This window comes from Acidobacterium sp. S8 (assembly GCF_009765985.1).
In the GTDB taxonomy this organism is placed as follows: domain Bacteria; phylum Acidobacteriota; class Terriglobia; order Terriglobales; family Acidobacteriaceae; genus Alloacidobacterium.
This window is the reverse complement of the sequence record NZ_LMUM01000015.1, coordinates 1-115,343: the sequence shown is the minus strand read 5'-3', so window position 1 is coordinate 115,343 and position 115,343 is coordinate 1. Positions and strand designations below refer to the sequence as shown.

Sequence of the window (115,343 nt, the reverse complement as noted above, 5' to 3'; positions counted from 1 at the left end):
TGGAGATTGAACTCACTCATTCACTCGCTTTGGTAGTCGCTGCTTTAAGGATAAAGCAGCGACCACGAGTCCTGCGAGTGTGGACATTAGCGCACGGCTTGTTTTACTTCAAAAACAGGGCGCTCACTGCGGGGCGGGCGCTTCAGTCCGTGGCGGACCTGCATAGGATCGATGTCGAGTTCGGCAATGGTACGGCTGAGCGTATTGCGGTGCATGCCCAGCTCTTTAGCGGCCTTACACTGATTTCCCTTATGATGCGCAAGCACGGCAAGCAGGTAGCGGCGCTTGAATTCGCGGACGGCTTCGTTGTAGGTAATACCGCCGGCATGCATTGCTGACACAAGGGTTTCCAGTTCGCGTTTCACAAAATCCTCTCTCTCATTCCGGGTATTTTCCCGGTTGTATGTTCATTTGTTGCAAGGGCCCAAAGTCAACTACCGCATGCGGTTTCAGCCAGTCCGGCTGCGCATCGCGAATCACTTTCACACCTTCCCGTATGCGTTCACCGAGTTCTGCGGGAGTTACCACAGACGCATCATGCGCCGCCGATAAAAAATACGGCGCAAATTTTGATTGCTCCATCCAGGTCACGTGGGGAAGAAATGCGGAAATCGCCATTACCCCCAGCGTTACCAGTACACAGCCTTTTACCAGGCCGAAGACAGCGCCGAAAAAGCGGTCCGCCCATCCCAGACCAATGGACCGGACTGACCAGCGGATCAACCGCCCTGCAAGCCCGGCCAGCACCATTACTGCAATTGCTATCGCGATGAACGCGATTGCTTCCGCTACTCCCGGCGAATGCACCCAGCTATCCAGCCAGGGGAGAACCTTTTGATAATTCCAGCTCGCCAGCATCAGGCCCAGAATCACACCCGCAAGCGAGAATGCCTCTACAAAAAATCCATGCTTGGCCGCGCTCAGTACAGTAACGATCAGGATAATGACGATCGCCCAATCTATCAGTGCCATGCCCGGTCCACTACCTCTTGCTTCTAAAGCGACAACGATTTTCCAGTGAGCAGCTCGTACGCCTGCAGATATTTCTGTTGTGTCTTTTTCACTACATCTTCCGGCAAGCCGGGAGCGGGGGCCTGCTTGTTCCAGTGAATGCTCTCAAGGTAGTCGCGCACAAACTGCTTATCGAACGAAGGCTGCGCTCCGCCAGGTGCATATCCATCGCGCGGCCAGAAGCGTGATGAGTCGGGCGTCAACACTTCATCGGCAAGTATGATGCCTTCCGCCGTTGTACCAAATTCAAATTTTGTATCGGCGAGGATCAATCCGCAGCTTTCCGCATGAGCAGATGCTTTGTTGTAGATTTGCAGGCTTAAATCACGGAGAGTTTCCGCCGACCTCGCGCCCACGAGCGCGACCATTTCATCGAAGGAAATATTTTCATCGTGCTTGCCGTGCAGACTCTTGGTGGCGGGCGTAAAAATCGGCTCCGGCAATTTGTCTGATTCGCGCAGGCCTTTCGGCAGAGCAATGCCGCACACTGCGCCGGTGGCCTGATAGTCCTTCCAGCCCGATCCGGAGAGGTATCCGCGAACCACGCATTCTGCGGGGAACATCTGCGCGCGTTTCACGAGCATGGAGCGGTCGCGCAGATCGTCGGCATGATCGCGCAGTTCACGGGGATAGAGATTCACATCCGCGATGATCAGGTGATTGGGAACAACGTCCTTTAAAAAATCAAACCAGAAAAGAGAAATCTGGGTCAGGACTTTCCCTTTGCCGGGAATGCCCGTGGCAAGCACATGATCGAATGCAGAAATGCGGTCAGTCGCCACTAAGAGTAAAAACTCGCCTACTGAGTACAAGTCGCGCACCTTGCCGCGCGCGTGCAAAACAAGATCACCGAATTCTGTTTCGAGAAGAGCTGGCAAGGGGGTCGTACCTTTCGTAGAGAGGCTGAAAGTTGATTCTGCTTCTCTTGGCATCGTTTGTCAACGCGTCGGTGGGATCGAAGAATGTAACGATGTAACGTACTGTCACGACGCATGCGCGACTGTCAATAGAGAACGGTTCGCTTGAAGAAAAAATCGTTCGCAAAACAATTTGTTATCGAGCCCTATTCAAACAAAGTTCTTCGAAAGGTAACGAAAAGCAAATTCTCGGTGCTTTGCTGTCGATGACTGAAGCGGGAAAATATTTCTCAGCGACCTTCACGTTGCGAAGGTTTTGCCTGCTCGGAATCATGTTGCCGGTCGCCGATTACGCGGTGGCGCGTCGCTGCTCCTGGCCACCCAGCCGCACGCTCACGATCTTTGAGACGCCGGGCTCCTGCATGGTCACGCCGTAAATCAGATCGGCGGCTGTCATCATGCGCTTCGAGTGCGTCACCATCACGAACTGCGTATCGGTGGCCATGCTGCGCAACATATCTGCCAGGCGGCCTACGTTGGTCTCGTCAAGTGGCGCATCGACTTCATCGAGTACACAGAACGGGCTCGGCTGATATTGGAAGATGCCCATCAGCAGGGAGAGAGCTGTCAGCGCTTTTTCGCCGCCCGAGAGCAGGAAGACATTCTGCAGTTTCTTGCCCGGCGGCTGTGCCACGATATCGACGCCGCTGTCGGCGCTGTTCTCTTCATCGGTAAGACGCATAAATGCCTGTCCGCCGCCAAAGAGTCGCGAGAAGGTTGTGCTGAAGTTTTCGTTGATGTGAACGAAAGCTTCGTCGAACTTTGTCCGCGAGATCTCGTCGATTTCCTTGATCGTAGCCTGCGTATTTTCGATGGAATCCAATAAGTCTTTGCGCTGCGTTTCGAGGAACTGATGACGCTGCTCGGTCTCCTTGTACTCTTCGAGTGCCATCATGTTAACCGGCCCCATCGATTCCAGCTTCTGTTTGAATCCGCGGCAGGCCTCGTCCTCTTCAGTAAGCACTTCGCCTTCAATGCGCGCAATCTCGGTGTCTTCGCGCAGCGCGATGGCTTCTATGCCCAGGTCATTCACGCAGGTTTCTTCGAGATGCTTGGTGTCGGCAGTAAGAGTGGCGTCGCTCGAGCTATGCTGACTGCGGGTCTCGCGCATGGCGTCAGTTTCGGCGCGCAGCATCTTCAGCTTTTGCTCGGTTTCAGCGAGCGTTGCACGCAGCGCCTTTGCTTCTTCACTCAAACGGGATACTTCCTGCTGCGCCTGTTCGCGGACCATCGCCAGCTCTTCGCGCCGCACAGCCAGGTGCTCGTTTTCCTGCGCGCGCTGCTGCTGCTCGCTGATAGCTGCCGCCAGCTGCTGCTCAAGCTGGGTGACGCGCCGCTCCAAGTCGCCGTGCATGCGGTCGATGCGCGTAAATGCTGCTTCAGCCCCACGCCTGCGTTCTTCGAGCCCGGCAAGCTCAGCGGACATCTGCGCTGCTTCCTGTTGCGCGGCTTCACGTGTGCGCCGCAGATCTTCGACCTGCTTCTGAATCTCTTCGATAGATTTTTCCGCTGCGATGCGTTCAGATTCGCGGCGCTCGATCTCTTCGCGCTTCTCTTCGATGAATGCTTGTTTCGCATTGCGCTGGTCTTTGTTGCGCTCGCTTTGCAGGTTCCATTCCTGCAGGCGGCGCTCCAGGCGCTGGACTTCGGAATCCATCTGGCGCAACGCAGCACTCTGGTTGGCGCTCTCGCGCTCGGCATTGCGACGCTCTTCCGTTTGGATATCGAGCTGCCGGCTCAGCTCCGCGATATCACGGGCAAGGGAAGCGGCGGCGATATCCGCCTGGCCTAACTCTTTTTCTACCGCTTCCAGCTTCTGCTGCGTTTCGCGCAGGTCGCGCTTCAGAGCCAGCGGACCGGCTGCACTGGGCTTGCCGCCGGTGACTGTCACATTGTGGAAGCACTCGCCTGAAGGAGCAAGGAAGAATGCATTCGGATTTTCGAGGGCAAGACCACGTGCCGTTTCGTTATCCGGGGTTACATATCCATCGCGCAGCTTGGGCAAAATGACCTCGAGCGACTTGCCGAAGCCATCGAGTACGCGGATGCAGTTCTTTAGCGGCACCACGCCTTGTGTCTGCTCATAGTGATTGGCAATGCCATCGCCCGCGAAGGAAAATTTTGCCTGAGAATCTTCCGGGTGGACGAGGAATGTCGCACGGCCATTCACATCCCCCTTGAGCAGGCGCATGCCTTCATGTGCTGCGTCCCAGCTCTTGACCACGATATAGTTCAGCTCATCGCGCAGGAATTCGTCGACGACATTTTCATGCTGGCCGGTGACTTCGAGAAAGTCGGCGAGCGTGCCGACGGGTGCGAGGCCGCCACCAAGCGAGTTGGAGCGGAGAAGCTTACGCACAGTATCAGTGGAATAGCTGTGCTCGCGGATGAGGCCATCGAGAGAATTACGGCGGCCTGTCAGCGTGGCGTGCTCGGCGCGCAGCTGATCGCCACGCTTCTTCGCTTCCGCTTCTGCCGTGCGCTTTGCCGAAATCTCGCTGCGGAGCGTGCCAATCTCTGCTTCAAGGCGCTTCAGAGTTTCAGTCACAGACTCGAATTTCATCGAGACTTGTCCACGCTCGGCGCCCAGAGATTCAAGGTCGCGCTTGACCGAATCCATTTCACCGGCAAGACGCTGGGCATCGCGATCAAGCGAGGCCAGCGATTCCTCCGCCTGTGTCGTCTGGTTGCGAGTCTGGCTGACCTGCTGCATCAGTTGCATTGCCTGGCGGCGCGCCGCCTCAGTGCGCTGCTCCGCCGCGGTTACAGCCTGCACGGCATCGCGCGCCTGCTGATGCTTTGCCTGCGCCTGCTGGCGAAAGTTCTCCGCCTCGGCAGCGGCATTCTCGAGGAATGCTTTATTCGATTCGCGCTCGGCCTTAGTCGCTTCGAATTGCTGCTTTGCCTGTTCGAGTTCGGTGGTGCTGGCCTCTGCACGCGCCTGTAATTCAGCGATCCTCTCCTGGTTCGCATTCTGGCGCGAAGTGGCGCGTTCCAATTCGACGGCGCTCTGGCTGGCGCGTGTTGAAGATTCTTTTGCGGCGGCATCAAGTTCATAGCCGCGCTGCATGCCCTCGGTGTGTTCGGCATCGAGCGTTTCTATCTGTGCGCTATGTTCATCGATCTTCCGGGTAAGGTAAGCGATCTCCTCTTCGTGCTTTGCGTGTTCGGCATCCATCAGCGAAATTTTGCTTGCCAGCACAATGCGCAGGCGTGCGCGCATTTCGTCACGCAGGGCGGCATAGCGCTCGGCTTTGGCCGCCTGCCGCTTGAGCGAGGCCATCTGGCGGGTGACTTCCTCGAAGATGTCATTGACACGGGCGAGGTTCTGCTTCGCCTGTTCAAGACGCAGTTCTGCGAGACGCTTCTTGGTCTTGAAGCGGGTAATGCCAGCCGCCTCTTCGATGATGGCGCGGCGATCGTGCGGCTTCGAGCTGAGAAGTTGCCCGATGCGCTCCTGCCCGATGATGGCGTAAGACTCGGGGCCGAGGCCGGTACCCATGAAGATGTCCTGAATATCGCGCAGGCGGCAAAGCTTGCCGTTCAGCAGGTATTCACTGTCGCCGGTGCGGAAGAGACGGCGCGTAACGATGATTTCGCCCTGCTGCGGCGTCTTGCGGAACTTGCGGCGGCGAATCTTGAGAACAACGTTGTTGCCTGCCGCATCGCCTGCTTCGCTTTCCGCGGTTTGTGTCTCAGGCACAGCAGCCGTTTCGCCTTCGATGACCTGACCCGGCTGCGATTCGGCAATAATTTCTTCGACTTCAGCAGCGCGCTGCTCGCGCAGCTTTTCTTCATCCCAGTCAGTATCGAACTCGTTTTCGATGACGATTTCCGGCTCGTCCAAAAGAGGCCCCCCGGCATAGGCGTCGGGATCAATAAGTGTGATCGACACCTCGGCCATGCCCAGAGGCTTGCGATCGCGAGTTCCGGCAAAGATGACGTCCTCCATTTTGCCGCCGCGCAGGCTCTTCGCGCTCTGCTCGCCCAGCACCCAGGTCACGCCATCCAGAATGTTGGACTTGCCGCAGCCGTTCGGTCCCACGACGACGGCAATGCCCTCGCCGGGCAGGACCACCTCCGTGCGGTCGCAAAAGGATTTGAAGCCCAGGATCTGGATTTTTTTTAGTTTCAGCATGCGGGTTTTTACTCCTTTGAAAAAAACATCGGGAGGTGCGCGAACAGGCTTCTTCAGTTGAGACTTTAGCCTTGTGGGGGCAGCGGAATCAACGTTGCGACCCCAACATCTTGTGGATAAGGCGTCCTTAATTCCACAAATAGACCTGCTCCACAGACATTGTCTCAAAAAGCAGGATTACCTGCTCTCGTTAGACGAGGATTTGTCGCGGAGAATGTTGCCAGAGATCTCTTATTGTGAGCGTCGGAGAAGCGGAAAACAAGGCATATTTCGGTTACTTACGTGTCGATTCAGGTGCATTTTGAGCGCACTTCGGCGCAACCACACACTCAGGAATACCATTGACGATCTATCCATAGATAGTCTATATATTTAGTCATGCCTAAGAAATCTGAATTGCTTCCTGGAACCCTGGACATGCTGATCCTGAAAACACTGACGCGGGCGCCGCTGCATGGCTATGGGATCGCGCAGTCCATCAAGCGGCTGTCTGAAGATGTGCTGACGGTGGAAGAAGGATCGTTGTATCCGGCGCTGCAGCGGTTGTTGCTGCAGGGATGGGTGAAGGCGGAGTGGAAGAAGACCGAAACGAACCGGCGAGCGCGGTATTACACGCTCACTCCTGAAGGACGGAAACAGCTGGGCGAAGAGCTTTCGCAGTTTGAAGTGATGATTGCGGCAATTGGGCGGGTACTGCAGGACGCTTAGGCTCCCACCCTTTCGCAAATGGCGCGAAAGGATGGGCCACCCGGGCTTTTTGTAGGGGAATTATCGGGCTATCGGATAGATAGAAAGTTGGAATGGCATGAGTCTGGCCAGTCGGAAGTTGCGGAAATTGATGGTTCTCGTTCGTCGCGAACAGTTCAACCGTGAACTGGAGGAAGAGATGAGCTTTCACCGGGAGGAAGCGGAGAAAGAATTTCTAGCCGATGGCATGAAAGCTGAGGATGCCCGACATGCAGCGAATCGGCGATTTGGGAATGATGCGCAGCTACGGGATCAGGCTCATGAGACGGTCGGATTCTGGTTTGAGGGAGCGCTGCAGGATTTTCGCTTTGCGTTGCGGCAACTGCGGAAGAACCCGGGCTTCGCTGCTACTGCGATTCTGATTCTTACTCTTGGCATTGGGGCCAGCGTTGCCATTTTCGGTTTTGTGGATGCGGCGCTGATTAAGCCGCTGCCGTACAAAAATCCGAACCGGCTGGTAGTGCTGTTTGAGAGCATACCGCTGGGGCCGCGCTTTCATCTTTCCTATCCGGATTATGTGGACTGGAAGCGGGAGAACAAGGTGTTCCAGTCGCTGGATGTTTACGCGCCGTATGGCTTCATGCGGAGCACTTCAACCGGAACGGAACAGGCGGTTGGCGCGCGTGTGAGCGATGGATTCTTTCGCACGCTCGGGGTTGTTCCGGTGCTTGGCCGGGATTTTCGTCAGGGCGAAGATCAGAAAAATTCGCCGCGTGCTGTTTTGTTGAGCTACTCCGCGTGGCTGCGGCACTATGGCGGACGGAAAGATATTCTGGGGCAGACGGTGATTCTCGACGGCAAGCCGAACACGATTATCGGCGTGCTGCCGCGCGATTTTCATTTCGCTCCGGCGGAGCCTGCGGACTACTGGACGACCCTGCAGGATTTCATCAGTGATTGCCGGGGTTGTCATGGATTTTTCGGAGTGGCGCGGCTGAAGGACGGGATTTCCTTTAACGCAGCCTTTGCGAATATCAAAGGGATTGCCGATCAGCTGGCGCGGCAATATCCGGATTCAAACCGCGACCAGAAGGCATTCATGCTGCCGATGAGCGAGGTAATTGTTGGCGACATCAGGCCGGTTCTGCTGGTGCTGCTGAGCGGCGTAGCGCTGCTGCTGTTGATTGCCACGGTGAATGTGGCAAGCCTGCTGCTGGTGCGCTCTGAGAGCCGGAGGCGCGAGATCGCTGTGCGGGGAGCGCTTGGCGCGTCGCGGATGCGGCTGATCCGTCAATTCGTAACCGAAGGGCTGGTGCTGGTGGCGACGGGAAGCGTGCTGGGCCTGACGGCTGCGTACTGGGGAATGCATCTTTTTGCCCACTACATTCCGAAAGACATGATGGCCACTATGCCGTATCTACAGGGACTTGGATTGAATGCGCGGGTGCTGCTGTTCGCTTTCGCCATTTCGGCGATGGCGGCGGTGCTGTTCTCGCTGACTCCGGCGCTGCAGTTGTCATGGGCTGAGATGCGCGAAGGGTTGACGGAGGGCGGACGTGGACATGCGAGCACGATGTGGCGGCGCTTCGGCTCGAACCTGGTGGTGATTGAGCTGACGACTGCGATGGTGCTGCTGGTAGGCGCCGGGCTGCTGGGGCAGAGCTTTTACCGGCTGCTGCATGTGGATATCGGGTTACAGTCCGATCATCTAGCCATGCTGACGGTTGGCGCACAACCCAACACCTACCAGAAAGATGAGCAGAGGATTGCGCTGGAGCGGCAGATGATCAGCCGGATCTCAGCGTTGCCGGGAGTGAAATCGGCGGGGCTTTCCACCACTTTGCCTATTGGGGATGGCGATGGGACAACCGGATTCCAGATAGTAGGGCACCCATCCCACGGCGAGCATATGGAAGTTGCCATCCGAAAGGTGAGCTCCGGGTATTTCTCAACGCTGCAGGCGCAGCTGTTGCGCGGGCGCTACTTTGCAGAGGATGAGGATAAATCGAAACCGGAAGTTGTCATCATCAACGAGGCGATGGCAACCCAGTATTTTCGTGGCGAGAATCCTGTGGGCATGGCGATCAGCTTAGGCGATGGCGATCAGCACGTCGAAATTGTTGGCGTGGTCAAGGATCTGCAGGAAGGGCAGTTGGACGCCGCTTCGCGCAGCGCCATGTATGTTCCGTATAACCAGGGCCCTGCGACCTTCTTCTCTCTCGTGGTGCGCACTTCACAGGATGAGCGGTCGATTCTTCCTGCGCTGACTTCGATCATTCACCAGATCGATCCGACGATTGCGGCGTTCGGCGCGGCGACGATGCAGGAGCGCATCCATGACTCTCCGTCGGCTTATCTCCATCGCTCGGCGGCGTGGCTGACGGGTGGCTTTGCTGCGTTGGCGCTGCTGCTGGGCGTGGTGGGATTGTATGGCGTCATCGCGTATTCGGTGAGCCAGCGGACGCGTGAGATTGGTGTGCGTATGGCGTTGGGCGCGCAGCGCGGGTCAGTGTATCGACTGGTGATGTGGGAAGCGGGGCGGCTTACCGTGATTGGGATTGGCGGCGGCGTGGTTGTTTCGCTGGCGGTGACGATGCTGATGCGGAAGCTGCTGTTCGGCGTGCGTGCGTGGGATGCGCCGACGCTGATTGGCGTCTCTGTGGTGCTGGCTGTGGCGGCGCTGCTGGCCAGTTATCTTCCGGCGCGGAGAGCGGCGGCGGTGAATCCGGTCGAGGCACTCAGGGCAGAATGACGGCCAGTTAAATTTCGTTGGGTGGCGTGAATATCTTCGGTGGCGCAATCAGGGTTTCTGCGTGGGACGCAGTAGCACCTCGCTGACAAAGGACTGCGGAGCCTGTGTGACCAGCATGGCTACTACGTGGGCAACGTCATTGGGCTGAATTTTTTTGTTGGGGTCCTTCTTGTCGCCGCGGCCTTCAAAGTGCGTATTCGTAGAACCTGGTGCGATGACGGAGACGCGTATGTTGTGTGGGCGCAGTTCTTCCGCGACGGAATAGGTCAGCCCATTCAAGCCCCACTTGGAGGCGGCATAGGCGGCTCCATTAGGCAGGGGAACGTGTCCGGCGAGAGAGGAAATATTTATGATGTGGCCGAATTTGGCGTCAATCATGAGCGGGGCAACGGCCCGGATCATGAGGTAGGCGCCGCGCAGATTTGTCCCTATGATCTGATCCCACTCGCTGACAGGAAGCTCATGCAGGAGTTTCCTGGGGACGCCGACGCCTGCGTTATTGACGAGGATGTCGCAGCGATGATGGGCGGTTTGCAATAGCTCCCCGAGTTTTGCGATGGACTGTTCATCGAGAAGGTCGAGCTGGGCGATTTGCGCTGAACCGCCAGAAGCCGTAATTTCATTGTGTATACGCTCAAGCCGGGTGATATCGCGGGCCGCCAGAATGACCGTCGCTCCCATCGAGGCGAGGCGTTTGCTGATGGCTTCGCCGATGCCGCGCGCGGCTCCGGTAACGACTGCTACCTGACTTGTAAGCTCCATTGTGTTCTCTCTCCCTTTGCGTTCTCAGGCACTTTTGATGCGGGTGCGGTGTCTTCATATCTACAGAAAATACGAGGTCAACCGTTTGGTGGGTTATGGCATCACATTTTCGCATTGACGGAATTGTAAAAACCGATTACTTGTCACTGATAGCTGCTGGTTTCTATAATTCAGCACAACCGCATTGAACAGATGAACATTTCCGGAAGAGCGGTCTGGTATGTTTCAATGCGATTGGAGCACCCTCCAATCCGCATCGAGCAATTATTCAGGAATTTTCCTAGGAGCGTTGAATGAAGAAAGTCGTCGTTGCTTCCGTGTTGGCAGTAGCCACCGGCGCTGCATTTTGTCTGCCTGCTGCCCTGGCGTTGGATGATGGCCAAACTCAGGGTGCACAATCCGGCCAGATCACGATTAAAGATCCGGCTGAATATAACGCTTACACTAACGCCGTGGGGCAATCTTCTCCAGCGGCAAAGGCTCAGGCGGTCGAGCAGTTCCTCCAGCAGTATCCGAACAGCGTGGTGAAGGAAGAGATGCTGGAACAGCTGATGGCGGCCTACGAACAAGCTGGGCAGGGCGACAAGGAACTCGATGCCGCGAACCGTCTGCTGCAGGTGAATCCAAACAGCCTGCGGGCTCTCACCATCGTGGTTTACATGGAGCAGAAAGACCCCTCCAAGCTGGATGACGCTTCTGCCAAGGCCAAGCAGGCCCTGGCTGCTCCCAAGCCTCCGGCGCTTTCCGATGCCGATTACCAGAAGCTGAAGGCTGCGACGACGCCGATCTTTGAAGGCGCCATTGCTGCGGATGCAAACTCCAAGAAGGATTACAAGGCCGCAATCGATGCCTATACGGCTGAGCTGAAGGCATACACCGATCCGACGCAGACCCAGTCGGGCCCTGGCCTGCTGGCGACTTATAACCTCGGTAACGCCTATGTACAGCAAGATCCAAAGGATCTTGTGAACGGCGTCTGGTTCCTGACTCGCGCTGCGCAATTCGCTCCCGCAGGCTACAAGGACCAGATCGAAAAGGCCGCCGAGTACTGGTACAAGAAGTACCACTGCGCAACGACGAATGCCACCTGCATGGCAAATCCGGACGGATATTCGGACATTCAGCAGCTTGCCAAGGCTAATCTCTTCCCGCCGGATTCCTATAAGCCGGTTGCAGCTCCGCCACCGCCTTCGCCACAGGATCTGGCACACCAGGCTGTGACGAGCACTCCTGACCTGAAGACGCTGGCGCTGGCTGACAAGGAATTCATCCTTGCCAACGGTACGCCTGAAGACGCGGGCAAAGTCTGGGATGTTCTGAAAGACGTGACGGCGGAAGTGCCGGGAACTGTGGTTTCGGCAACTGCCGACAGCGTGCAGCTTGCAGTTTCCGACGATGCCAAGCAGTCGCAAAAAGCGGACTTCACGATCAATATGAAGACCCCGCTCAAGGACATTCCTACTGCTGGCACGAACGCAACCTACGTTGGCACGTTCGATTCCTACACGCAGAACCCGGCTATGATCATCCTGAAGGATGGCGAGGCGCCCGCGAAGAAGACCCCGGCGAAGCGTCCGGCAACCACCACGCATCACCACACACAGGGATAACAGCTGGACAAACCTATAAACAGCAAGGGCAGCCTTCACGGGCTGCCTTTGTTGTCTGTAGGATAGAAGGGTGATCACGAGGAGCCGATGAGATTTGCCGGGTTTGCACTCGCTGTAGCCTTCCTGTTTTTGCGCTCGCCGCTGACCGCGCAGGTGACTCCGGTATATGGCGATCCGGCACAGGAAAAGCTGCTGTATCTTTTGCTGGAACATCGTTCTTCCGCAGAGATGAAGGCTGAGGACGCGGCGCTTCTCAACGCACGCAACCAGGAATTGCTGGCAGCGGCGACATTCTACGGCTATGAGATGAAGAGCAATGACTGGAGCTATGAGCAGTCAGTGTGCCCGCTGATGCCGGATTCGCTGATGCTGCGCTATTCAAGCAAAGATGCGGCAGGGGCAGACTCGCTTTTTGTGGCGCTGGTTCCGCGCAGCGCGGGGCGCGTTCGCATCGTGCCGGTGTTGACGCATGGCGCGACTCAATTTACGCCTGCCGCTAAGAATCCCCGGAATTTTCAATTGTTCAACCAGATGGTGCCTGCGGACGTGGCGCAGGCGAACAGCCAGGTAAGCGGGCAGTGGCTTCTGCTTTCCGTTTGTTACGCCGAAATGACCGGAGCGCAGCCGCAGATACCGAATCGTCCCGAAGTGGATTTGCGCCTGATTCCGACTTCGTCGCCCATGCTGCGCGCGACACTCGACGGCGCAGGCGAGGAGGTCCGTTTCGCGGCGCCCATTTCTCCGACGCAGTATACGGCCTGGAGCGTGAATTACGACAAGGCCGGCCGCATCGTGAACGCCTCGGCCGATACCCATTCCTTTACTCCTCCGGTAGAGGTAGCAGATACTCCGCCGCCTACGGGGTCGCCCATTGCAGCGCCGCCGCCACCGGTGAAAGTGATTCCTGCCTCTCATCCTCAGGCCGACGTGATTCCCCAATCTCCTACCCCGGCGCTTCAGGCAATTCCGGCACAGCCGCCGCCGGAGGCAAAGGCCATCGCGCCGAGGCCGCTACCGCAGGCAAAGCAGATTCGTGTGGCGAAGGAGCCGGAAGTGAGAATCATGCCGGATGCGCCGCCTCCGCCTGTAAAGGTGATTCCCGCGCCTCCTCCACCGACGGTCATTCCTGATTCGCAGCCTCAGTAGGGAAGCAGCTGCCATTTCAAGATCGGCAGGACGCTCGAGTAGTCGTCCGTCCAGAGGTCGATTCCGGGGCGGGGCAGCAGAGGCTGGCTGGCCTGCGTGACTTTAGGCTGAGTGAGAAATCGCTGGTTGTTGGTCAGCAGGATCCAATCGGCAATGAAGATGCCGTGATACAGATCAGCTTTGGAATGGACGATGATGGCGCGCATGCCTGCCTGTTGCGCCTCGCGCGCGATGACCGGTTCCAGGTTGAGATATTGGCTGGATGCGTGGAAGGCAATGATGCCGTCCGGCGTAAGGTGCCTGCGATAAAGCTGCAAAGCCTGCTGCGTGAGCAGGTGTATGGGGACGGCGTCGCCGGAAAAGGCATCGACGATCAGTACATCGAACGGAGGACCCTGCTCGCGGCTGATCGAAAAGCGGGCATCGCCGAGAACGACGCTGGTCTGGGCCGGGGTTTCACGCAAGTAAGTGAACAGGCTGCGCGCAATACGCTCGACGAGCGGGTCGATCTCATAGAAACGAAAGGTGTCGCCCGGCTGCCCGTAGGAGGCTAATGCTCCCGCGCCCAGGCCGACGATGCCGACATGACGTGGCTTGCCTTCGCAGCAGAGGCGCAACGCGAGTCCGACGCCGGAGAATGGCGCGTAGTAGGATGCCGGCTGCATGCGCATGCCATTGCCGAAGAACTGGGCTCCATGCTGAATGGTGCCGTGGTAAAGGGTGCGCGTGGTGTCGGCTTCCGGCGGCCAATGGGTTTGCGTAACGCGCAGCGTTCCGTAAAAGCTGCGCAGCTGTAGAAGAGCGTCCTGTCGCCAGGCGCGCGCCTGCGCCATTCCCACCCAGATCAATGCGATAGCTCCGGCGCTCCAGAATATCCGAGCCATAAAGCCGAAGTTCCAGCTGACAACGAGTGCCAGGACAGCGGCAAGGACGAGGCCGATGGCCAACTCATAGTTAGCGCGGAAGATGTTCGGAGCAAGGATTCCGACAAAGAGCGATCCCAGGGCGGAGCCGAGCGAGAGGGAAAGGTAAAAATCAGTCGCCGAGGCGGCTGCCGGGCGCAGGCGATAGAGCTCGCCATGAAAGAAGAAACAGAGCACGAACAGGCATGAGCAATAGAGCGGAACGGAAATTGGAACTGGCAGGGTTCCGTGCACGTCGTGCACGAGATAGCCAAGGATGCCGAGGGTGCAGGCTGTAAGCCGCAGCATAAACCAGCGCGGATAGGCGGTCGGGGAGTGGAAGGCGATGATGAAGCTGAGCAGATAGGCGGAGAGCGGCAGAATCCAAAGCAGGGGAATGGCGGCGACATTCTGGCTGAGGTGATTGGTGAAGGCACAGAGCAGGAGTGAGGCGCATCCGGGCAGCAGAAGCCAGAGCAATCGGCGCTGCGGAGAAATCGCTTCCTTCGGAGGTTCAGCCTCCGGCAGTGGAAGGCGGTGGTCGGGCAGTGTCTGGCGGATGCTCCAGGCGATACCGCCGCAGAGCACGGCAAAGAGAAAAAAGCCGCTTGACCAGAGGCGTGTCTGCATCCTGAGGGCAAGATGCGGCTCGACCCACACCGGATAAAGCAGGAGGGCGAGCAGCGCGCCTGCGTTCGAGAGCGAGAAAAGGCGGTAGGGCCGGTCCGCGTGGAAGCTGCGGGTATACCAGGACTGCAGAAGCGGGGTGGTTGCGGAGAGGGCAAAGTATGGCAGTCCGATAATCAGGCCCAACAGACCGAGAACGGTAAGCATGGGATGCCATGTGGCCGCCCATGCGCTGGGGCGTATATGCATTCCAAGCGAGGCCAGGGCAGCGGCGAGCAGGATGACATGCGTGATTGCCTGATGCCGCGGGCGCAGCCGGGTGGCGACTCGATCCGCATAAAAATAGCCGAGCAGCAGAGCCGTCTGAAAAAAGACGAGGCAGGTGCTCCATACCGCCGACGATCCGCCGAGCACCGGTAAGAGCTGCCTGGCAACGATGGGCTGTACGAGGAAAAGTAGAAACGCGCTCAGAAACACTACCGAGGCGTAGAGAAAGGTGAGCAGAGCCATGAGGGTCTGAACAGAATTTCTTCAGCCTACGCCGCTTTTATGATTCTGGTCTACACTCATCCAGGAAAGATTGGGGTGACCATGCTGGGACATGAAAAGATCATGGCGTTTGTGGGCGTAAGCGATGCTGATAAAGCGCGCGCTTTTTATCGCGACACGCTGGGTTTAACCCTGCTGCACGAAGACGGCTTTGCGCTGGCTTTCGATGTTGGCGGCATCATGCTGCGGGTGACGCCGGTGAAAGAGGTGAATCCGCAGCCGCATACAGTTCTGGGCTGGCAGGTGGCGGACGCTTCAGCGACAGTGCGCGCACTGGCCGCTGCCGGTGTGCGCACGGAGAAGTATTCGCACGTGTCACAGGATGACGACGGCGTGTGGGAGGCTCCGGGAGGCGCGAAAATCGCCTGGTTCCAGGACCCGGACGGCAACCTGCTAAGTATTGCTCAGTTATAAAAGCGCAAGCAGGGAAGTGGCTCAGTGCTTGTCTTTTTTGCCGGACTTTTTGACGAGCTGGTTCAGGCTTGTTTGATCAAGCTCTTTTTCAAGGGCTTTCTGTGCGTCTTTCAGCGCCTGCTGCAATGCATGGCTTAATTTATTAGTAGAGGTAGCGGAAGCCGATGCTGTATGGAAAATATCTCCCGGATCGAGCGCGCGGTAAATATCGGCCAGAGTGATGTCCCGGGCCGAACGCGCAAGACGCGAACCACCGCTTGGCCCCTTCTGGCTTTCCACCAGCTCGGCCTGTTGCAGCAAAGAAAAAACACGCCGGATGACGACCGGGTTTGTGTTGAGCTTGCGTGCCACATCTTCTGAGGTCTGCAGTACATCCGGTTCGGCAGCGAGCAGAAGCAAGGCGTGGACGCCGGTTGCGAATCGGGTATTGACGGCCATACTGCCACGCTACCATAGGTTTTCTCGAATCCGAATCGCAAAACAGGCATTTGCGCCTGCAACAGTCACGTATTCACATTGGCCTCGTGCTAGCATCAAAATTTCTTATCTAGTGAGGAAGGTGTTTTGCGGATTCTTTTTGTAGGAGACGTTTTTGGAAGCGCCGGGCGGCGCATTGTGCGGGAACACGTACGCCATGTGATCGAGCAGCGCGAAGTTGATCTGGTCATCATTAATGGCGAGAATGCAGCGGGCGGCTTTGGACTTACGCCTGTGATCGCCGAGGAGCTGTTCGATCTGGGAGCGCATGTGCTGACCACGGGCAACCATGTGTGGGACAAGCGCGAGATTATTGAATACATGCAGTCTGTGCCTGCGGACAGCCACGAGCGTCCGCGTCGAGTGATACGGCCGGCGAACTATGTAGCCGGAACGCCGGGGCATGGCTTTTATCAGGGCCAGCTCGCTTCAGGACAGGAGTACGCGGTCATCAATCTGCAGGGACGCGTGTTTATGGCGTCGAGCGATGATCCATTTCGCGTGGTGGATGCGATGCTGAAACAGATTACTGCGAAGGTAATTCTGGTGGATGTTCACGCCGAAGCGACCTCGGAGAAGGCTGCGCTTGGATGGTATCTGGATGGCCGCGTGACCGCTGTACTGGGAACACATACGCATGTGCCTACTGCCGACGATCGTGTGCTGCCCGGCGGCACTGCGTACCAAACAGATGTGGGCATGAGCGGACCGTATGACAGCATCATCGGCGTTGAGAAAGAGCTGGTACTTCAGCGATTTCTTACCGGCATGCCCGCGAAATTTGAAGCAGCCAAGGGCGATCCGAGAATGGCGGCTACTCTTATCGAATGTGACGGATCTACAGGGCGTGCGTTCAGTACGCAGCGATTACTACTGGGAGAGTGACTTTTATAGCTGGAGAGAAGCGTACCTTCTGCGGGAACAGCTTCTCTTTTCCGGAACAAGAAACGGCAGGTCACTTTTCTTCGTGATATTCCTGCTCAGTGTTGATCTCCCACAGTTCATGCTTATCCATGTTTCCGGCAATAATGTTGTCCACCGCAGTCATTGCCGTCAGCATGGAGTGGTCCTGATTGTTGTACTTGTGCATGCCATTGCGGCCTACCAGGAACAGGTTCTCGAATCGATCCATATAACGAATGATTTCATCGAAGCGGTCGTAGGTTCCGAAATAAGCAGGGTAGGTCTTAGGCACGCGAACGACGTGAGCATCGAGCACATCTTCCGATTTCAGAATTCCGATCTTTTCTATTTCCGCGATGGCAAATTTCTTAATCTCTTCATCGCGCATGTGCCATAGCTCATCTGTGTCATAGCAGAAGTATTCAAGGCCGATCCACATCTTGTCCGGATCGGCCACAAGATATGGACTCCAGTTGTTGAATATCTGCAGCCTTCCTACCTGCACGTCAGGCTCCTGAATATAAATCCAGGTGTCTTTGAGCGGCGAGCCATCGGGCTCAGTCACGGAAAGCTTATTCACCAATAAGCCGACGGTGAGAAAATCGCGATAGACAAGGCCGTCGCTGATGGCTTGAATTTCCTCTGGCACGGAGACATCAAGGCTGCGGATCAGCTCGCGTATCGGCATCGTCGAGAAGACATAATCGGCGGCAAAGCGGCGCGTCTCACCAGCAGCATTCGCTGCTTCAACTGCAACCACGCGATCATTCTCGACATGCAGGCGATTGACGCGCCAGCCAAGCTGAACGCAGCCTCCCTTTTGTGTAACTAACTCAGCTACATACTCCCAAAGCTGGCCAGGGCCGTATTTAGGGTAGAGAAATTTTTCGATAAGGGAAGTTTCAGTTTCCTTCTGCGCAATATCTGACGCCTGCTTGCGGCTGAAAGCCTTCTGAAAGAAGTGCGCCAGGGCCGAGCGCAGCGAAAGACCTTTAATGCGTTGCGCTCCCCATTCGGCGCTGATGTGATCACAGGGAACTCCCCAGACCTTTTCCGTATAGGACTTGAAGAAGGTACGATACAACTCTTCGCCGAAGCGATTGATGAGGAAGTCTTCGAGCGTAACCTCCTGCTTGCGGGGAAACAGTCTTGCGCGAATGTAGCTGGTTCCGATCCTGAGCATGCGCCACGTGCCGAGCTGGTGGAGCGTCCTGCCGCTGAGGCTGAGCGGATAATCAAAAAATGTACGCAGAAAATAGATGCGGCTCTTGCGTTGTCGCACCAGCATGACGAGATCAGAGTCGGAGCCAGCCTCGGCAGTTGCGACCTTGCGCTCCTTATTCTGATAACGAATCGCATGCTCGCCATCACCGTTTTCTTCGGCACTGACCGGCATCAACTCTGTCCACCAGTTCATGACGCGGTCAGATTTAGAGAAGAAGCGGTGGCCGCCGATATCCATGCGGTTGCCCTTGTAACGCACCGTGCGCGAGATCCCGCCGATTTCCTGGCTTGCTTCAAGCACGATAGGGCGAATATCCGAGCGACGGAGAAACTCGAGCGCAGCAGTCAAACCTGCGGGGCCCGCGCCGATAATGAGGGCGGTCGGTCTCTCGTTCATCGACTGCATCCGGTGAGGAAGGGGAGAAGATGGAGGGAAGTACAAGGGCTGGTGCTAAGGGGGAAAAAACAATTCGTCATTCGTGATCTGCTTACTGCCAGTTCCGGCTCTTGCGCGGATAGCGTCCTAACTAGTTTATTTTAATAGACGCGAACCGCTCCCCGGCGGTCTACCAGCAACCTCTTTGGCGGATCGCGTATCTCATTGCAAGTAGACTCATTCCAAGGAGCGAAATCATGAATCCAGCGAAATTTTGGGCGGTATTTACCATTGGGGTAGTGGCAGGCGCAGCAGTAGCGCTCTTATACGCTCCGCAGGCAGGCGAAAAAACCAGAAAACAGGTGCGCCGCAGGCTTGAAGATGCGGGTGATTACGTTAAGGACACCGCTGACACGATCAGCGACCGCGCCAATAAGGCCTATAAGGTCAGCAAGGGCGCGGTCGAAGATGCGTTTGACACGGCCAGCAGCGTATATGATGCCGCTGCGAAGCGTGTCCAGCAGATCGTTTAATTTTCCGGTAACGGCTTGAGCTTGACGGTCCGCCCGGTGCGGACCGACTCGCGCGCCGCGTCCAGAATCTGCATCACGATCATGTTTGTATCCAGCGAGGTGAGATCGCCGTCGGGCTTCAACGTGCCCTGCATTACGGCTGCCAGATAGTGGAGGGAAGTATCTTGTGGGGCCGTCAGAGGTTCTGCAGTGGTTTCACTATCCTGCTTCTCGCCAACAAAACGAAGACGCAGTTTTGTGAGTCCAACGGTGATGGCATAACCTTTGTTTCCGTAGATTTCAGAATCCTTGCGGGCGAAGCTCCAGTCCCATGACGGCATGAGGACAGCCTGTGCTCCTGGATATTGGAGAATGATGGTTGCGTCGTCATCTACTCGCGGATAGGTTTCAGGCTTATTCGTTTGAGCGACGGCTGTCACGCTGATCGGTGCTTTGCCATGCATCCACCAGGTCATCAGGTCAGCGCCGTAGCAGCCAAAATCATAGAGAGCTCCCGCACCATTTGTTGCCGGATCCGTAAGCCACTTTAGAAATTCAGGCTGCACGCCGATCTCTTTCGGGCCCTCGTGGCCATCGTGCACAACGACTTTTCGCACATCTCCAAGCTTGCCCTGGTTAATGAGGTCATAGACCGCACGATTGCTGGAATACCAAGTGGTCTCATAATTCACCAACACCTGAATATGGTGCGCACGCGCAGCGCGGCGGATGGCGAGCGCGTCGTCGAGTGAGATGGTCAGCGGCTTTTCCACCATCACGCTCAATCCATGCTGCGCTGCCTGTTCGATCACTTTGCGATGATCGCCTACAGAGGTATAGACGAGGAGTGCCTGAGGATGACGGGCGCTTACCATCTGATCGAGCGACGTGTAGAAGAGGCTTGAATCAAGATGGAACTGCTGTTGATATCGATCAGCTAAAGCTTTGTCTGCTTCGACGATGCCCACCAGTTCCACGTCGTGTTGATTCGGAAACTGATGAAAAAATCCTCCGATGTGGCCATGTTCGAGCCCGTAGATGGCAACGCGCAGGGGCGCCGGCTGCGACTGCGCAAAGCTGACGGCTGGAATGAAAAAGCTGGCGACCAGGAAGGCGAGTTTTTTAAGCGATGTCATAGATGTCATAAAAGTGGTATCGATTCCACGAGGAATTGTAATCGCCGGGAAATACTTTGTCGCAAATAAAGCGAAATTTTCGCCCAAAAAAAGCTGTTGCTAAACGCCTTTACCGCTGTGCGTTGAAAATTCTGTCGTAAGCATGGCCATCACCGCGCCGCACGCGATATTGCTAAATAGAAGGCTCAATTGCCACTCGTCTTCAGCGGGTGTTAGCCTCAAAGGGAATTAAATCTTGCGGTCCTCATTTCTTATCCAGCTGGGAGATATCCAGACACATGCAGACGACGTATAACGGGAAAGCTCTGCCCACCGATGGCGAGCCGATTCAGTATGCAAACGGGAAGTACGACGTGCCAGATCACCCGATCATTCCTTTTATTGAGGGCGACGGCACCGGACGCGACATCTGGCGTGCATCGCAACGCGTGTTTGATGCTGCTGTAGAGAAAGCTTACGGCGGCAAGCGCTCGGTCAAGTGGTTTGAGGTTTACGCGGGCGAAAAGGCATTCCGCGAATTCAAGAACTGGCTGCCTGACGATACGGTCAACGCCGCGCGTGATCTGCGTGTCTCGATCAAGGGGCCGCTGACGACGCCAGTCGGCGGAGGTATCCGCTCGCTGAACGTGGCGCTACGTCAAATTCTTGATCTCTATTCCTGCGTGCGTCCGGTGAAGTATTACCAGGGCGTGCCCAGCCCGGTGAAGTATCCGGAAAAGCTCGACGTTGTCATCTTCCGCGAAAACACTGAAGACGTGTACGCCGGCATTGAATTCAAAGAGGGAACTGCCGAGGCGAAAAAACTGATCGACTTCCTGAATAACGACATGCTGAAGGGCGGCAAGAAGAAGGTCCGCGAAGATTCAGGCGTCGGCATCAAGCCCATCTCCATTACCGGCACCAAGCGTCTTGTGCGCTATGCGATCAAACACGCGATCGAGAACAACCGCAAGTCAGTCACACTCGTGCATAAGGGCAACATTCAGAAGTTCACGGAAGGCGCATTCCGGGAGTGGGGCTATGAGGTTGCAGTCGATGAGTTCCGCGACGCAATCGTGACCGAACGCGAGAGTTGGATTCTCGGCAACCACGAAACGAATCCGAATCTCACCGTCGAGCAAAATGCTGCGCTCATCGAGCCGGGACTGGAGTTCGGTTCTGAAGACTTTCGCAAAGAACTGTACGCCGAGATCAAGGGCGTGCTCGATTCGATCGGCAAGTCGCACGGCAGTGGTCAGTGGAAGAAGAAGATTCTTATCAACGACCGCATCGCCGACTCCATCTTCCAGCAGGTCATCATCCGGCCCGACGAATATAGCGTCCTGGCCTGCCCGAACCTCAATGGCGACTACATCTCCGACGCCTGCGCGGCGCAGGTTGGCGGCCTCGGCATTGCACCCGGAGCCAATATTGGCGACGGTTTTGCGGTCTTCGAGGCTACGCACGGTACCGCTCCAAAATACGCCGATAAGGACGTCATCAATCCCGGCTCGGTGATTCTTTCCGGTGTGATGCTCTTTGAATTTCTTGGCTGGCATGAGGCTGCAAAGCTGATCGAGTCGTCTATGGAGAAGACGATTCAGCAGAAGTATGTGACCTACGATTTCGAGCGCCAGATGCAGGGCGCAACCAAAGTCAAAACCAGCGAATTTGCAACTCGGATGATCGGGAACATGTAGGGAAGCAGTCTCCCTGGGGCGCAGCGAACAGTATCCTTCGCTGCGCTCAATGCGACAATAGTTCATAGAGAAGGAGAAGTATGCGTAAGAAGGTAACAATTGTAGGTGCGGGAAATGTAGGCGCCACGGCGGCGCACTGGATCGCCTCGAAGGAACTCGCCGACGTAGTTCTGATCGACGTAGTCGAGGGTATCCCGCAAGGCAAGGGCCTCGATCTGCTCGAAGCCATGCCCATTGAAAAGCGTGACTGCCAGATCACCGGAACCAACGATTACGCTGACACGGCCAATTCTGACATCGTAGTGATTACGGCGGGCATTCCGCGCAAGCCCGGTATGAGCCGCGACGACCTGCTGCAGACCAACTACAAGATCATGTCCGACGTGGTCAGCAAGGTTACGGCAGCGTCGCCCAACTGCATCCTTATTATCGTCTCCAATCCACTCGATGCCATGGCACAGGCTGCATTCAAGCAGGCCAAGTTCAACCGTGAGCGTGTCATCGGAATGGCCGGCGTGCTCGATTCGGCCCGTTTCCGTACCTTTATCGCGGAAGAACTGAAGGTTTCAGTCGAAAATGTGACCGCTTTTGTGCTCGGCGGACACGGCGACACCATGGTTCCGCTGCCGCGTTATTCGACGGTCGCCGGAATCCCGATTACCGAGTTGATCGAGCCGACGAAGCTGGAAGCGCTGGTGCAACGCACCCGTGACGGCGGCGCCGAGATCGTCAAGCACCTCAAAACCGGCAGCGCATATTATGCGCCTTCGGCAGCGGCAGTGGAGATGGTCGAAGCCATTCTCAAGGATAAAAAGAAAATCCTGCCATGCGCAGCCTATCTCCAGGGCGAGTATGGAATCGACGGTCTCTATGTCGGCGTTCCATGCAAACTGGGCGCACGCGGCCTGGAGCAGATCATCGAGATCAAGCTGACCGCCGAAGAAGACGCAGCACTCAAGAAGAGCGCTGAAGCAGTGAAGGAACTGTGCGCTGTTATCGGCGTTTAATCGATTAATATGGCCCGCTTTTGTGGGCCTTATTGTTTTGGCAAGCTGGATACTTGTGCTAACTTCGACGCATGGCGAGAATCTCGATCTTGTCGGTCGATGACGATCTACTGGAATACGATGAGAATAAGCAGTTCGCCGTCCGTGCTCTAAGGGCCAGCGCGGCTCAGGACCGTTTCAAAATACACTCCCTGACTAACGACTACGAAGAGGCAGACATCATCCTCTACGTCGCTATGGGGACATGTGGCGACTTTTCGGAGAGAGTTCGTGCACATCCTCTGTATCGCAAATATCCAGAGAAGAGCTTTCTCTTCGATTCAGCGGATCATTTACGTCCCACGATTCCGGGGGTGTTCGCGTCGCTGCGCAAAAAACACTATTCGCCGGAACACACACGGACTGGCTTTTATCTTCTCCCGGAAAATCCGCTGGTCGATCACCGTCCAATAGACGGAAACGAAAAATATCTCGCGGGCTTCGTTGGTTCCAGCGATACCCATCCCGTTCGTGAGCAGATTTGTAGCTATCAAAGGCCAGATATTTATGTATTGGATAGCGCAAAGGAAAGCTACCGAATTTCAGCCTGTGCCCGCGCGGACGCGGACCCGGAAGTATCCGGCTCTATGATTCCATGAAGACGGGCCGGGCCTGCATCATTCTTGCTGACGAATGGATCCCAAACGAGGGCGTCGACTGGGATGCTTTCGCGGTTTTCGTGCCCGAGAAGGATGTCGCAGAAATACCGGCACTGCTGGAGCGGTTGAAGCCTCGCGCGGCGGAAATGGGTCAGCGGGCGCGCGCCGAATGGGAGAAATGGTTCTCAGAAGAAGTGCGCTTCCACCGCGTTGCCGAACTTTGCTTAGACATGCTGGCGCAGCGGAAAGTGCATGGAGCGCTGCGGCGGATCTATCACTTGAGGTATATCGTTTCCTCGCCGTCTGACATGCGGCGATACATGATTAGCAAGAAGTATCTCTATAAGCTCTATGGAAGGGTATTCTGGTAAGCTACCTCACTTAACAGAATATCCGTTATCGGACGTAAACTAGCGGGGGGCGAGGCCGGGGGCAAGCGAGGGGCGACCTTTATCGAGTCTTTCTTGCGATCTATCCTACTCTGCCTGACAAAAACTCGTGTCCAGCGATTCGTTCTGTATTGAATACTTCAATTTCTTAAGGCGATCTCCTTGAAAAAACACCTGTTAAGCCCGATATTCCACTAAGCGCTTAAACCGCGTTCAGGCGTCCACCTGCTTGTGTATGATCGGAGATGAAAATTTCCAGCTTCACGAGGATGCCACCTGCATGAAAATCCGGCTCGCCCTGATGATGTTTCTTGAATACTTTATCTGGGGCGGCTGGTATGTCACCGTCGGCACCTGGCTGGGACGCACACTGCATTTTTCCGGTGGCGAGATCGGGCTGGTAGCCGGGACTACCGCGGTTGGGGCTGTCGTCTCTCCTTTCTTTGTCGGGCTCATCGCCGACCGGCTTTTTGCTGCCCAGAAGGTTCTGGCGGCGCTTCACCTTCTGGGTGCGGTCCTTCTATTCTTTGCCTCATCGCAGACTACTTTTGGTCCGGTCTATGTCCTGGTGCTGCTGTACGCCCTGTGCTACATGCCTACCATGGCTCTGACCAATTCGTTAGCCTTTCGCCAGATGCGCGACCCTAAGATTGAGTTCGGACCGATCCGGGTACTGGGAACGGCTGGCTGGATTTGCGCTGGACTCCTAATCGGCAGCCTGCGGCTGGAGGCTACGTCGATGCCCATGCGTCTCGCAGCTGCGGCTTCCCTTCTGATGGCTATTTACAGCCTCACGCTTCCGGATACTCCGCCGCTGGCCAAGTCGACGGCGTTTACCGCGAAAGATATCTTTCCGGTCGAGACCATGCGGCTCTTTAAGGACCGCTCGTTTGCCATCTTCGCGCTGGCTTCGTTCCTGATCTGTATTCCGCTGCAGTTCTACTACGCGTTTACCAATCTCTTCCTCAATGAGGCTGGAGTGCATAACGCTGCCGGCAAGATGACGGGTGGACAGATGTCCGAGCTCTTCTGCATGCTGCTTATTCCGTGGTTTTTCCGGCGGCTTGGCGTCAAATACATGCTGATTTCTGGCATGTCGGCATGGGCGCTGCGCTACGCGTTGTTTGCCTTCGGCAATGCAGGCAGTGGCATGTGGATGTTGTGGCTTGGAATTCTACTGCACGGCATCTGCTATGACTTTTTCTTTGTCACAGGGCAGATTTATGTCGATCGCAAGTCGCCGCTGGCGTTGCGGGCGGCTGCCCAGGGGTTGATTACGCTCATTACTTATGGAGCCGGCATGCTGGTGGGATCGTGGCTGTCGGGATATGTGGTTGACCGGTACACGCTACCTTCGACTTCGGCAATTGCCACGCATGACTGGCGGTCGATCTGGTTTGTTGCCGGGGCCTGCTCGGCGGTGGTGCTGGTGGCTTTCTTCTTCACATTTAAGGAGAAGGATCAGGACATTCCTGTTCGGGAACCCGAGGCGGTTGGGAGCGTCGGGTAGGTGGATACCCCCTCCCCCTCCCAATTGTCTCTCTTTTCTAATGTTTTCAACGACTTAGCGGGGTATCATCCCCCGCTATCCTATTGATTCTGCTTGGGTTAGATCGGTTCTAGGGTTTTCAATCACTTAGCAGGGGGTCCTCTTCAGCGCTGAATGTTTGCTCTGATAGTTTTATTTTAACCTTTTCAGGGGTAATTCTCTGCCAATTGTCGTTGTCACGATTGCATCTATTTTTCAGCTATTTACGATGGTAAATATAAATTATTTATTGACAGGTTCTCGGCAAGCCCGGGGCTAAAGCCCCTTTTTGCGGGCTTGTTCTATTCACCGGCCTGAAGGCCGGTGCTTCTACCCAGCGTTGCTTTGCAACGCTTTATAAAAGAAAACCGCAGGTCGCTTCGACTCCGCTGCGCTCAGGATGACGGCCGGTTAGAGAGTCGATTGCAGCTTGGAGGAGTCGCGCCACCATTGGAAGAGAAGTACGAGGGAAATGAAGATGAGAGCCAAGGTAAGGCCGGTCCATAGGCCGATGATTCCCTTCCCGTGCCAGAAGCAGAGGACGTAGCCGAGCGGGAGGCCGAAGATCCAGTAGCCGGCGAAGTTCGCCAGCATGGGCACGCGGGTTTCTCCGAGGCCGCGGAGCGCTCCGGTGGAGATGGTCTGGATGCCGTCAAAGATCGAGAAGGCGGCGGCCATTGCCAGTAGCGGAATGCCCATGCGCACTACGTCAGCCTGATTGGTATAGATGATGAGGATAGCGTGCGGTGCGACGAGGAAGACGACGGCGGAGCAGGCCATGAAGCTGACGCCGAGCATCAGGGCGAGCCATCCGGCGCGGCGGGCGCATGGGCCGTCTCCGGCACCGACGGCGTGGCCGACAGCGACGGCTGCGGCTGCCGATGTTCCCAGCGGGACCATATAAGAAAATGCGGCGCAGTTGAGCGCGATTTGATGTGCGGCTAACGCTGCCGGGGCAAGGCGCGCGGCCATGACGGTGGCTGCGCCGAAGGCTCCGACTTCCATGACGATCTGTCCGGCGGCGGGAACACCGAGCTTCATCAGGCTGCGGATACGCTCGAGGGCGATTCCTGGCCAGTGTTCGAAGAGCGAGTGGCCGCGTCCGGCTTCGTTTTTCCAGGCAGCGAAGATGAGCACGCCTGCCATGTAGACGCGGGCGAGGCAGGTGGAAAGCGCCGATCCGCGTACGCCCATGGCCGGCAGTCCGAGATGGCCGTAAATGAGCGCCCAGTTCCCTACCCAGTTGATAAGGTTGGCGGAGATGAGCGCGAAGGTGACGGGACCGACGCGCTTGACTCCTTGAAGATAGCGGCGGAAGGCGGCGTAGAGGAGCAACGGTAAAGTGCCCCAGTTGAGCATGCGCAGGTACTGCGTGGTCTGCGCGCTGACAGTGGGGTTGGTGCCGAGATACGGGAAGACCAGCGGCGCGGCCCAGAGAAAGAGCATGAGAAAGGGCGTGAAGATGAGCGCGATGTAGACGCCCTGCGAGAGCCAGCGATGACATTCGTCTAAGTCGCCGCGTCCATAGGCCTGCGAGACGAGCGTATCGAGCCCGAGCAGAATGCCGATGCCGAAGAGCGCGGGCGCGTAATAGAGTGCGTTGCCCATGCCGACGGCGCCGATGGCTTCGGCGCTGAGACGGCCCACCATGATGGTGTCCACGATGGACATGGACATCCATCCCAGCTCAGAGAAAACGACTGGGATGGCAAGCGCGAGCAGCGAACGCAATTCGCTCTTCCATCGTGTTTTTTCAGTGTGGACGGGCATCCTGCCAGTGTAGCGAATGCGGGGTGGATGGGTGAGATGGTGAATAGCGGGCGGAAGAAAAGGGTATTCGGGAAGTTCTTAACGTCGGTTCGAATCCCACTCTCTCTCCGCCGCGCGCGTGAGAGATTCGAGCGGGTCGAATGTGTTAACTTTAGTAAGAACCTTCCTACTGGAGAGATGGCCGAGTGGCTGAAGGCGCACGCTTGGAAAGCGTGTTTAGGGGAAACTCTAACGTGGGTTCGAATCCCACTCTCTCCGCCATAGAAATTCTCTTATTTCATTTCGATAATCTGAACGTTCGAACGCTGTAGCTCTCACTTTCTACACGCGAAACTATTAAGCAACAGCTCAACCCCTCTGTTTTCAATACAAGCTCAAACGTATCCTATGAGCTTATTGGTGTAATGCAAAACGAAAGGCAATGTTGATATTCACTGGGACTGCGATTCCGTCCCGAGTAGCCGGTTTAAATCGATCTTGAGAAGCCGCATATAATGCCTCCTCATCCAGACCAGCGCCGATGGCTCGCACCACTTGCAAACCTACGGGTATACCATCGATGCCGATCCTCATATGTACTACAACGGAGCCACTCACCATTAATTCGCCAGCAATTCCTGAATATTTGGGTGACGTGTAAACGGTCGCTGTCGGAGGTAACACTGAACCGCCAACCGAGTAGGCATGTTGCGCATCCTCATCCTCGTCACTTCCGTTGGCCATCACGTTGACACACTGGTTCACTTTCTTTTCTGCATCTTCACTGATCGCAGGTGGCACAAAGTAATTCGCTGCATAACACTTCCAATAGGGCGGCACCGATGTTGCAAGTTGCTCTAATCCATCTGCGAAAATGTTAGCGAGAGCCGTGTCAAAAGTTTCTCTAGAATCTTTCTGCACGGTAATCTGGACCTCCTCAGAGGCATGAAAATTGCTCTTGTCGCCATGTCGAAATGACGGCCAGATCTGAGTTGTCGAGGAGATCATCTTTCTTTCTAATCCCTGTTTTCCATCCTCCGTTGCCACGAGCGTCACTCGGTTCCCATGAATAATGAGCGAATTGCCTTGAAGCGCTACGCTTTTCACGTCCACGCCGCTAAGCGTAATTGGGCCAACCGGCGATTTATTCAGAAGCTTTCCTGTCCCATCGAAGTCTAATCTGTCGGCAGACCAAAATCCTCGCAGATACAGAGGTTTTCCCACCAGTCGAGCATTCAATTCGGAATCAAGGGGTTGGCTTGCTGCGGATCCAATTGTTGAAAGAAAAACCACTGCCAAGATTACGAGAGCCTGAAAACGATCCACCAAATTTCCTCATACTGTCTAATATGGCCTTACGCCAAATACTTTTAGCGTCACGAAGACGTTCCGGGATGCGTTCGTTTCAGCATCTCATCAGTTAGTCCCACAATAATTCTAAAAGAAGTTTATTTCTCATGGCGAAAGAATCGGCGACCCAGCTTGGCTTGAGATTCTTCCTACCTTCGGTCGTCAGAATGACGGCGTTTTATCGTGATGTGGATAAGGTGTGACAGCGATATTAGAACTGGCGGGTGGCCCAGTTTTTGCGTTGGGGACTTCACATTGTAAAGATGTGGGATAGAGCAGTCCCGTGTCTCAGAAGCGAGACATGGGTACCCATATATTTTGGGCTGGAAGAAAACTGCAGGTCCCTCCGCTTCGGCCGGGATGACAAATCTCTTTAAGAGATTTCGTTGGGTTTGGGATCTGATCGGCAGCGAAAGGTTTGAAGTGTGCCGGGGCTAAAGCCCCCATATATTTCTGCGCTTATTCACCGGGCTGAAGCCCGGTGCTTCTACCTTATGCTTTTACATAATGCTTCTTCCTAATGCTTTCTGCCTAATGATGCTTCTATCCAAACTGCTTCAGAATGACTATGGCCTGAGGTTGGCGAAGACGCAGGCTCTATCGGAGATTCGGCCTCGTAGCGCCGCATAGAGGGCAGCTCAGGCGGTTGTGCGGCGTGCGGGCAGAAGTCTTTCGTCGAAGGTTTGTAGGTTATTGCGGCCTGTGTCTTTCACGTTGTACATGGCGGCGTCGGCGTTGCGGAGAAGCTCTTCGGCGGTGCAGCCGTCTTCGGGAAAGACGGAGACGCCGACGCTGAGGATCAGGCTTATGTTTCGTCCGCTGATCTCAACAGGCTGCACGGTGTTGCGGATAATCTGTTGGCCGCAGTGCATGATGTCCTGCAGGGTGCGGAATTCGGGCATGATAATGACAAACTCGTCTCCACCCATGCGCGCTACTGTGTCGGACTCGCGCACGGAGGAGAGCAGACGCTGCCCTACAGTGGCGAGGAGGACATCGCCGTCGGCGTGGCCGAGTGAGTCGTTGATCTGTTTGAAGTGGTCAATGTCAATGAGGAGGACTGCGACCTTCTGGCCGTGGTTCTGTGCGCGGAGGACAGCCTGGCGGAGACGCTCGTGGAGCAGCATGCGATTGGCGAGGCCGGTGAGATGGTCGTGATGGGCAAGATAGTGGATGTGATCGGAGCGGCGGCGGTGCTCGGTGACGTCGCGGCTGGTGACGGCGATGCTGTTGTTGCCGAGCCTGACGACCTGGACGTTGAGCCAGGTGGCCTTGATCATTTCGTCATCGATGTAGACTTCGCAGGTGTAGGGAGTTCCGGTGCGGACGACCTCACGGTATTTGTGAATGAGGCCGGATTCGATCATGAAGGGCCGAACTTCAGTGAGGATTTTGCCGTAGAGGGTTTCCCGAGGCATGCCGAGTCGACGCTCGGCGTTAGGGTTGATGTAGCTGAAGGTGAAGTCGAGGATTGTGCCGGAGGTATCGGGGATGCCGTCGAAGATGTAGAAATCGTCCAGAGCGCATTCGGCTGCGGCGAAGAATCGGGCGTGACTGGTGATGGCGATTGGGGTTGCCGTGCGAGGGCGTCGAGCAAGGACGGCATTGAAAAGAGTGAGGGGCTTACTCCAGAGACGTTTCGTCCGCATACCAGCTTTGGGCCTGTCGATCAGCACAGATGGGATATTGATAGCAAATTATATCGTCCAGATGGCGGTGGCCCAGATCTAAAGTCAGGGCGACATCGACGGGTATTTCATTCGGCGGGTGCATGGCGCACCAACCATTCATGTCCGAAAACCGCCAGTTAATCTTTTAGCAAGTGCGAAGATTGAAACATGGAACTGCCCGCTCGTGAAGTTGGTTATCGCGCTTTGCAGAGCCGAGACGCGCGTTTTGACGGCCTGATCTTCGTCGGGGTTACATCGACAGGTATCTACTGTCGCCCTATATGTCCGGCACGTACAGCGAAGTTTCAGAACTGCAATTTTTTCGGCTCGGCTGCGGCTGCGCAGGACGCAGGTTTTCGACCATGCCTTCGCTGTCGACCGGAGACGGCTCCCGATCTGGCTTCATGGCGTGGAACTTCGAATACGGTTTCTCGTGCGCTGGCGCTTATCGCAGAAGGCGCCCTGGATGGCGATGGAAACGGCGTTGAAAAACTGGCCGGACGTTTGGGATTGGGCGAGCGTCAATTACGACGCTTGTTCCTGCAGCATCTGGGAGCGTCTCCGATCTCGGTTGCGCAGACCCGCCGCGTGCTTTTCGCGAAGCAGCTTATTCATGAAACCCGCATGCCGATGACTGAGGTTGCGATGGCCGCTGGATTCGGCAGCTTACGACGATTTAACGAAACATTTCGCGATCTGTTCCATCGCGCTCCCAGCGCTTTGCGCAGGAAGAACGCTGCAAAGGATGCGGAGAAGGATGTGGTGTGCTTCAACTTCGCTACCGTCCGCCATATGACTGGGACTGTATGCTCGACTTCCTGCGGGCGCGCGCGATTCCGGGCCTAGAAGTTGTGGAGGATGAGCGTTATCTGCGTACTGTTGACGTGGACGGAACATTCGGCAGCATCGAGGTGAGGCATCTTCCGCATCGGCAAAGTCTCGGTGTCAGGATCTGCTTTCCGGATGTCAGGTCGCTCCCAGCCATCGTCACCAGGGTGCGACGGGTCTTCGATCTCGGAGCTGATATCGAAACGATCGACGCTCATCTCTCCGGCGATCCGGTGCTTGCTCCGCTCGTGGCGCAGCGTCCCGGGTTGCGAGCTCCCGGCGGTTGGGATGGTTTTGAAACCGCAATACGCGCAGTCCTGGGCCAGCAAATCAGCGTTGCCGCTGCACGCCAATTGGCGGGTAAACTTGTCGCTCTCCACGGCCGCGCTGTTCCGAAGTCTTTTCTCATCCATCACGATTTGTCACACGTGTTTCCTACATCGAAGCGGCTGGCCTCGGCTGCCTCGCTTGGGGTGGGCATGCCGGCTGCTCGTTTGTCGGCATTGAAGGCAGTAGCTGAGGCGGCATTTGGCGATCCGAATCTCTTTCGTCCCTTTGGCAATATCGAAGAGACAGTTGCACGGTTGCGGTCTATTCGCGGTATCGGCGAATGGACGGCACAGTATATTGCGCTGCGCGCTATCCGCGAGATGGACGCTTTCCCGGTCACTGATATTGGACTGCTCCGCGGTGCGGCTTTTATAGAGGGAGAAAAAACGACGCCTGCAAATCTCTTGAGCCGCGCTGAATCATGGCGGCCATGGCGTGCCTACGCGGCGCAGCACCTTTGGGCTGCGGGCGGAAGCCGCCCGTATGTTCCAAGTTAATTCGAACGAGAGGGGATACGACTATGAGTCTCGCCTGGAAAATAATGGAATCGCCGGTAGGAAAGCTGAAACTCGTCGCAAGCGACAAAGGTCTGGCCGCCATCTTATGGGAAAACGACCGGCCACACCGTGTGCGCCTCGACGATCTGGTTGAGGACGAGCAACATCCTATTCTTGTTAAAACAGAAGGCCAGCTGCGAGAATACTTCGCTGGAAAACGAAAAGAGTTCTCCATTGCTCTCGATATGCAAGGCAGTCGATTTCAGAAAGATGTATGGGAGGCTTTGCTCGCGATACCATTCGGCGAGACAAGAAGCTATGGACAGCTTGCGAAACAGCTCGGGAACCCGCGTGCGACACGGGCCGTTGGAGCAGCGAACGGAAGAAATCCAATATCAATTATCGTGCCTTGTCATCGCGTGATTGGGTCGTCCGGAAAACTTACGGGCTTCGCAGGTGGCCTCGAAACGAAAGCGCATCTGCTCGATCTGGAGCAGAAAGACTGTAACCTGTTCAGCAAGAGGATTCCGACATGACGTCTCCCCCAAATGTCGTTAAAGAATCAGAGCAACGGTCCCGTACAGCCAGACATCTTGCTGCTCACGCCATCGTCGCGCTACGCGCGGGTTTCCGTGTCGAACGAATTGCGCTGGACGCAATCTCGAATGCGCACGGAGGCGTAGTTTGCGATTGGAAGCAAGCGAGAGAAGCCTATCGCGACGACGAAAAATTAATCCATCGAAGTTTTGCTCTTGTTTACGTCGGAGGTCTTATAGATCAAGAACATCTTGAGAATATCACTGATGACCTCCGCGCAGAGATGAAGGCCGATATGGCGGCATCCGAAGATTCTCGCGAGACCGCTGTTGCGTGGAATCTGGTCGCGTCAGTTCAAGAGACTAATGCATTCGCACGGATAGGCTATAAGCTGGCTTCGCGTCTGATCAAAAAAGATGGACCGCTCATCGAAAAGCTCTCAGTTCTTCTGGCAGAATGGGGATCTGTGGATGAAGCTTCTCTTATGGAATGGTTTCAGCAAAACGCTTCGCCGTATTCTCTCGACGAATTGGAAAAAACAAATACCTACTAGACTTTAAGTCCGCCTGGTGCTTCACGTCGTTTCATCGTGCGAACAGGCGTGGAAATACTGCAGGCTGGGGTTGTGCTGCATCATATCGTTCAATAAGCCTTGCGTGGGCTCCCATTCTCCGATCGGGGGATAGAGCAGCATGGCTTTGCGTGCGAGCATGGTCGATCCCGATACGGCAGCCTCAATCGCCGCGCGCTCATAAGCCTTGACTGCAAGCACCAATCCGCGCACAGCTTCGGGGAGCGTTCCGCACGCCTCGGGCTGAATTGAATTGTTGGCGATAGTACACGGAACCTCTACGATGTCCGCGTCTGCGATTTCTGCGATCGCACCGTGGTTCGGCACATTGACGATGAGCCTTTGAGACTCGAGTCCACGCAGGGCTTTCATCACATCGAGCGCGATACGGTGGTAACCGGTCGCGGCGCGAAATGGGTCCTCTTCCAGCATGTTGCTTTTATCAAATGCCGATCCCGCACTCGCCTCCAGCTTCATATAGGAGCCGGAGCGCTGGTTCAGATAGCTGGTGTAGAGAGACAGAGCCTCATTTGGATTGCCGGCTTGCAGATGATTCGCAAGGTCGGCAATGAGCTGGTCATTCAGGCGGCTCACCTCCTCACCCCGCGTGGTTCCGGCTGCTCGCTGATTGGTCAATGCCCGGCTCCGGCAGTAATAAAAGTAGAGATATTCGGTCGGGAGCATTCCAAGGCAGCGCAGCAATTCGTGATCGAAGAGGCTCGCGTGATAAAGCTGATCGAGTGCTGCGTCATCAGCGAGGAGATCTCCCAGCACATCCACTCCGTCGAGAAGTACGCGCCTCACCCAGCCCAGATGATTGAGGCCGAGGTAGTCGCAACGCACGCGTTTGGAAGAAACGCCCAGCGCCCCTGCGATGCGATGAAAGAGTTCTTCCGGAGTGTCGCAGATGCCGATGACGCGAACTCCGGTGTAGTGAGAGATTGCCTGCGTGATCAATCCAGCGGGATTTGTAAAGTTGATGAACCACGCATTCGGACTTCGCTTTTCCACCAGGCGCGCATATTCGAGCGTAGGTCCAACGGTGCGTAGTCCCATCGCCACTCCGCCTGGTCCGGTAGTTTCCTGTCCGGGATATCCATGAGTCAACGCCGTGCGCTCATCCTGTGCGCGGGAGCCGATGCCGCCAACGCGGATACTGCTCAGTACAAAGCTGGCATCAGCTACCGCATCTTCTGCCGAGGCGGCGACGCGAATGCGCAGGCGGCCTCCCTCTTTGGCAACAATCGCACGGCCCAACTCGGCCATGATGCTTACCCGTTCGGAATCGGGATCGTACAACGCGAGTTCTTCAGCTCCGAGGAGACGCGCTGACTCGTTGATGCCAAAGATAACGAGCGGCGTGCGTACGCCTCCACCGCCGATCAATGCGAGCTTAAGATTGCTTGAGTTTGTCATGATAGAGTTCCAGTTCCTCTCGCCTCGGAAGGGCGCTGATTGCGCCGGCCTGACGCGTAGAAAGAGATCCGCAGAGACAGCCCTGCTCGATTGCTGAAGGCAACGGGCGACTATCGAGGAAAGCATCGATGAGGCCAGCATCGAAGGCATCTCCCGCGCCGGTCGTATCCACGACTTCAATCGCGAAGGGGCGTGCTTGAAACGTCCGGTCATTCACCAGGGCAGCCGCTCCGTCACTGCCGAGTTTCAGGACGACTCCACGAATATCCGCAGATGCCAGTTCCCGAAGAATCGACTCGGGGGACTCTTGACCTGTCATGATCTGCCCTTCTTTTTCGTTCGGCAGGAAGAAGTCGACTTCGCCGCATGTGCGCCAGTTTTCTGGATTTTTAAGCCAATTTGGATGATGGCCGGGATCGATGGAGATCGTGCAACCGGCTTGTTTCAGCGGAGGGAAAAGTTCCTGCGCCAGTTCGCGCTCGAGAGCAACGGCAAAATGCACATGCCTGGACTGAGCCATACGGGCCTGCGTTTCAGGATTTCGAAGGTGTTCCGCCAGTTGCCGGTTTGCGCCCGGCCACGTGAAGAAAGATCGATCCTCGCGGGTAGACAGGCTCACGGTGACCGCCGTTCCCTCTTCGACCAGCCTAAGATCTTCGACGATGACGCCGAAGCTGCGCAGGCGATCCTCAATCCACGTATCTCCTCGACCCCCCACGGCAAAGAGTGCAACCTGGCGTCCCAGGCGCGCAAGTGCGCACGCTGTGATGGCAGCGCCCCCGCCTACTTCGCGCACATAACAGTCGGTAAAAAGTTCCTCGCCGGGCTGCGGCCATCTTTCGAAGCCAGCAAACACATGGTCGGCGAAAATCTCGCCTGCCACAGCAACATCCCACAGTTTTTTCATGCAACCCCGAAAGGCCATTCATGTGCCCGGTACGACCGCAGAAGAAATGCGGCGATACCTACCACAATTAATAGCGCACCTATTTCAATGTAGCGCGCGCCGCTGGTCACAACGATATAGATCCAGCCAAATAATGCCACGAATGCAGGCAGCGGAAAGAACGGCATGCGATAAGACGAAGGGTCGCTTCTGGAATGTTTTCGCAGAAGAAATACTGCAACACATTGCGCGATGAACTGCAGCATAGTTTGGACGACGATGAGCGTGCTGATCAGATCGGCGAGGCTGAAGATGCAGGCCACGGCCGACAGCAGACCCATCGTCCACACGGCAATGATGGGATATTGCCCCTTTGCATGGAGCCGCGAGAAAACTGAAAAGAAGCGCCCGTCCACGGCTGCTGCGTATGGAACCCTGGAGTATCCGAGGAGCACGGCAAAAACGGAGCCGAAGGTCGCAATCAGAATCAGAACAGAGACCAGCCTGGCTCCCATCACGCCATAGATTCGCTCCATGAACATGGCGACGATCGCATCGGAATGCATCGCCTCGCGCCAGGGAACGACGCCCAGGATAGAAACATTCATGGCGAGATACAACACAGCTACCAGGCCGATGCTGATAAGGATGGAGCGCGGGATTGTCCTGCGCGGGTCACGCACTTCTCCGCCGATCAGGCAGACGTTGAAATAGCCGCCGTAGTCGTAAAGCGCGATGAGCGTGGCCGCGCCGAGTCCGGTGAAGAAACCGTGCGAGAGTACAAACGCATGGGCGGGAAAGTCGAACGCAAGCGCGGCATGAAAATGTAACAGGCCGCTCAGCAGAATCCAGCCACCGGTTCCTAAAACAATGACCGCGATGATGACAGAGAGTCCACCAATCGTACGGATTCTGCGCAGAAGCAGGACGGTATTGAGCAAGCACACCACAGCCGCAAGTACCGGAAACTGCCATCCGTGAATCGACGGCACGAGATATTTCGCATACTGCGTAAACCCTACTGCGCCGGACGCGATCGAAAGCGGTCCAACCAGCATGGTCTGCCAGAGAAAGAGAAAGCTGAGCATGCGGCCAAAGCTCCGCGGACCAAAAGCTTCCAGCAGATAGTGGTACGGTCCACCGGATTGCGGCATGGCCGAGCCGAGTTCAGCCCAAACCAATCCATCGCAAAGTGCAATCAGGGCGCCGAGAATCCAGCCCAGCATGGCTTGCGGACCACCCATCGCGGCGAGCACAAGAGGGATAGTGAGGAATGGGCCGATACCGACCATGTTCAGGACATTTGCCGATATGGCACCCCAGAGACCGACTCCCCGCTCCAGTTGTGGGAGCCGGTCGTGGTGGGTGGAGGCAGCCACTACCGGTTGCAGCCGCGAGCCATTCATCGTGGTATCTTCCAAGTCGCCATAAAGGTCATTTACGCCTGAATAGTGCTTTACGTTTGAATTTCAACTTTACTCTTCAAACAGATGGGATCGGAGATGTCATTCCCCGCTTCCAGCTAATCATACTTGCCTGAAACTCGTTCGAGCGCTGATGCAATTTACATCCCAGAGTCACTCCAACTGAAAATATGCGGCTTGCCTCTAATAAGTTCTTGCGCTTTCGTAAATGCTAACGTAACTTTCTGGTCAACCACTTTCATGCAGTCCAGAGAACATGGAGTGTTCCGCGTATGGTCGGCCAAACCGAATGGTTGTGCTTCGACAAGATCGTCTCGCGATGTTCCTCAATCGTTAACGGCATTTAGACGTCCGTCCAAAAACGATACGAAAGCCCAAATTTTCAGGAGGCAGTTCAATGCTACCCAATGGTGCATTCTCAGAGGCGTATCCACATAGCTATGGCAAGCGCACGCTCTTCGGAATTGCATTTGCGCTCGTCTTTTTAGCACATGCATTCGGCCAGATCGACACGGGCTCGATTGTGGGAACAGTCCGCGATGCAAGTGGTGGAGTGGTGGTCGGCGCGCGGATCGAGATTACCAATAACGCGACGAATGTCACTACTTCCGTGCTGACGAATTCCGATGGCACCTATCAGGCTCTCGCGCTTATCCCCGGCGTCTATCGAGTGAAAGCATCGTCTAACGGCTATTCATCCGAAGTGCAGGAGGCCGTGCCTATCAATGTGCAGACCCGGGCGCAGGTTGACTTTGCACTGAAAGTCGGCGATCTGCAGCAGGAGCTAGTTGTTGTTGCCACTGTGCAGGGATTGCAGACGCAGACGGCGGACGTTGGAGGCGTGATCGACAGCAGGCAGATCAATGATTTACCGCTGAATGGGCGCAACTACGATCAACTCGCGCTCCTGGAACCGGGCGTTTATCACAACCCGGATGCGGAGGTAGCCAATCCGGCCCAGGGACGGTTCAGCGCCAACGGAAATCTGGAACTGCAAAACTACTTCTCCCTTGACGGCATTGACAACAATACAGGATCAGAGAATCTGCAGGAGCAGTCCGTACAGGCGGTTGCGCCCCCACCGGATGCGCTGCAGGAATTTCGCATACAGACAAGAACCTATTCGACTGAATTCGGCACATCGGCCGGAGCGGTAGTCAATGCCTCGACAAAGTCGGGCACCAATAAATTCCACGGTGATGTCTGGGACTACCTGCGAAACAGCTCACTCGATGCGAATACCTACTTCAACAACTATACGGCGACACCCAAGGGTCATTTCGATCAGAATCAGTTCGGCGCGACAATTGGCGGTCCGATCATTCATGACCGTACCTTCTTTTTCGCGGCTTATCAGGGTTTGCTCAGCAGCCAGGCCCAGACCGTCTACTCGACTGTGCCCACCCCGGCGATGAAATCGGGTGACTTCAGCGCCTTATCGGCAACCTACAATCTACAAGCGGTAGCCGATGGCCAGACTGGTTGCATCGTGAATAACGTCATCAAGCCAAGCTGCATCGATCCGGTCGCAGCGCAGCTTTTTGCTCTTTATCCCGATCCGAACATTGGGACGGCTTATACCGGAGCACCCAACTACCAGTTTGTGACATCGGTGCCGACAAATACCCAGATCGCGACCGGGCGTGTCGACCACACCCTGAACAAGCACAACGCGATTTTCGGGCGCTACAGCTATGACTGGTCTAACTATCAATCGCCGCTTTGGACGGCAAATCCGCTGGCCGGAAACGGCGACTTTTCGACCCAGTACATTCTCCACGACCAGTCGGTCGCACTGGGCTGGACCTACACGCCTTCTTCTGCGCTGGTCAATTCGGCTCACTTCGGATTTCTGCGCGATTACTCGCATAGCGATCCGATCGGGCTGACGCTTGGGGAATCCGCAGCACCGCAATTCGGCCTGACTGGCATCCCAGTCACTCCCGAAACCGCTGGCCTTCCCCCCATGTATGTTTTTGGCCTGACGACGCTTGGATCATCTATCTACCGGCCACAGTTTCAGGTCGCGCAGGTGTGGCAGTTTGTCGATGACGTCTACCTTCTTAAGGGCAACCACAGCATGCAGTTTGGCTATGAGTACCACGAGAACTCGCTGAACTTTTTCGACCTTGAAGCACCTCAGGGCGCGATTCTTACTGAAGGAATCTATACAAATACCCCAGGATTTGCGCCCGCCGACTTTCTCCTGGGAGACGTAACTGAGGCCATCTACGAGAACGCTCTGGAGGTCAACAACTACATCCGAGGCAACTCGGTGTATGGTCAGGACACCTGGCGCGTCACACCAAACTTCACTATCAATTATGGTCTTCGGTATGAGTTGTACCCGCCCTTCTGGTTAAATCGCAAGGACGAAACGTCGAACTTCAGCCCCGACAATGGCGGACAGATCATTACCGCAAACGGAGACAACGGCGTGTATGGCCGTACGCTCATTCACCCGGACAATCTAAATTTTGCTCCTCGCTTCGGCTTCGCTTATCACGCTTCCCCACCGCTGGTTTTCCGCGGCGGATTCGGCATCTTCCATCAATTCGTAAATCGAATCGGGTCGGAGGCGATGCTGCAACTGAATCCTCCTTTTTTGATTAACGATGCTGTCTCTCAACAGCTTGGAAGCACCACACCTGTTTTTCAATTGAAGAACGGCTTCCCGTCCGAACAATTGAAGGCACTCGGCATCGACCTGCCGCAATTGCAGATCAGGGCGCAGGATCCGAACGAGCGCACAAGTTACATTGAGCAGGCAAGTTTTGGACCGCAACTGCAGGTGAGCAACAACACGGTCCTGAACCTTACGTGGGTTGGAAACTGGGGACGCAAGATGAATCGTCTTCGGAATGCGAACCAAGGCGTGCTGACCGGATATAGCGGCACGCAACCGGTGATTACGTTCCCTTACCCCAACCTGAACACCATCAGTCAGTCGGTACAGGGAGCGGGCCAGCACGCATTTCTGGAACTCGGAACCAACGACGGCATCACAGACTTCGAAGCGCTCGAAGTCAGTTTGAAGCGCCAGTTAACAAATCGCCTGATGTATCAGATCAGCTATACGTGGTCGCATAATCTGGCGAACTATGTAGACAACCTGACCGGCACCGCGTTCCCGCAAAATGCCTACGATTACAGCCACGAGTTCAGCAACTCACCGCAGGATGTTCGCAACCGGTTTGTAGGAAATGCCATGTGGGAACTGCCTATTGGTCAGGGAGGCTGGGTGTTGAATCACGACAGCCTCGCCTCGCGCCTTCTCGGTCACTGGCAGTTCAATACGATCGTGAGCTTCCAGACCGGTATCCCGTTTGATGTGACCGCCCCGGATGCGAGTTTCACTGGTCCCAGTCATCAGTCCTATCCGGACTGCACAGGCGATCCTTTTGCCGGAGCTTCCACGAATCCAAAGGATTACGCCGGAAGTCTTTCCTCGGGATTCTTCATTAATCCTGCAGCCTTTACTCAGCCGGCTCCCGGAAACTTCGGCACCTGCCGTCCACGTATGTTTCACGGACCTGGAATTCAAAATGTGGATATGAGCTTATTCAAGAGCTTTCCAATTCGAGAAAGTATGCGGTTTGAATTCCGCGGCGAGTTCTTCAATACGTTCAACCATCCCAACTTCGCTAATCCTTCCGCAAGCACCTCTTCACCGGGAGCGTTCGGCAAGAGCACGGCGACGGTGACAGATCCGCGTGAAGTTCAATTGGCAGGAAAATTTTACTTTTGAGAACGCGAGTGTGGAGATGCGTTTTTGATACAGGCCTTGTCGTAAAGCGGCAGCGAATAGAGAGGGCCGGAAAAGAAATAGGTGGATATGACCCGAAGAATCAGGCCCGTTCTCATGTTTTGGGCGGTATCAGTGGCATGCAGTCTGCTGGTTCAAAACGCGTTCGCTGAGGTTCCGTGTCCGGTACAAGGCGGCGCACGCCTGGATCATCGCCCAATCCCTGAGAATCGTGGCGCTGCAGCACTCTCGGAAGTGCTACAAAAACTTCATACGCGCGCGAGCATGTTGATGGTGACCGCTCATCCGGACGACGAAGATGGTGGAACGCTGGCTTATACTTCGCGCTCATTAGGCGCGCGCGTCTCGCTCGTGACACTGAATCGAGGTGAGGGTGGCGCCAATGTCATGTCGTCTGATCTATGGGACGCGCTGGGACTGGTACGCACCGAGGAGTTGCTTCAGGCCGACCGCTACTATTGCGTCGATCAGTATTTTTCGATTGCGACAGATTACGGCTTCTCGAAGACACTCGACGAGGCGCTACAGAAGTGGGGCCACGATCGTATCTTCTATGACGTTGTGCGTGCCGTTCGCATTGAGCGCCCGTTGGTGATCACGTCTGTCTTCGTAGGCGGTCCGTCGGACGGACACGGAAACCACGCAACCGCAGGTCTCTTTGCGCAGGAGGTCTTCAAAGCTGCAGGTGATCCGACGGTCTTTCCGGATCAGATTAAAGACGGCCTCCAACCCTGGAATCCGCTGAAAGAATATGCACGCGTTCCCTTCTCGCTTGAAAAGGACACGCTCTCGCCAAAAGGTCTCTATGACTATGCAACTCATCGCTGGCAGCCTGCTGGCGTACAGAACTATATTTCAGGCAAGTTCGAGGCCGGAGCGGTCAGCGCGACGGTAGAGATCCCGACTGGCACTTACAGCAGCGCGAGCGGATTGAACTATCTGCAGATCTCACGTGAAGGTCTTGGCTTTCAGAAATCACAGAACGAAGGCGCTGCAATTCCACCTGCGGGGCCAGACAGTTCACCTTACCACCGCTTTGGATCGCGCATTTCCGCGAAAGATGAGGAGAAGTCGTTCTTCGACGGCATAGACACAACACTGCCGGGAATCGGAGATTTGGCTCAGGGCGAAGATCACGCATTCCTGACGCAAGGTCTCAACGCGATCAATGGGCTGGTTGAGGAAGCGATCAACACCTATTCGGTCAATGATCCCGGCAAGATTGCAGACACGCTGGCCAAAGGACTAAAGGCGACAGACGATCTTACTGAGGCAGTTAAGAACAGCAGCCTCTCAGAGCGCGCGAAATACGATGTGCTGCATGAGTTGAAGGTAAAGCAAGACCAATTTAATGATGCTCTCGTACTGTCTCTCGGTCTTTCCGTGGCGGCAAATATCACGCCTGCGCATCCCCCGACGGGCATGTTTGCGCGCTTTTTTGGCGAGCCCCCGAGCTTCGCCATGGCGATCCCGGGCCAGAACTTCCCTGTTAAGGTACATGTTGCGGAATCCGGTCCGCTGCCCATCAAGATCGACGGCGTCGAATTGAAATCCTCCGGCACTCAGGGATGGGGACTTCAAGCAAGAGGTTCCACATCCGCATCACTCAGCGGCGACAGCACGTTTGACGCGGTTTTCGACGTCCATGTACCGGAAGACGCAGGGTATACGAGACCGTATTTCGAACTCCCCAGTATCGAGCAGCCTTATTACGATCTGCGCGATCCGCAATATCGGGGCATGGCGCTCGCCCCATATCCGCTGGAGGCATGGGTCAATGTGTCTTATCAGGGTGTGAAAATACGCGTTAGAGAAGTGGTGCAAACCATTCAACGTGAAGTCGGACCTGGGATCGTCTTCCATCCAATGCCGGTAGGTCCGGCAATCTCAGTAACCATGTTACAAAGCGCCGGAATTGTGCCTCTGGATAAGACTTCTTTCCCAGTAAGCGTAAGAATTCACAGCAATGTGAAAGGACCAGCGCAAGGAGCTCTTCACCTGGAAATACCTTCTGGCTGGCGATCGGAACCGGCGACATCCAATTTCACTCTGGCGAAAGATGGAGAAGAACAGATTGTCACGTTTCGTGTGTTTCCCAGCCATCTGGCAGAGCAACCCTATAAGCTTACGGCGGTAGCGAGCTATGACAATCACAACTATAAAGAGGGCTATGTTGAAACAGGATACTCGGGCCTGAGACCCTACTTTCTCTATCGCGCAGCTGATTACAAAACAACGGGAACCAACGTAAAGGTCGCCCCCAATCTTCAAGTCGGTTATATCGAGGGAAGCGGCGATGATGTGCCCAAGTCGCTCGAGAACCTAGGCGTGCATGTACGCTTTCTAAATCAAGACGACCTTGCAGGCGGTGACCTAGGTAAGTACAACGTCATTGTGGTCGGCATTCGCGCATATGCCGTGCGCAACGATTTAGTGACTTACAACGGACGACTGCTGGAATATGTGAAAAACGGCGGTGTCGTAATCGTGCAATATCAGACACCTGAGTTCGATCACAACTTCGGGCCTTATCCCTATACGATGACGTCTGATCCCGAAGAAGTCACCGACGAGAAGTCCACTGTCGCTCTCCTGGATCCATCCAGCCCAGTCCTCTCGTGGCCGAATAAGATCACCGCCACAGACTTTGAAGGTTGGATCGAAGAACGCGGATCGAAATTTATGCAGTCGTGGGATTCGCACTACGCAGCTATTCTTGAGACGCATGATCCGGGCCAGGACCCGCAAAAGGGCGGCATGCTCTTCGCGAAATATGGGGCAGGCGCTTATGTATATACCGCGTATGCGTTTTACCGGGAGCTTCCATTGGGAGTGCCCGGCGCCTATCGGATTTTTTCGAATCTCATAAGCTTGCCCTCGAACCCGGCGATACGATCAACTACAAAGATATCCAAACCATAGAGATATATCTCTGAGCATAGATGTCGGAACACTCGCGAGATTCTGCTTCAAGATCGTCACACAGGAAGTCGATCACCATGCGCATTAGAGTGTATTTCATCTCACTGCTTCTATCGGTAGCACTGACTGGCTCCGCCGCCGCTCTTCCCTCCTGGCCGCCTTCTGGAGGCGAGGGACCATGCGCCGTCACCAAAGAGGCAGATGTGCCTGCGCGTATGCGGGACGGGGTCATTCTTAAGGCCGATGTGTATCGGCCCGCGACGAAGGAGCTTGTGCCGGTAATCCTGATGCGTACTCAGTATGGAAAAACCGCGGCGCAGATACAGCCATCGCGCTTTCAGACGCCGAGCTGGTTCGCTTCTCATTGCTACTTAGTCGTGATTCAGGATATTCGCGGACAGTATGCGTCCCAGGGAATTTTTTATGAGTACGCAAACGACCGCGACGATGGCTATGACTCAGTGGAATGGGCAGCCCACCTGCCGGGTTCCAACGGCAAGGTTGGAATGTATGGATCCTCCTATGTAGGCGCGACGCAGTGGCTTGCGGCGACGGCCACGCCACCTTCGCTGAAGACGATTGTCCCCTCCAATACTGCTTCTGACTACTATGACGGTTGGACTTACGAGGATGGCGCCTTCCGCCTGGCCTTTATCGAGAACTGGATGATGGAAACCATTGTCAGTTCTGCAGCTGCTAATCGCGGAGACGCAAAGTTAAGCGCCAGGCTGCGCGAGGACGGCAAAGATATCGCAAAGTGGATGCAGTTCCTGCCATACGATCAATTCCCGCCGTTTCAGTCAGGTGATCCCGCAGTAGCCCCTTATTTCTTCGATGCAATCAAGCATCCTTCAAATGACGCTTATTGGAGGGCTTTCAGCATAGAGTCGAGATACGACAAAGTCAATGTGCCGGTCCTCGCTTTCGACGGATGGTACGACGCGTTTCTCAACGGTTCACTGCGAAACTTTACCGGAATGCGCAAGCATGGCGCGAATGAGTTGGCGCGGACAAATCAGCGCATCGTGATTGGGCCCTGGGAGCATCTCGGATGGGGACGGCCAGACAGTCCTGTGAGTCCGCGTCTCAAAGCGATTGGCCCTGTCGCCAATAGCCCCGTCAATGAGCTGATGCTCGCATGGTTCGACCATTTCCTCAAAGGCAAAGACAACGGCGTGAGCACCGGTCCTCGCGTGGACTACTTTGAGATGGGTGAGAACAAATGGCATACATCTACAGAATGGCCACTGCGAGGTACGCAATATCAGAAATGGTATCTGACGAGTAGCGGGCACGCCGCATCAGTGATGGGCGATGGCGCGTTGAGCACGACGCTTCCTGGAGCGAGCAGCAGCAGCGGAGAATTGAATGGAGCGGTTACAACGAACGCGGCATCTGATGAGTTCCTCTACGACCCATCTAATCCGGTCCCAAGTGTTGGCGGCCACTCCTGCTGCTCCTGGACAACCGGCCCGCAAGGACAGTTCGATCAATCCGCGATAGAGCAGCGAAGCGACATACTTGTTTACTCGAGCCAGCCGTTAGCTGCCCCTCTTGAGGTAACGGGACCGATAACCGTCACGCTGTATGCAAGTTCTTCTGCATCCGACACCGACTTTACAGCGAAGCTGGTCGATGTTTTTCCCGACGGCACAGCGGTGAACCTGAATGACGGCATTCAAGCGACCCGCTTTCGCGACTCTCTGTCGCAAGCATCGCCCATCGAGCCGGGCAAGATTTACCAGTACAAAATTAATGTATGGCCAACCAGCAATCTCTTCCTGCGTGGCCACAAAATTCGCTTAGAGATTTCTTCGAGCGACTTCCCTCAATTTGCCCCCAATCCAAATACTGGTGATCCCTTCGGCACGAGCGCAAAATGGCATACCGCGCGGCAGACTATTATCCATGACAGCGAGCATCCATCTGCGATCACGCTGCCTGTCATTCCGCAGGGATCCAGCGATCAAGGGCAGGATATCGCGCCTGGGAAGTGATGAAGATTGCTTAGTTCTCCAAACGGTTATCACTACTAGCGGAGCCAGATTTGACATTCAAACATCCGAACGCACCTAAGGTGCGAGCTGACCGATATTCGGCCTTGAGGAGAATGTTCTTGACTTGAGCTGACAGCGCAAATAGATTGGCTGCGGAATTTATCCGGACTATGGCTTCGAGGTGATTCATGAAAATGCCCCCAGTCGCCGTCATCTTTGTCCTGAGCCTTTTCGCATTGGCTTCCGTCAGTTCGCAGGGACAACATCGGCCCTCCAGCCCTGAACATCCTCGAATGGTAGGTTATCTGCCTGAATGGATGATTTACAGCGGCTACTATCCAAAAAACCTGGCGGTCAATGGATCGGCAAAACAGCTCACCCACATCCTTTATGCGTTCTCCAACCTTCCCGCACCGGACTCACCTGGGGCAGGCACATGTCAGCTGGGCGATCCGTGGGCTGATTATGAAGTGCCGGTAAGCGCGGCAGACAGTGTCGACGGTGTAGCCGATCCCAATACGAATGGACTACAAGGCAACTTCAACCAGCTTCTCAAGCTGAAGAAAAAATATCCCAATCTGCGGGTGCTGATTTCAATTGGTGGATGGTCGTGGTCAGCCGGGTTTTCCGCTGCTGCAAGCACCGATGCCTCGCGGAAAGCCTTTGTGTCTTCCTGCGTTCAGACTTTTATCGCCGGGAATTTCAGCGATCCGCTGGATTATAGCGTCACCCAGGCTGGTGTATTTGACGGAATCGACATCGACTGGGAGTATCCGGGCGCCTGCGGCAATACCTGCTCTTACAGCCCGAACGATACAGAAAACTTTACGCTGCTGATGCAGGAGTTTCGCCGCCAACTCGACGCCATGACTGCCGTAACTCATAAGCAGTATGACCTGAGTATTGCCGCGCCCGCCGGTCAAGACGACTATTCGCTGATTCAACTGGGAGAGATTCAGAAGTCGCTCACCTTCGTCAACCTGATGACCTATGACCTGAATGGCGCGTGGAATAATTACGCCGATCACGCAGCACCGCTATTCACTGCACCGAATGATCCGATTGCTGCAGATAAGGGGAACAGCATGGCTGGCGCAGTTACCGCGTACTTGAAGGCCGGCGTACCGGCACAAAAGATCAATGCCGGTATTCCCTTCTACGGACATGGATGGGTGGGCGTTCCGGCGAAGAACCACGGACTGTATCAGTCGGCAACGGGAGGCGCGCCTGACGACCAGGCCAACTATAACGTACTCAAAACGCTCACAGGCTTCAACAGCTACTACGATCCATTGAGCGGGATGGCGCACTGGATCTACAGCCCGTCGACGCAGACGTTTTACTCCTACGATGACGACGTCACCGTGTTTACCAAAGCTCTATATATTCGCGCTGCGCACCTGGGAGGCGCGATGTTCTGGGATGTCACGGGCGACGACACAGAAGGGACGCTCTTACACTCAGTCTATGCGGGATTGCAGACGTGGTAGGAAACGGATTTCATCTTGTCCGGCGATGAGAGCGGCTTTCACGCCTAAGCCATCAACAAAAGGATAATGCACTAATCAAGTTGCGCAGTCTCTCGGCGGAGCCGCCAAAGAATGATCGCTAACGCTGCCAGCCCTGCGCTCCATACCACGAATGCCAAGCGCACAATCTTCGCAGGCGCCACGCCTGCCCGCTTCAAGAGAAACGGCAGAAAATTCCACGTGGTGATGTGGACGTAGTCCCATGGGTCTTCAGTCATGGCGTGATTACTCAGCCCCCAGGCATCCATTTTTCCGAACGCGAAAGCAATGATGTTCCGCAGGCGCAGGGCAATCACAAAGGTTGGGTGACCGAGCGTCTCCATCTGGTAAATTTCGAGTGGTAACCAGAAGGCTAACGATGCGATCTGAATCACTGTGCTGATCGCTAAGAGCGCGATTCCTGCTGCCCAAACTGTGCGTCCAATTTCTTTGCGATAACGTAACAGCAACGGAACCGCAAGTAAGGTCGCGAGCTCTATGGTAGTTGAGACGTAGCGATCGCCCCATGCAAAGTCACCGCTCCACACCGTATAGCGAGCGTAGAAGCTGATATACGCAAACAACAGGATACAAAGTGTGATTTGGTATGCCTTAACGGCTGGACTGAACCGTTTCCAGGCAACGACGGCGAGCAAAATTGTGAGAATCAGTAGAGGATCGAAGAGAAAAATTGACTTCTCTGGCGCGAGTAACGGCCCCAAAAAACCGATATGGAATGGGGTTTCGAATGGATAGCTGGCAGGCAGAGATGGATTTCGTTGCCGGGCTTCGCGAGCAAGCACAGCCACATAGGTATTGAAGAACGATCCAAAACGATAGTACTGGTGTAAGCGATCGATCAATCCAAAAAACGCATAAACCGGCAGAGCGATTGCAACACAGGTACGACATTGACTCCACAGCGTTCGTCCCCGAATTCCCTGGAACCACGAGACAAGCAACAGGAAAAGGGCTCCTGCCAACAGGTCCATCCCGGTAGTGAGCCGGGTCAGCAGATTGAGCCCAAAAGCGCCCGAACCAAACAGGAGTGCGCGTCGACTACCACTGCGTAACCATAGGTATTGATAAGAGAAGCCGGTCAGCGTCAACAGAAAGATGTAGTTGTTCTCCATCATGTTCTGCGTGTAATGCAGGTGCGTGGTAGACAGCAGCAGGGCCAGAACGCCCGCGGCTGCATGCTTTTCCTTAAAGCCCAGTTGTCGCAGGAATCGGAAACAAACCAGCGAGGTCAGAATGCTGATAAGGATGTTTGTGCTGTAACTAACGATGATGTTGCGTACGCTAGGGTCGTTTCCGGTGTAGTCAGCGAATACGGGAAGACGCTCTACGTACGTACCAACTACATCTGCAGGCAGCATGAGCAGTGACTGGCCGATACCATACCAGCTCTGCAGGCGGCCTCCGCGTCCATGCACGCCGAACTCGGGAAACTCCTGCTGAAATACGGGCGGCTCCGTAGTCCAAAAGGAGTGAGCGGATTGGAGTCGATGTTGTGTGTCGGCGGATCCTAACTCGCCCGATTGCACTACGAAGGCGATAAGACCCGCTGCGAGAGCCAGGAAGAGTGGAACACCGGACCACCGGCGAAGAGGCTGGATCATGCGTATATGTGAGTTTAGAGGAGAAAGCCGTTCCCTGGTTTGAGGAAAATTGAAACCTCGAAAAACGAAGAATCAGAACCAGCGATCACTCGTTCGGCTCTGCATACCGAATTGGGAGGTAATTTGAATCCCGACGGCTCCGTCGCACTGCTGGTGCGTGACGAAGAGAGCGTAGTCAGGAATTAAAAGCCTGGCCGCGCCTTGTATTCATCATCCGGAATGGCCGGTTAATGCTACGATCATGCACATCTATTAAAACGCTCCTCCGGAGACAAAATCTAATGTTTGCTATCGCCTCCGTGCAACGCGGCTGTAGGAAGCTTATTGCAGCTTCGACGCTGATTTCTCCTCTTAGCCTTCTTCTCGCGCAGATGTCGGAAAGCGCTCCGCCCGCTGACATCGTCATCAAGAATGCGACCGTGATGACGGTAACGCATGGGACGATTGAGCACGGAAGCGTGTGGCTGCACAATGGCAAGATTGCCGGTACAGGGACTTCGGTTGATGCTCCGACAAGCGCCATAGTGGTTGACGGGACCGGTAAATATGTGACACCGGGAATCATCGACCCGCATTCGCATTCCGCTCTGGGCGACGACGTAAACGAGGCGACCAGCCCGGTGACGCCATCAATGATGATGATTGACGCCTTCGATAACAGCGACATGGCGCTGTATCACGCGCTCGCAGGCGGGGTGACGACGGAGCTACTGCTGCATGGCTCGGCTAACATGATTGGCGGGCAAGCTGTAGTCATCAAAAACAAGTTCGGCTTCTCGCGCGATGCGATGCTCTTTCCCAATGCGCCCCGCTCGATCAAGTTTGCCAGCGGCGAGAATCCGAAACGCGTCTATGGACGGCGCAACGAATTGCCTTCGACGCGCATGGGCAACTTCGAAGTGATGAGGCAGGCCTTTGAAGACGCGAAAGCCTACATGGCTTCATGGGATGCGTACAACGCCAAGGTGGCGAAGGGCGATAAAGACGCGGTTGCGCCAAAGAAAGATCTGAAACTTGAAGCGCTGGCCGATGTGCTGCGCGGCAAGTTGTATGTTCAGATTCACTGCTACCGTGCCGACGAATTTCTGACCGAAGAAGCCATCGCGAAGGAATATGGCTACAAGATTCGAGCTTTTCATCACGCGCTGGAGATGTACAAGGTGGGCGATAAGATCGCGCCGACTGGCACAGGCATTGCGACCTTTGCCGACTGGTGGGGATTCAAGGATGAGGCTTGGGACGCAATCCCGTGGAACGCGGTGATGAGCATGCGCGAAGGCGTGCGCGTGGCGTTGAAGAGCGACTCCAACGATTATGTGCGGCGGCTGAATCAGGAAGCGGGAAAGATGATTCACTACGGCGGCGCGACGGAAGAAGAAGCGCTGAAGATGATCACGCTCAATGCGGCGTGGATTATTGGTGTCGATGACCGCGTCGGTTCCCTCGATACGGGCAAAGATGCGGATGTCGTCATCTGGAATACTGATCCACTCTCGACCTATGCGCGTGCGGAGAAGGTGTATATCGACGGCGATCTCTTCTTTGACAGCTTACTGCAGGGTCTGGGAACGACGCACTTTCATGGCGTGATGCACGAGGCGGGTTTCAGTGGCTCGGATGACGAAGAGGGAGACGGCCAATGAAGCGGGGATTCGTGGTCACAGGATTTTTGCTTTCTTGGCTGCCGTGGGTTGGAATCTGTGCAGCGCAGGCAGGTCCCAATAACACTGCGCTGGCTCTGGCCAAGACGATCGCCATTGTCGGCGGCAAGTTACTGACGATTACGCATGGCACGATCGAGAACGGCGTCGTGGTTATGTCCGGTGGCAAGATTGTTGCGGTTGGGGCGGCCGCCTCGACGAAGGTACCCGCCGGCGCACAGGTTTTCGATGCGAAGGGGATGACGGTGTATCCGGGACTCTTCGATGCGGAGACACATCTGGGCCTCACGGAAGTCGCCTCGGACGCGAACAGCAATGACCTGGCTGAGCCGAGCGACGAGATCATGCCGCACATGCATGTATCCGATGCGTTTCACGCAGAGACAGTGCACATTCCAGTGGCCCGGCTCAACGGCATCACCAATGCCATCATAGCGCCGGCATCGCAGGACTCAGTTGCCGGCCAGGACGCAGCAATCCAGCTTTATGGACGCGACCGCGACGCCATGCTGCTTGGTCGTGATATTGCGCTGGCGATGAATTTCGAAGGAAGCGTGCGCAGGAAGGCGAACTACGAAGGACCCTCTAAATTTCCGACGACACGCATGGGGCTCGCCGCACAGATCAGACAGGTCTTTTTGGATGCGCAAACATATGCGGTTGAGCAAGAAGGGGCGGCAAAACCAGATCACAAGGGACCCCAACCCAAGCGAGATCTAAAGCTCGAAGCGTTACTGCCGTATATCAAGGGCGAGAAGCCTGTGGTGTTGAGCGCATACGAAAGCTACGAAGTGGAAGTCGCCATGGGAATTGCGAAAGAGTTCAACCTGAAGGTGATTCTCAATCATGTCACCCATGCGCAGGACATATTGGATGAAATTGCTTCCTATCATGTGCCAGTCATTGTTGGACCGATCTATGACGCTCCGCGACCGGATGAACGGTACGATGCCGTTTACTCACTGCCGGCAGAATTACGGAAGCGCGGCGTGAAGATTGCATTCTCATCGCTGGGCGGATCGGGTGATGTTCGCAATCTTCCTTATGCGGCGGGTTACGCGGTCGCTTATGGACTGCCCTATGATGAGGCGCTTAAGGCGATTACTCTGAATCCGGCCGAGATGTTTGGGTTAGCGGACTCTCTGGGATCGCTTGATGTGGGTAAAACTGCGAATGTCGTCGTAGCAAATGGCGACCCGCTGGATGTCCGAACTTCTGTCAAGCAGGTGTTCATTGATGGTGAAGCCGTGCCCATGGTAAGCCGCCAGACGCAACTGCGAGATCAGTACATGCCACTTACGGAGAAAAAGTGAATTGCACGATTCGTGTCAAACTCCAGGATTAAAATAGCAGCTTTTCTTGGGGTGATCTGGTACGTCTCAGGGACGCGAAAACATTCACGTTAGAAAACTTCTGTCTGATTTGCTGCTTCATTTCTACAGATGTAGATCACTGTACGGAAACTCATCCAGCAATGACAAGTTGGAAATTTGGATTCGACCGTCGCCCGCATTGACTCGGTGCTGCGTCTAATGAATATGCTTTCCGCAATCGCAACCCCTGTGTTGAGCATGATTTTACTAGCCGTTGCAACGGCTAGTGCACAGTCATTGGCTGGCATGGAAATCCCGGCTATCACCGTGCGGTCGAATTTAGTAATGGTGCCAGCCCTGGTGAAGACCAAGGCTGGCGAGATTGTCTTCTCGCTCAACGCCGACGATTTCGTTCTCACCGATGACGGGGTTCCGCAGTCGTTGCAACTCGAGTCCGATACCGACTCGCAACCTCTGGCATTGGCGGTCATCGTACAGACCGGCGGTCAGGGAGCGTCACACCTGCACGACTACCGCGATCTCGAGGCGGTGCTCGATGCCATCATCGGCAACGTGCCACATCGTGTTGCGGTAGTTAGTTTCGACAGCATGCCTCATCTCGAACAGGATTTTATCGCCGATACGGATGCGGCAGCCAAAACGATTACCAACCTTCACGAAGGTGATCCGGGCGCAGCCATTCTTGACGCGCTCAATTTCGGCATCAATCTTTTGTCCAAGCAACCGCCGGCCTATCGCCGTGCCGTTGTGTTATTCAGCGAGACGATCGATATCGGTAGCCAAACGAGCTTCGAGAACGCTATACGCGCCGTCGACGACACAAATACCTCGATCTATAGTTTCGGCTTTTCTAGTACGAAATCGGCGCTGAAACATCAGACGTCAGAGCTGCCCAGGCCGGGCGGAAGTCCGTACTCGGACGAGCCATATTCCCCGGGTGGTTGCATGAGCCACGACCCCGATGCCGATCCGGATGCCCACGGAAAGCGTAGCGTGCAGGCGTTGGACTGCGCCAGTGATCTACTCCCGCCGTTGCGACTGGCTCGGATGATGTATATCGCCGCAAAGGACGGACTCGCGCGCAATGTGCCCGAATCCGTCGCGCAACTAACGGGCGGCGAGTACTTCACCTTCAAGGACGCAAACACGCTCAATAGGCACCTGGTAGCTATCTCGCATGACGTACCAAACTACTATGTCCTGAGCTTTCGTCCACAATTGCCACACTCTGGATTCCATGCTCTGAAATTAAGTCTTAAGGACAGACCGGAGCTTCTGTTGAGGGCTCGCAACGCATATTGGGTGGAGGCCGAAACAGCGAACAATAAGTAGTTCTGTCCTGGCGAATCAATTCCTTTATCAATTGGTGATAAAGTCCAAAAAGCTCGGTCGCCGACTCTCTAAAATGCGGTTGATTGTTGATTATGATTTGTGGACGATGAGACCGTTCTTCCATAGCGCCAGGACAATGTCCATCTGGCTATTATGCGGTTTTCCAGTATCATTCGCGACTGCCCGCCACAATTCGCTTATGGACCAGCGCTGCATTCCTTCGATTAGTAATGCTGCAGCACGCACCGCATAGGCCTTATCGTCCTTCGATGCTGCATAGTTACCCGCTGGAATGCCCTTAACCAATCCCTCTTCGCACAGTCCGAGAAAAGCTCCACGTGGGCTGCTCTTCTTCCGCGCCGTCGGACTGGTCGGGTAGAGTGTCTTCATCGCGCTCTCCCATCGAGCTACCGGATCGGTGTTGGCAGAAGATTCTCGCCGGGCCGCCATGAGCGCTGCTTCTCCGTATCTATTGGCCATTGAGGACTCCCATATCGCCCGAAGTTGATTTTACAAGAGTAGGCCAAGACTGCCGTTGGAAATACTCTTCAAGGGTGACTCGCACCGGCTTCTAAGCAAGCTTGGGGCTTGATCAACTTTTTTTCGAGATACTTTGACGACTTATAAGTTTAACTTTTTTACGAGTTTCATTAATTGCACGTTGATGTACAAGACAGTTATCGAGACCAACAAAGCAAGCAAAATGCTAGTTATAGCCATGGATAGCCATCCGAAGTCGCCGCTGAAGGTGTCAGAAGATTGAAGATAGATAGGCGGGATTATCGGTGTTGGATCAGTCGGGCCAAACATTCAAAGCCTTTCGTAAAACCCTAATCGCGCGAAGACTTGATGGAAGGCAATGGTGCAATCGGATGTTTGAGGCGAGGGATGAAACAGATGGTGACTCTACTGCAACTTTATTTGATAGCCGTTACTGCAACCAACCGCAAGCTTATTGGACGAGAGCCTCAAGGCGCGTGTCTAAGTCTTCCCTGTTGATCTCAAATTTCCGGATCATTTCGATGGCCCGGTCCACGTTATAGGGATTCAGTTCTCCCTCCGGCATAGTTAACGAGGCAGACAGGTGGGCGGCAACGGCGCGAGGGCACTCCGTATGCATGTCGTAACCGCTCCCCTGGAGCAGGTTGACGAGAGTATCGAGGCGAAAACGCGTGTAAGGCGTGAGCGGCTTGCACGTATCGCAGAGAGCGTCCAGGTCAATGTTCAATGGACTCTTCCTAAGACTGAGATGTTGTGGGAGTAAGTTAAAGATATGGCAACAACTTGCCTGAGTCAACAGAAATTAATTTGTAAGTGATGTTTTATCTATAGCTTGTAGCCCACTCTTCTCATAACGGTGAAACTTTCTTCTCTATCGTCTGCAGGAGTTATTTGTTTACTTCTCAGCGAAAAATCGGGGAACACGAGAGGCAAGACACGGTGCGCGCGCATACTGACGTGCGGGTGCTAGGATGTCTGCATGTTCAGGTTGGGAAAACCGGAGACACCGGGTCAATGGATAGGCCACATCATCGCGGCCATTGTCTCACTGTTTCTCGTATGGTGGATGCTGCGGGTTTACGTGCTCGGATAAGACCATCTTAGGTCAGGAAATGTAGATAGATTTTCCGCATCCAACCAATATGCGGCTATCCCAAATATCTCTGATTGGCCAATCGCTGTTCTACATTGCAGGCGGCGTGAACCATTTTTGGCACACGCCTTTTTATGTCCACATTATGCCGGACCACTATACTGATCCGGGAGCCTGGGTTCAGCTAACCGGCGCGGCTGAAATTGCGGGTGGTGTGGGGCTGCTGGTGCCTGCGACCAGAAGAACCGCTGCGCTTTCGATTGCTGCGATGCTCGTCGGCTATTTCGATGTTCATATTTTTATGCTGCATCATGCGGAGCGGTTCCCGGAGATACCGAAGTGGGCGCTCTGGGCACGGATTCCGTTGCAATTCGCGCTTATTGCGTGGGCATTGAAGCATGCGGGTGCGGAGAAGTCTAATCGGAATTTAGCGGCTTAGCCGTTATGAACTGCGCTGGCGTTTCGGATACCACTCGGTAAAGCGGAATGCACCCAAAAGTGCTGCGATAGTGACTACAACGCCAATCCAGCGCGGCAGGTTCGTTGCGTAGAGCAGGAGCAGATCGGCGATGACCATGAGGGCAAAGGCAGCGCCCCAGACGGCTGTAATGATGTAATTTGTGCGGACGAATCCATCGCTCGTCCAATATTCTCTGGCTACCTGTTCGCGCGCGTACTGCAGAGTGAATGGCCAGCGCAAGGCAATCGAGACGAGAACGATCAGGAGCAATCCTATATCGACGCGAAGACGTACGGCCGCTATAGGCCAGTACCCTCCTTTGAAGTAGACGTAGGCTGCGAGTCCTCCGAATAGGAGCACGGTACCGACTTCCAGTATTTTGACCGAGCGTCTGCTGTTGAGGGCGTCGCGCATCAGCATGATGGCGGAGACGATGGTGGCGGACGTTAGCGCGATCATGATTCCGAAGAGCCTTACGGCGACGAAATATACGAAGAATGGCAAGAATGCCAGCAAAATCCCCATCCGTCACCTCTGGCTGAAACGTGGCTTTGATTGAGCGGCCATACTAGTGCTGGCAAGACGAGCGGCGGGCAACAGACAATACAGTTTCAAGGAATGCCTCTTCTGAAACCTTGGTCCATAAGACTATCACGCAGGTTTTATACGTGGCGCGCTTCTCCTGAGATGCAGCGCAGAGAGATGCGGAGATATCTAAAGCAGGAAGATCCACAGGCTCAGGATGCATACGGCGATGATTCCTAAGCAGAGAGAGATGAGAGCCCAGTCACGTGCATGGGTCCACTGCCAGCGCGACAAGAGACAGCAGGACTCCGATAGTGAGGGCGATGCCTGTACCGTAAGTTCCGTGTTCTTTCCAGACAGGTAAACCGGATCCGACATGCCATCGCCAGTTCTGCGACATGATGACGCTGAGGGATATCGACCCGTATACGAGGAGCGCAAGAGACAGGCTACCAATCAGCCGATTGCGAAGATATCCAGGCGGGAAGATGCTTTCACTCATCTCGAAGTCCTTCAGCTTCGATCGGGATGGGCAGGCGACAGCCTAACGCCATTGAATAATATAGCTGTTAAATGACGGACGTGCGTTAAGTTTTTGGGGTATTTAGAAGACATTGCGGAGAGATAATCCCCATGTCTCAGAAACGAGACATGGGCGGATGCAGATGAATGGCATCAGATGCGCTGTCTTTAGGTCGCGTATTCGATTTGAACCGATATTGAATGGAACGGCTCTTGAAATATCACTTCACAGCGGGAGGAAGCTTGGCGGGCATGTTGTACCGCGGCGTCAGAAGATCGAGGACGTCCGAGATGGAGTCTTCAAATCGCGTTCCCGTTTTATGGCTTACCCTCACTCCCTTCGAGACAAGTTGACAGATTTGGAAACGATTGTGTCCTTGAGCAAGGGCGCGATAAATTTGTTCGGATCGCATGAGTGAAGCTCCGATCTACTGTGATTAGTACGTGAGCTAGCGAAAGGCTTGGAGGCGGAGGGGGAAAGTCTACAGGCCAAAGGGCAGGGGGTGCGTAACCTCTATTGTACTCTTTTGTGACTGCTGGGCCGCATATAATGCGGTGCCGGTCTGGCCTTGTTCCACCTTGACTATCTATCTACCTGCTGAGATTGTGCGGCGATAGATTTGTCGACAACGAAAAATAGCTTTTTCCTTTAGTGTCCACGTGATAGGCTGCGCGGATAAGGTTTCTGTTTCATTCACTGCGTTCCGCAGAGCAGATTCCGCCCCCGCCCATTTCAGGAGAACGATTATGGCAACAGAGGCGTTTGCTCAGCCGGATTCTTTGCCCCAGCGACATCTTTATCGACCCGTCAATCGCAGGATAGACCGCATTTTCTTTGGCGGAATGGCGATCCTGCTCTGCATTGTTGTATTTATCGGCTTTTCACCAACCTATTTCCGTGCCGGAATGCTGCGTGCTCCATTGCCCAGTCCTATTCTGCATTTTCACGGAGCGGCTTTCACTCTATGGATGATTCTTTACCTCGTGCAGTCAGCCCTGATTTCAGTGCGGCGTGTGTCATGGCACCGGTCGCTTGGCACGATTGCATTCTACCTGCCGCCAGTGATGGTGATTCTCGGACTCATTGCAGCGCTTGATGCGCTGCATCGAGGCGTCTCGATCGGGCCGCTCGATCCGGCGGTCTCGCTCGCAATTCCGCTGCTGGGTATCATCTGTTTTGCGGTCATCATTTTCGCTGCGTGGCAAACGCGCCGCAAGCCGGACTCGCACAAACGCCTGATACTTTTCGCTACGGTCGGGCTCACAGAAGCCGCGTTCGGCCGCTTTCCGTGGAGTCAGATCGGTCTTGCACCCGCCGCGGGCGCGGTAACCGGCCTTGGGATTCTGGTGCTCCTGGCGGTTGTCTATGACCTTGTCTCGCTACACCGGATTCACCGTTCCACAATGTGGGCAGCACCATTGACCTTCGCGATTGGAGCCTTTGCTGTCCCGATTGGAATGACACCCGCGTGGCATAGCTTCGCCGCATTCCTGAATCGCACGGTAGCAGCACATCTATAGACGGCCCGCCCGCGAAGTAATCAATTTATGGTTACAACAAGTTATTGCTTTGGAACTAAAGAGTCACTAGGCAGCGCAGTCTACTAGAGGTACAGTCAATTCATTGAGTAGCACTTGGGGGAGGGCTACTGAGTTGTGACGCCAGTGAACTTACCGTTCACTGGCGTTTTGCATTTTGCCGGTGTTGTCAATAGAACGAACCTTTTCTCCAGGTTACCCTCGTAATTAACGCTTCTGCGCCGATTCATGCAATATTGAAGTCCTCCCTCTCCTCCCCCAAGAAAAGGCGAGTTTCCATGTCATCTTCTGAACGCACCTATTCCCTGCTGAAGGATTGTGCGCTCCCTGATCCATTGCACAGCGGGAACGAATATAAGCTTTGTCCTTCCGGGTTTGCTCTGAACCATCGGCATTCCGAGGCACAGACGATCGAAGTATCCACTAACTACGGGCTAACTAAAGCTTCCGACGAAGCGAGCCGCACCGAATGGTTCGAAGCTTTGAAAGCAGTCATAAGTTTGCGCCAGACTGCCATGACGGCGCAGTTTGATCATGTCAAGGATTGTTTTATCTGCTCGGTTGCGTTCGGATTAACACCCGACGTGTCCACGCCGTTAGCCCAACGCCTGGCGAAACTTGCGCGGCTGGGATTTATGTCTCAATGACCGTGGACGGTGAGACTAAATTTTGGCATGCGAATAAAGGCGAATCCACAGATGATATTCGCCTTTTATTCGCTAGAATGGGGTATGTCATTTCATGGTCCGACGCCGCACCTGCATCCCTTCGTGATCACCTGCAAACGCTGCCGGGAGAATATCGCAGCCCCGGTGGAGACAATGCCGGATTCCTGGATTGTCGTTGAGTGTCCGTTGTGTCGGGAAAGACGCCGGTACCTGCCGGCAGACATTTTTCAAGGTAGGCTATCGTTCGATTTCCATGAATGGGCTCGGAAGGCTCGCCGCCGGGCTTAAGATGGCCGCCAGTGGCTATACTTTCTCACTGCCGCAGTACTGGCGCGTGATGGGTAAACATAAGCAGCACAAGAACTACCACAATCAAGACTGCGATCAATGCGGTAAGCAGAAATCCGCAGATCTGCTTTACACTTTTCGGCTTGTCGATCTCTTGAGTGTCATGCATGATTTTTCCTTCGCATACGTTCAATGACAGGCTTGCGCCGGAAATCTAAATGATCGCCGGCGGCCTGCTGGATGCCAGAGATCAAGCCTCGAGAGCATCACCGCGGCAGGACGGATGACCGCACTGACATAGAACTTCCACAGAGCCTTTCAATCCTTCGCAATGAGCGCTGCAAAATTTTTCGCCGTCGGCCGCGACGCAGCTACAGGCAGGGTTGGCGCATTTCTTCGATTCAGCCATGACTTCTCCTTTTTAATAGTGCCAAGTGATAGTTTCGTGCATGAACTAACCAGAAGTAGGATGCGAGCCGGGATGTTCCAGTGTAACGAAAACAAAGAAAACCCTTGACTGGCGTGTTCTCTTGTTAAGAGACGCTCAACAGCCTTTTTGTCGACCTTTGCAGTTGCAGGCGCAAGCGCGCTGGCCGAAATTGGCTTTACCGTATCGATGCTTATCAGAACCTTGGCCTTTAATAATGACTTGCAGCCGGATGCGTCGAAGACCAGAGTTCTGGCGGCTTCTCTACTTGCCGGATGGTCGGATATTGCTTTGCTGCGTTGATGTAACGCGATGCGTGGGTCATGAGCGAAACTGTCCGATGTGGTAGTGGCGCGCCATGGTGGCGGGACCTTCGGAGTAAAGTGGTCACCTCACTGCCAAATAAAGTCCACGTTCTTGCATCAGGAGAAAACATTTATCTACTGGTTGACATCTAATTTACCGATATAAATCCATGCCAGAACCGGTAATCGAAAGCCTAATTAGTAAGTTTGTTTCTATGCACAAAGTAAAAGAATCGATTGGTTTTACACTTGGAAGGTTTTTTTTGAGAGTTCGCATTTTCTGTATTTCTTCTGTCATCCTGGTTCTGCTCTGCGGTAGTTACTTGCCTTGTTTTGGCCAGACACAGTCTGCACCGAGTGCGACAGTCACGCCAAATCCCACGAAGCCCGAGAGCCAGCCGGATCTGGGGCTCGATCGCGATCCGATTCTTTCGCCGGATTCCGCTGATAACGCCCCCATAAACCCCGCCACATTGAAGATCGAGACTCAGGCGAAAGAGAGCCACAAGCAGGGGGATATCTATACGCTTCACGAAGATGTGAACGAGGTACTCCTCAGTGTCACGGTTGTGGATGAAAAGGGACAGATGGTTCGCGATCTCAACCGCGGTGACTTTAAGGTTTGGGAAGACGACGTTCCGCAGACAATTGCTTCGTTTCAGCACCAGGATCTTCCAGTTTCGCTGGGAATTCTTATCGATAACTCCGGTTCCATGCGTGATAAACGCGCAGCTGTGAATGCTGCAGCGCTGGATTTGATGAGAGCTTCAAACAGTGCGGATGAGGCATTCGTCGTAAACTTTTCGGATAACGCCTACATTGATCAGGATTTCACTTCCGATGTAGCTCAGTTACAGCGTGGACTTTCTCACGTTGATTCCAGGGGCACGACAGCGATCTATGACGCGGTGGTGGCCTCGGCCGATCAGCTTTCCGGCCATGCGAAACGTCCGAAGCAGGTCATTCTGATCATCACCGATGGCGAGGACAACGCATCGAGACTGGATCTGCAGCAGGCTGTCCGGCGTGTGCAGAATCTTGGCGGCCCGGTGGTTTATTCGATCGGGCTGCTGTTCGGAAACGATAATAAGGAAAAAACGCAGCACGCGAGAGATGCCCTGGAGACGCTGTCGCGGGAGACGGGTGGAATTGCCTACTTCCCTCGCTCGCTGGAAGATGTGAATGCGATTGCGGCAGAGGTCGCCACCGATATTCGCAACCAGTACACGATTGGCTACCACTCGACAAAGGCAGCTAATCTGGGCGGCTATCGAACTGTACGCGTGGAAGCGGCAGGGCCTAAGCGTGGCAAGCTGATCGCGAGAACGCGCAAGGGCTACTATCCTTCGCAAATGCAAGGAAAGAGCGTGAACAGTGCCAACAATTTGAACGGCGTGGTGACGACTACCCCGACGGATCCCGCTGCTGCACCTCAGAACTGAGGCTAGTTCCTTGCGAGAGGAGAGTGTGAGTAACGCTCTCCTCTCGCTACGGCAGGCAGGGCTTTAAATGAGCCGACGACGACCCGTTCTAAAAGCATCTACCCTTCTATTCTCCTGTCGCGATTTATGTCAGACCTTCGCTCTTCGGCTTGTGAAGTCTCGAAGGTAAACATTGTCGGAGATTCTTCGCCTGCGGCTCAGAATGACGGCTCTTCTTCCTAGTGAGATGGAATGTAATCAGATCGTGAAAGAGCTTTTATCCGGTTGTTTGTAGTTAGGCGACGCAGAACTTCGATTATGAAAGGCATCCCGCAGAAGAGAACCGCTCTGCAGGAGAGCAACATCTTTGCTTTCCTGCGGAGCGGTCTTTAAGAAGGAGTCGAACTCAGTACAGGTGGAAGGCTACATCGACTACCATTCGTACGGCAACCGGATGTCCTTGGTAAATTGCCGGCTTGAACTTATACTGCCGAACGGCTTCGATGGCTTTCTCGTCCAGGCCCATACCGAGATGACGAACGACTTCGATATTCTGCGGGTTGCCGTTGGTGTCAACGATCAGCCGAATAGAGACAGCTCCTTCGTACCTTGCGCGGCGAGCTTCATCGGTAAATTCCGGATCGACAGAATGAAGAACCTGCGGAGCAGCGACTCCACCGCCAACGCTCATAACACCGCCGCCGTAGCCACCGCCACTGCCCGGTCCGATGCCGCTGCCGTGACCAGAGCCGATGCCGCCGCCCAAGCCTTGGCCGAATCCAGAACCACTACCGGAGCCTTGTGAAGCGAGCGCAACCTGCGTCGACTGGGTAACGCCGATGTTTGGCATGTTGCTGTCAGGAAGCTTTACTGCCTGCGGCATAGCCACTGCCTGTTGAGCAGCAAGCTTCGGGTGATCGACCACGAGCAACTGCGGAGGTGCGGTCTGCACTTTTTCAATTGGGGGAAGATGGCCTTTGCTGGCCTGCACTACCGAATGAACTCCACCACCACCACCGCCGCCCATCGCTTTAGCAGCGGGCATGGTAATGGGAATGAAGGGCGAGATGTCGACAGGCGTGACCTTTACCTGCGGTTGCACGACGACGTGGTTGTGCGCAACCAATGTCAGCCATGCGATCAGAGAGATAATTCCCGCATGAAGAACAAAAGAGACGGCGCTCGACGCGGGACTGCGCTTGACCGCCATTGGATCGGCGACTGCAATTGGTGTCGAGGTGAGTTCAAGAGGCGGCTGCTTCTTGAAAGAAAATGCGTCTCCGAGGTTTGAAAGCAACGATGACCAGACAGAAGTATCAGTTTCAAGCAGAATGCTGGGAGCCTCAATGGCTGCGGCATTTGAGCCGCTGAATTGCAAATCGGCACTCGTTAATCCGAGATTGCTCATATTTTTATAATGCCGAGACCGAAGCCCGGCACCTCCTTGATGAATACTGATGCACTACTTGCACTAGCTGTGGATGAGGCCTTGCGGTTACCAGATACCTTTGTCGCTTCCGGTGATCTTTTGTCCGACAACTGCCGCGGTGGCAAGCCATGGCAGTAAACCAAGACGGGCGCTGCTCTGCAATTCCCTCTTACGCAGCAAACCGGTAAGTTGCGTGCTGTAAAGACCAACAGAATGCGGCATGATCGGCACCCGGATGAAATCACGCTTGTAATAGACAGGGTCCGCACCGAAACGCGCAGAGGCCTTGACGATCTGCGGCAGATCGAGACCTGTACCGCGGTATTGCTTTACGTAATCGGACACGATTAACAGGTAGGTAGCCACGCCTTCCCATATGCCCGCCGTTGTTGCGGCACGGCGCAGATTCTCGTAATCGATGGCGCCGCTCTCTACCAGGCTGGCGCTGTCGACGATGTCACAGAGTCTGAAGTAGAAGTGGCGATACATACGCTGCAGCGTGGAGATCATGAGACGATCTGAGATGGAAGTCACGCGAAAAGAGAGATTGTCAACTTCCACGGTTCTGGAATATTGGGCAATGTTGGCGGCAATTGCGATTTGCTCGCCGGTCTGGCCGAGGCGGCCCATGTGGATTTCAACTGCTTCCGGCAAACCCGGAATTTCAAAGTTCCACTTGCGCGCCAGACGATCACCCCAGCTGCGCGATGCGATGGTCGCGTGGAAGCGAGATTTCATCATTGCGCAGACTTTTTCCGGAGTTGTGTTGGTGTAGAGGTCGAGATCGCTTCCAAGGTCGGGCCAGTGATCAAGAGACTTGATGACAGTTACGTCATAGCCGTGGTCGTCGAAGGTCTCACAGATCTTGTGGAGAAACGGGATTGCTTTCTGGATGCGAGCCTTCTCCGTCGCAAGTGCTTCGCCAGCCCACTGCGAACGGAGGTTATCTTTCGCATCATTCATTATCTGCAGAAAGATTTCCATGCCGCGCACAATTACGTGGTTGGAGTTTGCAAGGGCAACGAGATCATCGAATTCTTCCCGGCTGATCTGGGCGAATTCTGAGTAAAGGCCTGTTGGGGATGTCAGGCCGTCATAGGGTGACAGCAACAGACGAGACAGCTTACGCATGGACTCCTGCGATGGATGGGGAACGGCGACGGCCTTAGGCATATTTAGCAACAATCCTTTTCATCATTGGTGGGGAACGGGGGATGAAGGTGGAACATTGGGCTGCGATGTGCTGTCCTCGCGGCGTTTTAACTGTACGGGCTCTGTGAGCTGGCGGCGGCTTTGTGTGTAGCGATCTATTTCGCCGTCCACCTGTTCCCCGCTGTCAGCGGCTACAGCAAGGAGATGTTTTCCCTGTGCCGAGCTCTGACTTGCCAAACCGATACGGGCATTGGCGTTATCTGCTTTACGGGCTCTGTCATAAAAGAAGGCTGCGGTTTCCATGTCGCCATCTCTTTCGGACACATAACCAAGATTATTGAGCGAGAACGCACTGTAGGGATTGAGGGAGTAAGCCTCAAGAAAATCCTTTCGAGCGGTGCTCCAATCATTTCTGTTTATCGCGGACACGCCACGAAATGCGAGCAATGCTGCACGTGCCTCGGGTACATCCAGTTTTTGCATGCGCGCCGTCAGTTTCCGCGCATTTTCTGTTGCCATCTCACTGGCTGGCTTTCCGCGCCATGACCGATTCAGGGTGACGACGACCACGTCGGAAGAGGACGATCCGGATGCCTGATCGTAATACTTCAATGCCTGCTCAAAGTTTCCAAGTCCTTCCTCGGCAACGCCAAGATTGTTCTGCGTGAAAGGATTGTTTGAGTCGAGCGAAAGAGCTTTCTGGAGAAGCTGCTGAGCCTCAGAATTTCGTCCCTGCTGCAATAGATCAATCGCCTGGATGTTCATGCGGTTTACCCTCATCGGCATGTCCTGTATGCCGTTGAGAGCTTCCATCATGGGCTTACCTTCGAGCGATTTTGCACTACTGGTATCAATGAATGCGTTGCTTCCCTGTTGCGATGCCAGAGAATAAAATTTCTGAGCACGTTCCAGTTCGCCCTGCAGCTCGGAGATGTACCCGAGATTGTTCAGAGTGAAAGGATCGGCAGGATCGTACAGATATGCTTTGTAGAAGATCGCTTCAGCTTTGTCGTACTGATGATTTCTCACTGCGCTGACGCCTTCTCGATTGAGACGTTGTACAGGAGTAAGCTCACTATGCCTGGGAAGCATGAGCTGTATATCGCGCGCCCATATATTTCCGCTGCAAAAAATTGTTGTAAGCGCAGCTATCGCGAGCCATTTTTTGGATTCCACACTCATTTTCGTGATTTATTCACCTTGTATGTCTTAGGCCGGAGGAGAGGCGCACCTTACATTCGATACCAAGAAAAGAAAATTCGTTGCCCGAATCCGGGAACATGAGAACTGTAATTATAGAAAAAAGACTTTTAAGCAATTGTCAGGCGACTATATGGATGTCCTCCACATCTAATAACTGCCGAAAATATTTATAGAATAAGGTTCAAGTCGCATGGGTTGTGTATTAGCAGTAGCTATTTTGAAAAGTGTCGTAATTGCTCAACTGGCCTCTACCGGTGTTAAGCCGGCGCAGGGGGCAGTCGCGCAGCCCATCTCAATACCTTCCACCTCGTCATCTAACGTTGCGAGTCTGCCGTCTCTGCCCATGATGCCGAAAGGAAAGAGCACCGTGATTGGCGGAGCGATCCGCACCGTTGATCCTGTTCGCGATCAGCTAACGCTGAAAGTATTCGGCGGCCACTCGATGAAGATTTTCTTTGATGAGCGCACCCAGGCATTCCGGGATGGAAAGAAGATTTCCCTGCGCGACCTTAGCCCGGAAGACCATGCCTCTATCCAAACGACATTGGATGGAACATCCGTGTTTGCGGTGAGCATTCATATTCTTTCGCAGACGCCTGAAGGCGAGATGCAGGCGCAAGTAGTTGGCTATGATCCGCAAAAGGAAGAATTGACGGTGCGCGATACGCTCTCTCATCAGCCGATCAAAGTGCAGGTGCCTGCGGGAATGATGGTTACGAATGTCGGGCAAGCGGCGGCCGTCTCAGAAAGCGGCAGTGCAGCATCTCTTATAAAAGGCACTCTGGTTTCGATTAATTTCCAATCGGGCAGCGATGGTCGCGGCATTGCAAAGCGCATTTCAGTGCTTGCAGCACCCGGCTCGTCATTTGTGTTCACCGGAAGTATCACCTACTTCGACGTTCACGCAGGCCGGCTTGCCATCGCCGATGCGGGTGATCAGAAGAATTACTCCATCACTTTCGACCCCGCCCGTTTTCCCGTCAGCCGCGATTTTCGCGAAGGGACACACGTGAAGGTAACTGCCAACTTTGATGGCGAACGTTACGTAGCAAGCGACATCTCAGTCGACTGATCCAGCACGCATGAGGGAAACTATAGAAGTTGACTCATAGCGCCTGTCCGGGTCTACCCGAACCAGGTCACTTATAAGTGAGCGGGAATGCTGAGGGCGAATTGTATCTGAAAAACAGGCGCGAATTTCTCAGGCTGTGCGCCACGTCTGCATCAGCTCTGGCTGGGACAAATATTTTCCACTGCGAAGGAATAGGCGCTGAGGCACTGCATCAGGCTCATGTCTCGGTTTCGCGCTATATCGATCCACTACCGCTATTAAAGCGCGTAGCTCCCCGTGAGACGCGCAAGGACAAGGATCTATACATCATCCGCATGATGGAATGCACATCACAGATGCATTCACAACTGCCGCCGACGCATTGCTGGGGGTTTGAGGGTCAATACCCTGGCCCGATTATTGAAGCGACGCGGGGTCGAGCTATTGAAGTCGAGTGGGAAAATCGGCTGCCAGCCACTCATATTTTCAAAGTGGATACTCATATTCACGGCGCTATGCCGCCAGCTCCCGAGGTGCGCACGGTTCCTCATCTGCATGGCGCGCGGACGCGGTCGGAATTCGATGGACTGCCGGAGAAGTGGTTTACGCCCGGGTCGTCGGCACGTTACTTTTACGAGAACAATCAGCAGGCAGCCACATTGTGGTATCACGACCACGCCGTGGGAATAACGCGTTTGAATGTGTACGCAGGGCTTTCGGGGTTCTATCTGCTGCACGACGATCAGGAGCGCAGAATGAATCTGCCCTCGGGTGATTACGAAATTCCTCTTCTATTGCAGGACCGTACTCTCGATGAGCATGGACAACTCGTTTATGCACCGACAGGTGAAGTTGGCCAGGCGCTTCCTCCAGGAGTTTGGGGGCCGGAGTTCTTTGGTGAATTACCTGTCGTGAATGGGGCGATCTATCCCTATCTGGAAGTTGAGCCACGGCTGTATCGCCTGCGTTTGCTGAATGGCGCGAATTCGCGTTTTTTCAATCTATCGCTCAACCTTGCAAAGCGTCCCACGGATATTCCTTCACTTGTCACCTTTCACCAGATTGGAACGGACGGTGGTTTTCTACCAAAGCCAGCGGCGCTGACGAAGCTGCTATTGGGACCGGCAGAACGTGCCGATCTGATCGTCGATTTTTCTGGCCTGGAAGACAAGACAGTGACGCTGTCGAACGATGCCGGGGCTCCATTTCCGGGATGGAGCATGCTCGTCAAGGAGCATCCATCGCTGTATGAGCTGATGCAATTCCGGGTGACCCGTAAGAAGTCGGAGAATGGCAGGTCTTTCAGCATGCCAAGCGAGTTTGATTTCAGCAGACTGGACGAGAAGGCATCCGTCATTACGCGCGATTTTGTTCTCTCCGAGTGGCTCGATGAACAGGGGCAAACTAAAGGTATACGCATTAACAACAAGGGATACGATGACCCGGTTACGGAGTCGGTGAAGCTTGGGACGGTGGAGAAATGGCGGTTTATCAATACGACCGATGACGCTCACCCCATGCATCTACACCTGGTGCAATTTCAGGTCTTACATCGCCAGGGATTCAATACCGCTGCATTCACACGCGGAGTGCTCGAGCCTATTGGAATTCCCAGGCCTCCGGAGGCAAATGAAGCGGGATGGAAAGACACCGCGATCGTCAATCCGCGCGACGTGCTTACCATCCTTGCCCGATTCGAAGGCTATACAGGCAAATATGTCTTCCACTGCCACATGCTGGAGCACGAAGACAACGACATGATGCGGCCTTACGAAGTCATCTAACCCTCACACAACGGGTGCGTGATCTTCGATAGAAGCAGTTTGCTGTTCGGATTCTGACGTGGAACTGAGCAGGGGCAAGCCTTTACGCAAGATGTAGTCCAGCCATGCGCCAGCCAGTTGCGAAGTAAGAACAGCGGCAAGTACCAGCGTCGTATAGAACTTCGCGCTGATAATACCTGCATCGAATGCCACGCTTGCAAGTACGATGCCCGGTCCGCCGCGCGCATTCGTGGTGATGGCCAGGTTGATGAGATCCAGACCTCGAAAGCCAGCGAGACGTCCGGCCAGAGATACCGAGAGAATCTTGATGATGCAGCTACCGAGAATAAAGGCAGCGACCATCTTCCACGAGAATCCGCGGATGAGATCGAGCTTTAGCCCTACGATCGCGAAGTAGACCGGGATAAAGAATGCGAAGGACACTTTGCCGATCGCATCGAGCGCATCAGCAAAGAGTCGGCGCTTTTTATGTACTACTGCGAAGCCGGCAAGGAATGCGGCGAATACCAGGCTTACGTTCAATGCGCCGGCAATCACACAGTATCCGAGAAGCACAGCAAGTGCATAGCCAACGGGCGAGTGCTTTGCGAGAACGTTCGCAGGCGCTTTGTTGATGCGCTTGATGGCTCGCGGAAGGAGCGTTAGTCCAAGTGCGAAAAAGACGGCAGTGGCGATCAGATGGAATGACATCTGCCGCAGATTGAGAGCGGTTTTACCTGCCATGGCAGTAGCCACGGCAAGTGCCAGCCACAATACGATGTCTTCGAGTACTGCTACACCCAGAACGAGTCGAGCAAAGCGGGTATGGAGAATTTTAAGGTCTGTAAATATCTTCGAAACTACCGGGACCGATGTGACTGCGACGCCGACGGCAAGAACGATGATGAGCGAGATGGTATTTCCGTGAGGACCGGCCAGCGAGGGGCGAATTAAACGCGGACCCATGACAAGTGCGAGCAGAAACGGCAAGCCTGTGCCTACAATCGTGAGCCAGCCTACCTCACGTCGCTCGTCGCGACTGAAGAGCTGTCGTACTTCAGCTCCGGAAAGAAACATCAACAGCAGCAGTCCAAGCCAATAGATAAAGGTGAGGATATGACCTTTGTCTGCGTTTTGCAGGGTATGGGCAATGAACGGAATGCGCCCGAGTAACGCTGGCCCAAGCACGACGCCGGCTAGAATCTCGCCAATCACTTTAGGCTGCCGCAGCTTTACGAAAAAGTAACCGAGCAGCTGCGACAACCCTGCGAGAAGCAGGAGGGCGAACAGGATCGAAGACAGATCAGAGTCAGACATGTTTGCTCCTCGCAAAACTCACTTTCCTACGGGCCCATGCTGGTTGGTGTGCATGGATCGGTACCCAACGACTCTGCAGTAACTGGTGTAGGCGGTGCAGGCGGCGTGGCCCACGGAATATTGTCGAAGTCGAAGAAATCGAGCAAAGCGGGTTGCGCGGCGTCACGAGCGGTCAGGTGCGCCGAAGAGCCGATAAACCGGTTTTCGACGAATTTGATCACGGCGGTATGATCCATGGGAATATGCGAAACATAATGACGTCGTGTGAACGGAGAGATCACTATGTTCGGCAGACGGAAGCCGAGTTGCGCGGCGAAGCCCTGTTGCGCTGCTGCATCGCCTGAGTTGGCTCCCGGGTCGATGGCTGATAGGTCGCAGTGCGTCCTGGAAGGGTCGTCGGCTGCTCCGGTTGGAATACACGGTTTGTAGGTATCCGGACTTACCGTAATTCCCGAGATATCCGGAATCGTTCCGAGCGAAGCACTGGTGTTGTCGTTGGAATGGTTAGGGACCGGCGGTACGTGTTCGTACGGACCACCGCCTTCATCGTAGCTGAGGAAGAAAACAGAATCCTTCCATGAAGGACTCTTCATGAAGGTATTCACTATATTCGCCACCTGCGCTTGTCCCATGAGTACGGATTGCCCGGAGCCGGGATGCTCGTCGTTATTTCCATAGCCTGCTTCAATGAAAGCGAAGCTAGGCAATGTTCCGTTATTCACATCGCTGTAGTACTGCGATAGTGGCGCTATGTGATCCGTATCGATGCAGAAAGAATTCGTATCGTCTCCCACTGCGCTCGAAGGTACGGTCGGCGCCACGCACGGCTGATCTGGAGTGTTTTCGTGCAGGTATTGATATGAATAAGAGAGATTCGAGAAGTCAGTTGCGGGATATCTGGCGCTCGGACCACCTGTGCAGTCATCCTGGTCGAGACAGAAGCCCTGCGTGACCGTGTAATAAATCTTCCAGGACACTTTCGCGTTATCCAATTTCTCGAAGATGGTGGTGATGGCAAGTTGGCTGGTCAGGTGGTCGTCGCCTCCCGGATCTTTTACCAATCCCTGGGTGGTACCTCCGGTAAACGTTGCAATGCGGTTATCAATGCTCTTGCTGGCGATGGGTGAGAACCAACGATCTGAGAGGGCGAACTGCGAGGCCATGTAGTAGTAGTAGTTCAAGTAGCCTTCATCGTAATAGCCCATCGAGCGCTGGCCTGCAGTATCAGTGAAAGTACCCGAGCATGAGGTCGAATTCTTGCAGCTCGTGGCATAGCCTTCAGCGTTATGCACGAAGCCATCCATGACGATCGGGCGGTCGGTCAGGAAGTTATAGCGGTTTACATCTCCAAAGCTGGCTAACCAGTCTGAGCTCATGTCATCGACGCAGGTGCTCTTCAACTTGAAGAGCGCATAGGATGTGCCTTCATCGTTGACATTGCTTATTGTGGTCAGTTTGTCATCGATACCATCTACGTCGTATTCCTTGCCGTCATCGCCTTTGTAGTAGTTGTTGGATTTGCGATAGGGATTGAGCATACCGAAGTAATTATCAAAGGTATGGTTTTCCTGGAGCATGAAGACGACGTGATCAATCGACTGAACGGTGCCAGCAGGCGTAACGGTCACAGTCGTGCTGTTTGTGACACTTCCTCCAGCGCCGGTTGCGGTAGCGGTATAGATAGTGGTCTTTGCCGGCGTGACTGGTTGCGATCCTCCGCTCGTGGGGATGCTATAGGAGGTTCCATCGGAACCGGCTACAGTCACCTGAGTGGCATTCGTAGCGGTGATGGTAAGGGTAGAGGTATTGCCCGCGATAATCGTCGTCGGGTTAGCTGTGATATTCACAGTCGGAATCGGGTCGGGCGTTACAGTGACTGTCGCTGTAGCGTTGGCTGATCCGCCTGGACCAGTGGCAGTCGCTGTATAAGTCGTTGTTTTTGCCGGTGTCACCGCCTGAGCGCCGTTTGCAGAAGCCAGAGTATAGCTGCTGCCATCATTGCCTGTAATCGTCACCGTCGTAGCATTGGCAGAACTAACTGTCAGTGTGGATGAGTTCCCTGCCGTGACTGACGCCGGGCTAGCGGTCATTGTGACCGTTGGAATTGGATTGGGCGTAACAGTAACCGTAGCGGTAGCAGTAATGGTTCCACCCGGTCCGGTCGCGGTGGCGGTATAGGTCGTTGTCGCTGCGGGTGAAACCGGCTGTGCTCCGCCGGTTCCTGGCAGCGTGTAGGAGCTCTTATCCGAACCGGTAATCGTCACCTGCGTTGCATTGGTAGCAGTGACAGTAAGAAGCGATGAGCTTCCCTGCGTGATGGCAGTGGGATTCGCCGAAATAATAACGGTAGGGGGTGGATTCGGCGTGACTGTAACTGTGGCTTTTGCCGTAACGGTTCCACCCGCGCCGGTTGCTGTCGCGGTATAGGTAGTCGTCGTCATCGGCGTCACCAATTGCGTGCCGCCAGTCGGTTGAAGAGTATAGGAACTGCCATCGGAACCGGCGATTGTGACTTGCGTGGAGTTGGTTGCAGTTACGGTGAGCGTAGACGATTGGCCAGGCGTGACCGCTGTTGGACTCGGTGTAATGGTGACTGTTGGAGTTCCAGGAGGAGGGGTCGCAGTAACGGTTACGGTAGCAGTTGCCGTGGTACTTCCACCTGCTCCCGTAGCAGTTGCAGTATAAGTAGCGGTTGCCGTGGGTGTGACAGATTGCGTGCCGCCAGTTGCAGGCAGACTGTATGAGGAACCGTCCGATCCAGAGATCGTCACCTGCGTGGCGTTTGCTGCCGTCACGGTTAAAACGGAAGAATCTCCGGGTGCAATGCTGGCGGGACTAGCCGTGATTGCAACCGTTGGGGCGGGCGACGCTGAGATCGTAATTTTCGTAAGCGCGGTGGCTGACATTCCGTTACCGCTTGCCGTTGCCGTATAGGTCGTCGTGGCAGTGGGCGTGACGACCTGTGATCCCCCGTTGGCCGGCAGCGTATAGGAGCTGCCATCGGTTCCGGCGACGACGACCTGCGATGCATTCGTAGCTGTTACCGATAAAGTCGCCGACTGTCCAGGCGCTATCGTAGTGGCACTGGAAGTGATACTGACAGTGGGCGCAGATGGCGGAGTCACTCCCTCTTGATGGTCAGTGCCACATCCTACTAGCACAACACCGAACAAAAGCGCCGCGACCAAAGACACTGAGGTACGAAATCGGCTAATAGATCGGGGAAAGAATAAGGTCGTCAAGGGTGTTCTCCTTCTCACATTCACGCACGCAGCTATCGCGTAGTTTTACGGTTAAAGCTGCTCATCTTCAGGCAGAGCGAATCCAAAGTAAAAGGGCAATTTCGCCCAAAAATTAAAAATCTGTTTCGAGTACCGGATTTGTCTTGTAGCCATCGCCAGCAGGACGTTCTACATCAGCTTGATTTCCAAGCCGGGCATGGAGGAGTGCCGATTCCAGCGCTGGTGTCATTGTGTCGGCAACTTCCAATTCAAAGTGCGCTCCTGCGCCATCTTTGTCTTGGGAGTTGCGTCCTTCATGCAAAGAGTCTTGCCACTTTGTAGAACGGGAACGAAACCAATGGCGTCCACGACGCCGAAGCGAGCCGTGACGTCCAATGGATCGCTTGTATTTATTAAGTTCAAACCAGCGAAGATAATTTCTGACAACACTGGCCATCGTCATCTGTATTCCAGCAGCGTAGTTCTGTTCCGACATTTGCCACAGAGTTTCCGCCGAATTCAAGATGGAAATCATCTGGCTGGCCAGATCTTCGGAGTCACCTTTCTTATAGAAGCGGATCGACATGTGTTCGTCCTCCGCCATCTCACGGAAGTCGTGGAGATCGGCAGAGACGACTGGTATTCCATATTCGCAGGCCTGATGGGCCGGTCCGCTGGAGCCGGTTGCAGAATCGTATGGCAGAACGAGAAGCGATGTAGACTGCATCAGCTCTGGAATATCGTCTTCGGGAACATAGCCGCGGAATTCAATGGGCAGATGTGCGGGCTGTGCTTCGCGTATCGATTCCCAATAGCCAGCCTTAGTGTGATGATTGGCGCCGGCGATGATGAGTTTCGCATTCGGAACCGCTTCCAGAACGGCAGGAAAGGCCTCCATCAGCGTTTCCAGACGCTTATAAGTTCCCCAATGTCCGATTGCCAGGATGCGAACTTCAGGATTGCCACGCTTGGAGAAGTCCGGAGGTGTCGGAACGGATGTCAGCGTTCCATGAGTTCCCAGCAGGACGTTTTGTGCTGCATACTTTTCCATGAGCGTGCGGCGATACCCGGACAGCAGGACAGAAACGGAATTCGCCTTCAACAGGGCTTTGGTAGCCACGTTCGTTCCCATGCGATAGAGTTTCTCTCTGCGTACACCGGCTGCCGCAAAATCGATATGCTCGATAATGTGATGCAAAGTGACGTGCGTGTAGAAGCCGGAAGAACGTGTAAGTGCGGGCGCTGAAAGACCCGCAAACGCAGCCAGCGGATTATCGGGCGTCGCGAAGCTGGAAAAAACGAGATTGAACCACACAATATCTGGCTTTAACTCGCGAATGGTGTTTAACAGCCGCATGGGTGTAGCCAGGCTGTTGAACTTCCAGCAACGGATGACATTGAACCCGGGCAACTCAGGTTGTTCCTTAGCATTGATCGATTGGCCGTTGCCATCCGTGGCGAATTCATAATCCGTCAATTCATCGGCAAGAATGGTCAGGCTCACATCGGGATTGTTTTGCAATTCCCGCGCGATATGTAGCGCGTATTCATTTAACTGGCGTCCACTGGGGGGGAATGTCGCAACTAAACAGATTTTCATCAGGCCCCTGCTCTCAGAAGTCTTAAAACAACGTAATGCTTACGTATGGCCGGAATTGCTGGCTATGTGCTCCGGGAAAATTGAAGAAGCTCTCGTCTTGCATGCCTGCCGAGAAACGAATGGGATATTGAAGGGATACTTCCCCATCTTCAGCGTTAAATTTGCGATGGAACGGTCTTGCATACGAGACTGAAAACCCGCTCTGCATTGCGTCGTATACGTGGAACCCTCGCGTGCTCGAGTAAGCGAAGCTGCCCTGCACGTCCCAACTGCGGGATGGAGTGAAATCAACGGTACCGCTTGGGCGGAGGTTCTGCGCAATAGCGGAGTTATCTCCGAAGACGCGCCATGCGCGCAAATCTTCCGCCACAGCCCGCACATTCAGCCGATCTCCGAACCTGCGTTCAAGACCGATGTAAGACGAGGTGTAGTAGTTCTTATAATTCTGCGGCGAGTATTCCTGATGATTCGCACCCCAGCCGGTCACAAGAGCCGTTTTACCCCAGGGCGAACCCACGCGAAAATCAACCGCACCTGTCAACGCCTGCGAGTGCTGATCGCTTTCCGTAAAGGGGCCTGATTCATGAATGAAATATCCGCTGACAGAGACTGCATTGAAGAATGAGCTGGTGCTTGCATATACAAACTCGCGCAGAAGATTCTGATCCATCTCGACAGGTGATTCCGAGTCCCTGCGAATTGTTCCCTGAATGCCGGGATTGAAGGTCAGCACATTCGATCCGAAGTGAACCGTGGGACTTACGCCGAAGTTGAACGTATAGTCGGTCGTGCTTCGATTCACGATGGTATTCGTGCTCGGTACCGAGATCTGACCGTTTGCATGTCGAATCTGAACGAAGCCACCCGCAGCGGGAGCCATTTCGCCGAGATGAAGGTGATAGGCGCCTGTCCACTGTGTTTGCAGCGACGAGCGCGGCGGTGGAAGCAGGCTGCTTTCATTGCTTGCGATTGGCGTCGGGGCATCGAGCTTGGAGTCCAGAACATACACTGTCGTATCTTCGTAGATTGGATCGATGGAGAAGTTGGTGAGCACGCTGAGGGTCGGATTGATACGCAATCCCTCGTCTGCACCCGCGGAGAGCAGGTTCTGCTCAGCAGATTGATCCTCGCCCGCGGCGTTGGTTGCCTCGGCGAAAGCAGTCAACGCCTGCGCTCCCTGATGTTCCTGGCGAAAGATGTTTGCCTTTGCCATCAGGTACTGGTAACTCTCTGCGCTCTCATCGTTATCAGGAATTGCAGCGAGCTCACCTTTAGCCCTGGCGGTGTCGCCGACTGCGAGATAGTTATTTGCCATGCCGATTCTTACGGAGGCATCGGGAGCGCCTGCGGCCTGGGCTCGATCAAGATAGTTTTGAGACAAGTCGTATTCGTGCAGACTGCGGAATACATCCGCCGCTGCAATATATTGATCAGCCGAGGGGGCTGACGTGTCTCCCGTCTGAGCTTCCATCTGTGCGAGCGCGATCTGTCGTTTCGCATCGTCGGCATTGCCCTGCATAGCCATTAACTGCGCAATCGCAAGACGCACGCCGACGCGGTTGCTGCCTGCTGCAGTGAGTGCCTTGCTGAAGCGATCCATCGCTCCATGCTGATCTCCAACGGTGCTTAGAGCCTGGCCGGTAGAGATGTAGATGGCACTCGGCCGCGAGTCGGGATCTTTCGCGTCAGGCTGCGCATGCTGCTCGGCGAGCTCGACATAGTGGAGCGTCTGGTCTTTGTCCGGCAACTCCGCATAGGAACGCGCAAGCAGAGCGTAGATCTTAGGATCGTCAGGCAAGAGCCTCTGCGCCGTCTGAAGATCGTCGATGGACTGATGATATTCGCGCTGCGAGTAGTGCACTCCCGCCAGGGCCAGATAAAGCGAACCATCGTGCGGCGAGAATTTCAAGGCCACCTGATATTCGTCCGCAGCCTTGGATAGCATACCTTCGCGGGCATATGCCGTTGCGCGAATCAGATGGAGAGGCAGCGAATCGCCCATCTCCGCCTCGGCTAGCTCGGATTCCTTCACCGCAGCTTGCGATTTATGCATATCGAGGTTCGCATATGCGAGTCCAAGATGCGCTTCGCCGTTTTTCGGCTCGCGCTTGATTGCCGCTTCGAAGTCTGAAGCTGCATCCGCAGGCTGATGCAAATCGTTCAGCATATAGCCACGGTTGACATACGCGGTCACGACATTGGGATCGCGATTCAGTGCTTCTGTGAAGTCTTGCTTCGCCAATTCGGACTCGCCCTGGTGCTTGTGCACGTAGCCGGCGAGGAGAGGAATATCGGGTTCCTGTGGAAAGACATTCCTGTATTTATCTGTAAGGGTCAGCAACTCATCGTACTGATTCAGATTCAGGAGATCGTACCCGAGATAGACCACAACATCGCGGTCTTTAGGCAATGCTTGAATGGCTTCCCTGCCGATCTTTGCAGATTCTTCGTAGTTGCCCTTGAACCGGAGATATCTTTCCTTTTCACGCATGAAGTGCGGATCGTGCTGCATGTCATCAGTCGAGCGGCCTAACCACACTCCAGCGAGATCGGTATTATGCGCTTCGATTGCGGCATTCATCCCGCCGGTGACGATGGCTACGTTTTTGGGAGCCAGTGCAAAGCTCTTTTTATAGAGGGCTTCAGCTTTCGCAAACTCCCGATGTGCGGTGTACATATCTCCAAGAGCAAGGTAGGGGACGTATAGCGTAGGATAGGCTCTGGCGAGTTGCTGGAAATATTTTATAGCATCCTCGTCACGACCCGCGGCGCGTGAAGCATAGCCGAGTGAAGTAAGAGCGAAGCGGTTGTTCTTGTCTGCTGTAAGAATCTGTTTGTAAGCCGAGATTGCCTGCTCCGTGCGGCCCATCTTCATCAGCAAATCGCCATCGAGCTGCAGATTGTTGAGATCGCCGGAATTGAGCGCGAGAGCTTCATTCATATCACTCAATGCGCTATCGAGCTGACCATCGTTCATTTTGATGAGAGCGCGAAGACGGAGGAACTGTCCTCTTCCCGGTCCGCGATCGTCTATTTTTCCGATTTCAGTTTTGGCGATTTCGAGGTTTTGCTGCGCCTCATTGGTCTCGTTGAGATTCTTGTAAAGCTGCATTAAATCCATGTGCAGCTGAATACCGTAGAGCTGCCCTTCGACCGGCGAAGCCGGTAGGTGAGCAATGGCAACGCTGTATTCGCGAACGGCGTCAGGATCGCGTTCCTGGATTTGGGCAATCTGTCCGCGAATCGCGTGCAAACGATAGTAATCAGCATCGATTACTTCCGCGCGTTTCAGGAAAGAATCAGCATGATCGATCGACCCTGCTGCAACAGCTGCTTGCGCGGCAGAAAGCTGGAGGCCTAGATCACGCGGCATCGCATTTGCGGCCTGCGCATAAATTGCAGCAGCCTGGTCCAGTTTGCCATCGAGCTGATAGGTATACGCGAGTTCTGCCGTAACGTCCGGCTTGGGATTTTTGATCGCCTTCAACGATGCAATTGCAGCGGAATAATTGCCTGTCTCTCGGTAATATCCTGCGAGCGAACGCTGTACTTCCGGATTATCGGGCGCGTGGCGCTTGGCCAGTTCCAGGTAGCGATTTGCCATGTCCATTTGCTTGAGATGCTGATAGGAAAGCGCCATCAACAACTCAGACCGCGCCGAAGGCTCCATTCGCTCGGCTTTGCCCAGCCAATCGAGGGCGGAAGTGTAATCGCTGGACCTCATGTAGATGTCGCCAAGGAGCAGCGCGTCATCCTTGCGCCGCGGATCGGCAGCAAGCACCTGTTTCAGCAGCCGCTCAGCATCCTCTGTGCGGCCCATAACGTTGTAGGTCTGAGCCAGGCCGGAAAGGCCTTCCAGGGACGATGGATTCAAGTGAAGGCCGTGATTGTAAGCGTCGATTGCCAACTGCGTCTTGCTATCGAGCCGAGCCGCGTAACCCAGCAGGAACCATAGCTGAGGATCGCTTGGAGCTGCCTGTGCGGCGCGCTGAGCATATTCCACAGCCTGCGCGTGGTCGCCGCGCTGGAGAGCCAGCTGGGCAGCCCGTGCGAGGCGCGCATTTTGAATGTTCGATCCCCAGCCCAGAGACTGGCCATCTGGCTGCTGCTGCGCCTGACCGGCCGAGCTCTTAGGCGTTGCCTTTGAGTCGGGTCCTACCTGGTAAGTTTGCGCTCCGAGTGGCCAAGACAGTGCAACAATAAGGGAGAACGTAAGTACGCCCTTTAAATAGCTAAACCTTGCAATCAACGATTCACCTGTGGAACTTCTTACTTGTTCAAATATTCAAAGTTCAAGCCCATTTGATTCCAAAAATGCTCAGAGTGTTGGCTTCATTGCCGCACATAGATTGAGATACTTTTCAATATCGTGAAGTCAAAAGTGTGATCTCTATCCAGTTGAGCATGGTTTGCAAACAACCATATACGGGTGAAATAGAATCCAATGCATTTTCGAGAGATAAAAAACTTTGCGTAAAACCTTGTCTGCCACACCCGTTACCCCACCATTGTCAATGACTTTCATTATGTTGGCTGCATGTGCGGTACATCTGCCTTTGCTGCTCATGAAACTTCCTTTGAAGTCATATGACACAAATTTTCATATTTTCTTCGCATCGCACTACGTTCATCACTGGTTTGATCCCTGGAACACAAAATGGTACGCGGGATTTTCACAGGCCACATATCCTCCGCTTCCTCAGCAGTGGGTGGCTCTGATCTCGCATATTACGGGCCTGGATATGGCCTACATGGCGGTCCAGTTTGCTGCCATTCTGCTACTCGTTGTTGGTGTATACCGCTTCTCGCTTCTGTGGGTCAGCCCGCGCGCGGCATCCTATGCTGCATTAGCAAGCGTTTTTCTCGGTTCCGAAAGCTTTCTGGTATATTCCGCAGGCCAGCTTGGAACGACCTCGGCCGCTCCGATTTATCTTAATGCTCTTCCCTATCTCTTCGACTGGGTGCGACACGGCAGCTGGCGGTCATTCCTGAAGGGCAGCGTACTCTTCGTCGCTGCTGCGGCGGCCCACCACGCGACGCTTCTCTTCGGCTCATTCTTTTTTGCCCTGCCGGTTCTGGCGCTGGTGTTGATTGACCGTAATGAGGGTGAACCCACCTCAACTCCTTCTTTCATCGCTCGCACTGTTTCGATCGCAGTCGTAGTAGGTGCCGGAATTGCGCTTGTGCTGCTGCCTTTCTGGATCGCGCTGATTCACTATCCGGTCACGCAGACTCCGATTCCGCATCCCAGCCGCGCTAACTATATTTTAAGTCCGGAGTGGGGGCTGAACTACTTCATCATTCCTTACGGAGCCCTGGTACTCGCCATACCGTTCATCATCTGGCGCGGCGCCATTTCAGTGCGGCTGCGGCCCCTGCTGCTCGGCTTCTGGGTTGCGATGCTGGTTGGTCTCGGCGGTACTACGCCGGTTGGGCATCTTGTGCTCGGTCGCGCGTATGAAGTGTTGACCATGGAGCGATTCAGCTACTGGGCGACCCTGCTTGCCCTCCCCTTCGTCGGGTTGCTGGCTTCTGAACTGATTGATCGATTCCGCATGCGGGCGGTCATTGGACTGAGTGTGGCGGCAACATTGACTTGTGGACTGTCAGTTGCCTGGGTCGTGTATCACCCGGCTGACGCGTCGAACTTCCAAGTTGACTCTGTGGCCGCATGGCTGAACCGCGACGGGCACGACAACTATCGGTACGTCACGCTCGGCTTCGGCAATAAAATCGCACGCCTGGCCGTATTGACGGATGCAGGCAGCGTCGATGGTGAGTGGAATTCAGGCCGCATGCTTCCAGAGCTGACCGAGCATGGAGCAGGGGCACTGACCAGCTCAAAGTACTTCGGCAAACAAGGAACCGATGCGCTGACGGCGATCTTAGGTCACGCGGATAAGTACGGGCTGAAGTGGGTGTTCCTCAAGGATCCCTATTACGAGCCACTGCTTTCCTTCGCCGGATGGCGTCACGTGGACGACCTCGAAGATAATACGATCGCCGTGTGGATGAAGGATGGCGTACCGCCGGCAACTCCGCTGAACGCGGCGCAGATGCCGCCTCACTGGCAGGGTCTGATGTGGGGAATTCTGCCTTTCGGCAGCAGCCTTCTGGCGCTGTTGATCGTGCTGATTCCAGATAAACGGTGGCAGGAAAATCCGACGGACCAAGATGCCATCACCCACGACGACATTGCATCCGGGAGGCTGGTATCGTGAATAAAGGAAAACTTCTAGCGATATTGATCGCCGGTGCGACTGTCGCGCTGATCGTAATCGGAACCCTTTGGCCGAATGCAGCCGCATTGGCGCTGGCGGGTGGTGGAAATCTGCTTCAATCTTCGTCAACACCCGAAGCGGCAGTAACCAACCTTGCACAGGATATTGGCCGCCGGGACTGGGGAAAAGCATATTCCAGCCTTGCGAATAAGGCTGAGTTTACGCAGCCCGAATTTCAACAAGACCTGACTGGAAACCGTCTCAGCCTTCGCACCTATGCAACACTGGAGAACTTCGATCTGCGCCCGCTGCATTCCAGCGCGAACGAAGCTGAAGTGCAACTCCGGCTGCACTGGTCAACGGTAGTGGGTACTTTTCCCGAGACCCGCGACCTGCACGTTGTTAAGAACGGCGACCGCTGGCAAGTTCAGTGGCCGATTGTAAAGGAAACACGCGTTCCCCCGCAGGTCATCCCAGTCAACTACCTGCGTTGGGATGTAATCTACCGCGGCGCCGGCGATGATTGGGGCGCCCAGGATGTTGAGGCACCTCATGTACGCATCGTCGATATGCACCCCGTCGAGCGCGCCGATGGCGTAGTGATCATGGGCGAGCTTCTCAACGAAGATATCGTGCCTGCTCACGTCTCGGTGAAGGCGACACTCCTGGCTAAGAACGGCTCTGTCATCGCGAGCGAAGGCAGTTTCGACAAGATCGCCCATCTCCTTCTTCCAAAGCAGGTCACGCCCTTCCTCATCACCTTTCACAACGTGTCGCTGTCGGATGTAAGCAGCGTGCGTATGGATCCTTCAGCGTCTCTGGTTTCCGCTTCGGCAGATCCGGTGATTGCAATCCAGGACCAGCAGTTCAACCCGGCGCCGGGCGCGTCGCTTACAGGCCAGTTGGTGAACCAGAGTGGACAGGTAGTGAACATTGCCCATGTCCTGGGTACCTTCTACGACAAGTCAGGGCAGCTCGTCTGGGTTGCGGATCAATATATCGACCGCGCACTCCAGCCACAAACTCCGGTTCCCTTCCGCATCACGGTACCAGAAGACCTCGCAAGAAAAGTGAGCAGCGAACGGGCTTTCACCACTACCTACAGCGCAGGGAGTATGCAATGAGGTTGCGACTCGCATTTCTCCTCGGAGGGTTCGCTGCGCTCTTGATGCCAGCTGCTCGCGCTCAAGGCTCCGGTATCAAGGTGCCGACGAGTGTCGAGGCTGGCAGCGCCTTCTCCATTCAAACCACCGGCACTGGTAAAGGCGTTCTGTATATCGTTAGTCCTGCTCAGGCGTTACGTCGTGACGTGCAATTAGGAGAAACAGTAACCTTTCCCGCAGGCACTCTCTATAACTCTGGTCACTACCTGGTAATTCTTGCGGCAGGAGAGGCAACCGAAAATGGTGCATTTGATGTCTTATCGTCGAGCAAGCCAGCAACTTTAAGCTTCCTTGCAAAACCTTCCCGTCTTCCAGTCAGTTTGCAGAATGGAATAACGGGGGCAGTTTATGTTTTCGATGCATATCAGAACCTGGTGACAAAGCCCTTGCCGATATCGTTTGCCCTTTCAAATCTCTCCAGTCCTGTGCAAGCCCGCACAGTAACGACACGCGACGGAGCCGCATGGACAGAGATGAATTCCGGCGCTAAGGAAGGCGCAGCGAAGTTTGTGGCGAATGCCGGCGGTGTTTCCAGCGAGCGCATCATTCAGCAGGTTCCCGGCGACCCGTGCTCGCTCAGAATTACAGCACGCCCGGCGGGACAAAATATTGCTTTGCAGACTGATCCGGTACGGGACTGCGGCGGAAATGCGATACCTGACGGAACAATCGTAACCTTCACAGAGACGTATAACGGTAATCAGTCGACGGTGGACGTTCCACTCAAGCGTGGAATCGCTCAAGTGGAATTACCTGCTCGCCGCGGTGCGAAGATCTCAGCCGCCAGCGGAATTGTGATGGGCAATGAGATTCGGTGGGGAGGATAGTTATGATCAAACATATTCTCGCCGCAACAATAGTATTGACAGCTTCCTTCGCCTTTGGCGATGATCAAGTTTCAGTACATGTGCAACCCACTAATTTTCAAGGGCCGAGGCAGCTTCAAGGGCAAACTCAAAGTGCCGTCATTCGTGACTACCTCCAGTCATGGCAGAGTTTGCATACAGCGCTCGATCAAAACAATGCTGCTTTGCTTGATCCCGACTTCGTGGGAACCGCGCACGACAAGCTTGCAGCCACAATTCAACAGCAGGCGAGCCTGGGAATTCGTACCAGATACCAGGATCGCGCGCACGACATTCAGATAGTCTTTTACTCTCCCGAGGGTCTATCCATTCAGCTGATCGATAACGTGGATTACGATACCCAGGTTCTCGATCACGACAAAGTTTTAACCACGCAGCGGGTGCATGCTCGGTACGTTGTCGTTCTCACTCCCGCTGAGGCAAGGTGGAGAGTTCGTCTTTTTCAGGCGGATTCTCAGTAACGTTCGAAATCCAATTTTAGTAAGAGAACGTACAAGGCTGTGATTCCCCAAGCACAGCCGGCAAGAAAAATAAGTACAAAGCAAGCGTTGTTGATTACTGAACAGACCCAAGGAGTACAAAAAATGATTTCTGTAGTTGTTCCTATCTTCAACGAAGAAGAAAATATTTTCCCGTTTCACCAGGCGATTGCAAATGCACTAGACACAACTCACGAAGAGTGGGAGGTTGTTTATGTCAATGATGGCTCCCGCGATTCCTCACTTTCTCTCTTGCAGGAACTTCAGGCCAACGATCCGCATGTGGTGGTCGCAGATCTTTCGCGCAACTGGGGTCATATGGGAGCAATCTCCGCGGGGCTTAAGGTAGCAAGCGGCGACGCAGTCGTTCTCATGGACGGTGATTTTCAGGATCCACCGGAAGTCGTACCTCAATTGATACAGGCGTGGAAAGACGGAGCTCAGGTTGTGACCGCGGTGCGCCGGAGCCGTCAGGAATCTCGCAAGGTTCTTGCCCTGCTCTTCCCGATGTTTTACCGCGTTCTTGGAGCCCTCTCCGATTACCCAATTCCACTGAATGCGGGCATTTTCGGCCTCATGGATCGTCAAGCGGTTGATTCGATGAATTCCATGGGCGAAATCAACCGGTATCTGCCCGGCATCCGGGCGTGGGTTGGATATAAAACTGGAGTGGTCTACTACGACCGGCACGATCGCGCTGCTGGCGAGGGCAAGCTTTCGTTCATCAGCCGGATCAAGTATGCAATGGACGCTATTACGAGCTTCAGCTATAAACCGCTTCGGCTCTGCTTCCTGATGTCTGCCATCTCTTGCCTGACGGTTTTCGTGCTTGGTCTTCTGGCGATTTTCTCGAAGAACCAGATCGATGCTGTCGGCTTTGGCGTGACTTCTGCAATCTTTCTGCTCGGAAGCTTCATGTTCCTGTGCTTAGGAGTACTGGGCGAGTACCTCGGACGCGTTCATGACGAAGTACGGCGTCGGCCCCTCTCGATCATCAACAAAATCTATACCTCTGATGCGTTGGCAGTTGAGGGTGAACTTAGCTTCGAGGAAGAGTTTTCAGACAAGATTGCACGGGTAGCATAACGGCGAAACCGGCAATCGAATACGATTGCCGGCATAGAACCATAAGCGCCGAAAGTTATGGCCGCGGTGAAAGTTCTAGTTTTGGTTAGTGTGCAGGGATAGCTTGCGGCTGATCTTTGCAGGTTGGAATTCCCGGTTCAACTGCAGTCCCTTCTTCGTAGTCATTCCAAGTCTCTACAAGAATGAATGGAATTGGGTCATCTGCAGAGAAATACTTCTTCCAATAGTTAAAGGTATCAGTAAAGGTTTGTCCGCAGCGCGCAGATATATGACGATTTAACCCCCATGATGCTTTGCTGTCATCGAAGCTTGACCAGGCTCCCCCGACTACAATCTTGTCTGGGTGCTTTGACCGCATGACATCGTAGAAGTTATTCAGGTAGTCCTCCCCCCAATTACTCCCGTCTGCAGACCAGCCCTTACTTCCAGGCTGTACCCAGGCATAAAATCCATCGAAGGCATTCATGTACTTGTCGGGTAAGTTTTCTGTAATCAGAATGGGTGCAGGATTCCACTTATTGACTTCAGAGCGCACTTTGTTCCAGTCCGTATGATTCCCCTTCGGGAAAATAAAGATCACTGGACGGCCTTGATAAGTGAGATATGCTTCGCGTCCAGGCGCATTTTGGGCCAGATAAGTATCGCGAAAGGTTCTGAAATCTGCGATAGCCTCATCCGTAGCGCCTTCTTCTTCGTCGGTTTCGTCATACAACATTGCAACCTGGAGCTTCTTTTTGGCGGCAATAGTTTGCATCAACTTGTAACTTTCATCAATGAAGGGCTCGCGATCACCATACCAATCCACAATGAAGGCCGAGATTCCCATGTCCTTGGCCTTGTGGATTTGCTTTTCGATCACCTTGGGGTCATGCGATGAATAGCCAACAGAGATATGCTTGGGATGTCCAAACCAGGGTTCATAGAGTGCCAGTATTTCGGGAGACGTGCCTGTAGCACGGTACTTCAGCCTGAGGTTCTGGCGCGATCCAGGATTTGAGCATCCATGGGGCAGCAGGAAAAAGCAAAGTAATGCAGCGCTTAAGCGATCGAACATAAAAGTTTATTAGTTTTTAGAAGTTCTAATCGGGTTTATGGTTGTTGCATCCGACGCATAAAGCTTCCATTTCATCAATTCAAGCAGCATTATTGGGCCAATTTGCATCGTAACAAGTGTCGCCATCTCGCTGTTTAAGAAAGATATAAACAGCAAAATGCGCTGATCTTATTAAAACTTCCCCCGCCTTTTGAAATTGGAGTCCTCGACCCTTGGTAAATGGCCAGATCCAGAAAGCAAAAACACTGCAAGCCCGTATTTTGTCAGGAACTATCGTATTGCTTTCTGGTTCGGGGTTAACCACTGCAATCAATCTCGCTTATAACATGGCGGTAGCAAGGTTCCTGGGACCGACTGGTTTCGGGCATGCCACCGTCGTTTATACCCTGCTCACTCTGATTTCCGCGATCACGCTCTCATTTCAGATTGTCACCGCGAAGGTGGTGGCCCAGCAGGAAACGCAGAAAGGCAAGAGTGCCGCCTATCGAGATCTTCATAGAGCCGCTTGGGGCTGTGGCATTGTCGTTGCTCTGCTCTTGTTCGTTTTTCAAAAAGGGATTGCAGGTTACCTGCATCTCCCGGGATCAGATCTCGTCGCGCTCCTCGCCATCGGAGCTGCCTTCTATGTTCCTTTAGGCAGCCGTAGGGGTTACATTCAGGGCGCTTACGGTTTTCGTCGCCTTGCCACCAATCTCGTACTAGAAGGGGTCGTCCGGTTTGGCGGCTCTCTTACTCTTATCCTTTTAGGCTTTGGCGTGCGAGGAGTCATCGCGGCCAACGCCGCCGCCGTGGCCGTTGCCTACTTTGCCGCAGCGTCGAAGCTTGCTGCTCCCGCTCCAAATCCTGTTCACTTTATGCGGGCAGTTCGCGAAGTTCTGCAAGGCATAGTATTTTTCGCGGGACAGGTGCTGATCAACAACTGCGACATCGTTCTGGTAAAACATTTCTTTGAGTCCCGAGAGGCAGGCCTGTATGCGGCCATTGCCATGGTGGGCCGGGTGATCTTTGCTTTTTCCTCCGCGGTCGTAAACACGATGTTTCCGATTGTGGCAGGTACGAGCGACGAAGAGCGAAAGAATACTAAAGTTATCAGCACGTCGCTGCTGCTAGTTCTCGGCATTGGCTCCGTATTGGCTTTGGCGCTGCGTGTCACGCCGGCCGTCGTCTGGACCGTGTTTTTTGGTTCTGGCTTTGAGCTCGATGGGAAGTTCGGCTTCCCCTACCTGTTGGCTTTATATGCCATCACGACTGTGATCTATTCGCTCAGCGTCGTGATCATCACCTACGAAATGTCATACAAGATTGCAAACACAAGCTGGGTACAGCTGGCGTTCAGTGGTGTTCTTATTCTGGGTCTTTGCCGGTACCACTCCTCGCTGCAGCAGGTCATTCTTGTGCAGCTCATACTGATGAGCGTTCTGTTCGTTCTTGTTGCTATACCGTTCCTGATCGATTTAATTGTGAGGTCAAAAAATAACTTGCCGCGCGAAAATTACCAGTCCGTAAGAGTAATGCGCCACGTCTCAGAAGATGAGGTGATTTCAGAGTTTCTCCGAACGGATTTTCATAGTCCGGTCTTTGCCGACTATAGAGAAACTCTACGCGAAATCGTAATCAATCCAAACCTGGACGATGCCCGCGAGAATGCCAAACGGCGCGCTCTTTTCTTCCTTCGCCACCGCTCTCTGTGGAATGAAATACCACAGGAAACAGAGTGGTATGAAGTAGAAGTGCGAAAGTCATGTCTGCATCAAATCAAAGTTTTTCCGAGAGCTCAGTGGAGAAAGATAGCCAGAGGCAATTTCTCGATTCTCGAGGTGGCCGAACGGCTGCAGACCATGCAAAAGGAATCGCAGGGTCCATTCCTGGACAAGATTGCAAGCATCAGCAAGAGCCTCACCCAACGAAGCAACGATATGGGCGCGGTCATCCTCATCGGACTCAATGAAAATGAGCCTTTGACGATTCTTGATGGAAACCATCGCTTTGTGTCCGCCGTGCTTGCGACCCCCGACCAGATGGAGAGTCTCCGTTTTCTGTGCGGGATGTCGCCGCGCATGACCGAGTGCTGCTGGTACAAAACGAACCCGGCGACCCTCTTTCGGTATGGAAAAAACCTCTTACGACATATAGTCCGCAATCCGGGCAAGGAGCTTGCACGCGTATTGCAAAGTTTCGGATAACGAGAAAGATGAATAAAAACCATTCGCAGTTAAAACAAGAGAAGCAAAAGACCAGAATCAAGGGGTAGGAAATGAGAAAAATATCTGCGGTAATGCTGAAACAATTTCCACAAGATCTGAGTTTGAAGCAAACACGCGCATTTTTAGATGGAATAAAGACTGCTATGAAAGTAGAGCGTCCTCGTCTTGTTCTGGATTGCAGCCATATGCGCCAAATGGACAATACGGTCATCTACCTGCTTATCTGCTGTCTGGAAGAAGCGATTAAGCGCAATGGCGACATCAAGCTCGCGGCGGTACCTTCTAAAGTCGCAGCCATGCTGACAACTTCTGGTGTAAGTCGGCTCTTTGAAGTTTTTCATACACCGGCTGAAGCAGTAACCAGCTTTGGCCGTCTTACGGCCGGCACATTTTCACCCGCGATTGCAGCTGAGCCTTCGGGCTTTGGGACCGAAAGTGCAGCCTAGACGACAGTTTGATGCAGTCACTTTGATACCAATTTGTGACGATGCATTTCGAGGAAATCATGAAGAACGCTAGTAATTGGCTACGGCGGCAGACTGCCGGTTGCCTTGTATTATTTTTGACTCTGCCCCTTGCTCGTACGGCTGCCGCATTGCCGCTGCAGTCATCTGTTCAACAAACGGATCCATCCACGGCTCCTGTCAAACTGCAATCTACTGATAGCGGAGCGACAAAATCAAGCATAGACGCACCCCAGTCGCAATCGACCAGTCCGGCTACAACACAGAGCAGCCCGACTGGCCAAAGCCCGGATGCGCAACAGCAGAACAACCCTGCTCCTGTTGGAACGGCGGCAGCGCCTTATGAAAAGACAACAGGCGTGGCAGCCTCGCGTCCGGCTGGCGCAGCAATCGCTCCGGCGAAGCAGAAACGGACCCGGTCCATTTTGATCAAGACTGGAATCGTTATCGGTGCATGTATCGCTGTAGGAACAGTAGTCGCACTTTCAAAAGCAAGTCCCAGCGAACCTCACTAGGAGAAAGATGACGAATAGGAAAAAAAGCAAATTGCAGGCCAGGTTCGTGTCGTTTTCCGGAATTGATGGCGCTGGCAAGAGTACTCAGATAGAGGTGCTCTGTGAGTACTTGAGAGATGCCGGGCTCAAGGTTCGGGTCATTCCCTTCTGGGATGAAGTTGCGAGATTGAAAGGCGTACGCGAAACCACCGGCCATACTTTATTCAAGGGTGAAAAAGGTGTCGGCAGACCTGATGCTCCGGTGAACCGCAGAGATAAGAACGTACAATCAGCACCGATGACGCTGGTGAGATATTTCCTCTACTTTGTCGATGCCGTTTCATTGCGGCATGTCGTAAAAAAGTCACTCAGCTCAGGTGCGGACTTTGTCGTCTTCGATCGGTACGCCTATGACGAGCTGGCGAACCTGAAACTCGGTAATCCAATCTCCCGAGCGTACGCCAAGTTCATTCTGAGCTTCGTCCCGAAGCCGGACGTCGGATATTTTCTTGACGCCGATCCTGTCCAGGCGCGGGCTCGCAAGCCTGAATACCCGCTTGACTTCCTCATTACCTGCCGTGAATCGTATCTGGATCTATGCAGGCTGGCAGGCAGCATCACCGTGATAGATCCTATGCCTATTCCCGATGTGCAGCGTCAGATTCTTGGTCATGCTCTCGCACATCTGCCTCTTGATTATTCCCGGGCAAAAGCAAGCTAGAAATGGCGAGTAAGACAGGAATTATCCTGTCTTACCCGCCATTTGTTTTACTTCGTTTTTCTTTCCCAACTTACCGAACGCAGAGTCGTCCACTTAAGCGGTCGGATGCGAACCCGTGATCTGGTCCATAGATAATTCAAGGGCAAAAATCGAAGCATTCCCTGAATCCGCATGCACCCAGATACCGTGGAAGGCTTCGCGCAATTCGGGATGGACAGCAAGTATAGCCTTCATCAGGTCCACTGCCTGCTGCCTGGCTGCAACAGGATCACGTAACTGAGCAGCTTGCGCAGCGGTCGGAGTGTAGTGAACCGCAAGATCAAAACTACCCAACTCGCTGCTCATGTAGATTCCCGTCACTTCGAACGAATTACCGCCCGAAGCCAATGTCATCGACTTCCCTTCGGGTAAATCGCCGGGATGTACCTGATCGGCTTCCCGCCTCAATTTGTCCAGATTCGGGCTCGAAAGGAAATCCGCAGGCTGTAGAAGACCAGCGGCCGTCTGGTAGTAATACCAGGCATCCAGATCCATCTTTTTCGCGGCGAATTGGCGAGCCTGCGTCCAGTACCAGATTCCGTCATGGCCGGACTCCAGCATCGGCTTGCTGAAAAATCCTGCAAGCTGCCACTGGCCGCCATCACCCTGCGAAAGCACCAGAGCAACCTGTTGCGGCTTCGCTACGCCGGTAGCATGCAGGATCGCGATAGCATATTTTCCTGAGGGCAGAGCAGAAAAATTGAGTACCACGGTCATGGTCGACGCCGGCGGACTGCAATAAAAAGTATTTCCCTGCGCACCTGCTGCGCTCTGAGCATCCAGCAGGTAAAGCGTATTTACCGTGATGGTGGCACTTTGCAACGCCGGTTTCAGCGCCTCAATGGAGTTGGCGATACCGGTAAAGTCGGCTGCGACCGTGGGCATGGTCTTTGCGCGAATACCCTGGATATCTCCGCCCTGTGCTTCATTGACGATGGTTCGAGCGGCGCCTGCGATGGTTTCTCTCTGCGCTACAGGAATTTGTGATTGAGTAGTACAGGTATCACCGTGTGCAGCGGCGGCAGTAAGCAATGCACCGGCAAAGGCAAGTAGCAATGTGTGTGGCACACTGCGACGCCGGTATTTGGATTGCATGTCGTTCTTATCTCCTCTTGCTGAATCAAAACAGGCTTGACGCATTGTTTGATGCATAAAAAGACCTAAGGAGAGGCTTGAGAAGAACAGACTTGAGGCAGAATACAGCAATATTTCTTATAGGCGATTGGTTGGTTAGGGATGGTTCCTGGCATACTCGGATCGATGTAGAACCTCGGCAATTTTTTCGCAGAGGATCTGTGGTCCTTCAAGTTTGCTCAGAAAAAGATCGGCGTGGAATTCTTCCTGTGGAAGTTCATTTACCCCTGAAAACATAACAACGGGAAGGCTGGGATGCTCTTTTTTGATGTTACGTGTAAGTTCAATCCCGGTCATAGTCGGCATAAGCAGATCAGTGAGAACCAGATCTACAGGGGTTGATCGGAGAGTCTTGAGCGCATCGGATCCGGAACTTGCGGTGATCACCTCATGCCCGGCCTTTTCCAGCACTCGCGACCGTACCAGGAGTGAAACCGGCTCATCGTCCACGCACAAAATCACAAACTTTCGTTCGCTCATATCAACTTCTATCGGCCTTAGCTTTCCTGAGCGCTATAGGCCGCATCCGAGTGTATCTGCCGCATGGAAATATGTCTGGGGAATACAACGCGGAAGCACGTGGCGTTTCCATCTCGGTAGGATATGCTACGGCATTCGATCGCGCCATCGTATTTCTGAACAATTCCCTTGCTGACCCATAAGCCAAGGCCTGTGCCCTTCGCCGACTTGGTACTGAAAAAGGGCTCAAATAATTGCCGGATGTGTTCGCGTTTTATTCCGGTGCCGGTATCGCAGACAGAAACAGCCATTCCGCGGAGATGAGTCTTCGGATCCACACGTCTGCGGACTGTAATGCGCAACCGTCCGCCATCAGGCATAGCGTGTGTGGCGTTCACGATGAGGTTCATAAAGACCTGTCTCAGTTCACCGGGGAATCCCTGAATGGTGGCATCCGTAAGAAAACGCCTCTCTATGGAAATCCCCTGGAGATGCAAGGTCCTGGATTGCAGTTCGAGGATATTGTCGAGCACCTCCGTAATAGAAACCGCAACGGGCTGCTGAGACTCGCGATAAAAGCTCAACGTGTGCTTCACAATATGTACTACGCGTAGCAGTTCCTGTTCTGCCAGACGGGTATAGTCAGCCGCTTCTTCATTCAGCGCTACGTGGCCACGCAGCAGATGGAATATATTGAGAATCGCTTCCAGGGGGTTATTGATTTCGTGCGCGATGATGCCCGCTACCCTGCCCATCGCAGCTAGTTTCTCTGCGTTTCGCAGCGCATCTTCGGCGCGCAATCTCTCGGTCATATCGCGGCTGATCTCCAGGATGACTCCCGGCGCTCCTGCTCTCTCATTCCTGAGAGCCTTGCGGCACGCTACTGTTACTTCTCTGCCGTCGCGAGTGAATTGAACAAGGTTTCCCTCCCATCGTCCGGTCTTTAAGAGTGACGATTCAATGTCGCTCACTGGAACAGGAAAGCGGGTGGACAAAATCGTGTGAAGATCCTGTCCGATCACGTCCTCGCGGGTCCAGCCATAGAGGGTCTCTGCCCCGGAATTCCAGAACAGAACCACGCCATTCATATCCCGCACCATGATTGCTTCGGATGCCAAGTCAAGCAGATCCGCCCGTTCCCGCAGCTCTTCCGTTCGATCGGTTACACGCTGTTCGAGGTTCCGATTCAGAGCTTCAAGAGCACGGCGGCTTCGATGCAGTTCCGCAAAGACACCTACTTTTGCGCGTAATACTTCGGGCACGATGGGCACGGAAAGATAGTCCACGGCGCCGCGCTGATAGCCTTTAATGCGGTCGATATCGGAGAGATGGATCGCCGAAATAAACAGGATGGCCGTCTTTTGGAAACGCGGATGTTCGCGGATCATGTCGGCAAGCTGAAAGCCGTCGATTCCCGGCATGCTCACATCGGCCAGTACGACGGCAATGTCGTGCTTCAGAAGATGTTCGAGCGCTTCCGTACCGGAAGAAGCCTTGATGAGATTTGCGTCCAGATCGCCGAGGATAGCCTCGTAACTTAACAATTTCGCAGGCTGGTCATCAACAAGGAGAATGTTGACCCGGTCGTTCGTGTCTTCCGAGCCATTAGATTTCGCAGGTTCCATGGGTGACTTCCACCGTCCACCAATAGGGTTCATCGACATCATAATAAAGTGTGCTTCCTACCTGTGGAGCCACATACGCAAAACAGCCAGTAGTTGATCAGTATTCACCGGTTTCGCGAGATATTCTGAAGCCCCGGCCTCCAGGCACTTTTCACGGTCACCCTTCATCGCCTTCGCCGTCAGCGCAATGATTGGCAGGCGACGTAAAGCAGGGTTCTGGCGGATCACCCGCATCGTCTCGTATCCATCCATCTCCGGCATCATAATGTCCATCAGCGCGATCGCGATATCGGGAGTGGACTCCAGAGTCTCAATCGCCTCGCGACCGGTGCTGGCGGCGAGAACGGCCATGCCCCGCCTTTCCAATACGCTGCTCAGGGCAAAAATATTGCGCACATCGTCATCGATGACCAGAACTTTCTTTTCTAGAAGTGCATCATCAGATCGATGCAAACGGTCGAGCAATCGTTGCTTCTCCGGAGGCAGATCGCTCACAATTCGATGCAGGAACAGAGCGGTTTCGTCGAGCAGGCGTTCCGGAGACTCAACACCTTTGATCACGACGCTACGCGCAAGCTTATGCAATTTGGCGTCCTCTTCCGACGAGAGTTCCTTGCCGGTAAATACCACCACCGGAACCTCGTTCAGCGAGGGTGTGTCCCGCAATTGTTCCAGAAGATCGAGACCCGTCATGTCAGGCAGGCGAAGGTCAAGCACAACGCAATCGAATCGCTCTTCGGAAAGCGCAGACAGCGCATCCTGACCTGTCGATACAACGGTCACATCGATGTCGTCATAGTCGAGCAGAGATCGAATGCTCAATTGTTCTGCCGGATTGTCCTCCACTACCAGCAGACGCTTACGCCGCGAAGTAGAGAATTCCTTGATTCTCGTCAACGCCGCAGTCAGCCCCTCAGTAGTGGTCGGCTTGCTTACGAAAGAGAATGCGCCGCGCGATAACCCATGATGGCGGTCTCCGTCGATCGTAAGCATCTGCACCGGAATATGCCGCATGCCGGGCTCCTGCTTGAGATGGTTGAGCACGGTCCAGCCCAGCATGTCGGGCAGGAAGACGTCGAGCGATACAGCGGTGGGCAGGAATTCCCGCGCCAGCGTCAGTGCGTCCGCACCGCGCAAAGCAACTAGAACCCTGAAACCGTTGTCGCGCGCAAGATCCCGCAGGATGCGAGCATAATGCGGATCGTCTTCCACAATCAGCAATACTGCGTCTCCAGGCTCAAGCCGATTGCGATCATCTTCAATCTCCTCCAGGGGCCGCTCCATTTGCATGACTGCCGGCGGCTGCAGCACATTTACCGAGGAGGTATGAAGTATCTCGGTGGCAGAAGCGCCGGCTGCGCTAACAGGGGCAACATACGCTTGTGGCAGGTACAGGGTGAATGTGCTTCCCTTGCCCGAAATACTCCTCAATTGAATTTCACCGCCCAGGAGCGACGTAAGCTCACGGCTGATGGCCAATCCTAATCCGGTGCCGCCGTACTTGCGGCTCGTACCTGCATCTGCCTGTTGGAATGCCTCGAAGATAATCTTCTGTTTCTCCTGCGGAATGCCGATACCTGTGTCGTTGACCTGGAAAGCTATAACTGCACCGGCGCTGCTTAGAATATGATGTCCTTCACTCCAGCCGTTCTCGGCACGGAATACGGACAGCCGGACACCACCCTGCTCAGTGAACTTGAATGCGTTCGACAGCAGATTCTTTAGCACCTGCTGCAGACGCTTTGAATCCGTCACCAGGCTACGGCTGAGATACGGATCGGTATGCAGATCGAACGAAAGTTTTCTGTTCTCTGCCTCATGCCGGAAGGGCCTGGCAATCATATCGAGCAGGCTGGCAAAGAAAACTTCCTCGGCTTCAATCGAAACCGTCCCCGACTCAATTTTGGAGAGATCGAGAATGTCGCTGATCAGGTTCAGAAGGTCGGTCCCAGCTCCATGAATCGTACGCGCAAACTCGGTCTGCTTCGGCGAAAGATTGCCATCCGGATTGTCGCTGAGCTGTTGTCCCAGCACCAGGATACTGTTAAGAGGAGTGCGCAGTTCGTGAGACATATTGGCAAGGAACTCTGACTTGTACTTCGAGGTGAGAGCCAGTTCCTTTGCTTTCTCTTCGAGCGCCCGGCGTGCCTGCTCAATCTGTTCATTCTTGCGTTCGACTTCTACGTTTTGTTCGGCTAGCTGCTGCGCCTTTTGCGCAAGCTGTTCGTTTGTCTGTTGGAGCTCTTTTTTCTGCGATTGCAGTTCGGTAGCGAGTTGCTGAGATTGTTTCAACAAGGCTTCCGTCTGCATCGTTACTTCAATGCTGTTCAGCACGATGCCGATGCTGGAGGTGAGCTGTTCAAGAAAGGCGAGATGCGAGGCAGTAAATGTGCTGAGCGTCGCCAGCTCGATAACAGCTTTGACCTGATCTTCAAACAACACTGGAAGCACAATCACATTGCTGGGCACAGCTTCAAACAGACCTGAGCGAATGGGTTGTGTATGCGATGGCAGATCAGTAATCAACATGCGCCGTTTCTCGACCGCGCACTGGCCGATCAGGCCGTCCCCTGTTTGTATGTGTTGCAGATGGCCATCGGGCGTGCTTGCATACGCCGAGAGCAGAACCATCGCATTGGATTCTTCCGAAGCCATCTGATAGATCAGTCCCTGTTGCGCATTCACAAGCGGAGCCAGCTCTGAGAGCAGCATGCGTCCCACCGCCGTAAGATCGCGCTGTCCCTGCAACATACTGGTAAAGCGGGCAAGATTGGTCTTCAGCCAATCCTGCTCGGTGTTGCGCTCCGTGGTGAGACGGAGGTTGTTGATCATCGTGTTGATGTTGTCTTTCAGCTCCGAGACTTCGCCGCGCGCCTCCACCTGAATGGAGCGCGTGAGATCACCTTTCGTGACGGCCGTCGCAACCTCCGCGATGGCGCGCACCTGGTTCGTGAGGTTGTCAGCAAGCAAATTAACGTTATCGACAAGGTCTTTCCACGTACCAGAGGCTCCGGGCACGTTCGCCTGGCCGCCGAGGCGTCCTTCTACACCGACTTCGCGAGCAACTGTAGTTACCTGGTCGGCAAATGTCGCCAGCGTGTCGGTCATGTTATTGATCGTATCCGCCAGTGCAGCGACTTCGCCCTTCGCGTTCACCGTGAGCTTCTGCGTGAGAACACCGTTAGCGACGGCCGTCACTACCTTTACGATTCCGCGCACCTGGCCAGTCAGGTTGCTGGCCATGACGTTCACATTGTCGGTGAGATCCTTCCAGGTGCCTGCGACACCGGGCACCTGCGCTTGGCCGCCGAGCTTGCCTTCCGTTCCTACTTCGCGGGCAACGCGCGTCACTTCGGCTGCGAAGGCGTTCAACTGGTCCACCATCGTATTGATGGTGTCTTTTAACTCCAGAATTTCGCCCTTTACATCGACCGTAATTTTTCGCGACAGGTCACCGCGAGCCACTGCTGTCGTGACTTCTGCAATATTTCGCACCTGCGCCGTGAGGTTTCCGGCCATGGAGTTGACTGAGTCTGTAAGATCCTTCCACGTGCCGGCCACTCCTGGCACGTGAGCCTGCCCACCGAGCCGTCCTTCGCTGCCGACTTCGCGTGCCACGCGGGTCACTTCGCCGGCGAATGCATTCAGCTGGTCCACCATCGTGTTGATGGTTTCCTTCAGCAGGAAGATTTCGCCGCTGACGCTTACAGTGATCTTTTTGGAAAGATCCCCATTCGCAATGGCCGTCGCTACTTCCGCAATGTTTCGGACCTGGTTGGTCAGGTTGCTCGCCATGGAGTTGACCGAGTCTGTCAAATCCTTCCATGTTCCAGCCACACCGGGCACTGCAGCCTGGCCGCCGAGCTTTCCATCTGTGCCGACCTCGCGTGCCACGCGCGTTACTTCCGAAGCGAAGGAGCGGAGCTGGTCCACCATCGTATTAATGGTGTCCTTCAGCTCGAGGATCTCTCCGCGCACATCCACCGTAATCTTGCGCGACAAATCGCCGCGGGCTACAGCTGTCGCCACCTCGGCAATGTTGCGGACCTGCGCGGTAAGATTACCTGCCATGAAGTTCACATTGTCTGTGAGGTCTTTCCATGTGCCAGCAACGCCTGATACCTGCGCCTGGCCTGCGAGCTTGCCCTCCGTGCCCACTTCACGTGCCACACGGGTTACTTCGCTGGCGAACGCATTCAGCTGATCCACCATCGTGTTAATAGTGTTCTTCAGCTCAAGAATTTCGCCCTTTACGTCAACCGTAATCTTGCGGGACAAGTCTCCGCGCGCCACGGCTGTCGTTACTTCTGCAATATTTCGGACCTGGGCGGTGAGGTTTCCAGCCATGGAATTCACCGAATCCGTGAGATCCTTCCACGTTCCGGCAACTCCCGGCACGTTTGCCTGGCCGCCAAGACGTCCTTCCGTTCCCACTTCACGGGCTACACGCGTCACTTCGCCGGCAAAGCGGTTCAGCTGGTCCACCATCGTATTCAGCGTTTCTTTTAATTGGAGAATTTCGCCGCGGACGTCGACTGTGATTTTGCGCGACAGATTGCCGTTGGCAATGGCGGTGGCTACTTCCGCGATGTTACGGACCTGGCCAGTCAGGTTGCTGGCCATAAAGTTTACGTTGTCGGTAAGGTCTTTCCAGGTACCGGCCACGCCCGGCACATTCGCCTGGCCGCCCAGCTTGCCTTCGGTTCCTACTTCGCGCGCCACGCGCGTCACTTCGCCGGCAAAAGCATTGAGCTGATCCACCATGGTGTTGATGGTTTCCTTCAGCTCCAGAATCTCTCCCTTTACGTCTACGGTAATCTTGCGCGACAAATCGCCGCGAGCCACGGCCGTCGTTACTTCTGCGATATTGCGGACCTGGGCAGTGAGGTTTCCGGCCATTGCGTTGACCGAGTCGGTCAGATCTTTCCACGTGCCTGCCACACCCGGAACCACAGCCTGACCGCCAAGTTTGCCGTCAGTTCCCACTTCGCGAGCTACGCGCGTCACCTCCGAGGCGAAGGAGCGCAGCTGATCCACCATCGAGTTAATCGCTTCTTTGAGCTGTAGAATTTCGCCGCGCACATCGACCGTAATCTTGCGGGACAAATCACCGCTCGCTACGGCGGTGGCTACTTCCGCGATATTGCGGACCTGCGCTGTGAGGTTTCCAGCCATGGAGTTGACCGAGTCTGTCAGGTCCTTCCAGGTACCTGCTACACCCGGCACGTTTGCCTGGCCGCCCAGCTTGCCCTCGGTTCCCACCTCGCGAGCTACGCGCGTCACCTCTGATGTGAACACGCTCAACTGCTGAATCATGGTGTTCACAATATTGGCGGAGCGGAGGAATTCCCCTTCCAGCGGCCTTCCATCCACATCCATGCGAACTTTCTCGCTGAGATCTCCCTCAGCTACAGCCGCGATCGCTCGAGTAATTTCGGTGGTCGGACGGAGAAGATCATCGACAAGTGTATTCATCGAGGTTTGCATCTGGCCCCAGGAACCCTTGGGTTCGCGAAGGAGCGTTCGCTCGCGGATGCGCCCCTCTTTACCTACAGCCTGGCCCACGCGCTTCAGCTCCAGAGCCATCTGCTCATTGGCCGCCACTATATTGTTGAAGGTGTCGGCGATCTTGCCCGGCAATCCTGTCCATGAACCTGGCAGGCGGACTGAAAAATCGCCTTCCTGCATAGACTGCAAGCTTGATAGGATGACACTCAGATCTGCGACCGTTTCCTGGGTCTGCATGCTGTGTCCATTCTGTGTGCCCGTCCGCCGGCGCTGCCCGGCAGCAACCACATCTGATGCACCGCCACTCGTCTTTTTCATTTCTAACCACTCCCCGCTGAGGCACCTGCAGTCTGGTGCCGAAGACGGACTGAAATCGTCCCAGCGGTCGTCCTCATTTGCGGATTATAGACGTTTTGGAATTTACAGAATGTCTTGTGGCTTTAGGCTTGGAATGAATGTTCTCACACCCCAAAAGGTTGACCCATAAGAGGAAAACACTCTCAAATTGAATGTAATTATTACAGCTAAATGTATTTCTTTCGGGCCATTTAGGTGCTATTTGCACAGTTAGGAAAAAGGATGTCTGAGATGCGATTTTTTTTTGATTTTCCTTTGAAAAAGGGCTGTTCTTGCTGATCGAAACGTGTAGTATGCCTCTTAGCAAATCCCACTTGTAAGTCTTCGATCGGAACCTCGATTTGGACAGGATGTGGAAACCGGGTGAACTAAATCAGATCCGGATGCCTGGCGTATAAAGCTTCGCCAATCCGCCCAAAACAAGGCTTCGACTCGAACCCTGCGCGTGCCTACTACGTCTGTAGACCGAAACGCACACGTGTGTCGTAAATCAAGGCCAGGAACACTGTGTCAGCAGAGCCCCTGGCGTTTTTGCTCGAAGTCCAGTCTGAAGCTTCTTTTGTGAGCTACGCATAAGATGCGGAATTTCAGGCGGTGTTACCCACAGCTTCAACCAAATTTGAATAAGGTAATTTCTCTTGAATATTCGCAGAAATCTCCCCCTTACCTTTTCACTCCTGGTGGCCTCAGTACTTCCCGCTGCGGCCGGAGTCGTCATCAGCAGCCCGAGCAGCGGAAATCAGGTCCAGTCGCCTTTTACCTTATCGGCAATCGCCGCTAACTGCTCGTCGCAGAATGTATCCGCTATGGGATATTCGCTCGACAATAGCAGTAGCACGACGATCATTTACAACAGTTCCATGAACGCGCAGATCAGCTCTGGCACCGGCTCGCATACGGTACATGTCAAGGCTTGGGGTGCAAAAGGCGCGGTATGCGTTACAGATGTCGCCGTAAACGTTACGGGAGCGGCCGATGGTCCTGCCATTCCCTCAAATGCAACCAGCGTGGGCAGCATTCAGACATTAGGTAATTGGAAGGCAGTTTTCGATTCAGGCACCGGTTCCGGAAGTGCCACCGGCTATACAGGCCTTACAGGCTCGCCATCGAAAAGCGGCCAGGCGCGTGTGTTCTCCACCACTTTTAAGAACTATGGTGGCGAGCTCTACTCCGCTTCCTTTGGAGATGACGTAAACGCCACAAATTTCATCTATGACGGATGGGTGTACCTTACGAGTTCGACTTCCACAATGGCTAACCTGGAAATGGATATGAATCAGGTCATGCCCAACGGTCAAACCGTGATCTTCGGTTTCCAATGTGATGGCTACTCGGGCACCTGGGATTACACGATGAATAAGGGCTCGGCTCAGAAGCCTGTCGATTCGTGGGTCAACACAAAGGCTTCCTGCAATTTGAAGAACTGGAGCAAGAACGCCTGGCATCATATCCAGGTCAGCTATTCGCGTACCGACTCCGGTTATGTCACATATAAATCTGTATGGCTGGACGGAGTTCAGCAGCAAATCAATGCCACCGTATATTCTGCGTTTGCACTCGGCTGGGCGCCGACCATTCTGACCAACTTCCAGGTCGACGGACTCGGTTCCGGCGGAACCCCAGTCGTATATCTGGATGACCTGACCATCTATCGCTGGTAACAGACGCCGCATAGCCGCAGAAACAAGTCACCGCCATCGCTTTGGGGAGTGTTCATTGGATATTCAATGTGCATTCCTCAAATGATTGTGCGCTTCTTCCGATCGTTCGCGATTGAAATGATCCGGATAGGGAAATAGAAACTAAAACGCAGAAAAGGACGCTTTAGCCGCTCGCCCATTTTGCGGCCAGACGTTGCATGCCTTTGATCAATAGTTCTGAATCCGAGAAGAGTGCTACCTTCAATGGTTCATGGAAAGAGGGCAGGGCCTCGAGCGTCGCCAGGAGTTCCATTTCCGCAATTCAGTTGTACGATTTTCTAGTACTGTCCTTTTCGAGTGATCCAAATGATGCGCTGCCCATCCTCCAGGCCCAGGGTTGCCGATGGGGAAGCCGGCGGTAAAAATACGAATGGTCTTGTCAAAGATACCTCCTTATCAAACTTGTGGACGGACCGGGTGGCGAATCCCTTCCTCGCCCTTCTGACGCCACACTATCCACGTTATTGCAGCAAGTGCTTAAGCATTTTCCATCGGGACGACTTCCCGAAGGGGTAGGACGCGTTTCCGTCGATGCCAGAGGACGGGATAGGGTGGTTCGATGGAAATATTCCACAGAGATCCGTGAGGAAGATCAGAGTCTGAAGGATGACTCTGTGTTCTTCGATCTAGCGGAAATAGGGCCGGAAGTCGGTTCCTCCAACCAGCGCAAGGGTGATCGCCGTCCAGCCTGAGACGTGTCCACTCTGTGGATCTCGTTATCTAAGTACAGCACATGCCCTACCTTCCGGATCCAACTCGGCCATAGGAACCCCAGCTTCGGCCCGCTTCATCACCGCCACTGTCTGCTCTACAGAAAATCGCTTCTTCTTCGCGGCAACGCCGAGGACTAACATCACAACTGGCTCAAGAATTCCGAAGCAGAACAGGCACTCGTTCAGTCGCGAGCCATCTGGTATGAGGAACCATAGTGCCCGCTTAATCTCATGAGTGTGTAAGCATCTTATGAAGGAGGAGTTCCGACGATTACGTGTAGGAAGAAATCAAAGGGAATGATCTTAGATCATTGAAGGCGGTTGCTTTGCCGTAAAAGTGCGGGGCCTACAGGGCTGGTCACAATTAACCCGATATGTCATATTTTTAGGGAGACTCACCCCTGGAGGGAAAAACCACGATGCTGCGACAACTGAGGCTTGCTATATCTGTCCTGATCTTTTGTCATAGCATCTCAAGCCCGGCACAAGAGAAATATGGCTTTGTGAAGCCTCCCGCCCCAGGAATTCACCCAAGAATCATCTTCTCCCCCTCTGAACTTCCTGAACTGGAACAGAGAACTAGAAATGGACCGGCACTCGTTGGATTCATGGCGGCTCAACGCGCGGCGCAGGGTTTTGCTGACACCAATTCAAAGGTTGCAAATCTAGTCGCCAAGCTCAACGGCGGCGAGCCAGCCTTAGAAAACGAACTCGAGGTCATCTCAGGCGGGATCCGGGAAGGTTCGTTCGCAGCTTACGTCCTCCAGGATCAAAAATTGATGGATGTTGTCTCGCAAGCCCTGATGATCTATGTGGAGCGGGTTCCGATCACATCGAAGCTCGATTTTTCAAGAAACTTGCCTGGCATAGCCTTCGGATACGACTGGCTCTATAACCATTTGTCGCAGTCGCAACGCCAGAGCGTACGGAAATGGCTCGTTGCTGCCCTGAATGAGTATGCCAGTGAGCTGTCCGGCGAAGCTTGGGGATTTGAGCCAAACGCCCAAGAAAGCCGCACTTTCAATTGGGTGGGTTTTGCTTGTGGTGCAATTGGAACCAGCGCCCTGGCGATCGAAGGTGAGCCTGGTTACAACGCACAGTGGTATCAAAGTGCAGCCTCAAGCCTAAAAGACTTCCTGCACTACGGTATCGGCAGTGAAGGCGCACCGGTCGAAAGCATTTGGTATTTTTCATATGGCATGTCAAACGGCGCTCTTCTTCTCGACGCCATGGCTCGACGGGGCGATTTGGCACTGGAGGATCCACATTTAAAAAACGTCCCATTATGGTGGGCCTATGACATGTTTCCATGGGCACATGGAGACTTCAATGCGCTACAGGACACGCGGGATTTGATGCCGGGAGCAGGTGAGATCTATTATCTACTGAATCTGGCGTGGCCAAATAATCCCGTTATGCACTGGGTTTATGCCAGCTACATCCAAAATCATAACGGCCCACCGAGCGACATGACTCAAGCTCTGTGGGCAACACCTGTCGAAGAGCCAAGGCCTGAATCAATTCCGGCGTTACCTCTAACGCGTTACTTCGTGACTAATGGTCTTGTATATGCCCGAACAGACTGGACCTCGGACGGCATGTATCTGGAATTTCAGAGTGATCCCGTAGGTGTTGGGGGCCATGCGCATGCTGATCGAGATTCTTTTTCATTGGCTGGCAGCGGACGCCTGTGGATTGTTGATGGTGGTGGATGGTTTCCCCAGGACATATTCCACAATCTTGTGTTCATTGATGGTCATGCTGAAGGCTTCTTCCCGGAAAGAGGCAATGTAATTGACTACGAAGACGCTGGATGGGCGACGGGTGTGACTGGCGATGCAAAGGATGCTTATAGCTGGCAGGCACAACAGGTGCCGGGCGCGGTCATGATAGGAGGTATTGCGTCTACGCCCTATAACGCAGTCAAGAAGGCAAAACGGACGGCAGTACTCGTACGAGGGACACATGCATATGCGATGATCATTGACGATATTCAGAAGGATCTCGCTCCCCACGAATATGCCTGGATGAGCCTCACGCCTTTGGGAAACACTTTCGTGCCTATGGACGCACATCGGGCTGTGCTCGTCCCAACCGATAGTGGGGCCAATGTGGCAATTGATCCGGCTGTGGATGGAAACAAGCGCCAAGCGCTTAAGACGACCTTCAAGCTTCCTCAGGCTGGACACTATCGCCTTTGGCTGCTTGCTGGACGGGACTACTGGACTTTCTGGACTTGGGGTGGATCTATTCGTATTGACGGAAGCAATCCAATACGTTTTTTTGCGAAAGCAGGCGACAATTCGCAGATGCACTGGCAACCGATCACGCCAAGTCAAAATGCTCCAGACTTTATCTTGTCGCCAGGAGAGCATTCTTTCGAATTATCTGAGCCCCATGACGAACAAGTTGCATATGCAGCGCTACTCATTGCGCCGTCAACTTTTGATGCAGTAGCCTCTAATCAGCTTTCCATCCCACCAAGCTATCCGATGATTCGTTTTGCCAGCCTTCCATCCTTACCGACTGGGTGGCGTGTGAGGGCTATGGATAGCACCCCCCCGCAGATGCTATTTCAGGTTCTCAACCCCCAGGAAGCTAGCCTAAGCGCTAGCGTATTTCAATTTGTGCGGCCTGATAACAAAGAGTACGACGCGGGACATGGGCCGGAAATCCGTCTCAGCGCAGCGGCCCGGACGATTGAACCCAAGTTCAGAGTCCTGTTATATCCGCATCACAAGCAAGACCCGCTTCCGAATGTCGTCTCCAACGCAAGAAATGCCACGATAACATGGCCAGATGGCACAATAGACAAATGGACTTTTGCAACGCCAACGACGATCAACAGTGCACCGGCCACAATAGCAGCGATCGCGCAACGGTGCATGCCTGACGGGAAAATACTAAATCTGCAAATGAAGCCACAGCTGAATCAGTAATCAGCACTCAGTTCTTCCCTAGTACGCAGTTTTATTACAGACTTCTCCAACTATTTCTTTAGGGTCCATGCGCATTCTTCATGTTTTACCATCACTTGATCCAACCACTGGAGGCCCCGCTGAAGGAATGCGACGCCTCGCTGAAGGCTATCTTCATGCAGGACATGAAGTTGAGATCACCACACTTGATGATCCTCGGGCTCCATTTCTTGCGTCCTTGCCCTTCCCGGTATGGCCACAGGGGCCTGCATTCGGTGTTTATGGCTACACTCCGCGCTTACTGCCTTGGCTGAGACAAAATGCATCGCGATTTGATGGCATTGTTGTGAATGGGCTATGGCAATATCACGGGCTGGCAGCGTGGAGAGCATTCCACGGGCGCCATCGTTACGCGGTATTCACTCATGGAATGCTCGACCCATGGTTCAAGGCTAAATATCCGCTGAAGCACATGAAAAAGTGGATCTATTGGTTGTTGGTCGAGTACCGACTTCTGCGAAATGCGACTCGAGTTTTGTTTACCTCAGAGGCAGAACAGCGCTTAGCGGAGAAGAGCTTCTGGCTGCACCATTGGCACGGTCAGGTTGTTCCTTATGGAACCTCAGGACCAACCGGCGACCCAGGCATTCAGAGAGAAGAATTTCTTCGACTCTGCCCTGCCCTCGCTGGTAAACGCTTTTTGTTGTTTCTTGGTCGAATCCACCCTAAAAAGGGGTGCGATTTGCTGATCGATGCATTTGCTCAAGCTGCCTCAAACAATGCCGGATTACAACTTGTGGTTGCGGGACCTGATCAAAAGGGCTGGCGGGTTAAACTAGAAGCAAGAGCACAGCAATTAAGTGTCGGTCACCGTATACACTGGCCAGGGATGCTTTCTGGCGATGCAAAATGGGGGGCCTTCTACGAAGCGGACGCCTTTATTCTGCCATCACATCAGGAAAATTTCGGCATCGCCGTCGCCGAAGCCCTTGCGTGCGGCCTGCCTGTTCTAATGTCGGACAAGGTCAATATTTTCGCAGAGGTTCAGGAAGACGGAGCGGGTCTTGTCGAAAGCGACACACTTGAGGGTACGATTTCTTTGATACGTTGCTGGCTTGCGTTGAGCGAAGTGGACCGCATTCGTATGCGTGCTAATGCTAAGCAAAGTTTCGAATCACGTTACAATTCTATGCTATTGCCGGACACGATTTCTTCTATTTTCAATCAACCAGTTAATCGTGAATCTTCAGAAATCAATTACTAGACCAAGAATACTATACAGCTAAGTGAGTGCACAAGGATGACCCAAAACCCAAAAACTAGACCGTCGGGAAGTTGAGAGATCGCAACCTGTCGCGGTTCCCTGAAGCAGAGAGAGGAAGCCAACGAATGGAGAAGCGGGACACAGCGAAGAGGCGATTCTGCGGTGCTGCGGGAAGCAGAGTCAGGCGAAACGGTGGTTGAGGTTTGCCGGAATGCATGGCATCAGCCAGCTGACATTTTTGCCTGTGGAAGAAGAAGTATGCGGGGCTGGGCCCTGAGCGAATTGCGTGAGCTTCGTCAGTTGCGCGAGGAGAACGGGAAGCTGAAGCGGCTGGTGGCCGACCTGAGCCTCGATCGGCATATCCTTCAGGAGATCGTCGCAAAAAAGCTCTGAGGCCTTTCGATAATGGAACCGAGTTCGCGAGCAGAGCGACGGATCTCTGGGCTTATCAGAACCGAGTGCACCTGGATTTCATCCGGCCGGGGCGCCCGGTCGAAAACGGCTACTTCAAGAGCTTCAACGGACGACTGCGCGACGAGTGCCTGAACGTGGAGGTCTTCTTCACGCTGGCCGATGCTCGCCGCAAGCTGGCCTTGTGGCACCACGATTACAACCATCACCGTCCACACTCAACGCTCGATGATCGAACCCCGGCAAGAATTCGCAGCGCTACACAGCCGTGGAATTGAACAGCGATGAAGCCGCCTTGGAAAACGCTTCGCGTTTACCACATTTCCACCGCACGACTGTGGTTGAATCTATGCTCCTGAGCCGTCTTACTCAGACTTGTTGCTGGAGAGACCGTCACTTGAGTTACATTCGCTCGAAACATGCCGGTAATTCCGGCACCAACCGAATCCACATCTCAGTTCGAAATAAACTCTTGCTCTAGGTTATATTCGTACCCAACCCCGTCTCGCATCCACGCGGAAAACGCGGACAGACTGTCTTGCTCTCCTCAGGACAGATGGTGAGGAGCCTTGACTTAGATCGGACATCACGACCAAGAGAAAAGCCAGAAGTATTCGGCCTGTAAGCCCAAAAGGGGAAAACAGAACACTCCATACAGTACCGATCAACATGAACGAATATAGCGGTGCTAGCGCTGGCGGGTGCAATGTAATTTTGAGGATGCTTTTCATTGTCAAGAGCAAAATATAGCACCAGACGACGGCTCCAAGTATCCCAGCTTCCACCCATGCTCCCATCAGATGTGAGTGGGTCGGAATCAGGGCCGATTCGTCTGCGTCGTCCACTTCCGCCTCCTCATCGCTATACCCGTATGTTATGCGAAGATCGTTGAGCATTTCTACATACCTCATATCCTTTGCATAAGATCCGTGGCCAAGAATCGGGCTATCCAGCACCGCGCGTGCAGAAACAAGGATTTCAGAACGACCACCGATCAAAACACCAAACTTGCCTGATGATTGCGCCTGCTGCTTCAGTTGGGCTTGCTCACCGAGAAACCCAGCCCCCGCGATGCGCGAGAGGGCAATACCGGCAAGCCCCCCTGCTGTCAGCACGAGAACAACCAGCATGAATGCGCGCGCCAGGCTTCCTTGTTGTGGAAGGATGCGATGTCGTCCGATACGTTCCGGGAGAATTGGAAATAGAATGAATACAGTGATCAAAAGTATCAACATCGGGGAGCGGAAGTTCATGATTAGGTGCAGGGCGGCCATTCCAAGGAGAATCACAGAGGCAGATCGGTAGCGGCGGCGCGCATAGAAATAGCAGCTGGCGAGGGTTGCCAGAAGGGTGACACCGTACGAGTATCCAAATTTCCAGGGTGCCACCTGCATGTACGGCGTCGGTTGGATTTTTACCTGAAGAATAGTTCCGACTGCGTAGGCAAAAATGAATAAGCCCTTGCGGCGTTCATTCCTCGCCAACAAAGATGCAAGGCCGATTGTGTCTAGGAAGAAAAAGACGATTCTGGCGTCGCCTCGAAGCCAGTCTGTAATCTCAGTGTGGCGATATGTGTCGCTGATCACCTGGCCGAGCAGCCACAGCCCCATAAGCAGAAAAACGGGCCTCAGGCTCTTTTGGGATACCCTTTCCGGATGCAAAGCGAACAGAATTGGAATGAAAGGGATCAAAACCAGCTCGCTGCCTGGGAGGTCACCAACGAGGTGGAACACAAAGCAGGAGGCAAGGCCTGTGAGAAAGCATAGAAAATCAGCTGCAAGTGACGCGGCGTCACGGCTTGATGATTTTCTATGCCGAATCAAAGTTCTCGTCGCTGCTGTCATGCTATCTCAGGTAGCCCAACGCATGGACCATGCTGGAGAAAGAGGTATACGGGATCCCACATACAATGATCCAAGTCCAGGACCAAAAATCGATTGACATGTGATTGCCTTAAGTATCTCGTTGTTCGGTCCTCTCGCCATAGTAGTCGTTATACTTACGACCATAGTACTCGGCATATTCGGGAGAGCGAAAGTCTACCAAATTCACCACGACACCCAGCATGTGGGCCCTAGATCGTTCAAGTAGCTCAACCGTTCGCGACACAACATGGCGACGCGCTTGGCCATAGCGAACGACAAGAATCGCGCAATCTGCGAGACCAGCTAGGATCGTTGCATCCGTGACAGCGAGTACCGGAGGAGTATCTATAAAAACGAAATCGTACTGGGACCGTGCCTGTTCGAGCAGATCCCGCATCTGGTTTGACCCGAGAAGTTCAGACGGCAGAGGCGGTATAGGACCCGAAGAGAGAATGTGAAAGTTTGGATGCGCCTCCCAAGATTGAATGGCCTCTTTCAGCGTGGCCTTTCCGGAAAGAACGGATGAAAGGCCAATACGGTTACTGATATGAAAACGGAGATGAGCCGTAGGTCGACGCATATCCGCATCAATCAACAGGACACGAGGTCCGTTCAGAGAGAAGATGATCGATCCAAGAATGGCAATCACGCTCTTCCCTTCGGCCGGAAACGTACTTGTAATCATTAGAACCTTCGGCGGTGCTCCAGGACTGGATAGCATTACGGAGGTACGCAAGCCGCGCAACGCTTCGGCAATCTTAGACCAAGATCCGGAACCGCCAATCTCGCTGTGCGCAAGAAGGCTTGCAGGCGACAACTCATTTGGATCGATCTTAGGAACTGCAGCTAGTACAGGGAGCTGCAGAGTCTGTTCGATCTCAGTAATGGTTTTCAGGTTCGTGTCGAGGGTCTCAAGAAGTACTGCCAGTGCAATTCCAAGGAGGAGTCCTCCTCCTAATCCCGCCACCATGTTGAGATTCGTACGAGGCCGGCTTGGATAGGCTGGCGTGTCGGCATTGTCTACGACATGGATCGCCGTCGAATGAAGACCTGCTACAATGCCTGCCTCTTGCAACCTCTCCTGCAATCCATCATATAACGTTCTATTTGCTTCGTACTCCCTTTTCGCGAGCAGGTATTGCAGGGCTTTAGAATTGAGGCCGTAGGCTTTTTGCTCTTGTTCCTCTAAAGCCTTACGGACCATGTTCTCATTTGCCTGAGCCGCCTCGAACTCTTTCTTCATCCGCGATATCTCCGCAGATTCATCCTGAGCCATAAGCTTCTGCAGTTCATCAATCTGAGCACTTACCTCCTTGATGGGGGCATAGGCTGGACCGTAAGTCTGAATGAGCGAGGTGTATTCGGCCTGAAGTTGAACGAGACGTTGCTTCGTAGATTGCAACGCCGGATTCTGTCCAGTAATCTCGGCAATGATTGCCGGCGGTGACTCCTGAAGCGACTTTAGTCGTGCCTCCTTAAGCAGGCGATCTTCCTGAGCATCCGCAAGGTTCTTATTCAGTTCCTCCAGATTGGCCAGCAGCACACTATGAGTCTGGTCCTCCAGGCCAACAACACCAATGTCTCTCTGAAGAGATAGCATACGCTCTTGACTCTGTTGCAGACGCTCTTGGATTCCGCCCAATTGGGAACCCAGCCACCGTGATACTTGCTCGGTCGCCGTGTAGCTGTCCTTGAAGCTATGTGCGATGTAGTTGTCGATCAGAGTATTAGCGATCAGCGATGCCAGGTCAGGGCGATTAGACGTGACGCGAATCTCAATGATGTTTGTGTGGCCTTGGCGGGTAATATCGAGACTCCCGGAAAGAATGGAAATCAATGCTGAGCGGATAGCCGGTTTCGAGAGATCCCATGGAACCCCGGCCTTTACTTGGCAAAAATCGGGATTCTTATTCAATTGGAGTGATTTGATCGTCTCCAGCAGCAATGTCGGACTCTTCAGGATTGCAATCTCAGTGTCTATCTTTACACTGTCAACACCGGCTCCCTCCCCGCCCGTCACCTGTTCCAATCGAAATTGGCCGGAGATATCCGGCGTGACCTCAATGCTTGCCCTTGCCGTATATTGCTTCTGTAGGATCAGATTCGCCGTGGTCCCACAAACAAGACCAATCAACGATGCCGCGATGACCAGCCACCCGCGCTTCTTGACGAGCTGAATGAAATTGCCGAGTGGCTCCTCTTCGCGCCATCCGGCAGACACCCCGGCTCGCTGAACGTCGGTCTCCGTATCAGCTGAAGTAAGAATTGGTTCTGTGACAAGCGATTGGTTCATGTTCCTCGTCGGGACTTAGGATCGATTCTAAGGCGGAGCTCCGTCGGCGATCAAAGAGCACTTCCGTTCGCCTCCCGGGATCTTCGCGTTTACCCGCAGTCCTTGTTAGGCTGGTATTTGGTGACGCAAGCACAGCTACCAGCGAGTACCTAGGGAATGGTGTCAATTGTATATGATTGCCTACCTATTCAGTCCTGGCACTTGATGGAAAGGATCGTGAGCAAATTGATCCGGTTCTTTCCACTAGGATTTGCAGATGGATCCGTAGGCCATTAGACCGTCGAAAGTCTTGTGTCGCTCGGAGAAGTCTGTGGATTAGAAGGCACCATCAAATGCCGGAACTAAACACCTACCCACTACTCAGGGTGTCTTCCAGCTGTAAAGGGAACGCACGTTTTCTCCAAGGTCCTGCCTCTGTCGCCGGCTTGTAGTAAAGTGTCGGCCCACCGCGTGGGGGAGAACTGCTTGGAGAGAAGATTGCTTGCTCGTGACATGGCATCACGCTCTCGATCGTTCATGTGTTCTATGCGCGTCATCAGTGAAGACAGGCCCTTGACGTCATTGCTGTCAAATACATAGCCATTCCACTTATCTTGGACAAGGTGCACAACGGAGCCTACTTTATCGGACGCGAGGACGAGGAGGCCGGCTGAGGTAGCCTCGTGAACCACAACAGCCCACGGCTCGAATTCGCTGGGTAAAACAAGACATCCTGAAGCCCCAAACTTCGCCCGCAGGGCCTGCGGCTGCAAAAAACCCTCGACCGTGATACCGGGTTGGCCTTCGAGTCGAGAGAGCAATGGTCCTGCACCACAGCAGACTAGCGGCCAAGGTTCCGCAGATTTGGCGTGGTAGTCTTGATAGGCCCGGACGAGAGTATCAATTCCCTTTTCCGGCACAAATCGCCCTACGAAAAGAAATTGTCGCGGCACATGGCGGCCCTCTTGAACCCGCAGAACGTGCATTGCTTCAAGATCAACTTGGTCACAGGAGTACAAGCCGCCGAGTATTGCTCGCTGGACAAAACCTAGTTTTCTGGCGAAGATCGCCTGCCGTTCACCAGGTAACCAGACTGCATCTGCAAGCGGCTGAAGATAGGCTCGCGCGATCATGGTGGCGAACCACTGCCGTGGTGTCGCTAGCCAACAATTATCCATGGTCATGATGCGGAAGCACCTTCCCCTGTTTTCCTTGAGAGCCTGACGGTATCTAGGGATTGCCCATCCGCTAACAACCAGAATCTCAGGGGAAAACGACCAAAGCCGTTCATTGAGACCTGCCAGATCTGCTTGCGAGCGCCAGGTCAAGCGGTTTTTGATCCAAGCAACCTGCTCCTCCTCGAAGGGTGCAACTGTAGCGGGCACTTGGTGGGTAACGAATAATTCAACCTGAGAACGGCTGTGAAGCTCTTTCAGACAAGCATTCAAATAACCTGATAAACGGGTCCATAGAACTGCTATTCTCATTCAGAAACCTTGATCGTCTCTCGCTGCCAGAGTCCGCGGCCAATCCCAGGCCCGTAGAACCACGCCTTCTCCCCTGTACAAAAATCGCCAAAGTTCATCGATTGAGCTCCACTTCCTACCCAAAAGCTGTTCGAAGATTCGCATACGGTCAGCTTTGTATCGTTCGTTCCCCGATCCGGATCCTGAAATCGACTCACTGTGGATACGAAATTTGGCCAGGTCAGCTTCTAGATATGCTACCGCTGCGCCCTGCTTCGCCATGGATACAAACAATTCGCCATCCCAGCAGGTGCGGTTATCAATATTGAATCTCGGAGACTGGGCAAAGGCTTTGGCCCGAAAGAAAGTTGATTGCTGCAACCAGCGCGTTCCCCCATGGAGATACCGCCTCACCGTGAAATCTCGCGCCCGAATATGACGCTTCGGTGCGCCGTCCGCGTCTATGATGAACCCATTACCCATGACCAGGTCACATTGCGGATTCGATTGGAAGAACGACGCAACACGGCTGAGAGCCAGAGGCATCAACAGGTCGTCAGCATTGAGGAATCCATACACCGCGCCTGTAGCTTTACGAAAGCCTTTGTTTAGACCATCTGCTGCACCCTCGTCTGGTTCGAAGATTTTGCAGGCGATTCTGGTGCCGTAGCTTTCAATTTCTTCCCTGCTCCCATCCGTCGATCCGGGATCCACGACGATGTACTCCACGTCAGGGTGGTTCTGCTGGAGAACAGACTCTATGGCGTCCTGCAGATAGCGCTTCTGATTGAAAGATAGTGTCACGATGCTAATCTTCATACTTCTTTCAGGATTGCGCATGCGATTCTGTAAAGACTTGCGGTACGAATGGGGCTGTTATCTCCGCAACGCCGAGTTCTAGTGGTACACGTAGAGAAGGGTCGTACCAAGACCAAACGCGTATTGAGTCAACTGTTTGAGGTTTGCCTTGAGCGCACTAGCTGGAACGTATACGATATCCCCTTCTTGGACTACTGGATCACCATCTTTAGCTTTGAAAATGCGGTCCAAGTCAAGCTGAATAATTACTCTTGATCCGTCTGCTTTTGTTCGGATCAAGATGGTCCTGCTGAGACTTGTAAGCGGTACCGTTCCTCCAGCTTGCGCAATTACCTGCGACAGTCGAGATAAGGAGAAAAAGCATGTTGCGTATGCGCCAGGTTTTGCGACATTTCCTCCAACATAGATAAAGCCGCAGGGACGCACCAGAACTGTTTGCCCAGGGTACACTGGGCGATCGTAATTGCTGGTCTTGCGCATCGTTGGATCCCAGGGAACCAGGGTTTTCTGTTGCGGAGCATCGGCGTTTGAGATTTCGATGAGCTTGCCTGTATTAACGGTCAAGCCGCCGGCCAGGGAGATGATATCGGAGAGTTGATGTTTCCCAGGAGGGGTGAAGATACCAGGGTTTCGCACTTCGCCGAGAACCGTAATTCCGGTCGATGTGGAATCCACCGTTACGAGTACATGCGGATCCAACATCAAATGGTTGTCCTTAAGCACCTTGCTGACCAGGTCGGATGTTTCTGCGCTGGATAGACCGGCGATATGAAGGATTCCGAGCACGGGAAATGCTATGTCTCCGGTTTGCGAGACGCGCGTAACAGTCGAAAAGTCTGGGCTTCTAAATACTTCTACGTGGACAACTTCACCGGGCGAGATAGGTGCGTCGGTCAATCCTGGTGCCGAAGTCGCTGCAGACCCTGAACCTGTCGCGGACGACCTTGAAGGTGCAATCGCTTGCGACTCGCCTGAGGTGACAACGGGCCCGGACATCTGGGCAGCAGAAAGAACTGGGGCGACCAAGACGGCCATCACCAACGCTATCACTAATAAATGGCGCTCCACGACGTAAAGAATGCCGACACTATCGGCACTAAATATCCCCAAAGCACATAGCCGAGCCAGTAAGAATTGGGGGACCCGCCGCCCGTCGAGATACATGTACGGAGTGTAGCATGGAACCGTACGTAAAGAATTCGCGGCCGATATCCACTAACCCATTGTAACGAAAGCCTAATTGCTATACGTCTCCAGCCAAATCGAGGCTTAATCGACAGTGGTGGCTTTTCCAAATGTTTAAGTAGCCTCCATGAGAGATACTGGAGGTACCTCTTCACATCGCATGAGTGTACTCGAGACAATTCGACGTCGCAGGGGACTTCGCGAGTCGCTCAGCAATATCGGCTGGCTAAGTGGCGACCGCGTTCTGCGTATGGTAGGTGGTGTGGCTGTTGGAACCACCGTAGCTCGCTACCTCGGACCCGACCAGTTCGGCACGCTAGGTTACGCAACGGCCATTGCTGCGCTTTGGAATATGGCGTCAAACCTTGGGCTTGACTATCTGGTGATCCGCGACGTGGCGTTACACCCGGAACACGAGGACCAGATTCTCGGCACTTCGTTTCTGTTGAAGTTTGTCGCCGGTATTGTGACAGCTGTGGCCGCCGTCCTGACGGCTATGATTCTGAGCCCAGGCGATCGAACCGTCGGCATCCTCGTAACTCTCTTATCGGTCGCATATATCTCAACAAGCCTCGATGTTATTGATTATTTTTTCCAAGCCAACACACGTTCCCGCCTCTCAGTCATCCCGCGGAACGCAGCCTTTCTTCTTGGCAGCCTCGCCCGAATAGCAGCATTGTTTGCTCATGCTTCCCTGCTGGTCTTCGGATCGATCGCGGCACTGGAAGTGCTCTTTGCCGAACTCGGTCTTGGCGTTTCGTTTTTGTATTTTCGCAAGGCCATGCCTAGTTGGAACTTCGTGCTCACCCACGCATTGGCACTCCTGAATGAGAGTTGGCCACTTCTGATATCCAGTATGCTTGGGCTGATCTACATGCGCACGGATCAGATCCTGTTGGGCAAAATGGCTTCCAAGGAAGCAGTGGGCCAATACACTGCAGCGGTCCGGTTGTCTGAGATCTGGTATATGATACCGATGATCGTATGCGTCAGTGTGATGCCGCGCCTACTCAGGCAGCGCGAAGAGGATCCGGAGAAGTACAAGGCACGCCTCCAACAACTCTACGACTCCATGGTCCTGGTTAGCGTGCTTGTGGCATTGGCCACACAAATCGCTGGTCCTCTCATGGTGCGATTGCTCTATGGCTCGCAATACGCCCCTGCCGCTCGAGTACTTTCCGTCCATATCTGGACAGGCGTATTTGTTTTTGTGGGTTGCGTAAGCGGCCAGCAATATGTCCAGGAAAATCTCACCATCTCTTCGCTGCAACGAAGCGCTTTGGGCGCAATAGTCAATGTGGGCCTGAATCTGCTCTGGATTCCTCGCTATGGAATAATCGGGTCCGCAATGGCTACTCTGGTGGCGCAAGGCGTTGCTGCCTATTTAGCTGATGCGGTCGATCCTCGCACACGGCACATCTTCCGAATGAAGACCGGGGCTTATCTGCGATTCTGGCTCTTGCCTCTTACAGTCCTTCGAAGGACAACGAATGACGCAGCTTGAAACTCCTGTTGCCTTTCTGGTTTTCAACCGGACTGAAACCACCCGGCGGGTCTTTAGAGCCATAGCGGACGCCAGACCAAACATTTATTTTTGGTGGCGGATGATCGGCGACAGACGCACGTAGCTGATGCGGAGCGCTACGAGCAGGTACGAGAAATCGAAGCTGTAGCTCTTTTGGCTCGTATATGCAGCGATGATGACACCAGGCATACCTTTACGCATATCGGGCCCGAATCCTCCCCTCTCCGCCATCCCTAAAGCTCGCTGTTTCCTTGTATAGATTGACGAGGAATCGCAACGATATTCTGAAACGCAAAAATCTCAGAAAACGTCGGTGAATACTTATCAGGAAATGCTATAAGGCCATCGCGAAGCATCCGATACAGTTTGTATTTCGGAAGAGCTTTGTAGTAGTCGCGAAGAAACGTGCGGCTCACCACATTCATCTCGTTGAATTCGAAATGAATTGCTCGCACACGTTGACGTCGTATCAAGCCTTCAGCCCCTTGCAGCACCTGCAATTCGTGGCCTTCAGCGTCGATCTTTAATAAATCGATGTGATCGATCTGATGTTCCGTGGTAAATGAGTCGAGATCTATGACCTCTACGTCATGGCGATTCGGCTGCTGGTTGTGCAATTCTTCAATTACCTCCTGGTATAGCGAAGCATGTTCGGTACCCCCAAAACCATAGTCGTAAAGCGTCATCGAACCCGTAGCGCTGCCGCAGGCCACGTTGAACACTCGTATACCGAGCGGAACCACTCTCTCTGACAAACGCTTAAAGGTGTTCGGGTGGGGTTCGAAGGCAAAAACTTTAGCGCGCGAATTCGAGCTTAATACAGCGCATGAATAAGCCCCAACATTGGCGCCAACATCAAGGACAATCGGCTCAATAACCTTCTGGAGTTGTCGTTCCAAAAAGCGTCTTTCACCGCTAACAATATCGTTTTTGTAATTTAAGATGCCTAAGCCGCGCAATGAAAGATTGAACAATATTCGGTTGAAGCGGTAAAACTTCTTCCTGGCAAACAAGTAGGCATAAAAGTTGGGAATATCATGTATATTCATCAGGCATCGTGACTTTTCATCACAGGCTCCGGCAAACTCCAGCTTTAACGCTGAAAAGTATATTGAAGTCTATCATCCCGAGTTGCGCAAAATCGGGAGCCAGAAGGCAAAACCCGGATCTGCGTAGATAATCTGCTGGTCAATTCTCGCGGGGCGGCAAACCCCACGAGTTACGGCTTGAGGCGTCCATTCAACGGGCTCGATATTTCTTTCAGCTACCGATGTCAGCGCAGAACATAGGAGGCTGCGGCTCGGTCGATATTTCCTGAACTTAGGATGTTGTACAAATCGATGTAACGATTTGCATTGGTTCTTCCGTTATAGAGACGCTCTGCTCTCTCGCGGCAAGCGGCCCTGCCATCTTCGCCTGCCAGGTGACTCGAATACAGAAATTCCAATCCGTCCGTCAAGCTCTTAACGTCAAATGGGTTTGCGAGATATCCGGTTCGCCGATGATCGATGATATCGGGAAATCCGCCGATATTGAATGCCAGCACCGGAGTTCCGCACCCCAGCGATTCGAGCGCCATGTTGGCCAGATTTTCTTCGCGTGACGGTGCGCAGAATGCATTGGCTGCCGAGTACAAAAGCGCAAGCTTTCGATCATCGTCAATCATTCCAACGTTGCGGATCGGTATGGACGAACCTGGTGGATTCCAGCTCCCCGAACCGAAGACGAGCAATTCGCAATTCCCCTCCCCTATACGCTTGTTGAAGCCCTGCAGAGCTTCCCAGAGCAGATCGAGACCCTTTCGGGCATCCATTGGAGAAGCAGCTCCGAAGGCGATGACGAATTTGTCGTTCGACGGACCGACCGTCTTACGAGCATCCTGCCTGTCCAGAGGAATGAAGCAATTCAAATCGATCCCATTTGGAATCACCATTACATTTTGGTCGGCCATGAGGCTGCTGCGGCGCGCTTCGTCCGCGAGCCAGTTGCTAGGGCTCACGAGGGTGAACTCCACACTACTCCACGCATTTTTTTTCCGCGTCCAATTCGTTCTTGAAAGGTC

The 115,343-nt window shown here is 54.1% G+C and carries 87 protein-coding genes, 1 tRNA gene and 1 pseudogene (1 of these 89 running past the window's edge); 47 read left to right on the top strand and 42 right to left on the bottom strand.

The window, feature by feature from the left end; genetic code table 11:
* The 5 genes from GSQ86_RS04435 to smc form a co-directional block, all read right to left on the bottom strand.
* Positions 1-16: the start of an HAD family hydrolase gene (locus GSQ86_RS04435; protein ID WP_254062144.1), read on the bottom strand. Its footprint begins 737 nt before the window's first position; 16 of the gene's 753 nt are visible here — the first part of the coding sequence; the start codon lies at positions 14-16; the stop codon falls past the left edge of the window.
* 70 nt (positions 17-86) lie between these two features.
* Positions 87-365 (bottom strand): helix-turn-helix domain-containing protein, encoded by a 279-nt coding sequence (locus GSQ86_RS04430; RefSeq protein WP_158748749.1) that lies wholly within the window; start codon positions 363-365, stop codon positions 87-89.
* Between the two features lie 13 nt (positions 366-378).
* Positions 379-972, bottom strand: a complete 594-nt coding sequence (locus GSQ86_RS04425; protein ID WP_158748748.1) for a CvpA family protein — start codon at positions 970-972, stop codon at positions 379-381.
* 23 nt (positions 973-995) lie between these two features.
* Complete coding sequence (locus tag GSQ86_RS04420) at positions 996-1,889, bottom strand: phosphoribosylaminoimidazolesuccinocarboxamide synthase (RefSeq protein WP_254062143.1); 894 nt, start codon at positions 1,887-1,889, stop codon at positions 996-998.
* Between the two features lie 328 nt (positions 1,890-2,217).
* Positions 2,218-6,066 (bottom strand): chromosome segregation protein SMC, encoded by a 3,849-nt coding sequence (gene smc, locus GSQ86_RS04415; protein ID WP_158748746.1) that lies wholly within the window; start codon positions 6,064-6,066, stop codon positions 2,218-2,220.
* 378 nt (positions 6,067-6,444) lie between these two features.
* Between smc and GSQ86_RS04410 the strand changes: the two genes are divergently transcribed.
* Together GSQ86_RS04410 and GSQ86_RS04405 are read left to right on the top strand one after the other, a co-directional pair.
* Entirely contained in the window at positions 6,445-6,774 is a 330-nt protein-coding gene (locus GSQ86_RS04410) for a PadR family transcriptional regulator (protein ID WP_158748745.1), read from the top strand.
* 130 nt (positions 6,775-6,904) lie between these two features.
* On the top strand, positions 6,905-9,505 hold the full coding sequence (locus GSQ86_RS04405) for an ABC transporter permease (RefSeq protein ID WP_254062142.1): 2,601 nt from the start codon (positions 6,905-6,907) through the stop codon (positions 9,503-9,505).
* Between the two features lie 48 nt (positions 9,506-9,553).
* Here the strand turns inward: GSQ86_RS04405 and GSQ86_RS04400 are convergent, their stop codons facing one another.
* Positions 9,554-10,267: an SDR family oxidoreductase gene (locus GSQ86_RS04400; RefSeq protein ID WP_158748743.1), complete on the bottom strand. Its 714-nt coding sequence runs from the start codon at positions 10,265-10,267 to the stop codon at positions 9,554-9,556.
* A gap of 293 nt (positions 10,268-10,560) precedes the next feature.
* Here GSQ86_RS04400 and GSQ86_RS04395 point away from each other — a divergent pair, with 293 nt between their 5' ends.
* Entirely contained in the window at positions 10,561-11,877 is a 1,317-nt protein-coding gene (locus GSQ86_RS04395) for a lipopolysaccharide assembly protein LapB (RefSeq protein WP_158748742.1), read from the top strand.
* A gap of 87 nt (positions 11,878-11,964) precedes the next feature.
* Positions 11,965-13,023 (top strand): hypothetical protein, encoded by a 1,059-nt coding sequence (locus GSQ86_RS04390; RefSeq protein ID WP_158748741.1) that lies wholly within the window; start codon positions 11,965-11,967, stop codon positions 13,021-13,023.
* On the opposite strand, the gene GSQ86_RS04385 is transcribed toward GSQ86_RS04390, so the two are convergent.
* Positions 13,017-15,062, bottom strand: a complete 2,046-nt coding sequence (locus GSQ86_RS04385; RefSeq protein ID WP_158748740.1) for a spermidine synthase — start codon at positions 15,060-15,062, stop codon at positions 13,017-13,019. The genes GSQ86_RS04390 and GSQ86_RS04385 overlap by 7 nt on opposite strands.
* Positions 15,063-15,101: 39 nt before the next feature.
* Between GSQ86_RS04385 and GSQ86_RS04380 the strand changes: the two genes are divergently transcribed.
* Positions 15,102-15,515: a VOC family protein gene (locus tag GSQ86_RS04380; RefSeq protein ID WP_254062141.1), complete on the top strand. Its 414-nt coding sequence runs from the start codon at positions 15,102-15,104 to the stop codon at positions 15,513-15,515.
* A 21-nt stretch (positions 15,516-15,536) separates the two neighbouring features.
* Here GSQ86_RS04380 and GSQ86_RS04375 read toward each other — a convergent pair whose 3' ends face one another.
* On the bottom strand, positions 15,537-15,953 hold the full coding sequence (locus GSQ86_RS04375) for an Rrf2 family transcriptional regulator (RefSeq protein WP_158748739.1): 417 nt from the start codon (positions 15,951-15,953) through the stop codon (positions 15,537-15,539).
* 126 nt (positions 15,954-16,079) lie between these two features.
* Here GSQ86_RS04375 and GSQ86_RS04370 point away from each other — a divergent pair, with 126 nt between their 5' ends.
* A complete protein-coding gene (locus tag GSQ86_RS04370) occupies positions 16,080-16,877 on the top strand; it encodes a TIGR00282 family metallophosphoesterase (RefSeq protein ID WP_158748738.1) in 798 nt (265 codons plus the stop codon).
* A 70-nt stretch (positions 16,878-16,947) separates the two neighbouring features.
* Here GSQ86_RS04370 and GSQ86_RS04365 read toward each other — a convergent pair whose 3' ends face one another.
* Entirely contained in the window at positions 16,948-18,516 is a 1,569-nt protein-coding gene (locus tag GSQ86_RS04365; protein ID WP_158748737.1) for an NAD(P)/FAD-dependent oxidoreductase, read from the bottom strand.
* A gap of 236 nt (positions 18,517-18,752) precedes the next feature.
* Between GSQ86_RS04365 and GSQ86_RS04360 the strand changes: the two genes are divergently transcribed.
* On the top strand, positions 18,753-19,028 hold the full coding sequence (locus GSQ86_RS04360) for a YtxH domain-containing protein (protein WP_158748736.1): 276 nt from the start codon (positions 18,753-18,755) through the stop codon (positions 19,026-19,028).
* Here GSQ86_RS04360 and GSQ86_RS04355 read toward each other — a convergent pair.
* Positions 19,025-20,152 (bottom strand): Gfo/Idh/MocA family protein, encoded by a 1,128-nt coding sequence (locus GSQ86_RS04355; RefSeq protein WP_254062140.1) that lies wholly within the window; start codon positions 20,150-20,152, stop codon positions 19,025-19,027. The genes GSQ86_RS04360 and GSQ86_RS04355 overlap by 4 nt on opposite strands.
* 269 nt (positions 20,153-20,421) lie before the next feature.
* Between GSQ86_RS04355 and GSQ86_RS04350 the strand changes: the two genes are divergently transcribed.
* From GSQ86_RS04350 to GSQ86_RS04330, 5 genes are all read left to right on the top strand, one after another.
* Positions 20,422-21,822, top strand: coding sequence for an NADP-dependent isocitrate dehydrogenase (locus GSQ86_RS04350; protein ID WP_158748735.1), 1,401 nt, complete (start codon positions 20,422-20,424; stop codon positions 21,820-21,822).
* Positions 21,823-21,902: 80 nt separating this feature from the next.
* Positions 21,903-22,829 carry a malate dehydrogenase gene (gene mdh / locus GSQ86_RS04345; protein WP_158748734.1) on the top strand — a complete coding sequence of 309 codons (927 nt, stop codon included), beginning with the start codon at positions 21,903-21,905 and terminating at the stop codon, positions 22,827-22,829.
* 89 nt (positions 22,830-22,918) lie between these two features.
* Positions 22,919-23,467 carry a hypothetical protein gene (locus tag GSQ86_RS04340; RefSeq protein ID WP_158748733.1) on the top strand — a complete coding sequence of 183 codons (549 nt, stop codon included), beginning with the start codon at positions 22,919-22,921 and terminating at the stop codon, positions 23,465-23,467.
* Positions 23,464-23,838, top strand: coding sequence for a glycosyltransferase family 47 protein (locus tag GSQ86_RS04335; RefSeq protein ID WP_254062139.1), 375 nt, complete (start codon positions 23,464-23,466; stop codon positions 23,836-23,838). The genes GSQ86_RS04340 and GSQ86_RS04335 overlap by 4 nt, the downstream gene beginning before the upstream one ends.
* A gap of 298 nt (positions 23,839-24,136) precedes the next feature.
* On the top strand, positions 24,137-25,366 hold the full coding sequence (locus tag GSQ86_RS04330) for a nucleoside permease (RefSeq protein ID WP_158748732.1): 1,230 nt from the start codon (positions 24,137-24,139) through the stop codon (positions 25,364-25,366).
* A 429-nt stretch (positions 25,367-25,795) separates the two neighbouring features.
* On the opposite strand, the gene GSQ86_RS04325 is transcribed toward GSQ86_RS04330, so the two are convergent.
* Positions 25,796-27,115, bottom strand: coding sequence for an MATE family efflux transporter (locus GSQ86_RS04325; RefSeq protein WP_254062138.1), 1,320 nt, complete (start codon positions 27,113-27,115; stop codon positions 25,796-25,798).
* Between the two features lie 210 nt (positions 27,116-27,325).
* Between GSQ86_RS04325 and GSQ86_RS04320 the strand changes: the two genes are divergently transcribed.
* Positions 27,326-27,415: transfer RNA gene (locus GSQ86_RS04320), tRNA-Ser, on the top strand.
* A 132-nt stretch (positions 27,416-27,547) separates the two neighbouring features.
* Here the strand turns inward: GSQ86_RS04320 and GSQ86_RS04315 are convergent.
* Positions 27,548-28,459 (bottom strand): energy transducer TonB, encoded by a 912-nt coding sequence (locus GSQ86_RS04315; RefSeq protein ID WP_158748730.1) that lies wholly within the window; start codon positions 28,457-28,459, stop codon positions 27,548-27,550.
* A 662-nt stretch (positions 28,460-29,121) separates the two neighbouring features.
* Positions 29,122-30,132 (bottom strand): sensor domain-containing diguanylate cyclase, encoded by a 1,011-nt coding sequence (locus tag GSQ86_RS04310; protein ID WP_158748729.1) that lies wholly within the window; start codon positions 30,130-30,132, stop codon positions 29,122-29,124.
* 189 nt (positions 30,133-30,321) lie between these two features.
* Between GSQ86_RS04310 and GSQ86_RS23305 the strand changes: the two genes are divergently transcribed.
* From GSQ86_RS23305 to GSQ86_RS04295, 4 genes are read left to right on the top strand one after another with little or no spacing between them, the layout of a single operon-like run.
* Complete coding sequence (locus tag GSQ86_RS23305) at positions 30,322-30,999, top strand: bifunctional transcriptional activator/DNA repair enzyme AdaA (RefSeq protein ID WP_254062137.1); 678 nt, start codon at positions 30,322-30,324, stop codon at positions 30,997-30,999.
* Positions 30,918-31,808 carry a DNA-3-methyladenine glycosylase gene (locus GSQ86_RS23300; RefSeq protein WP_254062136.1) on the top strand — a complete coding sequence of 297 codons (891 nt, stop codon included), beginning with the start codon at positions 30,918-30,920 and terminating at the stop codon, positions 31,806-31,808. The genes GSQ86_RS23305 and GSQ86_RS23300 overlap by 82 nt, the downstream gene beginning before the upstream one ends.
* 44 nt (positions 31,809-31,852) lie before the next feature.
* Positions 31,853-32,344: a methylated-DNA--[protein]-cysteine S-methyltransferase gene (locus GSQ86_RS04300; RefSeq protein WP_216841010.1), complete on the top strand. Its 492-nt coding sequence runs from the start codon at positions 31,853-31,855 to the stop codon at positions 32,342-32,344.
* A complete protein-coding gene (locus GSQ86_RS04295) occupies positions 32,341-32,898 on the top strand; it encodes a hypothetical protein (RefSeq protein WP_158748727.1) in 558 nt (185 codons plus the stop codon). Before GSQ86_RS04300 ends, GSQ86_RS04295 begins: the two co-directional genes overlap by 4 nt.
* A gap of 21 nt (positions 32,899-32,919) precedes the next feature.
* Here GSQ86_RS04295 and GSQ86_RS04290 read toward each other — a convergent pair whose 3' ends face one another.
* Genes GSQ86_RS04290 through GSQ86_RS04280 form a run of 3 tightly spaced genes read right to left on the bottom strand, consistent with a single transcriptional unit; the run spans position 32,920 to position 36,624 of the window.
* The gene (locus GSQ86_RS04290) at positions 32,920-34,332 is read right to left on the bottom strand and encodes a 6-phospho-beta-glucosidase (RefSeq protein WP_158748726.1); all 1,413 of its coding nucleotides are present in this window, start codon (positions 34,330-34,332) and stop codon (positions 32,920-32,922) included.
* On the bottom strand, positions 34,310-35,239 hold the full coding sequence (locus GSQ86_RS04285) for a carbohydrate kinase family protein (RefSeq protein ID WP_158748725.1): 930 nt from the start codon (positions 35,237-35,239) through the stop codon (positions 34,310-34,312). Before GSQ86_RS04285 ends, GSQ86_RS04290 begins: the two co-directional genes overlap by 23 nt.
* Positions 35,236-36,624, bottom strand: a complete 1,389-nt coding sequence (locus GSQ86_RS04280; protein ID WP_158748724.1) for an APC family permease — start codon at positions 36,622-36,624, stop codon at positions 35,236-35,238. Before GSQ86_RS04280 ends, GSQ86_RS04285 begins: the two co-directional genes overlap by 4 nt.
* A gap of 415 nt (positions 36,625-37,039) precedes the next feature.
* Here GSQ86_RS04280 and GSQ86_RS04275 point away from each other — a divergent pair, with 415 nt between their 5' ends.
* The 4 genes from GSQ86_RS04275 to GSQ86_RS04260 all read left to right on the top strand — a co-directional run bounded on the left by GSQ86_RS04275 (position 37,040) and on the right by GSQ86_RS04260 (position 46,817).
* Positions 37,040-40,390 (top strand): TonB-dependent receptor, encoded by a 3,351-nt coding sequence (locus GSQ86_RS04275; protein WP_158748723.1) that lies wholly within the window; start codon positions 37,040-37,042, stop codon positions 40,388-40,390.
* A 252-nt stretch (positions 40,391-40,642) separates the two neighbouring features.
* The gene (locus tag GSQ86_RS04270; RefSeq protein ID WP_216841009.1) at positions 40,643-43,330 is read left to right on the top strand and encodes a PIG-L family deacetylase; all 2,688 of its coding nucleotides are present in this window, start codon (positions 40,643-40,645) and stop codon (positions 43,328-43,330) included.
* A 77-nt stretch (positions 43,331-43,407) separates the two neighbouring features.
* Positions 43,408-45,327, top strand: a complete 1,920-nt coding sequence (locus GSQ86_RS04265) for a CocE/NonD family hydrolase (protein ID WP_158748721.1) — start codon at positions 43,408-43,410, stop codon at positions 45,325-45,327.
* A gap of 188 nt (positions 45,328-45,515) precedes the next feature.
* Positions 45,516-46,817: a glycoside hydrolase family 18 protein gene (locus GSQ86_RS04260; RefSeq protein ID WP_158748720.1), complete on the top strand. Its 1,302-nt coding sequence runs from the start codon at positions 45,516-45,518 to the stop codon at positions 46,815-46,817.
* 71 nt (positions 46,818-46,888) lie between these two features.
* Here the strand turns inward: GSQ86_RS04260 and GSQ86_RS04255 are convergent, their stop codons facing one another.
* Positions 46,889-48,457 carry a hypothetical protein gene (locus GSQ86_RS04255; protein ID WP_158748719.1) on the bottom strand — a complete coding sequence of 523 codons (1,569 nt, stop codon included), beginning with the start codon at positions 48,455-48,457 and terminating at the stop codon, positions 46,889-46,891.
* 281 nt (positions 48,458-48,738) lie between these two features.
* On the opposite strand from GSQ86_RS04255, the gene GSQ86_RS04250 reads away from it, so the two are divergent.
* From GSQ86_RS04250 to GSQ86_RS04240, 3 genes are all read left to right on the top strand, one after another.
* A complete protein-coding gene (locus GSQ86_RS04250) occupies positions 48,739-50,100 on the top strand; it encodes an amidohydrolase (RefSeq protein WP_254062135.1) in 1,362 nt (453 codons plus the stop codon).
* Positions 50,097-51,431 carry an amidohydrolase family protein gene (locus GSQ86_RS04245; protein WP_158748718.1) on the top strand — a complete coding sequence of 445 codons (1,335 nt, stop codon included), beginning with the start codon at positions 50,097-50,099 and terminating at the stop codon, positions 51,429-51,431. Before GSQ86_RS04250 ends, GSQ86_RS04245 begins: the two co-directional genes overlap by 4 nt.
* Positions 51,432-51,650: 219 nt before the next feature.
* Entirely contained in the window at positions 51,651-52,784 is a 1,134-nt protein-coding gene (locus GSQ86_RS04240; protein WP_216841008.1) for a VWA domain-containing protein, read from the top strand.
* Between the two features lie 90 nt (positions 52,785-52,874).
* Here GSQ86_RS04240 and GSQ86_RS04235 read toward each other — a convergent pair whose 3' ends face one another.
* Both GSQ86_RS04235 and GSQ86_RS04230 read right to left on the bottom strand, forming a co-directional pair.
* The gene (locus GSQ86_RS04235; protein ID WP_158748716.1) at positions 52,875-53,264 is read right to left on the bottom strand and encodes a hypothetical protein; all 390 of its coding nucleotides are present in this window, start codon (positions 53,262-53,264) and stop codon (positions 52,875-52,877) included.
* Between the two features lie 472 nt (positions 53,265-53,736).
* Positions 53,737-54,012: a hypothetical protein gene (locus GSQ86_RS04230; RefSeq protein ID WP_158748715.1), complete on the bottom strand. Its 276-nt coding sequence runs from the start codon at positions 54,010-54,012 to the stop codon at positions 53,737-53,739.
* Between the two features lie 415 nt (positions 54,013-54,427).
* On the opposite strand from GSQ86_RS04230, the gene GSQ86_RS04225 reads away from it, so the two are divergent.
* Positions 54,428-54,817, top strand: a complete 390-nt coding sequence (locus GSQ86_RS04225; RefSeq protein WP_158748714.1) for a DoxX family protein — start codon at positions 54,428-54,430, stop codon at positions 54,815-54,817.
* 3 nt (positions 54,818-54,820) lie between these two features.
* Here GSQ86_RS04225 and GSQ86_RS04220 read toward each other — a convergent pair whose 3' ends face one another.
* The gene (locus GSQ86_RS04220) at positions 54,821-55,354 is read right to left on the bottom strand and encodes a hypothetical protein (RefSeq protein WP_216841007.1); all 534 of its coding nucleotides are present in this window, start codon (positions 55,352-55,354) and stop codon (positions 54,821-54,823) included.
* Positions 55,355-55,625: 271 nt separating this feature from the next.
* Positions 55,626-55,865 carry a hypothetical protein gene (locus tag GSQ86_RS04215; protein WP_158748712.1) on the bottom strand — a complete coding sequence of 80 codons (240 nt, stop codon included), beginning with the start codon at positions 55,863-55,865 and terminating at the stop codon, positions 55,626-55,628.
* A 767-nt stretch (positions 55,866-56,632) separates the two neighbouring features.
* Between GSQ86_RS04215 and GSQ86_RS04210 the strand changes: the two genes are divergently transcribed.
* Together GSQ86_RS04210 and GSQ86_RS04205 are read left to right on the top strand one after the other, a co-directional pair.
* Positions 56,633-57,406: a hypothetical protein gene (locus GSQ86_RS04210; RefSeq protein ID WP_158748711.1), complete on the top strand. Its 774-nt coding sequence runs from the start codon at positions 56,633-56,635 to the stop codon at positions 57,404-57,406.
* Positions 57,407-57,702: 296 nt separating this feature from the next.
* Entirely contained in the window at positions 57,703-58,071 is a 369-nt protein-coding gene (locus tag GSQ86_RS04205; RefSeq protein WP_158748710.1) for a hypothetical protein, read from the top strand.
* Between the two features lie 334 nt (positions 58,072-58,405).
* On the opposite strand, the gene GSQ86_RS04200 is transcribed toward GSQ86_RS04205, so the two are convergent.
* Entirely contained in the window at positions 58,406-58,549 is a 144-nt protein-coding gene (locus GSQ86_RS04200; RefSeq protein WP_158748709.1) for a hypothetical protein, read from the bottom strand.
* A gap of 387 nt (positions 58,550-58,936) precedes the next feature.
* On the opposite strand from GSQ86_RS04200, the gene GSQ86_RS04195 reads away from it, so the two are divergent.
* Both GSQ86_RS04195 and GSQ86_RS04190 read left to right on the top strand, forming a co-directional pair.
* Complete coding sequence (locus GSQ86_RS04195) at positions 58,937-59,110, top strand: Na+/H+ antiporter NhaA (RefSeq protein WP_158748708.1); 174 nt, start codon at positions 58,937-58,939, stop codon at positions 59,108-59,110.
* Positions 59,111-59,375: 265 nt separating this feature from the next.
* Positions 59,376-60,554 (top strand): VWA domain-containing protein, encoded by a 1,179-nt coding sequence (locus GSQ86_RS04190; protein WP_254062133.1) that lies wholly within the window; start codon positions 59,376-59,378, stop codon positions 60,552-60,554.
* A 385-nt stretch (positions 60,555-60,939) separates the two neighbouring features.
* Here GSQ86_RS04190 and GSQ86_RS04185 read toward each other — a convergent pair whose 3' ends face one another.
* The 3 genes from GSQ86_RS04185 to GSQ86_RS04175 form a co-directional block, all read right to left on the bottom strand.
* Positions 60,940-61,941 carry an energy transducer TonB gene (locus tag GSQ86_RS04185; RefSeq protein WP_158748706.1) on the bottom strand — a complete coding sequence of 334 codons (1,002 nt, stop codon included), beginning with the start codon at positions 61,939-61,941 and terminating at the stop codon, positions 60,940-60,942.
* An 87-nt stretch (positions 61,942-62,028) separates the two neighbouring features.
* Positions 62,029-63,135: a hypothetical protein gene (locus GSQ86_RS04180; protein ID WP_158748705.1), complete on the bottom strand. Its 1,107-nt coding sequence runs from the start codon at positions 63,133-63,135 to the stop codon at positions 62,029-62,031.
* 21 nt (positions 63,136-63,156) lie between these two features.
* On the bottom strand, positions 63,157-64,143 hold the full coding sequence (locus tag GSQ86_RS04175; RefSeq protein WP_158748704.1) for a tetratricopeptide repeat protein: 987 nt from the start codon (positions 64,141-64,143) through the stop codon (positions 63,157-63,159).
* Between the two features lie 364 nt (positions 64,144-64,507).
* On the opposite strand from GSQ86_RS04175, the gene GSQ86_RS04170 reads away from it, so the two are divergent.
* Both GSQ86_RS04170 and GSQ86_RS04165 read left to right on the top strand, forming a co-directional pair.
* Complete coding sequence (locus GSQ86_RS04170) at positions 64,508-65,389, top strand: hypothetical protein (protein ID WP_158748703.1); 882 nt, start codon at positions 64,508-64,510, stop codon at positions 65,387-65,389.
* A 101-nt stretch (positions 65,390-65,490) separates the two neighbouring features.
* On the top strand, positions 65,491-67,152 hold the full coding sequence (locus tag GSQ86_RS04165; RefSeq protein ID WP_254062132.1) for a multicopper oxidase family protein: 1,662 nt from the start codon (positions 65,491-65,493) through the stop codon (positions 67,150-67,152).
* A 3-nt stretch (positions 67,153-67,155) separates the two neighbouring features.
* On the opposite strand, the gene GSQ86_RS04160 is transcribed toward GSQ86_RS04165, so the two are convergent.
* The 4 genes from GSQ86_RS04160 to GSQ86_RS04145 form a co-directional block, all read right to left on the bottom strand.
* Positions 67,156-68,448, bottom strand: a complete 1,293-nt coding sequence (locus GSQ86_RS04160; protein ID WP_158748702.1) for a cation:proton antiporter — start codon at positions 68,446-68,448, stop codon at positions 67,156-67,158.
* A gap of 26 nt (positions 68,449-68,474) precedes the next feature.
* Positions 68,475-71,573: an alkaline phosphatase family protein gene (locus tag GSQ86_RS04155; protein WP_254062131.1), complete on the bottom strand. Its 3,099-nt coding sequence runs from the start codon at positions 71,571-71,573 to the stop codon at positions 68,475-68,477.
* A 229-nt stretch (positions 71,574-71,802) separates the two neighbouring features.
* Entirely contained in the window at positions 71,803-73,269 is a 1,467-nt protein-coding gene (locus GSQ86_RS04150; RefSeq protein ID WP_158748701.1) for a glycosyltransferase, read from the bottom strand.
* Between the two features lie 22 nt (positions 73,270-73,291).
* Positions 73,292-77,518 (bottom strand): tetratricopeptide repeat protein, encoded by a 4,227-nt coding sequence (locus GSQ86_RS04145; RefSeq protein WP_254062130.1) that lies wholly within the window; start codon positions 77,516-77,518, stop codon positions 73,292-73,294.
* Between the two features lie 328 nt (positions 77,519-77,846).
* Between GSQ86_RS04145 and GSQ86_RS04140 the strand changes: the two genes are divergently transcribed.
* From GSQ86_RS04140 to GSQ86_RS04120, 5 genes are all read left to right on the top strand, one after another.
* Positions 77,847-79,490 carry a hypothetical protein gene (locus tag GSQ86_RS04140; protein WP_254062129.1) on the top strand — a complete coding sequence of 548 codons (1,644 nt, stop codon included), beginning with the start codon at positions 77,847-77,849 and terminating at the stop codon, positions 79,488-79,490.
* Positions 79,487-80,614, top strand: coding sequence for a hypothetical protein (locus tag GSQ86_RS04135; protein ID WP_158748700.1), 1,128 nt, complete (start codon positions 79,487-79,489; stop codon positions 80,612-80,614). The genes GSQ86_RS04140 and GSQ86_RS04135 overlap by 4 nt, the downstream gene beginning before the upstream one ends.
* Positions 80,611-81,480 carry a hypothetical protein gene (locus tag GSQ86_RS04130; protein WP_254062128.1) on the top strand — a complete coding sequence of 290 codons (870 nt, stop codon included), beginning with the start codon at positions 80,611-80,613 and terminating at the stop codon, positions 81,478-81,480. Before GSQ86_RS04135 ends, GSQ86_RS04130 begins: the two co-directional genes overlap by 4 nt.
* A gap of 2 nt (positions 81,481-81,482) precedes the next feature.
* Positions 81,483-81,980, top strand: a complete 498-nt coding sequence (locus GSQ86_RS04125; protein WP_158748699.1) for a hypothetical protein — start codon at positions 81,483-81,485, stop codon at positions 81,978-81,980.
* A gap of 123 nt (positions 81,981-82,103) precedes the next feature.
* A complete protein-coding gene (locus GSQ86_RS04120) occupies positions 82,104-83,084 on the top strand; it encodes a glycosyltransferase family 2 protein (RefSeq protein ID WP_158748698.1) in 981 nt (326 codons plus the stop codon).
* Between the two features lie 85 nt (positions 83,085-83,169).
* Here GSQ86_RS04120 and GSQ86_RS04115 read toward each other — a convergent pair whose 3' ends face one another.
* On the bottom strand, positions 83,170-84,138 hold the full coding sequence (locus GSQ86_RS04115; RefSeq protein ID WP_254062127.1) for a hypothetical protein: 969 nt from the start codon (positions 84,136-84,138) through the stop codon (positions 83,170-83,172).
* A 260-nt stretch (positions 84,139-84,398) separates the two neighbouring features.
* Between GSQ86_RS04115 and GSQ86_RS04110 the strand changes: the two genes are divergently transcribed.
* The 4 genes from GSQ86_RS04110 to GSQ86_RS04095 all read left to right on the top strand — a co-directional run bounded on the left by GSQ86_RS04110 (position 84,399) and on the right by GSQ86_RS04095 (position 88,021).
* Positions 84,399-86,321, top strand: a complete 1,923-nt coding sequence (locus GSQ86_RS04110; protein WP_254062126.1) for a lipopolysaccharide biosynthesis protein — start codon at positions 84,399-84,401, stop codon at positions 86,319-86,321.
* Positions 86,322-86,392: 71 nt separating this feature from the next.
* Positions 86,393-86,788: a lipid asymmetry maintenance protein MlaB gene (locus GSQ86_RS04105; RefSeq protein ID WP_158748696.1), complete on the top strand. Its 396-nt coding sequence runs from the start codon at positions 86,393-86,395 to the stop codon at positions 86,786-86,788.
* Positions 86,789-86,847: 59 nt separating this feature from the next.
* Positions 86,848-87,321, top strand: coding sequence for a hypothetical protein (locus tag GSQ86_RS04100; protein WP_158748695.1), 474 nt, complete (start codon positions 86,848-86,850; stop codon positions 87,319-87,321).
* A 46-nt stretch (positions 87,322-87,367) separates the two neighbouring features.
* Positions 87,368-88,021, top strand: a complete 654-nt coding sequence (locus GSQ86_RS04095; RefSeq protein WP_254062125.1) for a thymidylate kinase — start codon at positions 87,368-87,370, stop codon at positions 88,019-88,021.
* Between the two features lie 93 nt (positions 88,022-88,114).
* On the opposite strand, the gene GSQ86_RS04090 is transcribed toward GSQ86_RS04095, so the two are convergent.
* From GSQ86_RS04090 to GSQ86_RS04075, 4 genes are all read right to left on the bottom strand, one after another.
* Positions 88,115-89,155, bottom strand: coding sequence for a hypothetical protein (locus GSQ86_RS04090; RefSeq protein WP_158748694.1), 1,041 nt, complete (start codon positions 89,153-89,155; stop codon positions 88,115-88,117).
* A 135-nt stretch (positions 89,156-89,290) separates the two neighbouring features.
* Positions 89,291-89,674 carry a response regulator gene (locus tag GSQ86_RS04085; RefSeq protein ID WP_158748693.1) on the bottom strand — a complete coding sequence of 128 codons (384 nt, stop codon included), beginning with the start codon at positions 89,672-89,674 and terminating at the stop codon, positions 89,291-89,293.
* A 17-nt stretch (positions 89,675-89,691) separates the two neighbouring features.
* Entirely contained in the window at positions 89,692-91,278 is a 1,587-nt protein-coding gene (locus tag GSQ86_RS04080) for an ATP-binding protein (protein WP_158748692.1), read from the bottom strand.
* 57 nt (positions 91,279-91,335) lie between these two features.
* The gene (locus GSQ86_RS04075; protein WP_216841006.1) at positions 91,336-97,104 is read right to left on the bottom strand and encodes a HAMP domain-containing protein; all 5,769 of its coding nucleotides are present in this window, start codon (positions 97,102-97,104) and stop codon (positions 91,336-91,338) included.
* Positions 97,105-97,781: 677 nt separating this feature from the next.
* Here GSQ86_RS04075 and GSQ86_RS04070 point away from each other — a divergent pair.
* From GSQ86_RS04070 to GSQ86_RS23295, 5 genes and pseudogenes are all read left to right on the top strand, one after another.
* Entirely contained in the window at positions 97,782-98,804 is a 1,023-nt protein-coding gene (locus GSQ86_RS04070; RefSeq protein WP_158748691.1) for a hypothetical protein, read from the top strand.
* Between the two features lie 1,171 nt (positions 98,805-99,975).
* The gene (locus GSQ86_RS04060) at positions 99,976-102,495 is read left to right on the top strand and encodes a hypothetical protein (RefSeq protein ID WP_158748689.1); all 2,520 of its coding nucleotides are present in this window, start codon (positions 99,976-99,978) and stop codon (positions 102,493-102,495) included.
* A gap of 67 nt (positions 102,496-102,562) precedes the next feature.
* Positions 102,563-103,738 carry a glycosyltransferase gene (locus GSQ86_RS04055; RefSeq protein WP_158748688.1) on the top strand — a complete coding sequence of 392 codons (1,176 nt, stop codon included), beginning with the start codon at positions 102,563-102,565 and terminating at the stop codon, positions 103,736-103,738.
* 258 nt (positions 103,739-103,996) lie between these two features.
* Entirely contained in the window at positions 103,997-104,131 is a 135-nt protein-coding gene (locus GSQ86_RS23650) for a hypothetical protein (RefSeq protein ID WP_256366817.1), read from the top strand.
* Positions 104,132-104,139: 8 nt separating this feature from the next.
* Positions 104,140-104,427, top strand: a pseudogene (locus GSQ86_RS23295) (integrase core domain-containing protein); the annotation flags it as partial.
* Between the two features lie 204 nt (positions 104,428-104,631).
* On the opposite strand, the gene GSQ86_RS04045 reads toward GSQ86_RS23295, so the two are convergent.
* The 5 genes from GSQ86_RS04045 to GSQ86_RS04025 form a co-directional block, all read right to left on the bottom strand.
* Positions 104,632-105,993 carry a hypothetical protein gene (locus tag GSQ86_RS04045; protein ID WP_158748687.1) on the bottom strand — a complete coding sequence of 454 codons (1,362 nt, stop codon included), beginning with the start codon at positions 105,991-105,993 and terminating at the stop codon, positions 104,632-104,634.
* Between the two features lie 109 nt (positions 105,994-106,102).
* The gene (locus GSQ86_RS04040) at positions 106,103-108,307 is read right to left on the bottom strand and encodes a polysaccharide biosynthesis tyrosine autokinase (RefSeq protein WP_158748686.1); all 2,205 of its coding nucleotides are present in this window, start codon (positions 108,305-108,307) and stop codon (positions 106,103-106,105) included.
* Positions 108,308-108,663: 356 nt separating this feature from the next.
* Entirely contained in the window at positions 108,664-109,773 is a 1,110-nt protein-coding gene (locus GSQ86_RS04035; protein ID WP_158748685.1) for a glycosyltransferase family 4 protein, read from the bottom strand.
* On the bottom strand, positions 109,774-110,571 hold the full coding sequence (locus tag GSQ86_RS04030) for a glycosyltransferase family 2 protein (RefSeq protein ID WP_158748684.1): 798 nt from the start codon (positions 110,569-110,571) through the stop codon (positions 109,774-109,776).
* Positions 110,572-110,649: 78 nt separating this feature from the next.
* Positions 110,650-111,468, bottom strand: a complete 819-nt coding sequence (locus GSQ86_RS04025; protein ID WP_158748683.1) for a polysaccharide biosynthesis/export family protein — start codon at positions 111,466-111,468, stop codon at positions 110,650-110,652.
* Here GSQ86_RS04025 and GSQ86_RS22825 point away from each other — a divergent pair.
* Together GSQ86_RS22825 and GSQ86_RS04020 are read left to right on the top strand one after the other, a co-directional pair.
* Positions 111,368-111,646 (top strand): hypothetical protein, encoded by a 279-nt coding sequence (locus GSQ86_RS22825; protein ID WP_174239940.1) that lies wholly within the window; start codon positions 111,368-111,370, stop codon positions 111,644-111,646. The genes GSQ86_RS04025 and GSQ86_RS22825 overlap by 101 nt on opposite strands.
* A gap of 237 nt (positions 111,647-111,883) precedes the next feature.
* Positions 111,884-113,260 carry a flippase gene (locus GSQ86_RS04020; protein WP_216841005.1) on the top strand — a complete coding sequence of 459 codons (1,377 nt, stop codon included), beginning with the start codon at positions 111,884-111,886 and terminating at the stop codon, positions 113,258-113,260.
* A gap of 84 nt (positions 113,261-113,344) precedes the next feature.
* On the opposite strand, the gene GSQ86_RS04015 is transcribed toward GSQ86_RS04020, so the two are convergent.
* The 3 genes from GSQ86_RS04015 to GSQ86_RS04005 all read right to left on the bottom strand — a co-directional run.
* Positions 113,345-113,482 carry a hypothetical protein gene (locus tag GSQ86_RS04015; protein WP_158748681.1) on the bottom strand — a complete coding sequence of 46 codons (138 nt, stop codon included), beginning with the start codon at positions 113,480-113,482 and terminating at the stop codon, positions 113,345-113,347.
* Positions 113,483-113,514: 32 nt separating this feature from the next.
* Positions 113,515-114,330, bottom strand: a complete 816-nt coding sequence (locus GSQ86_RS04010; protein WP_158748680.1) for an FkbM family methyltransferase — start codon at positions 114,328-114,330, stop codon at positions 113,515-113,517.
* Positions 114,331-114,554: 224 nt separating this feature from the next.
* On the bottom strand, positions 114,555-115,343 hold a 789-nt coding region (locus tag GSQ86_RS04005), incomplete at its 5' end, for a glycosyltransferase (RefSeq protein ID WP_216841004.1).

What these genes read in the sequence shown, in the direction of transcription:
- GSQ86_RS04425 (WP_158748748.1), bottom strand. Translation starts at nt 972, where the DNA reads ATGGCACTGATAGATTGGGCGATCGTCATTATCCTGATCGTTACTGTA.
- smc (WP_158748746.1), bottom strand. Translation starts at nt 6,066, where the DNA reads ATGCTGAAACTAAAAAAAATCCAGATCCTGGGCTTCAAATCCTTTTGC.
- GSQ86_RS04410 (WP_158748745.1), top strand. Translation starts at nt 6,445, where the DNA reads ATGCCTAAGAAATCTGAATTGCTTCCTGGAACCCTGGACATGCTGATC.
- GSQ86_RS04405 (WP_254062142.1), top strand. Translation starts at nt 6,905, where the DNA reads ATGGTTCTCGTTCGTCGCGAACAGTTCAACCGTGAACTGGAGGAAGAG.
- GSQ86_RS04400 (WP_158748743.1), bottom strand. Translation starts at nt 10,267, where the DNA reads ATGGAGCTTACAAGTCAGGTAGCAGTCGTTACCGGAGCCGCGCGCGGC.
- GSQ86_RS04395 (WP_158748742.1), top strand. Translation starts at nt 10,561, where the DNA reads ATGAAGAAAGTCGTCGTTGCTTCCGTGTTGGCAGTAGCCACCGGCGCT.
- GSQ86_RS04390 (WP_158748741.1), top strand. Translation starts at nt 11,965, where the DNA reads ATGAGATTTGCCGGGTTTGCACTCGCTGTAGCCTTCCTGTTTTTGCGC.
- GSQ86_RS04385 (WP_158748740.1), bottom strand. Translation starts at nt 15,062, where the DNA reads ATGGCTCTGCTCACCTTTCTCTACGCCTCGGTAGTGTTTCTGAGCGCG.
- GSQ86_RS04380 (WP_254062141.1), top strand. Translation starts at nt 15,102, where the DNA reads ATGATTCTGGTCTACACTCATCCAGGAAAGATTGGGGTGACCATGCTG.
- GSQ86_RS04375 (WP_158748739.1), bottom strand. Translation starts at nt 15,953, where the DNA reads ATGGCCGTCAATACCCGATTCGCAACCGGCGTCCACGCCTTGCTTCTG.
- GSQ86_RS04365 (WP_158748737.1), bottom strand. Translation starts at nt 18,516, where the DNA reads ATGAACGAGAGACCGACCGCCCTCATTATCGGCGCGGGCCCCGCAGGT.
- GSQ86_RS04360 (WP_158748736.1), top strand. Translation starts at nt 18,753, where the DNA reads ATGAATCCAGCGAAATTTTGGGCGGTATTTACCATTGGGGTAGTGGCA.
- GSQ86_RS04355 (WP_254062140.1), bottom strand. Translation starts at nt 20,152, where the DNA reads ATGACATCTATGACATCGCTTAAAAAACTCGCCTTCCTGGTCGCCAGC.
- GSQ86_RS04350 (WP_158748735.1), top strand. Translation starts at nt 20,422, where the DNA reads ATGCAGACGACGTATAACGGGAAAGCTCTGCCCACCGATGGCGAGCCG.
- mdh (WP_158748734.1), top strand. Translation starts at nt 21,903, where the DNA reads ATGCGTAAGAAGGTAACAATTGTAGGTGCGGGAAATGTAGGCGCCACG.
- GSQ86_RS04335 (WP_254062139.1), top strand. Translation starts at nt 23,464, where the DNA reads ATGAAGACGGGCCGGGCCTGCATCATTCTTGCTGACGAATGGATCCCA.
- GSQ86_RS04330 (WP_158748732.1), top strand. Translation starts at nt 24,137, where the DNA reads ATGAAAATCCGGCTCGCCCTGATGATGTTTCTTGAATACTTTATCTGG.
- GSQ86_RS04310 (WP_158748729.1), bottom strand. Translation starts at nt 30,132, where the DNA reads ATGCGGACGAAACGTCTCTGGAGTAAGCCCCTCACTCTTTTCAATGCC.
- GSQ86_RS23305 (WP_254062137.1), top strand. Translation starts at nt 30,322, where the DNA reads ATGGAACTGCCCGCTCGTGAAGTTGGTTATCGCGCTTTGCAGAGCCGA.
- GSQ86_RS04300 (WP_216841010.1), top strand. Translation starts at nt 31,853, where the DNA reads ATGGAATCGCCGGTAGGAAAGCTGAAACTCGTCGCAAGCGACAAAGGT.
- GSQ86_RS04295 (WP_158748727.1), top strand. Translation starts at nt 32,341, where the DNA reads ATGACGTCTCCCCCAAATGTCGTTAAAGAATCAGAGCAACGGTCCCGT.
- GSQ86_RS04290 (WP_158748726.1), bottom strand. Translation starts at nt 34,332, where the DNA reads ATGACAAACTCAAGCAATCTTAAGCTCGCATTGATCGGCGGTGGAGGC.
- GSQ86_RS04285 (WP_158748725.1), bottom strand. Translation starts at nt 35,239, where the DNA reads ATGAAAAAACTGTGGGATGTTGCTGTGGCAGGCGAGATTTTCGCCGAC.
- GSQ86_RS04280 (WP_158748724.1), bottom strand. Translation starts at nt 36,624, where the DNA reads ATGAATGGCTCGCGGCTGCAACCGGTAGTGGCTGCCTCCACCCACCAC.
- GSQ86_RS04275 (WP_158748723.1), top strand. Translation starts at nt 37,040, where the DNA reads ATGCTACCCAATGGTGCATTCTCAGAGGCGTATCCACATAGCTATGGC.
- GSQ86_RS04265 (WP_158748721.1), top strand. Translation starts at nt 43,408, where the DNA reads ATGCGCATTAGAGTGTATTTCATCTCACTGCTTCTATCGGTAGCACTG.
- GSQ86_RS04260 (WP_158748720.1), top strand. Translation starts at nt 45,516, where the DNA reads ATGAAAATGCCCCCAGTCGCCGTCATCTTTGTCCTGAGCCTTTTCGCA.
- GSQ86_RS04255 (WP_158748719.1), bottom strand. Translation starts at nt 48,457, where the DNA reads ATGATCCAGCCTCTTCGCCGGTGGTCCGGTGTTCCACTCTTCCTGGCT.
- GSQ86_RS04250 (WP_254062135.1), top strand. Translation starts at nt 48,739, where the DNA reads ATGTTTGCTATCGCCTCCGTGCAACGCGGCTGTAGGAAGCTTATTGCA.
- GSQ86_RS04245 (WP_158748718.1), top strand. Translation starts at nt 50,097, where the DNA reads ATGAAGCGGGGATTCGTGGTCACAGGATTTTTGCTTTCTTGGCTGCCG.
- GSQ86_RS04240 (WP_216841008.1), top strand. Translation starts at nt 51,651, where the DNA reads ATGAATATGCTTTCCGCAATCGCAACCCCTGTGTTGAGCATGATTTTA.
- GSQ86_RS04235 (WP_158748716.1), bottom strand. Translation starts at nt 53,264, where the DNA reads ATGGCCAATAGATACGGAGAAGCAGCGCTCATGGCGGCCCGGCGAGAA.
- GSQ86_RS04225 (WP_158748714.1), top strand. Translation starts at nt 54,428, where the DNA reads ATGCGGCTATCCCAAATATCTCTGATTGGCCAATCGCTGTTCTACATT.
- GSQ86_RS04215 (WP_158748712.1), bottom strand. Translation starts at nt 55,865, where the DNA reads ATGAGTGAAAGCATCTTCCCGCCTGGATATCTTCGCAATCGGCTGATT.
- GSQ86_RS04210 (WP_158748711.1), top strand. Translation starts at nt 56,633, where the DNA reads ATGGCAACAGAGGCGTTTGCTCAGCCGGATTCTTTGCCCCAGCGACAT.
- GSQ86_RS04205 (WP_158748710.1), top strand. Translation starts at nt 57,703, where the DNA reads ATGTCATCTTCTGAACGCACCTATTCCCTGCTGAAGGATTGTGCGCTC.
- GSQ86_RS04200 (WP_158748709.1), bottom strand. Translation starts at nt 58,549, where the DNA reads ATGCATGACACTCAAGAGATCGACAAGCCGAAAAGTGTAAAGCAGATC.
- GSQ86_RS04185 (WP_158748706.1), bottom strand. Translation starts at nt 61,941, where the DNA reads ATGAGCAATCTCGGATTAACGAGTGCCGATTTGCAATTCAGCGGCTCA.
- GSQ86_RS04180 (WP_158748705.1), bottom strand. Translation starts at nt 63,135, where the DNA reads ATGCCTAAGGCCGTCGCCGTTCCCCATCCATCGCAGGAGTCCATGCGT.
- GSQ86_RS04170 (WP_158748703.1), top strand. Translation starts at nt 64,508, where the DNA reads ATGGGTTGTGTATTAGCAGTAGCTATTTTGAAAAGTGTCGTAATTGCT.
- GSQ86_RS04160 (WP_158748702.1), bottom strand. Translation starts at nt 68,448, where the DNA reads ATGTCTGACTCTGATCTGTCTTCGATCCTGTTCGCCCTCCTGCTTCTC.
- GSQ86_RS04150 (WP_158748701.1), bottom strand. Translation starts at nt 73,269, where the DNA reads ATGAAAATCTGTTTAGTTGCGACATTCCCCCCCAGTGGACGCCAGTTA.
- GSQ86_RS04130 (WP_254062128.1), top strand. Translation starts at nt 80,611, where the DNA reads ATGAGGTTGCGACTCGCATTTCTCCTCGGAGGGTTCGCTGCGCTCTTG.
- GSQ86_RS04125 (WP_158748699.1), top strand. Translation starts at nt 81,483, where the DNA reads ATGATCAAACATATTCTCGCCGCAACAATAGTATTGACAGCTTCCTTC.
- GSQ86_RS04120 (WP_158748698.1), top strand. Translation starts at nt 82,104, where the DNA reads ATGATTTCTGTAGTTGTTCCTATCTTCAACGAAGAAGAAAATATTTTC.
- GSQ86_RS04115 (WP_254062127.1), bottom strand. Translation starts at nt 84,138, where the DNA reads ATGTTCGATCGCTTAAGCGCTGCATTACTTTGCTTTTTCCTGCTGCCC.
- GSQ86_RS04105 (WP_158748696.1), top strand. Translation starts at nt 86,393, where the DNA reads ATGAGAAAAATATCTGCGGTAATGCTGAAACAATTTCCACAAGATCTG.
- GSQ86_RS04100 (WP_158748695.1), top strand. Translation starts at nt 86,848, where the DNA reads ATGAAGAACGCTAGTAATTGGCTACGGCGGCAGACTGCCGGTTGCCTT.
- GSQ86_RS04090 (WP_158748694.1), bottom strand. Translation starts at nt 89,155, where the DNA reads ATGCAATCCAAATACCGGCGTCGCAGTGTGCCACACACATTGCTACTT.
- GSQ86_RS04085 (WP_158748693.1), bottom strand. Translation starts at nt 89,674, where the DNA reads ATGAGCGAACGAAAGTTTGTGATTTTGTGCGTGGACGATGAGCCGGTT.
- GSQ86_RS04080 (WP_158748692.1), bottom strand. Translation starts at nt 91,278, where the DNA reads ATGGAACCTGCGAAATCTAATGGCTCGGAAGACACGAACGACCGGGTC.
- GSQ86_RS04075 (WP_216841006.1), bottom strand. Translation starts at nt 97,104, where the DNA reads ATGAAAAAGACGAGTGGCGGTGCATCAGATGTGGTTGCTGCCGGGCAG.
- GSQ86_RS04060 (WP_158748689.1), top strand. Translation starts at nt 99,976, where the DNA reads ATGCTGCGACAACTGAGGCTTGCTATATCTGTCCTGATCTTTTGTCAT.
- GSQ86_RS04055 (WP_158748688.1), top strand. Translation starts at nt 102,563, where the DNA reads ATGCGCATTCTTCATGTTTTACCATCACTTGATCCAACCACTGGAGGC.
- GSQ86_RS23650 (WP_256366817.1), top strand. Translation starts at nt 103,997, where the DNA reads ATGCGGGGCTGGGCCCTGAGCGAATTGCGTGAGCTTCGTCAGTTGCGC.
- GSQ86_RS04045 (WP_158748687.1), bottom strand. Translation starts at nt 105,993, where the DNA reads ATGACAGCAGCGACGAGAACTTTGATTCGGCATAGAAAATCATCAAGC.
- GSQ86_RS04040 (WP_158748686.1), bottom strand. Translation starts at nt 108,307, where the DNA reads ATGAACCAATCGCTTGTCACAGAACCAATTCTTACTTCAGCTGATACG.
- GSQ86_RS04035 (WP_158748685.1), bottom strand. Translation starts at nt 109,773, where the DNA reads ATGAGAATAGCAGTTCTATGGACCCGTTTATCAGGTTATTTGAATGCT.
- GSQ86_RS04030 (WP_158748684.1), bottom strand. Translation starts at nt 110,571, where the DNA reads ATGAAGATTAGCATCGTGACACTATCTTTCAATCAGAAGCGCTATCTG.
- GSQ86_RS22825 (WP_174239940.1), top strand. Translation starts at nt 111,368, where the DNA reads ATGTCTCCGGTTTGCGAGACGCGCGTAACAGTCGAAAAGTCTGGGCTT.
- GSQ86_RS04020 (WP_216841005.1), top strand. Translation starts at nt 111,884, where the DNA reads ATGAGAGATACTGGAGGTACCTCTTCACATCGCATGAGTGTACTCGAG.
- GSQ86_RS04015 (WP_158748681.1), bottom strand. Translation starts at nt 113,482, where the DNA reads ATGCGTAAAGGTATGCCTGGTGTCATCATCGCTGCATATACGAGCCAA.
- GSQ86_RS04010 (WP_158748680.1), bottom strand. Translation starts at nt 114,330, where the DNA reads ATGAATATACATGATATTCCCAACTTTTATGCCTACTTGTTTGCCAGG.